Source organism: Amycolatopsis sp. NBC_01488, assembly GCF_036227105.1.
In the GTDB taxonomy this organism is placed as follows: domain Bacteria; phylum Actinomycetota; class Actinomycetes; order Mycobacteriales; family Pseudonocardiaceae; genus Amycolatopsis.
Genome location: NZ_CP109434.1, coordinates 8,188,273 through 8,298,784 on the forward strand (window position 1 = coordinate 8,188,273; position 110,512 = coordinate 8,298,784).

General features: G+C 73.0%; 105 protein-coding genes and 4 pseudogenes (2 of these 109 running past the window's edge). 52 read left to right on the forward strand and 57 right to left on the reverse strand.

Features of this window, described 5'->3' with window-relative positions:
• On the reverse strand, positions 1-88 hold the start of the coding sequence (locus tag OG738_RS38455; protein WP_329048429.1) for a LysR family transcriptional regulator. The gene continues 767 nt to the left of window position 1, outside the view; 88 of the gene's 855 nt are visible here — the first part of the coding sequence; its start codon is at positions 86-88; its stop codon lies off the left edge, out of view.
• Positions 89-169: 81 nt separating this feature from the next.
• On the opposite strand from OG738_RS38455, the gene OG738_RS38460 reads away from it, so the two are divergent.
• Together OG738_RS38460 and OG738_RS38465 are read left to right on the forward strand one after the other, a co-directional pair.
• Positions 170-1,117 carry a 4,5-dihydroxyphthalate decarboxylase gene (locus OG738_RS38460; RefSeq protein WP_329048430.1) on the forward strand — a complete coding sequence of 316 codons (948 nt, stop codon included), beginning with the start codon at positions 170-172 and terminating at the stop codon, positions 1,115-1,117.
• A gap of 34 nt (positions 1,118-1,151) precedes the next feature.
• Entirely contained in the window at positions 1,152-1,577 is a 426-nt protein-coding gene (locus tag OG738_RS38465; protein ID WP_329048432.1) for a pyridoxamine 5'-phosphate oxidase family protein, read from the forward strand.
• A 221-nt stretch (positions 1,578-1,798) separates the two neighbouring features.
• Here OG738_RS38465 and OG738_RS38470 read toward each other — a convergent pair whose 3' ends face one another.
• On the reverse strand, positions 1,799-2,242 hold the full coding sequence (locus OG738_RS38470; protein ID WP_329048433.1) for a hypothetical protein: 444 nt from the start codon (positions 2,240-2,242) through the stop codon (positions 1,799-1,801).
• 380 nt (positions 2,243-2,622) lie between these two features.
• Here OG738_RS38470 and OG738_RS38475 point away from each other — a divergent pair, with 380 nt between their 5' ends.
• The 3 genes from OG738_RS38475 (at position 2,623) to OG738_RS38485 (ending at position 3,828) form a co-directional block, all read left to right on the forward strand.
• Positions 2,623-2,940, forward strand: coding sequence for a hypothetical protein (locus tag OG738_RS38475; RefSeq protein WP_329048434.1), 318 nt, complete (start codon positions 2,623-2,625; stop codon positions 2,938-2,940).
• A 36-nt stretch (positions 2,941-2,976) separates the two neighbouring features.
• Complete coding sequence (locus tag OG738_RS38480) at positions 2,977-3,450, forward strand: hypothetical protein (protein WP_329048435.1); 474 nt, start codon at positions 2,977-2,979, stop codon at positions 3,448-3,450.
• Between the two features lie 63 nt (positions 3,451-3,513).
• The gene (locus tag OG738_RS38485) at positions 3,514-3,828 is read left to right on the forward strand and encodes a hypothetical protein (RefSeq protein ID WP_329048436.1); all 315 of its coding nucleotides are present in this window, start codon (positions 3,514-3,516) and stop codon (positions 3,826-3,828) included.
• Here the strand turns inward: OG738_RS38485 and OG738_RS38490 are convergent.
• Together OG738_RS38490 and OG738_RS38495 are read right to left on the reverse strand one after the other, a co-directional pair.
• Positions 3,821-3,949: pseudogene (locus OG738_RS38490) on the reverse strand (TetR-like C-terminal domain-containing protein); the annotation flags it as partial. The gene OG738_RS38485 and the pseudogene OG738_RS38490 overlap by 8 nt on opposite strands.
• A 43-nt stretch (positions 3,950-3,992) precedes the next feature.
• The gene (locus OG738_RS38495) at positions 3,993-4,832 is read right to left on the reverse strand and encodes an LLM class F420-dependent oxidoreductase (protein WP_329048437.1); all 840 of its coding nucleotides are present in this window, start codon (positions 4,830-4,832) and stop codon (positions 3,993-3,995) included.
• Positions 4,833-4,940: 108 nt separating this feature from the next.
• Here OG738_RS38495 and OG738_RS38500 point away from each other — a divergent pair, with 108 nt between their 5' ends.
• From OG738_RS38500 to OG738_RS38510, 3 genes are all read left to right on the forward strand, one after another.
• Positions 4,941-5,414, forward strand: coding sequence for a hypothetical protein (locus OG738_RS38500; RefSeq protein WP_329048438.1), 474 nt, complete (start codon positions 4,941-4,943; stop codon positions 5,412-5,414).
• A gap of 339 nt (positions 5,415-5,753) precedes the next feature.
• Positions 5,754-6,518, forward strand: a complete 765-nt coding sequence (locus tag OG738_RS38505; RefSeq protein ID WP_329048440.1) for a choice-of-anchor P family protein — start codon at positions 5,754-5,756, stop codon at positions 6,516-6,518.
• A gap of 4 nt (positions 6,519-6,522) precedes the next feature.
• Positions 6,523-7,083, forward strand: coding sequence for a class F sortase (locus OG738_RS38510; RefSeq protein WP_329048441.1), 561 nt, complete (start codon positions 6,523-6,525; stop codon positions 7,081-7,083).
• Between the two features lie 26 nt (positions 7,084-7,109).
• Here OG738_RS38510 and OG738_RS38515 read toward each other — a convergent pair whose 3' ends face one another.
• The 3 genes from OG738_RS38515 to OG738_RS38525 are packed head-to-tail and all read right to left on the reverse strand — an operon-like array spanning position 7,110 to position 10,473.
• Positions 7,110-7,847: a succinate dehydrogenase/fumarate reductase iron-sulfur subunit gene (locus OG738_RS38515; protein WP_329048442.1), complete on the reverse strand. Its 738-nt coding sequence runs from the start codon at positions 7,845-7,847 to the stop codon at positions 7,110-7,112.
• Positions 7,844-9,772 (reverse strand): fumarate reductase/succinate dehydrogenase flavoprotein subunit, encoded by a 1,929-nt coding sequence (locus tag OG738_RS38520; RefSeq protein ID WP_329048444.1) that lies wholly within the window; start codon positions 9,770-9,772, stop codon positions 7,844-7,846. The genes OG738_RS38515 and OG738_RS38520 overlap by 4 nt, the downstream gene beginning before the upstream one ends.
• Positions 9,772-10,473: a succinate dehydrogenase cytochrome b subunit gene (locus tag OG738_RS38525; RefSeq protein WP_329048446.1), complete on the reverse strand. Its 702-nt coding sequence runs from the start codon at positions 10,471-10,473 to the stop codon at positions 9,772-9,774. Before OG738_RS38525 ends, OG738_RS38520 begins: the two co-directional genes overlap by 1 nt.
• Before the next feature lie 82 nt (positions 10,474-10,555).
• On the opposite strand from OG738_RS38525, the gene OG738_RS38530 reads away from it, so the two are divergent.
• Positions 10,556-11,497 carry a LysR family transcriptional regulator gene (locus OG738_RS38530; RefSeq protein WP_329048447.1) on the forward strand — a complete coding sequence of 314 codons (942 nt, stop codon included), beginning with the start codon at positions 10,556-10,558 and terminating at the stop codon, positions 11,495-11,497.
• Between the two features lie 23 nt (positions 11,498-11,520).
• On the forward strand, positions 11,521-13,089 hold the full coding sequence (locus OG738_RS38535; protein WP_329048449.1) for an amidase: 1,569 nt from the start codon (positions 11,521-11,523) through the stop codon (positions 13,087-13,089).
• Between the two features lie 26 nt (positions 13,090-13,115).
• Here the strand turns inward: OG738_RS38535 and OG738_RS38540 are convergent, their stop codons facing one another.
• Positions 13,116-13,556: a DUF1707 SHOCT-like domain-containing protein gene (locus tag OG738_RS38540; protein WP_329048450.1), complete on the reverse strand. Its 441-nt coding sequence runs from the start codon at positions 13,554-13,556 to the stop codon at positions 13,116-13,118.
• Positions 13,557-13,720: 164 nt separating this feature from the next.
• Here OG738_RS38540 and OG738_RS38545 point away from each other — a divergent pair, with 164 nt between their 5' ends.
• The 4 genes from OG738_RS38545 (at position 13,721) to OG738_RS38560 (ending at position 18,743) form a co-directional block, all read left to right on the forward strand.
• The gene (locus OG738_RS38545) at positions 13,721-14,416 is read left to right on the forward strand and encodes a response regulator transcription factor (protein WP_329048451.1); all 696 of its coding nucleotides are present in this window, start codon (positions 13,721-13,723) and stop codon (positions 14,414-14,416) included.
• Positions 14,413-15,861: a HAMP domain-containing sensor histidine kinase gene (locus OG738_RS38550; RefSeq protein ID WP_329048452.1), complete on the forward strand. Its 1,449-nt coding sequence runs from the start codon at positions 14,413-14,415 to the stop codon at positions 15,859-15,861. Before OG738_RS38545 ends, OG738_RS38550 begins: the two co-directional genes overlap by 4 nt.
• 106 nt (positions 15,862-15,967) lie before the next feature.
• Positions 15,968-17,251 (forward strand): phosphopyruvate hydratase, encoded by a 1,284-nt coding sequence (gene eno / locus OG738_RS38555; RefSeq protein ID WP_329048454.1) that lies wholly within the window; start codon positions 15,968-15,970, stop codon positions 17,249-17,251.
• A 37-nt stretch (positions 17,252-17,288) separates the two neighbouring features.
• Positions 17,289-18,743 (forward strand): phospholipase D-like domain-containing protein, encoded by a 1,455-nt coding sequence (locus tag OG738_RS38560; RefSeq protein ID WP_329048456.1) that lies wholly within the window; start codon positions 17,289-17,291, stop codon positions 18,741-18,743.
• Positions 18,744-18,761: 18 nt separating this feature from the next.
• Here OG738_RS38560 and OG738_RS38565 read toward each other — a convergent pair whose 3' ends face one another.
• The 3 genes from OG738_RS38565 to OG738_RS38575 form a co-directional block, all read right to left on the reverse strand.
• On the reverse strand, positions 18,762-20,336 hold the full coding sequence (locus tag OG738_RS38565; protein ID WP_329048458.1) for a succinic semialdehyde dehydrogenase: 1,575 nt from the start codon (positions 20,334-20,336) through the stop codon (positions 18,762-18,764).
• Complete coding sequence (locus OG738_RS38570; protein ID WP_329048460.1) at positions 20,333-21,961, reverse strand: GMC family oxidoreductase; 1,629 nt, start codon at positions 21,959-21,961, stop codon at positions 20,333-20,335. Before OG738_RS38570 ends, OG738_RS38565 begins: the two co-directional genes overlap by 4 nt.
• 108 nt (positions 21,962-22,069) lie before the next feature.
• Positions 22,070-22,678: a TetR/AcrR family transcriptional regulator gene (locus OG738_RS38575; protein ID WP_329048462.1), complete on the reverse strand. Its 609-nt coding sequence runs from the start codon at positions 22,676-22,678 to the stop codon at positions 22,070-22,072.
• A gap of 57 nt (positions 22,679-22,735) precedes the next feature.
• Between OG738_RS38575 and OG738_RS38580 the strand changes: the two genes are divergently transcribed.
• A complete protein-coding gene (locus OG738_RS38580) occupies positions 22,736-23,173 on the forward strand; it encodes an SRPBCC family protein (protein ID WP_329048463.1) in 438 nt (145 codons plus the stop codon).
• Between the two features lie 3 nt (positions 23,174-23,176).
• On the opposite strand, the gene OG738_RS38585 is transcribed toward OG738_RS38580, so the two are convergent.
• Genes OG738_RS38585 through mftR form a run of 3 tightly spaced genes read right to left on the reverse strand, consistent with a single transcriptional unit; the run spans position 23,177 to position 25,113 of the window.
• Entirely contained in the window at positions 23,177-24,073 is an 897-nt protein-coding gene (locus tag OG738_RS38585) for a DUF1648 domain-containing protein (RefSeq protein WP_329048464.1), read from the reverse strand.
• Positions 24,070-24,417 carry a GntR family transcriptional regulator gene (locus OG738_RS38590; RefSeq protein WP_329048466.1) on the reverse strand — a complete coding sequence of 116 codons (348 nt, stop codon included), beginning with the start codon at positions 24,415-24,417 and terminating at the stop codon, positions 24,070-24,072. Before OG738_RS38590 ends, OG738_RS38585 begins: the two co-directional genes overlap by 4 nt.
• A 54-nt stretch (positions 24,418-24,471) precedes the next feature.
• On the reverse strand, positions 24,472-25,113 hold the full coding sequence (mftR, locus tag OG738_RS38595; RefSeq protein WP_329048468.1) for a mycofactocin system transcriptional regulator: 642 nt from the start codon (positions 25,111-25,113) through the stop codon (positions 24,472-24,474).
• Between the two features lie 106 nt (positions 25,114-25,219).
• Between mftR and mftA the strand changes: the two genes are divergently transcribed.
• The 7 genes from mftA to mftD all read left to right on the forward strand — a co-directional run bounded on the left by mftA (position 25,220) and on the right by mftD (position 31,117).
• Positions 25,220-25,315: a mycofactocin precursor MftA gene (mftA, locus tag OG738_RS38600; protein ID WP_329048470.1), complete on the forward strand. Its 96-nt coding sequence runs from the start codon at positions 25,220-25,222 to the stop codon at positions 25,313-25,315.
• On the forward strand, positions 25,305-25,598 hold the full coding sequence (mftB, locus tag OG738_RS38605) for a mycofactocin biosynthesis chaperone MftB (protein ID WP_329048471.1): 294 nt from the start codon (positions 25,305-25,307) through the stop codon (positions 25,596-25,598). Before mftA ends, mftB begins: the two co-directional genes overlap by 11 nt.
• On the forward strand, positions 25,598-26,761 hold the full coding sequence (gene mftC, locus OG738_RS38610; protein ID WP_329048472.1) for a mycofactocin radical SAM maturase: 1,164 nt from the start codon (positions 25,598-25,600) through the stop codon (positions 26,759-26,761). The genes mftB and mftC overlap by 1 nt, the downstream gene beginning before the upstream one ends.
• 2 nt (positions 26,762-26,763) lie before the next feature.
• Positions 26,764-27,438: a mycofactocin biosynthesis peptidyl-dipeptidase MftE gene (mftE, locus tag OG738_RS38615; protein WP_329048474.1), complete on the forward strand. Its 675-nt coding sequence runs from the start codon at positions 26,764-26,766 to the stop codon at positions 27,436-27,438.
• Positions 27,439-27,493: 55 nt separating this feature from the next.
• Positions 27,494-28,273 (forward strand): mycofactocin-coupled SDR family oxidoreductase, encoded by a 780-nt coding sequence (locus OG738_RS38620; RefSeq protein WP_329048476.1) that lies wholly within the window; start codon positions 27,494-27,496, stop codon positions 28,271-28,273.
• Between the two features lie 232 nt (positions 28,274-28,505).
• Positions 28,506-29,930: a mycofactocin biosynthesis glycosyltransferase MftF gene (gene mftF / locus OG738_RS38625; RefSeq protein ID WP_329048478.1), complete on the forward strand. Its 1,425-nt coding sequence runs from the start codon at positions 28,506-28,508 to the stop codon at positions 29,928-29,930.
• Positions 29,927-31,117, forward strand: coding sequence for a pre-mycofactocin synthase MftD (gene mftD / locus OG738_RS38630; protein ID WP_329048480.1), 1,191 nt, complete (start codon positions 29,927-29,929; stop codon positions 31,115-31,117). Before mftF ends, mftD begins: the two co-directional genes overlap by 4 nt.
• Here the strand turns inward: mftD and OG738_RS38635 are convergent.
• Positions 31,109-31,537 (reverse strand): MerR family transcriptional regulator, encoded by a 429-nt coding sequence (locus tag OG738_RS38635; protein ID WP_329048482.1) that lies wholly within the window; start codon positions 31,535-31,537, stop codon positions 31,109-31,111. The genes mftD and OG738_RS38635 overlap by 9 nt on opposite strands.
• 37 nt (positions 31,538-31,574) lie before the next feature.
• On the opposite strand from OG738_RS38635, the gene OG738_RS38640 reads away from it, so the two are divergent.
• Positions 31,575-32,192: a class I SAM-dependent methyltransferase gene (locus OG738_RS38640; protein ID WP_329048484.1), complete on the forward strand. Its 618-nt coding sequence runs from the start codon at positions 31,575-31,577 to the stop codon at positions 32,190-32,192.
• Here the strand turns inward: OG738_RS38640 and OG738_RS38645 are convergent.
• Complete coding sequence (locus OG738_RS38645) at positions 32,179-33,429, reverse strand: amidohydrolase family protein (protein ID WP_329048486.1); 1,251 nt, start codon at positions 33,427-33,429, stop codon at positions 32,179-32,181. The genes OG738_RS38640 and OG738_RS38645 overlap by 14 nt on opposite strands.
• An 80-nt stretch (positions 33,430-33,509) precedes the next feature.
• Between OG738_RS38645 and OG738_RS38650 the strand changes: the two genes are divergently transcribed.
• Entirely contained in the window at positions 33,510-34,481 is a 972-nt protein-coding gene (locus OG738_RS38650) for an Lrp/AsnC family transcriptional regulator (RefSeq protein WP_329048488.1), read from the forward strand.
• On the opposite strand, the gene OG738_RS38655 is transcribed toward OG738_RS38650, so the two are convergent.
• Positions 34,468-36,735 (reverse strand): glycoside hydrolase family 3 N-terminal domain-containing protein, encoded by a 2,268-nt coding sequence (locus tag OG738_RS38655; RefSeq protein ID WP_329048489.1) that lies wholly within the window; start codon positions 36,733-36,735, stop codon positions 34,468-34,470. The two genes, OG738_RS38650 and OG738_RS38655, sit on opposite strands and share 14 nt — an antisense overlap.
• A 266-nt stretch (positions 36,736-37,001) precedes the next feature.
• Here OG738_RS38655 and OG738_RS38660 point away from each other — a divergent pair, with 266 nt between their 5' ends.
• Complete coding sequence (locus OG738_RS38660; protein WP_329048491.1) at positions 37,002-37,766, forward strand: polysaccharide lyase family 7 protein; 765 nt, start codon at positions 37,002-37,004, stop codon at positions 37,764-37,766.
• A gap of 41 nt (positions 37,767-37,807) precedes the next feature.
• Here OG738_RS38660 and OG738_RS38665 read toward each other — a convergent pair whose 3' ends face one another.
• The gene (locus OG738_RS38665; RefSeq protein ID WP_329048493.1) at positions 37,808-38,830 is read right to left on the reverse strand and encodes an LLM class flavin-dependent oxidoreductase; all 1,023 of its coding nucleotides are present in this window, start codon (positions 38,828-38,830) and stop codon (positions 37,808-37,810) included.
• 138 nt (positions 38,831-38,968) lie between these two features.
• On the opposite strand from OG738_RS38665, the gene OG738_RS38670 reads away from it, so the two are divergent.
• The 3 genes from OG738_RS38670 to katG are packed head-to-tail and all read left to right on the forward strand — an operon-like array spanning position 38,969 to position 42,888.
• Entirely contained in the window at positions 38,969-40,120 is a 1,152-nt protein-coding gene (locus tag OG738_RS38670) for an acyl-CoA dehydrogenase family protein (RefSeq protein ID WP_329048495.1), read from the forward strand.
• Positions 40,121-40,175: 55 nt separating this feature from the next.
• On the forward strand, positions 40,176-40,601 hold the full coding sequence (locus OG738_RS38675) for a Fur family transcriptional regulator (protein ID WP_329048497.1): 426 nt from the start codon (positions 40,176-40,178) through the stop codon (positions 40,599-40,601).
• 22 nt (positions 40,602-40,623) lie between these two features.
• Positions 40,624-42,888: a catalase/peroxidase HPI gene (gene katG, locus OG738_RS38680; RefSeq protein WP_329048499.1), complete on the forward strand. Its 2,265-nt coding sequence runs from the start codon at positions 40,624-40,626 to the stop codon at positions 42,886-42,888.
• Between the two features lie 55 nt (positions 42,889-42,943).
• Here katG and OG738_RS38685 read toward each other — a convergent pair whose 3' ends face one another.
• The 3 genes from OG738_RS38685 to OG738_RS38695 all read right to left on the reverse strand — a co-directional run bounded on the left by OG738_RS38685 (position 42,944) and on the right by OG738_RS38695 (position 45,600).
• Complete coding sequence (locus tag OG738_RS38685; protein WP_442875838.1) at positions 42,944-44,095, reverse strand: MFS transporter; 1,152 nt, start codon at positions 44,093-44,095, stop codon at positions 42,944-42,946.
• A 31-nt stretch (positions 44,096-44,126) separates the two neighbouring features.
• Entirely contained in the window at positions 44,127-44,669 is a 543-nt protein-coding gene (locus tag OG738_RS38690) for a Chromate resistance protein ChrB (protein ID WP_329048501.1), read from the reverse strand.
• Between the two features lie 346 nt (positions 44,670-45,015).
• A complete protein-coding gene (locus OG738_RS38695) occupies positions 45,016-45,600 on the reverse strand; it encodes a TetR/AcrR family transcriptional regulator (protein WP_329048503.1) in 585 nt (194 codons plus the stop codon).
• 85 nt (positions 45,601-45,685) lie between these two features.
• Between OG738_RS38695 and OG738_RS38700 the strand changes: the two genes are divergently transcribed.
• Positions 45,686-46,603: an aldo/keto reductase gene (locus tag OG738_RS38700; RefSeq protein WP_329048505.1), complete on the forward strand. Its 918-nt coding sequence runs from the start codon at positions 45,686-45,688 to the stop codon at positions 46,601-46,603.
• Here the strand turns inward: OG738_RS38700 and OG738_RS38705 are convergent.
• A complete protein-coding gene (locus OG738_RS38705; RefSeq protein ID WP_329048507.1) occupies positions 46,600-47,436 on the reverse strand; it encodes an SDR family NAD(P)-dependent oxidoreductase in 837 nt (278 codons plus the stop codon). The genes OG738_RS38700 and OG738_RS38705 overlap by 4 nt on opposite strands.
• A gap of 70 nt (positions 47,437-47,506) precedes the next feature.
• Between OG738_RS38705 and OG738_RS38710 the strand changes: the two genes are divergently transcribed.
• Positions 47,507-48,424, forward strand: coding sequence for a LysR family transcriptional regulator (locus tag OG738_RS38710; RefSeq protein ID WP_329048508.1), 918 nt, complete (start codon positions 47,507-47,509; stop codon positions 48,422-48,424).
• Positions 48,425-48,522: 98 nt separating this feature from the next.
• On the opposite strand, the gene OG738_RS38715 is transcribed toward OG738_RS38710, so the two are convergent.
• The gene (locus OG738_RS38715; protein ID WP_329048510.1) at positions 48,523-49,323 is read right to left on the reverse strand and encodes a hypothetical protein; all 801 of its coding nucleotides are present in this window, start codon (positions 49,321-49,323) and stop codon (positions 48,523-48,525) included.
• 62 nt (positions 49,324-49,385) lie between these two features.
• Here OG738_RS38715 and OG738_RS38720 point away from each other — a divergent pair, with 62 nt between their 5' ends.
• Complete coding sequence (locus tag OG738_RS38720; RefSeq protein ID WP_329048513.1) at positions 49,386-50,009, forward strand: maleylpyruvate isomerase N-terminal domain-containing protein; 624 nt, start codon at positions 49,386-49,388, stop codon at positions 50,007-50,009.
• Here the strand turns inward: OG738_RS38720 and OG738_RS38725 are convergent.
• Positions 49,994-50,329 (reverse strand): cupin domain-containing protein, encoded by a 336-nt coding sequence (locus OG738_RS38725; protein WP_329048515.1) that lies wholly within the window; start codon positions 50,327-50,329, stop codon positions 49,994-49,996. The genes OG738_RS38720 and OG738_RS38725 overlap by 16 nt on opposite strands.
• A gap of 71 nt (positions 50,330-50,400) precedes the next feature.
• Here OG738_RS38725 and OG738_RS38730 point away from each other — a divergent pair, with 71 nt between their 5' ends.
• Positions 50,401-51,336, forward strand: a complete 936-nt coding sequence (locus OG738_RS38730) for a GlxA family transcriptional regulator (protein WP_329048516.1) — start codon at positions 50,401-50,403, stop codon at positions 51,334-51,336.
• A 108-nt stretch (positions 51,337-51,444) separates the two neighbouring features.
• Here OG738_RS38730 and OG738_RS38735 read toward each other — a convergent pair whose 3' ends face one another.
• The 4 genes from OG738_RS38735 to OG738_RS38750 are packed head-to-tail and all read right to left on the reverse strand — an operon-like array spanning position 51,445 to position 53,892.
• Positions 51,445-52,677 carry an MFS transporter gene (locus tag OG738_RS38735; RefSeq protein ID WP_329048517.1) on the reverse strand — a complete coding sequence of 411 codons (1,233 nt, stop codon included), beginning with the start codon at positions 52,675-52,677 and terminating at the stop codon, positions 51,445-51,447.
• Positions 52,674-53,018: a VOC family protein gene (locus tag OG738_RS38740; RefSeq protein ID WP_329048518.1), complete on the reverse strand. Its 345-nt coding sequence runs from the start codon at positions 53,016-53,018 to the stop codon at positions 52,674-52,676. The genes OG738_RS38735 and OG738_RS38740 overlap by 4 nt, the downstream gene beginning before the upstream one ends.
• On the reverse strand, positions 53,015-53,167 hold the full coding sequence (locus OG738_RS38745) for a CopG family transcriptional regulator (RefSeq protein ID WP_329048520.1): 153 nt from the start codon (positions 53,165-53,167) through the stop codon (positions 53,015-53,017). Before OG738_RS38745 ends, OG738_RS38740 begins: the two co-directional genes overlap by 4 nt.
• Positions 53,168-53,223: 56 nt before the next feature.
• Entirely contained in the window at positions 53,224-53,892 is a 669-nt protein-coding gene (locus OG738_RS38750) for a TetR/AcrR family transcriptional regulator (protein WP_329048521.1), read from the reverse strand.
• 128 nt (positions 53,893-54,020) lie between these two features.
• Here OG738_RS38750 and OG738_RS38755 point away from each other — a divergent pair, with 128 nt between their 5' ends.
• Entirely contained in the window at positions 54,021-54,929 is a 909-nt protein-coding gene (locus OG738_RS38755) for an SDR family NAD(P)-dependent oxidoreductase (RefSeq protein WP_329048522.1), read from the forward strand.
• 65 nt (positions 54,930-54,994) lie between these two features.
• Here the strand turns inward: OG738_RS38755 and OG738_RS38760 are convergent, their stop codons facing one another.
• The gene (locus tag OG738_RS38760) at positions 54,995-55,621 is read right to left on the reverse strand and encodes a TetR/AcrR family transcriptional regulator (RefSeq protein WP_329048524.1); all 627 of its coding nucleotides are present in this window, start codon (positions 55,619-55,621) and stop codon (positions 54,995-54,997) included.
• 116 nt (positions 55,622-55,737) lie between these two features.
• Here OG738_RS38760 and OG738_RS38765 point away from each other — a divergent pair.
• Positions 55,738-56,886 (forward strand): annotated as a pseudogene (locus OG738_RS38765) (MFS transporter); the annotation flags it as partial.
• Here the strand turns inward: OG738_RS38765 and OG738_RS38770 are convergent.
• Positions 56,876-57,355 (reverse strand): MarR family transcriptional regulator, encoded by a 480-nt coding sequence (locus tag OG738_RS38770; RefSeq protein ID WP_329056961.1) that lies wholly within the window; start codon positions 57,353-57,355, stop codon positions 56,876-56,878. The pseudogene OG738_RS38765 and the gene OG738_RS38770 sit on opposite strands and share 11 nt — an antisense overlap.
• Here OG738_RS38770 and OG738_RS38775 point away from each other — a divergent pair.
• Positions 57,248-57,865 carry a hypothetical protein gene (locus tag OG738_RS38775; RefSeq protein WP_329057083.1) on the forward strand — a complete coding sequence of 206 codons (618 nt, stop codon included), beginning with the start codon at positions 57,248-57,250 and terminating at the stop codon, positions 57,863-57,865. The genes OG738_RS38770 and OG738_RS38775 overlap by 108 nt on opposite strands.
• A gap of 217 nt (positions 57,866-58,082) precedes the next feature.
• Here the strand turns inward: OG738_RS38775 and OG738_RS38780 are convergent, their stop codons facing one another.
• The 11 genes and pseudogenes from OG738_RS38780 to OG738_RS38830 form a co-directional block, all read right to left on the reverse strand.
• On the reverse strand, positions 58,083-58,688 hold the full coding sequence (locus tag OG738_RS38780) for a hypothetical protein (RefSeq protein ID WP_329048526.1): 606 nt from the start codon (positions 58,686-58,688) through the stop codon (positions 58,083-58,085).
• A 29-nt stretch (positions 58,689-58,717) separates the two neighbouring features.
• Positions 58,718-59,857, reverse strand: a complete 1,140-nt coding sequence (locus OG738_RS38785) for a hypothetical protein (protein ID WP_329048527.1) — start codon at positions 59,855-59,857, stop codon at positions 58,718-58,720.
• Entirely contained in the window at positions 59,854-60,192 is a 339-nt protein-coding gene (locus OG738_RS38790; protein WP_329048529.1) for a hypothetical protein, read from the reverse strand. The genes OG738_RS38785 and OG738_RS38790 overlap by 4 nt, the downstream gene beginning before the upstream one ends.
• Before the next feature lie 23 nt (positions 60,193-60,215).
• Positions 60,216-60,701: a YbaB/EbfC family nucleoid-associated protein gene (locus OG738_RS38795; RefSeq protein WP_329048531.1), complete on the reverse strand. Its 486-nt coding sequence runs from the start codon at positions 60,699-60,701 to the stop codon at positions 60,216-60,218.
• Between the two features lie 87 nt (positions 60,702-60,788).
• The gene (locus tag OG738_RS38800; protein WP_329048532.1) at positions 60,789-61,748 is read right to left on the reverse strand and encodes a glycine betaine ABC transporter substrate-binding protein; all 960 of its coding nucleotides are present in this window, start codon (positions 61,746-61,748) and stop codon (positions 60,789-60,791) included.
• 20 nt (positions 61,749-61,768) lie between these two features.
• Complete coding sequence (locus OG738_RS38805) at positions 61,769-64,150, reverse strand: ABC transporter permease subunit (RefSeq protein WP_329048534.1); 2,382 nt, start codon at positions 64,148-64,150, stop codon at positions 61,769-61,771.
• 139 nt (positions 64,151-64,289) lie between these two features.
• Positions 64,290-64,529, reverse strand: coding sequence for a hypothetical protein (locus OG738_RS38810; protein WP_329048535.1), 240 nt, complete (start codon positions 64,527-64,529; stop codon positions 64,290-64,292).
• Positions 64,530-64,737: 208 nt separating this feature from the next.
• Positions 64,738-65,361: pseudogene (locus OG738_RS38815) on the reverse strand (GH25 family lysozyme); the annotation flags it as partial.
• 2,358 nt (positions 65,362-67,719) lie between these two features.
• The gene (locus OG738_RS38820; RefSeq protein ID WP_329048536.1) at positions 67,720-67,914 is read right to left on the reverse strand and encodes a hypothetical protein; all 195 of its coding nucleotides are present in this window, start codon (positions 67,912-67,914) and stop codon (positions 67,720-67,722) included.
• Between the two features lie 14 nt (positions 67,915-67,928).
• Complete coding sequence (locus OG738_RS38825) at positions 67,929-68,390, reverse strand: hypothetical protein (RefSeq protein WP_329048537.1); 462 nt, start codon at positions 68,388-68,390, stop codon at positions 67,929-67,931.
• 13 nt (positions 68,391-68,403) lie between these two features.
• Complete coding sequence (locus OG738_RS38830) at positions 68,404-69,600, reverse strand: hypothetical protein (RefSeq protein ID WP_329048538.1); 1,197 nt, start codon at positions 69,598-69,600, stop codon at positions 68,404-68,406.
• Positions 69,601-69,695: 95 nt separating this feature from the next.
• Between OG738_RS38830 and OG738_RS38835 the strand changes: the two genes are divergently transcribed.
• The gene (locus OG738_RS38835; protein WP_329048540.1) at positions 69,696-70,319 is read left to right on the forward strand and encodes a hypothetical protein; all 624 of its coding nucleotides are present in this window, start codon (positions 69,696-69,698) and stop codon (positions 70,317-70,319) included.
• A 123-nt stretch (positions 70,320-70,442) separates the two neighbouring features.
• On the opposite strand, the gene OG738_RS38840 is transcribed toward OG738_RS38835, so the two are convergent.
• The 4 genes from OG738_RS38840 to OG738_RS38855 all read right to left on the reverse strand — a co-directional run bounded on the left by OG738_RS38840 (position 70,443) and on the right by OG738_RS38855 (position 76,807).
• Positions 70,443-73,220, reverse strand: coding sequence for a helix-turn-helix transcriptional regulator (locus tag OG738_RS38840; RefSeq protein WP_329048542.1), 2,778 nt, complete (start codon positions 73,218-73,220; stop codon positions 70,443-70,445).
• Positions 73,221-73,485: 265 nt separating this feature from the next.
• Positions 73,486-74,241, reverse strand: coding sequence for an SDR family NAD(P)-dependent oxidoreductase (locus tag OG738_RS38845; RefSeq protein WP_329048544.1), 756 nt, complete (start codon positions 74,239-74,241; stop codon positions 73,486-73,488).
• Positions 74,242-74,252: 11 nt separating this feature from the next.
• The gene (locus OG738_RS38850) at positions 74,253-75,245 is read right to left on the reverse strand and encodes an LLM class flavin-dependent oxidoreductase (protein ID WP_329048545.1); all 993 of its coding nucleotides are present in this window, start codon (positions 75,243-75,245) and stop codon (positions 74,253-74,255) included.
• Positions 75,242-76,807 carry an acyl-CoA synthetase gene (locus tag OG738_RS38855; protein ID WP_329048547.1) on the reverse strand — a complete coding sequence of 522 codons (1,566 nt, stop codon included), beginning with the start codon at positions 76,805-76,807 and terminating at the stop codon, positions 75,242-75,244. The genes OG738_RS38850 and OG738_RS38855 overlap by 4 nt, the downstream gene beginning before the upstream one ends.
• Before the next feature lie 115 nt (positions 76,808-76,922).
• Here OG738_RS38855 and OG738_RS38860 point away from each other — a divergent pair, with 115 nt between their 5' ends.
• Positions 76,923-77,540, forward strand: coding sequence for a TetR/AcrR family transcriptional regulator (locus OG738_RS38860; protein WP_329048548.1), 618 nt, complete (start codon positions 76,923-76,925; stop codon positions 77,538-77,540).
• 8 nt (positions 77,541-77,548) lie between these two features.
• On the opposite strand, the gene OG738_RS38865 is transcribed toward OG738_RS38860, so the two are convergent.
• The 3 genes from OG738_RS38865 to OG738_RS38875 are packed head-to-tail and all read right to left on the reverse strand — an operon-like array spanning position 77,549 to position 79,284.
• Complete coding sequence (locus OG738_RS38865; RefSeq protein ID WP_329048550.1) at positions 77,549-78,439, reverse strand: PfkB family carbohydrate kinase; 891 nt, start codon at positions 78,437-78,439, stop codon at positions 77,549-77,551.
• Entirely contained in the window at positions 78,436-78,684 is a 249-nt protein-coding gene (locus OG738_RS38870; RefSeq protein ID WP_329048551.1) for a hypothetical protein, read from the reverse strand. Before OG738_RS38870 ends, OG738_RS38865 begins: the two co-directional genes overlap by 4 nt.
• A gap of 18 nt (positions 78,685-78,702) precedes the next feature.
• On the reverse strand, positions 78,703-79,284 hold the full coding sequence (locus OG738_RS38875; protein ID WP_329048552.1) for a hypothetical protein: 582 nt from the start codon (positions 79,282-79,284) through the stop codon (positions 78,703-78,705).
• 172 nt (positions 79,285-79,456) lie between these two features.
• On the opposite strand from OG738_RS38875, the gene OG738_RS38880 reads away from it, so the two are divergent.
• The 5 genes from OG738_RS38880 (at position 79,457) to OG738_RS38900 (ending at position 87,566) form a co-directional block, all read left to right on the forward strand.
• Positions 79,457-80,554 carry a ferredoxin reductase gene (locus tag OG738_RS38880; RefSeq protein WP_329048554.1) on the forward strand — a complete coding sequence of 366 codons (1,098 nt, stop codon included), beginning with the start codon at positions 79,457-79,459 and terminating at the stop codon, positions 80,552-80,554.
• 16 nt (positions 80,555-80,570) lie between these two features.
• Entirely contained in the window at positions 80,571-81,833 is a 1,263-nt protein-coding gene (locus OG738_RS38885) for a fatty acid desaturase family protein (RefSeq protein WP_329048556.1), read from the forward strand.
• A gap of 89 nt (positions 81,834-81,922) precedes the next feature.
• Positions 81,923-83,896 carry a hypothetical protein gene (locus OG738_RS38890; RefSeq protein ID WP_329048559.1) on the forward strand — a complete coding sequence of 658 codons (1,974 nt, stop codon included), beginning with the start codon at positions 81,923-81,925 and terminating at the stop codon, positions 83,894-83,896.
• Positions 83,897-83,898: 2 nt separating this feature from the next.
• On the forward strand, positions 83,899-85,467 hold the full coding sequence (locus OG738_RS38895) for a hypothetical protein (protein WP_329048560.1): 1,569 nt from the start codon (positions 83,899-83,901) through the stop codon (positions 85,465-85,467).
• Positions 85,468-85,757: 290 nt separating this feature from the next.
• The gene (locus OG738_RS38900) at positions 85,758-87,566 is read left to right on the forward strand and encodes an arabinofuranosidase catalytic domain-containing protein (RefSeq protein ID WP_329048562.1); all 1,809 of its coding nucleotides are present in this window, start codon (positions 85,758-85,760) and stop codon (positions 87,564-87,566) included.
• 237 nt (positions 87,567-87,803) lie between these two features.
• On the opposite strand, the gene OG738_RS38905 is transcribed toward OG738_RS38900, so the two are convergent.
• A complete protein-coding gene (locus OG738_RS38905; protein ID WP_329048564.1) occupies positions 87,804-90,527 on the reverse strand; it encodes a BTAD domain-containing putative transcriptional regulator in 2,724 nt (907 codons plus the stop codon).
• 267 nt (positions 90,528-90,794) lie between these two features.
• Positions 90,795-90,941, reverse strand: coding sequence for a hypothetical protein (locus OG738_RS38910; protein ID WP_329048566.1), 147 nt, complete (start codon positions 90,939-90,941; stop codon positions 90,795-90,797).
• 98 nt (positions 90,942-91,039) lie between these two features.
• Between OG738_RS38910 and OG738_RS38915 the strand changes: the two genes are divergently transcribed.
• On the forward strand, positions 91,040-91,690 hold the full coding sequence (locus OG738_RS38915) for a DUF4230 domain-containing protein (RefSeq protein WP_329048568.1): 651 nt from the start codon (positions 91,040-91,042) through the stop codon (positions 91,688-91,690).
• A gap of 45 nt (positions 91,691-91,735) precedes the next feature.
• On the opposite strand, the gene OG738_RS38920 is transcribed toward OG738_RS38915, so the two are convergent.
• On the reverse strand, positions 91,736-92,509 hold the full coding sequence (locus OG738_RS38920; protein WP_329048570.1) for a maleylpyruvate isomerase family mycothiol-dependent enzyme: 774 nt from the start codon (positions 92,507-92,509) through the stop codon (positions 91,736-91,738).
• Between the two features lie 96 nt (positions 92,510-92,605).
• Between OG738_RS38920 and OG738_RS38925 the strand changes: the two genes are divergently transcribed.
• The 3 genes from OG738_RS38925 to OG738_RS38935 all read left to right on the forward strand — a co-directional run bounded on the left by OG738_RS38925 (position 92,606) and on the right by OG738_RS38935 (position 95,487).
• Positions 92,606-93,046, forward strand: coding sequence for a hypothetical protein (locus OG738_RS38925; protein WP_329048571.1), 441 nt, complete (start codon positions 92,606-92,608; stop codon positions 93,044-93,046).
• Positions 93,047-93,125: 79 nt separating this feature from the next.
• Complete coding sequence (locus OG738_RS38930; RefSeq protein ID WP_329048573.1) at positions 93,126-94,796, forward strand: long-chain-fatty-acid--CoA ligase; 1,671 nt, start codon at positions 93,126-93,128, stop codon at positions 94,794-94,796.
• Positions 94,797-94,800: 4 nt separating this feature from the next.
• Positions 94,801-95,487 carry an MFS transporter gene (locus OG738_RS38935; protein WP_329048575.1) on the forward strand — a complete coding sequence of 229 codons (687 nt, stop codon included), beginning with the start codon at positions 94,801-94,803 and terminating at the stop codon, positions 95,485-95,487.
• A 25-nt stretch (positions 95,488-95,512) separates the two neighbouring features.
• Here the strand turns inward: OG738_RS38935 and OG738_RS38940 are convergent, their stop codons facing one another.
• Positions 95,513-96,574, reverse strand: coding sequence for a hypothetical protein (locus OG738_RS38940; protein ID WP_329048577.1), 1,062 nt, complete (start codon positions 96,572-96,574; stop codon positions 95,513-95,515).
• Positions 96,575-96,630: 56 nt separating this feature from the next.
• On the reverse strand, positions 96,631-96,885 hold the full coding sequence (locus tag OG738_RS38945) for a hypothetical protein (RefSeq protein WP_329048579.1): 255 nt from the start codon (positions 96,883-96,885) through the stop codon (positions 96,631-96,633).
• 143 nt (positions 96,886-97,028) lie between these two features.
• Between OG738_RS38945 and OG738_RS38950 the strand changes: the two genes are divergently transcribed.
• The 6 genes and pseudogenes from OG738_RS38950 (at position 97,029) to OG738_RS38975 (ending at position 103,350) form a co-directional block, all read left to right on the forward strand.
• Positions 97,029-98,642 (forward strand): metallophosphoesterase family protein, encoded by a 1,614-nt coding sequence (locus OG738_RS38950; RefSeq protein ID WP_329048581.1) that lies wholly within the window; start codon positions 97,029-97,031, stop codon positions 98,640-98,642.
• 110 nt (positions 98,643-98,752) lie between these two features.
• The gene (locus tag OG738_RS38955; protein WP_329048582.1) at positions 98,753-99,574 is read left to right on the forward strand and encodes an alpha/beta fold hydrolase; all 822 of its coding nucleotides are present in this window, start codon (positions 98,753-98,755) and stop codon (positions 99,572-99,574) included.
• Positions 99,575-99,771: 197 nt separating this feature from the next.
• Positions 99,772-100,279, forward strand: a pseudogene (locus tag OG738_RS38960) (ATP-binding cassette domain-containing protein); the annotation flags it as partial.
• A 95-nt stretch (positions 100,280-100,374) separates the two neighbouring features.
• Positions 100,375-101,610 (forward strand): sensor histidine kinase, encoded by a 1,236-nt coding sequence (locus OG738_RS38965; RefSeq protein WP_329048585.1) that lies wholly within the window; start codon positions 100,375-100,377, stop codon positions 101,608-101,610.
• Positions 101,607-102,284, forward strand: coding sequence for a response regulator transcription factor (locus tag OG738_RS38970; protein ID WP_329048587.1), 678 nt, complete (start codon positions 101,607-101,609; stop codon positions 102,282-102,284). Before OG738_RS38965 ends, OG738_RS38970 begins: the two co-directional genes overlap by 4 nt.
• Before the next feature lie 112 nt (positions 102,285-102,396).
• On the forward strand, positions 102,397-103,350 hold the full coding sequence (locus OG738_RS38975) for a helix-turn-helix domain-containing protein (protein WP_329048589.1): 954 nt from the start codon (positions 102,397-102,399) through the stop codon (positions 103,348-103,350).
• A 62-nt stretch (positions 103,351-103,412) separates the two neighbouring features.
• Here the strand turns inward: OG738_RS38975 and OG738_RS38980 are convergent, their stop codons facing one another.
• From OG738_RS38980 to OG738_RS38995, 4 genes are all read right to left on the reverse strand, one after another.
• The gene (locus tag OG738_RS38980; RefSeq protein ID WP_329048591.1) at positions 103,413-104,141 is read right to left on the reverse strand and encodes a D-Ala-D-Ala carboxypeptidase family metallohydrolase; all 729 of its coding nucleotides are present in this window, start codon (positions 104,139-104,141) and stop codon (positions 103,413-103,415) included.
• A gap of 35 nt (positions 104,142-104,176) precedes the next feature.
• Entirely contained in the window at positions 104,177-105,496 is a 1,320-nt protein-coding gene (locus OG738_RS38985) for a GH25 family lysozyme (RefSeq protein WP_329048593.1), read from the reverse strand.
• Between the two features lie 257 nt (positions 105,497-105,753).
• Positions 105,754-109,140, reverse strand: coding sequence for a TM0106 family RecB-like putative nuclease (locus tag OG738_RS38990; protein WP_329048594.1), 3,387 nt, complete (start codon positions 109,138-109,140; stop codon positions 105,754-105,756).
• Between the two features lie 111 nt (positions 109,141-109,251).
• Positions 109,252-110,512, reverse strand: partial view of an APC family permease gene (locus OG738_RS38995; RefSeq protein WP_329048595.1) — the 3' portion only. Its footprint extends 20 nt past the window's final position; the window shows 1,261 of its 1,281 coding nt (coding positions 21-1,281); the start codon falls outside the window, past its right edge — the gene reads right to left on this strand; its stop codon occupies positions 109,252-109,254.

Sequence of the window (110,512 nt, forward strand, 5' to 3'; positions counted from 1 at the left end):
GCTGCGTCATGTGCAGGCGGCTCGCGGCCCGGCCGACGTGCCGCTCGTCGGCCACCGCGACGAAGTACCGGAGCGCGCGCAGGTCCACCGCGACACGATACCCGTGCGGTATCGGGTGGACGCAGCCGGACTTGGACGCGGCCCGCCCCGGCGGAGAACGATCTCCGGTATGCCCCTCACGATCGCTTGCTCCGAGTACGACACGACCCGTGCGCTGTTCGACCGCACGGACGTCGAGGTCACGACGGCCGCCACGCTGCCCGAGATCTTCGAAAGGGTGATCAGCGGGCACGAGTTCGACGTCGCCGAGCTGGGCCTGACGTTCTACCTCCGATCGCTGGAAGCCGGCCTGCCGTACGTCGCGTTGCCGATCTTCCCCAACCGGGTGTTCCGGCATTCGTGCGTCTTCGTCAACACCCGCTCCGGGATCACCGGGCCGGCCGATCTCGTGGACCGGACCATCGGCGAGTTCGGCACGTACGGCCAGGACTCCGGCGTGTGGGCCAAGGGAATCCTGATGGACGAGTACGGCTTCGAGCCGTCGCGGAACCGCTGGGTGATCGGCGGGCTCGAGCACCCGTCGCCGCCGTTCGGCTTCGTCCCGCACCCGCACCCGGACGACGTGTCGCTCGCTCCCGCGGACCGGGCCCTGAGCGACCTGCTGGCCACGGGCGAGATCGACGCGCTGTTCTCGGCGAACGTGCCCCAGTGCGTGCTGGACGGCGCTCCGGACGTCGCGCGGCTGTTCCCGGACCACGAGCCCCTGGAGCGCGACTACCACCGGCGCACGGGGATCTTCCCGATCATGCATGCGGTCGTGATCCGCCGCGAGCTCGTGGCGCACGCCGACGAGGTGTACCGGATGTTCTCTTCCGCCGCGGCTTCGGCCGCCGACCGGTACCGCCGTGATCGCCGGCTGTACCAGGTGCCGACGATGGTGCCGTGGATGAACGCGTTGGTGGAGCGCACCGAAGCGCAGTTCGGCACGGACTGGTGGCCCTACGGGATTTCGGCCAATCGTGTCGTTCTGGAGACGTACCTGCGGTACCACCACGAACAAGGCCTGTCCCCACGCCGGTATTCGGTCGGCGAGGTCTTCGCGATGATCGACACGTGAGTTCTTGTCGGTGGTGCCGGGTAGCGTTCCGCACATGGCACTTTCGGTGGAGGACCGCGAGCAGTTCCTGGCAGAACCCCACGTCGGCGCGCTGTCGGTGACCGAGTCACCGGACCGCGCACCGCTGACGATTCCCCTCTGGTACCAGTACACCCCGGGCGGCGAGCTCTGGCTGCGCACGCTGCCGCGGTCCCGCAAGATGAAGGCGATCGACGCGGCGGGCCGGTTCAGCCTGCTGGCGCACCGCACCACCCCGACGGTCCGGTACGTGTCGGTGGAGGGACCGGTCGTGCGGACGGAACCGGACAGTCCCTCGCGGGCGCGCGAACTGGCGGCGCGGTACCTGGCCCCGGAGAAAGTGGACGCCTACCTGGAGTTCGAGCGGACGCAGATCGGGGAGCACGTCGTGGTGTACCTGCGGCCGGAGCGCTGGCTTTCGCTGGACATGGGCGAGTCATGATGTCCACTTCGGACTGACCGGCCGGCCTGGCTGCCCGCGGTGACGCGGTGCGCTGCACGTCGAGCCCGGCGGGGCGAGGCGGCTGCCGCGGGCGGTGGCGCGGGCCCCGTTGGGCGACAAGCCGTTCGTGGAGCAGCCCCGTCGACGCGGCGGCCGGTCGCACGCACGGTGACCGGCCGCGGTGAGTCGTGCGCGGCCGCCGAGCCGGGCTCACCGCTCGCTCAGTAGGGCGCCTCGCGCGGTGCCGGCCGTGGCCGCGGGGCCTGCGGGCGGGGCGCCTGCGCACGCGGGGCTTGCCCACGGGGCACCTGGGTTCGCGGGGCCTGCGCACGGGAGACCTGGGTTCGCGGGGCCTGCGCACGCGGCACCTGCGGCCGCTGCGGGGGCGGCCCCCGGCGCACCGGCGGGCGGGCCGCCGCCGGGCGGGGCACGCGCTCCCGCCTCTCGGCAGGTTCGGGCTCGGCCGCCCGGGCCCGGGACGGCCGGTTCGCCCACGAATCGAACAGCACGATCAGCCCCGCGAACACCGCGCACCCGAGCCCCAGTGCGACGTTGACCAGGGACCCGATGATGCCGGCCACCAGCAGCACCGGCAGCACCGCCATCAGGCAGAACGGATCGATCCTGCCGAACTTCGGGCGGGACGGCCCCTCCCGGGGACTCACCGCGCGACCTCCGCTTTCCCTCGCGCCATGGTCGCAGTATGCAACTCCCAGCCCGAACCAGCCACCGTCAAGCCCAAAATCCGGACAAAGCGCCTGACTCGCGACTCGGAATCTCGCCAAGCCATCCGGCTTCCCCGCCTGAGAGCCGGCGTACTACAGCGCCGCTCCCACCGCCGGCTCGGCGTCCCACCGGGGTTCACCACCAGGCCTTCTCCGGTGCGCGCCGGCTGACCGTTCATCACCCGAACCGGTGAACCCGGCGCCCGGCCGTCATGGCCGCGACGACGTCCCCTCTCCTTGTTCGTCGCGGTGGCCGGGCGGCACGCCCCCCGACCGGCCGGTCACCGCGCACACGTTCCCCGGCCCCGCATACTGGGCGGGTGAGCGAACCGATCCCGCTGTTCCCGGTCACCCGCGTCGATCCCACCCGGTTCGCCGACGCGCAGCACCGCCTCTTCACCGGGATGCGGCTGCGGATCGGCCGGTCCGGGGTCGCCCACCGGGTCGCGTGGGTGCCCTGGCTCGACGAGCTGACGCTGCCCGCGCCCGCCTGCCACCAGGGGTGGTCCGGGCTCGGCGCGGCGGGCGAGATCGCCCCGGTCGACCTGCCGGTGACCTGCCGCAAGTGCCTGCGCCTCGGCGGCGAGCCGGACGATCCCGCCCAGCACACCCTGTTCGCGCTGCCGGAGCCGAGCTGACCGGTTAGGCCCGCACCGGCCGGGTACTTCGAGCGGATGACGGAGAACCGAGACGCCGACGGGTCGATCCGGCGGTTCACCGGCGAGCTCGTCGGGGCCACGATGGCCGGCGCGTACGAGGACGTGGCCGACGCGCTGGGCGTGCTCACCCGCGACGGCTCGGCGCACGTCCGCACCGGCATCGTCACCGAGCTGGTCGGCCGGTGCGCGGCCGTGGTCCGCGCCCGCCACCCCGCCGACCCCGGCGCGATCTTCACCGTCGCCGTGGCGGACGACCAGGCCCGGCCGGTCGACGTCGACCGGCTGCCGCCGGGGCCCCTGGCCGCCTTGCGCGCTCTCCTCGCGGCCCTGGGCGACGACGAAGCGAGCCGGGACATCCAGGTCGGCCTGGCCACCCGCGGGGCGCCCGAGGACGTGCTCGGTATCGTGATCCACTTGCTCGTGTGGCTCGTCGAACTGTCGGACAGCTCGGCGGCCGCCCTTCCGGCGCTGAGCTGTTTCGTCCCCTGACCGCCCCGTCCGCCCGGCTCCGAACCCTCGCGACCCCGTCGCCGCCCGCGAAAGAAGGCCCCGATGAGCACGGTCCCGGACGGCACCATCGAGGTCAGCGGCCCGGCGGGCGGGACGGTGACCGTGTGCGCGCACGGCGCGCCGGCGGCGGAGGACTTCGCGGCCGCGCTGACCACCGCGGCCGGCGAGGCGTCGACCGTGCTGGTCGACCTGAGCCGGGTCGACCACTTCACCACCGAAGCCGTCGCGGCGCTGATCCCCCACCTGCAGGGCGCCGGTTGCCGGGTGATCGTCACGGCGTCGGCCGCGGTGGAGGGCAAGCTCGCCCGGCTCGGGCTGGCCGGAATCGTCACCCCGGCCACGAAGTCCGTCACCTGAGGGCGGCGACCTCTTCGTCGATGAGCAGGCCGGGATCGAACCGCATGCCGGTGAAGTAGCCTGCCAGCTCCAGCGAGAGCACGCCGTGCAGCCGCGTCCAGAACGCGAGCGCGCGGTGCAGCCCGGGTGCGCACCGGGTGTCCACACGGGACACCCGGGCCGCGTCAGCGCAGCGGCTCGAGTGCCTTCGCCAGTGGCTCCAGCACGGCCGGGGTGTGCGGCGGCGGCAGGTACACGATCGCGAGGTCGAGACCCGCTTCGCCGAGCGCTTCCGCTTCGGCGGCGACCTTCGCGTAGTCGCCGTCGGGGCCGAGGCGGACGTGCGAGGACAGCGTGATCTCGGCCGGGTCGCGGCCGATGTCCGCGCAGTGGCGGTGCAGCACCTCGCGCTTGCGGGCGAACTCCTCGGGCGTGCCGCCGACGAAGTTCCAGTGCTGGGCGTACTTCGCGGCCGTGCGCAGGGTGCGCTTCTCGCCGCTGCCGCCGATGCAGATCGGCGGGTGCGGCTGCTGCACGCCCTTCGGCTCACAGCGGGCGTCGGTCAGCTGGTAGTGCTCGCCCCGGAACGTCGTCGTCTCCTGGGTCAGCAGGCCGACGAGCACCTCGCAGCCCTCCTCGAAGCGGTCGCTGCGTTCCTTCACCGAGCCGAGCCGCATGCCGTACGCGCCGGACTCCTCTTCGTTCCAGCCTGCGCCGATGCCGATCTCCAGCCGGCCGCCCGAAACGATGTCGAGGGTGGAGGCCATGTTCGCCAGCAGCGCCGGGTGGCGGTAGTGGATCCCGCTGACCAGCGTGCCCAGCCGCAGCCGCCGGGTGGCCTGCGCGAGCGCGGTGAGCGTGACCCAGCCTTCGAGGCAGGGCCCGGTCGGATCGGAGAAGATCGGGTAGAAGTGGTCGAAGGTCCAGCCGGACTCGAACAGCTCGATCTCGTCGGCGGCCTGCCACACGGCGAGCATGTCCGCCCAGACGGTGTCCTGGGGCGAGGTCTTGATGGCGAATCGCATGATCGCGATCGTAAACCTGGAGTTCCTCCAGGACGGTGCGTCGCCCGATCCGGTGAAGCGTCCCATCGCGCCGCCGTCCCCGGGTACTCCCTTCCCGAGGAGGACACGATGCCCGACAACGAACTCACGGGGTTCCTGATCATCGGCATGATCTTCGTGATCGCCGACGGCCAGGTCCTCTACCGCGGCGGGCGCCGCTACCTGAGCGGCGGCCCGGACGGCGGCGAAGGCACCGGCTCCCTGGCGTGGATGGTGGTGACGGTCTTCCACCTGGTCGCGTTCGGCGTGCTGGCGCTGCTGTCGGTGGTGGGCCCGGGCTGGTCGGGCTCGACGGCCGCGCTGGTCGGCCGGCTGGGCGTGTTCCTGCTGCTGCTGGCGGTGGCCCACGCGCTGACGCTGGCGGTGCTCGGCCGCCGGCGGCAGGACCACATCGTGGAGAGCCACTACCAGGACCGCGAGACCGACCTGCCGGGTGCCGAGCCCGGGCTCGAGCAGCCGACGGTCACGCCGGTGCCGGGCCAGGGCGGGCCGACCCCGCACGTGAGCCCGGACCTCGGGAACCACGGCCCCTACCGGACCTGAGCCCGGGCGAACCGTGGTGGTCACATGACGGTGCGTGGTCGCCGCCGCCCATCCAGGTAATCACTCGTCCGTGTCTGATCCGGGGCGGCACCGCCTCGAATGCCGCAGTGCGCACTACTGCCCGTCGGCAAACGGCGGTGCTCCCCGCACCCGCGTGACCGCTTCGAGTTGTCCTTTCCGCTGGAAATCACTTTTCGCGAACCGCCGGAATCGGCTTTGCCACAAGGAATCCTTGTCCCGCGTGGCGATTTTGGTAGCGTGGCCGGGATTTCCCTCGCCGCCGGGCCGCGTCCCGCCGCGGTGTCTCCCCGTTTCCGTTCCGGCGAAAGGACTTTCTTCATGCGCACGACCCTGCTCCGAGCCGGGAGCCTCGCCGGGGTGACCGTCGCCGTGCTCGCCGGCGCGCCCGGTCCCGCCACCGCGGACGACGCCGTCACCGGGTCCGCCTTCGGCGCGTCGGCGAGCGTCACCCTGCTTCCCGGTGTCCTCACCGGCGGCAAGGGGAGCACCGTCGACACCGGGCAGCTGGCCAGGTCGAGCAGCGCCGGGCCCGCCGAGGCGAGCGTCGCCGACGTCCCGCTCGAGGGACTCGTCACGGCGAAGGCGATCAGCAGCTCCGTCGTCGACGGCGCCGGGTCCGTGACCGCCAGGGCGAGCGTCGCCGAGGTGACGCTGCCGCTGCTCGCCGCGGCCGCCGGGCGCGTCCCGTCGATCCGGCTGATCAGCGCGCGCTGCGCGTCGGCCGACGGGCACGTCACCGGCAGCAGCGACCTCGCGGGGGTGAACCTCGGCCGGCTCGGGACGCTGCCCGCCGCCACCTCGCCCAACCGGAAGCTCGGCATCCCGGGCGTCGCCGAGGTGACCGTCGACGAGCAGACCCGGCGCTACGACGGCACGCTCGAAGTGACCGCCCTGCACGTCAAGCTGCTCGGTGGCCAGGCCACCGGGGCGCTCGGCAGCGGCGACGTCAAGCTCGCCTCCGTGTCGTGCGGGCCGTCGAAGGAACGCGCGCCCGAGGCACCGCCGAAGGGGCCGGGCCAGGTCGTCGTCGTCCCCGCCGGTGCCCCGCAGACCGGCGACGGCAGCCTCGCCGACGAGGGCTGAGCCGATGCTGCGCCGCGTTCTCCTCGCCGCCGTCTCCGCGCTGCTGCTCGCCGGGTGCGGCGCGACGACGACTCCTGCGGCCCCGCCGCCGGTACCGGCCGCCGCCGGGCCGGCCCGGTCCCTGCCGACCGCGCTCGACGTCCCGGCGATCGACGCGAAGTCGACGCTGGTGTCGCTCGGCCTCAACCCCGACCGGACCGTCGAGGTGCCGCCGGTCGACCAGCCACTGCAGGCCGGCTGGTACGAGTACGGCCCGGCCCCCGGCGAGGCCGGGCCCGCGGTGATCCTCGGCCACATCGACGGCGACCACCGCAAGGGCATCTTCTGGCGGCTGCACGAGCTGAAGCCCGGCGACCCCGTGCACGTCGACCGCGCCGACGGCGGGCAGCTGACCTTCGAGGTGACGAAGGTCGACCAGATCGCCAAGAAGTCGTTCCCGACGGAAGCGGTGTACGGCAACACGTCCGGCCCCGAGCTGCGCCTGATCACCTGCGGCGGCAAGTACGACGCGGCGAGCCGCACCTACCTCGACAACGTGATCGTGTACGCCAAGCTCAAGCGGTGACACGGTGACACGGTGACACTGCGACGCTAGGAGCGGCTCGCCTTCCGGAACTCCCGGTTGAGGCTCGCGATGCTCGCGAACGGGATGCCCTTCGGGCACGACGCCACGCACTCGCCGGTGTTCGTGCACCCGCCGAACCCCTCCGCGTCCATCGCGTCCACCATGGCCAGCACCCGCTGGGCCCGTTCCGGCCGTCCCTGCGGGAGCAGCGAAAGGTGCGTCACCTTCGCCGCCGTGAACAGCGTCGCCGAGCCGTTGGGACACGCCGCCACGCAGGCGCCGCAGCCGATGCACGTCGCGTTGTCGAACGCCAGGTCCGCGTCCGGCTTGGGGACCGGGGTGGCGTGCGCGTCCGGGGCGCTGCCGGTCGGGGCGCTCACGTACCCGCCCGCCTGGACGATCCGGTCCAGGGCCGACCGGTCGACCACCAGGTCCTTGAGCACCGGAAAGCCCTTGGCGCGCCACGGTTCCACGTCGACGACGGCGCCGTCTTCGAACGAGCGCAGGTGCAGCTGGCAGGACGTCGTGCGCTCCGGGCCGTGCGCCTGCCCGTTGATCACCACGCCGCACGAGCCGCAGATGCCCTCCCGGCAGTCGTGGTCGAAGGCCACCGGCTCCTCGCCGTTGTCGATCAGCTCCTGGTTCAGCACGTCGAGCAGTTCCAGGAAGGACATGTCCGGGCTGAGGTCGTCGACGGGGTAGGACACCAGCCGGCCCTCGGTGGCCGGGCCGGCCTGCCGCCAGACGCGGACGGTCAGTTTCACGTGTAGCTCCGCTGGGTCGGGTGGACGTGCTCGAAGGTGAGGTCTTCGCGGTGCAGCACGGGTTTCTCGCCGTACTCCCACGCCGCGACGTAGGCGAAGTGCTCGTCGTCGCGGCGCGCCTCGCCGTCGGGGGTCTGGTGTTCCTCGCGGAAGTGCCCGCCGCAGGATTCCTCGCGCGCGAGCGCGTCGACCAGCAGCAGCTCGGCCAGCTCCAGGAAGTCGGCCACCCGGTTCGCCTTCTCCAGCTCCTGGTTCAGGTCCGCCGCGACGCCGGGGATGCGGACGTCCCGCCAGAACTCCGCGCGCAGACCCGGGATCCGGTCCAGTGCCTTGCGCAGGCCTTCGCGGCTGCGGGACATCCCGCAGTGGTCCCACAGCAGCAGGCCCAGCTCGCGGTGGAACGAGTCGGCCGACCGCGTGCCGCCGACCGCGAGCAGCCGGGAAATCCGGTCGCGCACCTCGGCTTCCACCCGCGTGACCTCGTCGTGCTGGGGCGACACCGAGTCGAGGCGGGTCCCGCCCAGGTAGTCGTTGAGGGTCGCCGGGAGCACGAAGTAGCCGTCGGCGAGACCCTGCATCAACGCCGACGCGCCGAGCCGGTTGGCACCGTGGTCGGAGAAGTTGGCCTCCCCGATGACGAACAGGCCGGGGATCGTGCTCTGCAGGTCGTAGTCCACCCACAGGCCGCCCATCGTGTAGTGGATGGCCGGGTAGATCCGCATCGGGGTCCGATAAGGGTCCTCCGCGGTGATGCGCTGGTACATGTCGAAGAGGTTGCCGTAGCGGGCTTCGATCGCCGGGCGGCCCATGCGCTCGATCGCGTCGGCGAAGTCCAGGTAGACACCCAGGCCGCCGGGTCCGACGCCGAGCCCCGCGTCGCAGACGTTCTTCGCCGCCCGCGACGCGATGTCGCGTGGCACCAGGTTGCCGAAGCTCGGGTACAGCCGCTCGAGGTAGTGGTCGCGCTCGTCCTCGGGGATTTCCGACGGCGGCCGGGGGTCGCCCTTCCGCTTCGGCACCCAGATGCGGCCGTCGTTGCGCAACGACTCGCTCATCAGCGTGAGCTTCGACTGGTGCTCCCCCGAGCGCGGGATGCACGTCGGGTGGATCTGGGTGAAGCACGGGTTGGCGAAGTAGGCACCGCGCTTGTGGGCGCGCCAGATCGCGGTGGCGTTCGAGCCTTTGGCGTTGGTGGAGAGGTAGAAGACGTTGCCGTAGCCGCCGGTCGCGAGGACGACGGCGTCGGCCAGGTGCGTCTCGATCTCGCCGGTGACCAGGTCGCGGGCGACGATGCCGCGGGCCCGGCCGTCGACGACGACCAGGTCGAGCATCTCCGTCCGCGCGTGCAGTTCGACGGTGCCCGCGTCGATCTGCCGCGACAACGCCTGGTACGCGCCGATCAGCAGCTGCTGACCCGTCTGGCCGCGCGCGTAGAACGTCCGCTGCACCTGCACGCCGCCGAACGAGCGCGTGTCGAGCAGGCCGCCGTACTCCCGCGCGAACGGCACGCCCTGCGCCACGGCCTGGTCGATGATCTGCGCCGACACCTGGGCCAGCCGGTACACGTTGGACTCCCGCGACCGGAAGTCGCCGCCCTTCACCGTGTCGTAGAACAGGCGGTACACGGAGTCGCCGTCGTTGCGGTAGTTCTTCGCCGCGTTGATCCCGCCCTGCGCGGCCACCGAGTGCGCGCGCCGCGGGGAGTCCTGGAAGCAGAACTGCACCACGTGGTAGCCCTGTTCGGCCAGCGTCGCCCCGGCCGAGCCGCCGGCCAGCCCGGTGCCCACCACGATCACGCGGTGCTTGCGACGGTTCGCCGGGTTCACCAGCTTCGCGGCGAACTTCCGGTCGTCCCAGCGGTTTTCCAGCGGACCGGCGGGTGCCTTGGTGTCGGTGATCGGGTCGCCGGTCGGGTAGCCGTCCATCAGTGCACCAGTCCCGTCATGACCGCGACCGGGACGAGCGCGTAGCCGCCCGCGATCACGACCGCCGTCGTGCTGCCGAAGATCTTGATCGCCCGCTCCCGTCGCGCACTGGTGACGCCGAGCGTGCGCGCCGCACTGGCGAAGCCGTGGTGGATGTGCAGGCCGAGCATCGCCAACGCCACGAGGTAGATCAGGTTCACCCACCAGACCTGGAAGTCCGCGACGAGGTTGTGGTACGGGTCGCCCGGCACGAAGTCGCGGTTCACCGTGCCCACGGTGAAGTCGAGGATGTGCCAGCCGACGAACACCGCGAGCGTCGCGCCGCCCCAGCGCATCGTGCGCACCGCGAAGGTCGCGCGGACCGGGCGCCGGTGGACGTAGCGCACCGGTCGCGCCCGCAGGTCGCGCCGGACCAGCTGGACCGCCGCGGTGACGTGCAGGACGAGCGCGACCAGCAGGACCACGCGCTGGATCCAGAGGAACCAGGCGTAGCCCAGGACCGGCTCGCCGATCGTCCGCAGCCAGTGCGCGTAGTGGTTCAGGTCGCCGGCGCCGAGGAACGTCTTGAGGTTGCCGACCATGTGCGCGAACACGAACGCGAGCAGCAGGCCGCCGCTCACCGCCATGACGATCTTCTTGCCGATTGTCGAATCCCAGAACCGGCGGACGTTCGAGCGCCGCACCGCGAGGTCGTTTGCCACCCGATCGACGGTAGGAGCGGTCTCATCAGAGGTCAAAGACATCGTAGCTCTGCACTCGATAGGCATTGACTATCATCGAGTCATGCAGCTGCACCAGCTCGCCTACTTCGTCGCCGTCGCCGAGCACCGGCACTTCACCCGCGCCGCCGAGCAGATGCGGGTCGCGCAGCCTTCGCTGTCCCAGCAGATCCGCACGCTCGAACACGACCTGGGCGCGCCGCTGTTCCACCGGATCCGCGGCAACGTCTCGCTCACCGAAGCCGGTGAGGTCCTGCTCCCGATCGCGCGGCGGATCCTGGCGGAGACCGAAAGCGCGCGGCTCGCGATCCGGGAGCTCGACGAGCTGGACCGCGGCCGCGTCCGGCTCGGCGCGCCGCCCAGCCTGTGCACGGGCCTGCTGCCCGCGATGCTGTCGGCGTTCCGCCGCCGGTACCCGGGCATCCAGCTGGAGCTGCACGAGAGCGGGTCCGGTGACCTCCGGCAGCGGCTGGCCGAAGGCGCGCTGGACCTGGCGCTGCTGGCCGGGGCCCGGATGTCCGGCGATCCCCACCTGGCGGCGACGCCGTTGCTGCTGGAGGAGCTGGTCGTGATCTCCCCCGCGGACGCCCCGGTGCGGAGCACCCGCCTGGAGGTCCGCGAGCTGGCGGACGTCCCGCTGGTGATGTTCCGCCGCGGCTACGACGTCCGGGAGGCGACGGTCAACGCGTGCCGCGCGGCTGGGTTCGAGCCGTCGTTCGCGATCGAGGGCGGCGAGATGGACGCCGTGCTGGAGCTGGTGCGCGCCGGCGTCGGGTCGGCGGTGGTGCCGAGCACCGTGGCGGGCGAACGGTTCCGGATGAGGCGGTTCTCCCCGGACGCGGGCATGACGCGGATCGTCCAGCTGGCCTACCGCACGGAGGTCGACCCGACGCGGGCCGTGCGCGCGCTGCGTGCCGCGATCGTCGGGTTCGTGGCCGACCGCGCGAGCCTCCCGCCCGGTATCGAGTCCCTTGTGGACAGACAGGCCCGACCAACGGAGGGTTGACCGCCGCCGCGTTCAGGAGTGCGATGGACGCCGTGAATCGTCTGCGCTCGGCCGCCGTGCTCGTCGTCCTCGCCGGTTCCCTCCTGGCCCCGGTCCCCGCCTCCGCGTCGACCGGCCTCGGGTTCGACCTCGACGCCGCCACCATCCCCGAACTCCAGCAGCGGATGGACCACGGCGGCCTGACCGCCGTGCGGCTGACCGCGGCCTACCTGCACCGCATCGACGTCCTCGACGGCAAGGTCCACTCGGTCGTCGCCGTCGACCCGGGCGCGCTCCGCGCCGCCGCCGCCAGCGACGCCCGCCGGCGCGCGGGCCGCACGCTCGGGCAGCTCGACGGGATCCCGGTGCTGCTCAAGGACAACATCGACACGCGCGTGCTGCCGGCGACCGCGGGTTCGCGGGCGCTGCCGCGCAGCCGCCCGGCCGCCGACGCGGCGCTGGTGAACCGGCTGCAGCGCGGCGGCGCGGTGATCCTCGGCAAGACGAACCTCTCCGAGTGGGCGAACTTCCGGTCCACGCACTCGACGTCGGGCTGGTCCGGGATCGGCGGCCAGACGAACAACCCCTACGTCCTCGACCGCAACCCGTGCGGCTCGTCGTCGGGGTCCGGCGCGGCCGTGGCGGCCACGCTGGCCCAGGTCGCGCTCGGCACCGAGACCGACGGCTCGATCGTCTGCCCGGCCGGCGCCAACGACGTCGTCGGCGAGAAGCCGACGCTCGGGCTCGTCAGCCGGACCGGGGTCGTGCCGATCTCCGCGGAGCAGGACACCGCCGGGCCGATGGCGCGCCACGTCGTCGACGCCGCCGTCACGCTGTCGGTGCTGCAGGGCCGCGACCCGGCCGATCCCGCGACGGCGGCGATCCCCGCGGGGCAGCCGCGCGACTACGCGGCGCTCCTGAACCCGGGCGCCCTGCGCGGGGCCCGGATCGGCGTCTGGCGGCTGGCCGGCCTGGACGCCGACGTCGACCGCGTCGTCGGCGACGCCGTGCGGACGCTGACCGCCCGCGGCGCCACGGTCGTCGACGTCGACCTGCCGTACCAGGACCAGATCGGCGCCGCCGAGACACCGGCGCTGCTCACCGAGTTCAAGCACGACCTGAACGCGTACCTCACGCACCGGCCGGGCCACCCCGCCACGCTCGACGAGCTGATCGCCTTCGACCGGCGCGACCCGGTGGAGCTGTCGAAGTTCGGCCAGGAGCTGTTCGAGCAGGCCGCGGCCGCGCCGGCCCCGAGCGATCCGGCCTACCGGCAGCAGCGCACGACGGCGACGTCGCTGGCGCGGCGGTCGATCGACGAGACGCTCTCGCGGCTGCACCTGGACGCGATCGTGGCACCGACGAACAGCCCGGCGTGGAAGACGGACTACGCGGCCGGCGACGCGTTCGTGCTCGGCTCGTCGACCCCGGCGGCCGTCGCGGGCTACCCGAACGTGTCGGTCCCGGCCGGGTTCGCGGGCCCGCTGCCGATCGGCGTGTCGTTCTTCGCCGGCCGCTGGGCCGACGCCCGGGTCCTCGCACTGGCCGCGGCGTTCGAACGGGCCGCCCCGGCGCGCCGGGCACCCGCGTTCCTGCCGACGCTCGGCTCCTGAGGGTCGTCGGAGGTCGCCGTCCTCGGTCAGCCGCGCATCGGGCCGCGCGGCTCGAAGCCGTGCGGTTCGAAGCCCTGCGCCACGACCGAGGCCAGCAGCAGGAGCACGATGACGGCGACGACGATCATCAGCACCCGCCGGCGCGCGGGGGCCGGCTGGGCCGACCGTCCCAATAGGACAGCGACGTCGGCGGCGAGGGTCCGGCCGGCGGCGGCCAGCACCGGCCGCCAGCCCGTCGCCACCTCCGCCGTCTCCGGTGCGGGCAGGTCCGCGGTCATCGCGGCCAGCTCGTGCCGGAAGCGGGCTTCCTCGAGCCGGCCCAGGCGGTCCTCGACCTCGTCCATCGTCAGCCGGCCTTCGCCGGCCGCCGCGTAGAGGGCCGCGCGGACCTGCTCACGTTCCGCATCCGAGCACCGGATTCCGTCCGTGGCCGGGGAAGGGGCGGTGCCGAGCACGCTGTCGCTCATACTCATCTCTTTCCGTGTCGGTGAGATCCCTGACCACGAGGCTAACTCCGGAATCCGCGGCCGGGCGCCGCCGATCGTTAACGTTCGATGAGAGTTGCCCGCCCCGGCGACGACCTCGACTACAGTTACGGTGTGTCATCGAAAGCCGGAGGAAGGGACACCGGGTGCACCTGGTGATCGTCGACGACGAGACGGCCGTGCAGGACTCGCTGTCCCGCACTCTGCGCTTCGAGGGCTACACCGTCTCCGTCGCCGGCGACGGGGCCGCGGGACTCAAGCTGGTCCGCGACGAAACGCCCGACGGCGTCCTGCTCGACGTCACCATGCCGGTGCTCGGCGGCCTGGAGACCTGCCGGGTCCTGCGGGCCGAAGGCAACACCGTGCCGATCCTCATGCTGACCGCGCGGACCGCGGTCACCGACCGGGTCGCCGGCCTCGACGCGGGCGCCGACGACTACCTCGTCAAGCCGTTCGCCCTGCAGGAGCTGCTGGCCCGGGTGCGGGCGCTGCTGCGGCGCACCGACTACCACACCCCGCCCGCGCCCGCCGCTCCCCCGGCGCTGCGGTTCGGGGACGTGACGCTCGACCCGGGGACGCGGGAGGTGTTCCGCGGCGGCCGTCCGGTGCACCTGACCCGGACCGAGTTCGCGATGCTCGAGACGTTCCTGCGCCACCCGCGGATCGTGCTGACCCGCACCGTGATGTTCGAGAACGTGTGGGGCTACGACTTCGGGACCGCGTCGAACGGCCTCGACGTCTACGTCAGCTACCTGCGCCGCAAGCTGGAGGCCGACGGCGAGCCGCGGTTGCTGCACACCGTGCGCGGCGTCGGGTACGTCCTGCGCGAGGAACCGCTGTGAGACGGCCCCGCTGGAAGACGCTGTCGCTGCGGGCTCGGCTGGGCGTGCTGGTGGCCGGCGCGGTGGCGGTGGCGGTGGTCACCGTCTCGGCGAGCTCGTGGAGCATCACCCGGGCGAACCTCTACGACCAGTTCGACGCCCGGTTGCAGTCCTACGCCCAGCTGGCGGCGAAGACGTCGTCGCCGGAGGAGGCGCTGGCAACGCTGCGGTCCACCGAAGACCGCCCCGCATTCGGCCGGGACGGCGGGCTGACCGTCCAGTTCCGCTCCGCCACCGGCACGGTCACCGGCACCGCGGGCATGATGCCGGTCATCCCGCCGCCCCCGGCGGACGCGCCCGTCGCGGCGGCCTCGACCGGCCACGCGTCCGACATCCGCCGCATCGCGGGCGACCGGTTCCGCGTGTGGACGGCCCAGCGGCCCGGCGGCGGGACGGTGGAAGTCGCCCAGGACTCCGAGGACGTCGAGAACACGCTGGCGCGCCTCGGCGTCTGGCTGCTCGTCGTGTCGCTGGCCGGCGTGCTCGGGGCGACGCTGACCGGCCGGGCGGTCGCGCGCTCGGCCCTGCGGCCGGTGGACGACCTGACCGCGGCGGCCGAGAACGTCGCCAGGACGCAGGAGCTGTCGGCGGCCATCGACGTCACCGCGACCGGCGAGATCGGCAGGCTGGCGACGTCGTTCAACGAGATGCTCGGCGCACTGGGGCGCTCGCGCGACGAGCAGCGGCGGCTCGCCGAGGACGCCGGGCACGAGCTGCGGACGCCGTTGACCAGCCTGCGCAACAACATCGAGCTCCTCATCCACGCCGAAGCGAACCCCGACCGGCAGCTGTCGGCCGAGGACCGCTCGCGGCTGCTGGCCGACCTCGACACCCAGGCCACCGAGCTCACCGCGCTGATCGGCGAGCTGGTCGACCTGTCCACCGGGGAGCGGCCGAGCGAAGAGGCGGAACGGCTGGCGCTGGCCGACGTCGTCGGCTCGGCGGTCGAACGCACGCGGTCTCGGTGGCCGAAGGTGTCCTTCACCGCCGAGCTGACCGACGCGGAGGTCGTCGCGCGCCCCGCGGCGCTCGAACGGGCGGTGCTGAACGTGCTCGACAACGCCGCGAAGTGGTCACCGCCCGGAGGCACCGTGCACGTGTCGATGGCGGTGGCACCAGACGCGGTGCGAATGCGCGTCGACGACGAAGGCCCGGGCATCGCCGAAGCCGACCTGCCCCACGTCTTCGAGCGGTTCTACCGGGCCGACGCCGCCCGCGCGCTGCCCGGCTCGGGGCTCGGGCTGGCGATCGTCGACCAGGTCCTGACCCAGCACGGCGGGCACGCCTCGGCGTCGCGTGCCGACACCGGCGGCGCGCGGTTCGACTTGGTCCTGCCGCCTTCGCCAGGAAACCCCGCGCCATCTTCATCGGATTCTCCTGGACGGCCGGCACTGTCCGACAGGTGACTTCCACGGCCCTTATCGATTCAGAAACTCTCTGCTAGCCTGCGTCGCGGACCCGCGCACGGCAGCGCCGCCGGCGCCCCTGGGGAACTTTCTTCGAGGAGCTGAGATGACGGCAATCGCCCGTGTTCGTGGCCGTGAGGTGCTCGACAGCCGGGGCAACCCGACCGTCGAGGTGGACGTTCTCCTGGAGGACGGCTCGCTGGGCCGGGCCGCCGTCCCGTCGGGTGCTTCCACCGGCACGCGCGAAGCGGTCGAGCTGCGAGACGGCGACCAGGCGCGCTACCACGGCAAAGGCGTCCGCAAGGCCGTCACCGCGGTCAACACCGAACTCGCCGAAGCGGTCGTCGGGCTGAACGCCGAAGCGCAGGCCGAGGTCGACGCCGCGCTCATCGCGGCGGACGGAACGCCTAACAAGGCCCGGGTCGGCGCCAACGCCACGCTCGGGATCTCCCTGGCCGTCGCGAAGGCCGCCGCGGCGGCGAACACCCTGCCGCTGTACCGCTACGTCGGCGGCGTCTTCGCCCACCAGCTGCCGATGCCGATGATGAACATCGTCAACGGCGGCGCGCACGCCGACAACCCGATCGACTTCCAGGAGTTCATGATCGGCCCGGTCGGCGCCGAGACGTTCGCCGAGGCCGTGCGGATGGGCTCCGAGGTCTTCCACACGCTGCGCGCCTCGCTGCGGAAGGCCGGGCACGGCACCAACGTCGGCGACGAAGGCGGCTTCGCGCCCAACCTCGCGTCGGCCGACGAAGCGCTCGAGTTCGTCGTCCGCGCGATCGAGGAGAGCGGCTACACCCCCGGCGAGGACATCGCGCTGCTGCTCGACCCGGCCGCGTCGGAGTTCTACGCCGACGGCGTCTACGACTACCGCGGCGAGGGCCGCAAGCGCAGCGTCGAGGAGCACGTCGCCTACCTCGCCGACCTGACCACGCGCTTCCCGATCGTCTCCATCGAAGACGGCCTCGCGCAGGACGACTACGACGGCTGGAAGCAGCTCACCGACGGCATCGGCGACCGCGTGCAGCTCGTCGGCGACGACGTCTTCTGCACCAACGTCAAGCTGCTCCAGGACGGGATCGACCGCGGCATCGCGAACTCGATCCTGATCAAGGTCAACCAGATCGGCACGCTCACCGAGACGCTGCTGACCGTCGACACCGCGCACAAGGCGGGCTACTCGGCCGTGATGTCGCACCGCTCCGGCGAAACCGAGGACACCACGATCGCCGACCTCGCGGTCGCCACCGGCTGCGGCCAGATCAAGACCGGCTCGCTGTCCCGCTCCGACCGCACCGCCAAGTACAACCAGCTCATCCGCATCGAAGAAGAGCTGGGCGCCGAAGCCCGCTACGCCGGGCGCGCCACCCTCCGCGGCCGCCGCTGATCGGCGGACCGGGCCGATCTGTAGTGCCATAGGACGCGTGAAGCCTTTTCACTCTTTCCTGGACAAGGTGGACGAGCGGCTCGGCGACGGGCTCGAGCACGTCCTGTGCGCCCATCACCGGCGGCGGCTGCGCGCGCTGGGCTGGGGCGACGTGCTCGGGCCCGGCGGCGCGGACGACCGCCTCGGCGGCCGGCCCGCGGTCCGCGACGGCAACCGCGTCGAGGTCCTGATCGACGGCGAAGAGACGCTGCCGTCGATCGAGGACGCCATCCGGCGCGCGAAGTCCCACGTGCACATCGCCAACTGGCACGCGAGCGCGGACTTCCGGCTGACGCGCGAGCCCGGCGCCCTCACCCTGCGGGAGCTGCTCGCCGAGACCGCCGAGCGCGGCGTCGAGGTGCGCGTGCTGCTGTGGGCCGGGCCGCCGGTCCCGGCGTTCCAGCCGACGCGGGGCCTGGCGCGGCGGGAGCAGCGGAAGCTCACCGACGGCTCGGCCGTGCGCTGCGTGCTGGACTCCCGCGAGCGGACCATGCACTGCCACCACGAGAAGATCGTGGTCGTCGACGACGCGGTCGCGTTCGTCGGCGGGGTCGACTTCACCGCGCTGGAGGGCGACCGGCACGACAGCCCGCAGCACCCGCCGCGGCCGATCGGCTGGCACGACCTGGCGTCGCGGCTCGAAGGCCCGGTCGTCGCCGACGTCGCCGACCACTTCCGAAAGCGGTGGACGGAGGTCGCCGACGAGGACCTGCCGGCGCCGGACGTGCCAGGGCCGGCCGGCGGCACCCGCGTCCAGCTGCTGCGCACGGTGCCGAACAGCACCTACGGCTTCGCGCCCCAGGGCGAGTTCACCATCCTCGACGGCTACCTGCGGGCCCTGCGCTCGGCGCGCCGGCTGGTCTACCTGGAGAACCAGTTCCTGTGGTCGCCCGAGATCGCCGAGGTGCTGCTCGACAAGCTGCGCCACCCGCCCCATGACCGCTTCCGCATGGTCCTGCTGCTGCCGCGCAAGCCGAGCAACGGCGCCGACACCACCCGCGGCCAGCTGGGCAGGCTGCTGGACGCCGACGACGGCCACGGCCGCCTGCTCGCGGCGACGATCAGCGCCCACGACGGCGATTCGGGCGCACCCGTCTACGTGCACGCGAAGCTCGGCATCGTCGACGACGAGTGGCTGACCGTCGGGTCCGCGAACCTCAACGAGCACTCGCTGTTCAACGACACCGAGGTCAACATCGCGACCGACGACCGCGAGCTGGCCCGCACGACGCGGCTGCGCCTGTGGGCCGAGCACCTCGGCCGGGACGTGGCCGAGGTGGACGGCGACCCGGCGGACGTCGTCGACCACCTCTGGCGGCCGCTGGCCCGGGAGCAGGCGGAGCGCGAACGCCGGGGCGAGCACCGCACGCACCGGCTGGTGCTGCTTCCCGGCGTCTCCCGGCGGGCGGGCCGGCTGCAGGGACCGCTGCGTGGACTCCTCGTCGACGGCTGAAGCGAAGATCACCCTGGATCAGCGGATCCGCAGCCGACGCATGAGCTTCAGCCCGGACAGCATGCTCTCGACGTACTTCTCGTAGCCCTGTCCGGGCCGCGGGCCCATGACCTGCTTCTTCAGCACGGCCAGGTTCTGCCCGTCGGTGTACTTGAGCAGGCCCTGGTCGCCGTGGCGGGCGCCGACCCCGGAGCTCTTCACGCCACCGGACGGCGTTCCCTTGGCGGCGAACGCGGTCGCCAGGATGTCGTTGACGTTCACGTTGCCGGACTCCAGCCGCGCCGCGACCGCGCGCGCGGCAGCGATGTCCCGGCTCCAGACCGAGGCGTTGAGGCCGTAGTCGGTGTCGTTGGCCAGCTCGACGGCCTCGTCGACGGTCCGGTACCGGTGCAGCGCGATCACCGGGCCGAAGGTTTCGGTGACGCCGCAGAGCATGTCCTTCGTGACGCCTTCGAGGATCGTCGGCTCGAAGAACGCCGGCCCGAGGTCGGGGCGCGGCTTGCCGCCGCACAGCACGGTCGCGCCCTTCGCGACGGCGTCGTCGACGTGCTCCTTGACGCGGCGCAGGTGGTCGGGCGAGACGAGCGAGCCCATGTCGGGCCCGAAGTCGTAGGCCGCGCGGACGTCCAGCGCGCTCGTGGCCTTCACGAACGCGGCCTTGAACTCGTCGTAGCGGGACTCCGGCAGGTAGATCCGCTCGATGTGCATGCAGATCTGGCCGGTGTTGCCGAAGGCGCCGAAGATCGCGCCCCGCACGGCTTCGGCGATGTCGGCGTCGTCGAGGACGATCATCGGGTTCTTGCCGCCGAGCTCCAGGCAGCAGCCGATGAGGTTGCGCCCGGCCCGCTCGCCGATGACCCGGCCGGTGGCGGTGGAGCCGGTGAACATCACGTAGTCGGCTTGATCGATCAGCGTCGGGCCGACGTCGGGACCCTCGCCGCAGACGACCTGGAACAACCCTTCGGGCAGGCCGGCCTCTTCGAGCATCCGGATGCCGTAGAGCGGCGAGAGCGCCGTCTTGTTGTCCGGTTTCAGGACGACCGCGTTGCCGGCCATCAGCGCCGGGATCGCGTCGGAAATGCCGGTGGCGAACGGGAAGTTCCACGGCGCGATGATGCCGACGACGCCCTTGGGCTGCCGGACCTCGGTCGACGACGTCAGCAGCGGCACCGGCCCGCCGCGTTTGGTCGGCGCCAGCAGCTTGGCCGCCCGCCGCAGGTAGTGGCTCATCACCATGGCGGGGTCGCAGGTTTCTTCGATGGCCATCCGCCGGTTCTTGCCGCTCTCGACCTGGATGAGGTCGGTGACGGCCCGCGCGCGGTCGACGAAGAGCGCGTGCGCCCGCTTGAACACCGCCAGCCGCTGCTTGAGCGGCGTCGCTGCCCAGCTGCGCTGCGCCTCGCGGGCGGCGGCGAACGCCTGCTCGATGTCGGACGGCGTCGACTGCGGCAGTTCGACGAGCGCTTCGCCGGTGTAGACCTCGGTGAGCTGCCAGGTCTCGCCGGACGAACCCGGCACGCGGGCGACGAGCTGCTTCAAGAACTCGTCGGTCACGGACGCCGGGCGGGTGAGCTGAATCGGCGTCACGGTCACGATGCGCTCCCGAGCACGAGCCGAGCGCCCATCTCGCCGATCATGATGGCGGGCGCGTTGGTGTTGCCGCCGGTGATCGACGGCATGATCGACGCGTCGCAGACCCGCAGGCCTTCGACGCCGCGCACCTTGAGGTCCGGGCCGACGACGGCCAGCTCGTCGACGCCCATCCGGCAGGTGCCGACGCCGTGGTAGACCGACGTCGCGCGGTTCAGGATCGCGTCGCGCAGCTCCTGGCCGCGCAGGTTCGTGCCCGGGTGGATCTCCTCCTTGACCGCGCCCTTGAACGCCTTCGACGCGAAGATCTCGCGGACCATTTCCGAGCCTTCGCCGAGCACTTCGAGGTCGGCCGGGTCGGAGAGGTACTGGAAGTCGATGAGCGGTGCGGCCGTGGGATCGGCGGAGGAAAGCCGGAGCGTGCCGCGGCTCTTGGGGTAGATCAGCGTCGTCAGCACGGTGAGCGCGGGGCGCTTGTCGACGTCGTGCCGGATCGGCGCGTCCTGGTTGGGCGAGACGTACGCCCACGGCAGGAGGTGCAGCTGGAGGTCGGGGACGGCGTCCGCCTGCGACGTCCGGAGAAACGCGACCGCCTCGAACACCGAGTTCGCGAGGAACGTCGTGCCGGGCTTCAGCAGCTCGCGGGCGAGGCCGCGCGCGAAGTACGGCGCCGAGCCCTTGTTCTTGCTGGAGGACACGTGGAAGGTCAGGGCGTGGAACATGTGGTCGTGCAGGTTGTCGCCGACGGGCAGGTCGGCGAGCACGTCGATGCCGTGTTCCTTCAGGTGCTCGGCGTGGCCGATGCCGGACAGCATGAGCAGCTGCGCGGAGCCGGCGAACCCGGCCGAGAGGATGACCTCCTTGCCGGCGCGGATGGTGCGTCGCCGGCCGCCGTCGACGACTTCGACGCCGGTGGCACGGCCGTTGGCGAAGAGGACCTTCTCGACCAGCACCCCGGACTGGAGCTGGAGCGTCGGCGGCGCGAGGTGGTGGATGTAGCCGCGTGAGGCGCTGTAGCGCAGGCCGTCGGCAGCGTTCTGCTGCATCCGGCTGACACCCTCCTGCGACTCGGCGTTGTAGTCGTCGAGGATCTTGCACCCGAGCGCGTCGGCGGTGGCGTCGACGAACTGCAACGACCCTTCCTGCGGGTTCTTGGCGCGCGTGACCCGGATCGGGCCGCCCGCGCCGCGGAAGGCGTTCTCGCCGTCCTCGAAGTCCTCCATCCGCTTGTAGGCGGCGTTGACGCTGTCGGCGTCCCAGCCGGTGTTGCCCTCGGCGGCCCACGAGTCGAAGTTGGCGCGGTTGCCGCGGACGTAGACCATGCCGTTGATGGAGCTGGAGCCGCCGACGACCTTGCCGCGCGGCACCGGCATCCGGCGGTCGAGAACGTGTTTCTGCGGCACGCCGTAGTAGCCCCAGTCGAACGGCTTCTTGAGCTGCGGCACCGCGTGCATCGGGCCCACCAGCCCGGGCTTCTTGATCAGCAGCCGCTCGTCGCTCTTGCCGGCTTCGAGGACGATCACGCTGGCCCCGGCCTGCGCCAGCCGGCCCGCGATCGCCGCCCCCGAGCTGCCCGACCCGACGACGACGTAGTCGGCCTCGTCGCCGCGCGGCGCCCTGTTCGCCATGTCCGCTCCTCGGTCCCGCCTGCCACAAACTGTAACCTGTTCTAGTTTGCTCACGGTATAGCGTCGCCGCCTCGGAGCGCAACGGGCACTCCTGCGGCCCGGCCGCGGTCAGAGCCCTCGCCGCAGCGCGTCGGCCGCGCTCGCCAGGTCCGCGCGGACCGCGCGCGCCGCTCTCGCCGCACCCTTCTCCTGGTGTCGCCGGAGACTCACGGCGTAGACGTTCCACAGCTCCGTGACCGCCGCTGCCGTGATGCGGGCGATCGGGTCGTCCGGGGTCGTGCCGCGGCGGGCGGCCAGGGCCTCGACGGCCGCCTCCGTCAAGCGGTCGTGGGCCTCGCGGTGGTGCGCAACCAGCGCCGGGGTCGTTCGGACCAGCTCGCCGAACCGGCGGACCTCCGCCCAGCCGTGCCGCCGCGCCGCGGCGACGAGGAAGTCCAGCTCCGCACCCAGCACGGCCAGGGCCGCGTCCAGGGGCGGGGTGTCGGCGAGCCGCGCGCTCAGCACCTGCACCTGGGCGTCCCAGCGGTCGGCCAGCAGCGCTTCCTTGCTGCCGAAGTGGTTGAACACGGTCTTCTCCGTGACCCCGCACGCCCGCGCGACGTCGGCGACGCGCACCGCGTCGAACCCGCGCTCCAGGAACATCCGGGTCGCCGTGTCCGACAGCTGCTGCCGCAGTTCGCGCTTCCGGCGCTCCCGCAGCGTCTCAGGCTTCAGCACCAGTACACACTACAGCAGGAGTACTGTTTACAGTGACTGTAACGAACGGAGACACCCATGAGCGAGTTCGAGATCGTCCGCCAGTACCCGCAGCCCCGCCCCCGGGTCTGGCGCGCCCTCACCGACCCGGCCCTGGTCCCGCGCTGGACGTCGACCGGGCGCGGCGGCCGTCCCGAAGGGTTCACGCCCGAAGTCGGCACGCGGTTCCGGTTCGTCGGGCGCCCGGTGCCCGGCTGGGACGGCATCGTCCGCTGCGAAATCCTCGCGGCCGACGCCCCCGAGCTGCTCAGCTTCAGCTGGCGGAACCAGGAAGCCGACCGGCCCAGCACCGTGACGTACCACCTCGACGAGACACCGGCCGGGACCCGCCTCACCTACCGGCACACGGGGTTCCGCGGCGCCGGCGGCTTCTTCATGGCCCGGCTCCTGCACCGCGTCCGGCGCCGGATGCTCACCGAGGGCCTGCCGGGCGTCCTCGCCGACAGCGGCTGGTGACGGCTACGAAGCCGGCGAGCGGTGCCGGGAGACGTAGTCGTTGACGAGCCCCGCCGCCGTGTGCGCCCCGTCCACGGTGACGACGAACGTGCTCCCGGACCGCAGCCGCAGCACCAGGCCGTCCCCGGCCCGCACCACCACCGCCGTCCGCGTCGGCCGCCGCCGCCAGCCCCAGCCGCCGTAGGCCAGTGGCACGATCCGGTCGGAGCGGGCCTCCGCGATGTCGGCGTAGCCCCAGGTCCGCCGCGGCCACCCGAGCAGCCCGGCCCGCACGCGCACCCCGGCCGGCCCCACGAGCACCCGCACGGACGAAAAGAGCAGCGCCACCAAGGAGATCAGCAGCCCACCCCACCACAGGCGCGCGTCCCCGAGCACCGCGGCGACGGCGGCCGCGACCGGCACGGCGGCCACCACGAGGAAGTTGTGTGCGGTCCCCGACCAGACGGCCCGCTCGTCCGGGCCGAGCCCGGCGGACGGTGCGGTCCCCGCGAGCGCCGCCGGTTTCGCCGGCGCGAGCCACCGGCCGGCGGCGACCGCCACCAGTCCCACGGCGAGGATCCCGACGGCCACGGCCCAGTTCACCGGGCGGGCCCGCTCCCACGACGTCACGTCGAGATTCGCCCACAGCCCGGCCGAATGCGCGGCCAGGAGGATGCCGCCGAGGCCGTAGACCCCGGCCGCCGCCGCGGCGTCCCTGACCACCGCCGCCCACCCGACGCACCAGAACGCCGCCACGCCCGCGGTCACCAGCCACCCCGGCGCGTGGCCGTTGGGCACGCCGTTCCACGTCCAGTGCACGGCGATCGAGTCGGGCAGCCGCGCCGCCAGGACGAGTGCCGGCACGACGATCGCGAGCAGGATCACCGCCGGGATCGCGTACCGCGTGAGCGTGGGCCTCATCGGACCTCCTCGATCAGCGCGACCAGCTCGCCGCGGGGGATGCCGAGCCGCCGCGCCTCGTCGAGCAGCGCCCGGATCCGGTGGTGCAGCTCGGCCCGGTCCAGCCCCGCGGCCAGCACGGTCACCCCGCGCCCGCGCCGCATGGTGACCAGGCCTTCGTCCGCGAGCTGGGCGTAGGCGCGCAGCACGGTGTGCATGTTGACCCCGAGTGACGCGCCCAGCTCGCGCGCGGCCGGCAGCCGCTCGCCGACGGCGACCTCCCCCGCCGCGAGCGCGTGCCGCAGTCCCGCCGCGATCTTCTCGTGCAGCGGCGCGGTGTCCCGGTCGTCCAGCCTCAGTAGCATTGTTCTACAAATACTAGAACAAGTCAGCACTCACCGCCAGCGGGTGACCATCATTCAATTCGGCACCGGTTCCGGCTCCGCACCCAGCACGCCGTCGGCGAGCCCGGCCGCCAGCGCCCGCAGCGCCGCGTCCAGGTACACCGTCAGGTCGGCATCGGCGCGGGCGGACCACCGGTCATACGCCGCGCGGCAGGCCGCGAGCACCGCGCGCCCCACCACCAGCGGGTACAGCGAGTCCTCCGGCTGCCCGGACCGGCGAGCGGCGAACGCGCTCACCGCCCGCTCCCACGCGTCGTAGTGGATCGCGGCGCTCGCGGCCAGGTCCGGCACCGTGCTCAGCAGCGTCATCCGGCGGCGCAGCTCCGGCACGTCGTCCGCGCGGTAGTGGTTGGCCGCCAGCACCGCGCGGCGCACCGCCTCCAGCACCGGCAGGTCGGCGGGCATGTCGGCGAGCAGCCCGCGGATCGTCTCGACCTCGGTGTCGAACTCGTTCCAGAGGACGTCGGCCTTGGCGTCGTAGTAGCGGAAGAACGTCCGCCTGCTGACGCCGGCCGCCGCGGCGATCTGGTCGACGGTCGTCTCGTGGAAGCCCTGCTCGCCGAACAGCCGCAGCGCGGCGAGCTCGAGCTCCCGGGCACTGGTGCCCGGCGGGCGGCCCCGGCGGTTCGCGGGCCGGGCGAGGACGTCATCGGTCATCCGGGTGCCGTTTCGTCGGAGGCCTTGATTATTGACACGGGGTGACACTACTCTCCCCCCTATTCGACACTCAGTGCCGAAAATCATCACTGCCGAAGGAGTCAGGATGAGCGAGAACGCTGCCGCTGAGCCCGACGAGGTCGTCGCCGAGGAACTGCTGGTCGAAGAGGTCTCGATCGACGGCATGTGCGGTGTCTACTGAGGACTCGCCGGCGGGCTTCGACCTGGACGGCGCGTGGCGCCTCGACGACCGGGTCGCGATCCGGCCCGAGCGGTTCGGCGCCCTGCTGTACCACTTCGGCACCCGCCGGCTGTCCTTCCTGAAGAGCCCGGCGCTGCTGACCGTCGTCCGGTCGCTGGCCGAGCACCCGTCCGCCCGCGCCGCCTGTACCGGCGCGGGAGTCGGCGCCCCGGAGCTGCCGCGGTACCGCGCGGCGCTGGCCGCCCTCGCCGCGTCGCGGATGATCCAGCCGAGGAGTCGCTGATGTCCCTCGTGGACGAATTCCAGTACGGGCTCGACGCCCCCATCTGCCTCACCTGGGAACTCACCTACGCCTGCAATTTGTCCTGCGTGCACTGCCTTTCCTCGTCCGGACGGCGGGATCCGCGCGAACTGTCCACAGTGGAGTGCAAGGCGCTGATCGACGAGTTCGAGCGCATGCAGGTCTTCTACGTCAACATCGGCGGCGGCGAACCGACTGTGCGCCCGGACTTCTGGGAACTCGTCGACTACGCCACCGAACACCACGTCGGCGTCAAGTTCTCCACCAACGGCGTGAAGATCACCCCGGAGGTGGCACGCCGGCTGGCCGCGAGCGACTACGTCGACGTCCAGATCTCCCTCGACGGCGCCACCGCCGAAGTCAACGACCCCGTCCGCGGCCCCGGCTCCTACGCCACCGCGATCCGCGCGATGGACCACCTTTCCGGCGCGGGCTTCGAGAACTTCAAGATCTCGGTGGTGATGACCCGCCACAACGTGAGTCAGCTCGACGCGTTCAAGGCCATCGCCGACCGCTACGGCGCCCAGCTGCGGATCACGCGGCTGCGCCCGTCCGGCCGCGGCGCGGACACTTGGGACGAGCTGCACCCGACCGCCGCCCAGCAGCGTTCGCTGTACGACTGGCTGGTGGCCCACGGCGAGAACGTGCTGACCGGTGACTCGTTCTTCCACCTCGCGGGCTACGGCGACGGCGGCCTGCCCGGGCTGAACCTCTGCGGCGCCGGACGCGTCGTGTGCCTGGTCGACCCGGTCGGCGACGTCTACGCGTGCCCGTTCGCCATCCACGACACCTTCCTCGCGGGCAACGTCCGAGACTCCGGCTTCGCGCGTGTCTGGCGGGAATCTGAGCTGTTCACGTCGTTGCGTTCGCCGCAGAGCGGCGGCGCCTGCGAGTCGTGCTCGGCGTTCGACGCCTGCCGCGGCGGGTGCATGGCGGCGAAGTTCTTCACCGGCCTGCCGCTGGACGGCCCGGACCCGGAGTGCGTGCGCGGCCACGGCGAACCGGCGCTCACGGGCGTCACGAGCGTGCCGAAGCCGTCGCTCGACCACTCCCACCGGCGGCGTCCGGTGCCGGTGACCATCGGGATGCGCCGACCGCCGGAGCGCGCCTGCGACGAAAGCCCGCTCGCCGGGTTCCGGCGCTGACCGTGCGGCTCGCGGACCTGCCCTGGCCGGACGTCGCCTCGCGGGCGGCGAACGGGGCGATCCTGGCCGTGCCGGTGGGCGCGACCGAGCAGCACGGCCCGCACCTGCCGCTCTCGACCGACACGGACATCGCGCTGGCGCTGTGCGACCGGCTGGCCTCGGCGCGGCCGGACGTCCTGGTGGCGCCCGCCTTGGCGTTCGGGTCCAGCGGCGAGCACGCCGGGTTCGCCGGGACGCTCTCTATCGGCCAGGCCGCCACGGAGCTGGTGCTGCTGGAACTGGGCCGATCCGCGGCGGAGACGTTCACCCGGCTCCTGTTCGTCTCCGCCCACGGCGGAAACGCGGCGCCGGTCGCCCGTGCCGTCGCACGGCTGCGGGCGGAGTCCCGCGCCGTCGAGGTGTTCCAGCCGCGCTGGGAAGGGGACCCGCACGCGGGACGCCCGGAAACCGCGCTGCAGCTGGCCTTGCGGCCCGCGCGCGTGCGGATGTCCCAAGCGGTGGCCGGAGATCGGCGGCCGTTGGGTGCGGTGCTGCCGCTGCTGCGGCAGGGCGGAGTCCGCGCGGTGAGCCGGACGGGCGTCCTCGGCGACCCGACCGCCGCGACGGCCGCGGAAGGACGCGTGCTGCTGGACTCGCTGGCCGCTCAGCTGGTGTCGCAAGTGGAGGGTTGGGCATGACCCCGCGAGGACACGCCACGCATCGCACCATCATGTCCCTTGTGGACAGTAGATCATGAACCCGCGCACCGCACTCGTCACCGGCGCCGCCCGGGGGATCGGGGCTGCGACCGTGCGGCAGCTGGCCGATCGGGGGTACGCCGTGCTCGCGGTGGACGTCGCCGCCGATGATCCCGCGCTGCCCTATGCGCTGGGGAGCGAGGCCGAGCTGGCCGCCGTCGCCGAAGAGACGGGCGCCCGGGCGTTCGTCGCCGACGTGCGGGATGCCGCGGCACTCGCCGCCGCGGTGAGCGAAGCCGAACGGCGGTGGGGCGGGCTCGACGTCGCCGTCGCGGCCGCCGGGGTGATCGCCGGGGGCGTGCCGCTGTGGGAGGTCCCGCCGGAGCAGGAGGACGCGGTGCTGGACGTGGACCTGCGCGGCGTGGTCAACCTGGCGCGGGCGGCGATCCCGGCGTTGCTGCGCCGTCCGGAGCCGAGGTCGGGCCGGTTCCTCGCGGTCGCGTCCGCCGCCGCGACGCGCGGGTTGCCGATGCTGGCGGCCTACTGCGCGGCGAAGGCCGGGGTGGCGGGCCTGGTCCGCGCGCTGGGCGCCGAGCTGGGCGGCACCGGCGTCACCGCCAACGCGGTCAGCCCCGGCTCGACCGACACCCCGATCCTCGCCGAGAGCGCCCGGCTGTACGGCCTGCCCGGCGCATCGGATTTCGCTGCGCAGCAACCGATCGGGCGGGTGCTGGAGCCGGCCGAGGTCGCCCGGGTCCTGGTGTTCCTCGCGGATCCGGACAGCGGCGCGACGACCGGCGCGGTGGTGCCGGTGGACGGAGGGCTGGCCCTGTGACGCCCCCGCACGCCCACCTGATGATCGCCGCCCCCGGAGTTCGCGGGCTTGATCCGCAGATCAGTCGGTCGCGCGGCGACCTGCCGAACGGCGCCGCCGCCGGATTCCGAGCCAAGTCCGGCCCGGGTTCTCGGCACCTCGCCGACCCCGCCGAGCCCCATCCAGGCCCCGGCACCCCTGCGAAGCCCGGCCCGTGCCCCCAGCTGGCCCGCGTCCACGGAGGGCCGGTCCCATGACCACCACTCCCCTGCCACCCGGCTTCCGGGTCGTCCTCGACGCGGACACCAAGCGGCTCCGGGACGACCTCTGGTTCGGCGGCTCGCCCGCCCGCGTCCTCCGCCTGACCCCGGCCGGCCGGAAAGCCTGGCGGGAACTCGCCCGCGGCCCGATCGTCTCCGCAGCCGCCGGCGCGCTGGCCCGCCGGCTCACCGACGCCGGTCTCGCCCATCCCGTGCCGCCGGAAGCGGCCGCGCCCCCGGAGCTCACCGTCGTCATCCCCGTTCTCGACCGCCCCGGTCCCCTGGCCCGCTGCCTGGCCGCGCTCGACGGGCGCCACCCCGTGGTCGTCGTCGACGACGGGTCCGGGGACCCGGCCGCGATCGCCGCGGTGGCCGGCGCGCACGGGGCGAAGCTCGTGCGCCGGGACGTCAACGGCGGGCCCGGCGCTGCGCGGAACACCGCGCTGGCACACGTCTCCACCGAACTGGTGGCCTTTGTGGACAGTGACTGCACCGCAGGCGGCGACTGGGCCGGCCGGCTGGCGGCCCACTTCGCCGACCCTCTCCTCGCCGCGATCGCCCCCCGCGTCCGCGCCTCGGCCCCCGACACGGCCGCCGGCCGGTACACGAAGGCAGCCGGCGGGCTCGACCTCGGTGACCGGCCCGCGCGCGTCGCGCCGCGCACCCGGATGTCCTACGTCCCGACCGCCGCGCTGGTCGTCCGCCGGTCCGCCGTGCGCGGGGTCGGCGGGTTCGACGAGCAGTTGCGCGTCGGCGAGGACGTCGACCTCGGCTGGCGGCTGCACGCCGCCGGCCACCGGGTCCGGTACGCCCCGGACGTCCACGTCGACCACCAGGAGCCCACGACCTGGCGGGAGCTCCTCAGCCGTCGCGCTCGGTACGGCACGTCCGCCGCCCCGCTCGCCAGACGCCACCCCGGGAACCTCGCCCCGCTCGTCCTGCACCCGTGGCCGGCCCTGACCGTCGCCGCGGTGCTCGCCCGGCGACCGGTGATCGCGGCAGGCGGCTTCGCCGGGGCCGTCCTGAGCATGCTGAAGACGTTGCGAGCGCACGACATCCCGGCCGAAGGCGTGGTCCGCGCGATGGGCACCGCCGTCCACCAGACGTGGCTCGGCACCGGCCGGTACACCACCCAGTTCGCCGCGCCGGTCGTCGCCGCGCTGCTGGTGCGACCCGGGTGGGGACGGCGCGCCGCGGTCGCGTCGCTGCTGCTCGGGCCGCCGCTGACCCGGTGGTTCGGCGACCGGCCCGGCCTGGATCCCGTCCGCTACACCGCCGGCGCCCTCGCCGACGACATCGCCTACGGCACCGGCGTCTGGGCCGGCTGCCTGACCCACCGGACGCTCGGCCCGGTGCTGCCCGAGATCGCCTGGCGCCCGTTGCGCGTCGACAGCAAGGAAAAGCGAGGCCCCGCATGAGCGACACCTGGTTCGAATCCGTCGCCGAAGCGCAGCGGCGGGCGAAGAAGCGCCTGCCCGCGTCCGTCTACTCGGCCCTCGTCGCCGGCTCCGAGAAGGGCCTGACGCTCAAGGACAACCTCGACGCGTTCGACGAGCTGACGTTCGCGCCCCGCACCGCCGGGCAGTCCGGTGAACGCGCACTCGCCACCACGGTGCTCGGCCAGGACATCGCGCTGCCCGTGGTGATCTCGCCGACCGGCGTGCAGGCGGTGCACCCGGACGGCGAGGTCGCCGTCGCCCGTGCGGCGGCCGCCCGCGGCACCGCGATGGGCCTGAGTTCCTTCGCCGGCAAGCCGATCGAGGACGTCGTCGCCGCCAATCCGGCCACGTTCTTCCAGGTCTACTGGACCGGCGGCCGCGACGACATCCTCGGCCGGCTGGACCGCGCGCGGCGCGCCGGAGCGGCCGGGATCATCCTCACGCTCGACTGGTCGTTCTCCCACAGCCGTGACTGGGGCAGCCCGCACATCCCCGACAAGCTCACCGTCCGCGAGCTGCTGCGCTTCGCGCCCGAAGGCCTGGCCCGCCCGCGCTGGCTGCTGGACTACGCGCGCACCCGCAAGCTGCCCGACCTCGGCGTGCCCAACATGGCCGAACCCGGCACGCCGATCCCGACCTTCTTCGGGGCGTACGGCCAGTGGATGCAGACGCCCCCGCCGTCGTGGGACGACGTGGCCTGGCTGCGCACCCAGTGGGACGGGCCGTTCCTGCTCAAGGGCGTCATCCGCGTCGACGAGGCCCGGCGCGCGGTCGACGCGGGCGTCAGCGCGATCTCCGTCTCGAACCACGGCGGCAACAACCTCGACGGCACCCCGGCGACGATCCGGGCGCTGCCGGCGATCGCCGACGCCGTCGGCGAGCAGGTGGAAGTCCTGCTGGACGGCGGAATCCGGCGTGGCAGCGACGTCGTCAAGGCGCTCGCACTCGGCGCACGGACCGTCCTCATCGGCCGCGCGTACCTGTGGGGGCTCGCCGCCAACGGCCAGGCGGGTGTCGAAAACGTCCTCGACGTCCTGCGCACCGGCATCGATTCGACGCTGCTCGCCCTCGGTCACGGCAGCGTGCACGACCTGAGCCGCGACGACGTCCGGATCCCGGAGACGTTCCCCCGCGCCCTGGGCGCCGGGACCCGGAGTTCAGTGTGAGTGGGCCTCTTCCAGCGTCGCGCCGGCCAGCCGGGCCGCGACGCCGCGGCGGAAGTTCGGGCAGTCGTGGACGTCCTCGTGGGGGCAGTCCAAGCCGTGCGCGATCGCCGTGCGAGCGGCCTGGGCGCGGGCGATCCGGGCGTCCAGTTCGGCGAGCTTGCGCTGCTGCAGTTCGCGCCAGCCCGCCGCGGCCGACGTGCGCAGGCCCATCAGCGTCTTCAGTTCGCGCAGGGTGAACCCGATGTCCCGGAAGATCAGGATCTCGCCGACCAACTCGACCGCCGCGAGCGGGTAACGCCGCTGGCCCGCGACCCGGCCGGGCGCCGGGAGCAGGCCCTGCTCCTCCCAGTACCGCAGGGCCGAGGTGGCCACGCCGGTGCGGCGGGCCAGCTCACCGATCGTCAGCAGCTCCTCGGACATTTGACTTCGAGCGTACTTGAAGCCGTTCACTCGCGGCATGGCGAAGACAGGTCTCAAGCAGCGGATGATCGGGCAGTTCCACCACCCGCACGGCATCGGCGGGCGGGTCGCCGGGCGGGTGATGGCCCACCGGAGCTCCAACCGGCGGCGCAACGTCTGGGTGGTCTCCCTCCTGGACGTCCAGCCGGAGGACCGGGTGCTCGAAGTCGGCTTCGGCCCCGGGATCGCGCTCGGCGAGCTGGCCGCCCGCGCGACCCGGGGCCGGGTCTACGGCGTCGACCACTCCGCGGTCATGGTCGAGCGGGCGAGCCGGCGCACCCGAGCCGCGGCCGACCGGATCGAGCTGGTCCACGCCTCGGTGGTGCACCTGCCGTCGTTCGGCGAACCGCTCGACGCCGTGCTCGCCGTCAACAACGCGGGCTTCTGGCCCGATCCGCCGGAGCGGCTCCGCGAGCTGCGGCGCCTGCTACGGCCCGGTGGGCGCATCGCGCTCGCGTCCCAGCCGAGGTGTCCCGGCGCCGACCGGGGCACCACGGCCCGGGCCGCCCGGGAACTGCAGGACCTGCTCACCCAGGCGGGATTCACCGAACTGCGGGTGGAGACGCTCGACCTCGACCCGCCGGTCGCGTGCGTCCTCGGCGTCACCCCGCACTGAGCAGCCGGTCCCGCAGGCGGTCCGCGGCCGCCAGGTGCTCGCCGACGTCGGCGAGCAGCCGCCCGTGGCGCTTCACGATCCGGCCCGCGACCAGGACCGTGTCGACGTGCGCACGGTCCATCTGCTGCGTCACCGTGCTGTACGGGTCGAACACCGGCGCGACGCCGACGCCGTCGGCCCGCAGCAGCACGACGTCCGCCGGCCGGCCGGGAGCCAGCGTCCCGCCGTTGGTCGCGGTGCGCAGTACGTCTCGCACGGTCGTCACCGGCTCGCCCGCGGACAGCTCGTCGTACCGGGACACCTGGTAGGCCGCGCGCATCTGCGTGAACATGTCCGCGGCCACGGTGACCTCGACGTCCGTGCTGAGGCTCACCGGGACCCCCGCCCGGGTCGCGGCGGCGAACGGCGGGTGCCCGTGGCCCATCACCAGCTCGACCGCCGGGGCGATCGACAGCGACCCGCCGCTGTCGGCGATCAGGGCCAGCTCGCCCGCGTCGAGTCCGGTGCCGTGGATGAACGTGGTGCCGGGCCGCAGGACGCCGAGCGCGTGCAGCCGGGAGACGGGCCCTTCGCCGTGGTGGCGGTGCACGACGTGGCGGGCCGTGCGGACGGCGAGTTCGTCCGCGAGGCGGGCGTTGTGGCGTTCGGCCTCGTCGTCGCCCGGCTCGGTGACGAGCGCGAGCGTGACCAGCGCGCCGTCGTCCGGCAGCAGCGCGGAACGGACGCGGCACACGTCGGCGTCGAGGGCCGCGCCGTGGCGCTGGGCGCGGGGAAAGCTGTTGCCGTAGGCGAAGACGGCGCGGATGCCGCTGTCCTTCAGCGCCTGGACCAGCGCGTCGGACGCGGCCGGGGTGTCCTGGATGTTCGAGACGTCCTGCACGGTGGTGATGCCGGCGTCCAGCGCCGCGTACGCCGACAGCAGGTTCCCGAGGTACAGGTCTTCCGGCGTCAAGGTGGGGCCGACGCGCTCGAGGACGGTGCCGAAGTACTCGGCCAGGGTGTGGTGCGGCGCGCTGCCGCGCAGGGTCGCCTGCCACATGTGCCGGTGCGTGTCGACGAATCCGGGGATCGCGAGGCACCCCGAAGCGTCGATCTCCGCCGCGGCGGCGGCGGTCAGGTCCGGGCCGACACCGGCGATCCGGCCGCCGGTGACGAGGATGTCCGCGCGGTCCGGGTCGCCGAGGCCGGGATCCATCGTGAGGACCCGCGCGCCGCGGATGATCAGGGAGTTCGTCATGCCTCCACGGTCGGGCCCGGCCGGGCTCGGGAACCACCTACCGACGTGAAATGGGAAGATCCTCCGCACAGGAGGGCCTGATGACCGAATCTCCCGAGTTCGACGTCCTGGATCGGAAGATCCTCCACGCGCTGCAGGTCGACGGGCGGGCGCCGCTCCAGCGCGTCGCCGACGTCGTGGGGGTCTCCGCGCAGACCGTCCACCGCCGGTACAGCCGGTTGCGCGTCGCGGCCGGTCTGCGGGTCACCGGACAGCTCCGGCCCGAAGCCGTCGGCGAGGAGGAATGGTTCCTGCGGATCCGGTGCGCGCCGGACCGCACCGGGACGATCGCGCGGGCGCTGGCCCGCCACGACGAGACCTCCTGGGTCCACATCGCTTCCGGTGGCACCGAAATCATGTGCGTCGCCCGCAGCAGCGCAAGCACCGGGCCGACGCTGCTGCACGCGTTGCCGAACACCCCGCGGGTCAAGGAGATCAGCGCGCACTGCCTTCTGCACACCTACTACGGCGGCGAGTTGAGCATCGTGACCAAGACCGGCCCGCTGGCCGACGACCAGGTCGCCGCCCTGCGGTTCGGTCCCCGCGCGGACCCCGGCGTCGTGGCGCTCACGGCGACGGACCGCGCGATGACGGCCGTGCTCGCGCGGGACGGCCGGGCCGGCTACCCCGAACTGGCCCGCGCCGCCGGGTGTTCGGCGTCGACCGCCCAGCGGCGGCTGACCGAGCTGCGCCGCCACGGCGTGCTCTACTTCGACCTGGACCACGACCCGCGCGTGCTCGGCCGCACCAAGCTCGCGATGCTCTGGCTCGGCGTCGGCCCCGCCACGCAGGACGAGGCCGGGCGGGCGCTCGCGGCCCACCCCGAGGTGTCGTTCGCGGCGGCCACGACCGGCCCGGCCACCCTCTACGCGGCGGTCAACTGCCCGGACAACGCCGCCCTCCACCGGTACCTGACGGGACCGGTCGCGCGGCTGCCGGGCCTCACCTCCGTGGAGACGGCACCGATCACCGAGACGGTGAAGCGGGCGGGATCGGCGCTCAGCCGACCGTGAAGCTCGCGGACAGCGTGGCCGCCGAGCTGGTGCCCACGTACACCTCGATCTTCCCCGGCTCGACGCGGAACTTCGCGGCGTTGTCGTAGAAGCCGACGTCGTCCGGGGTGAGTGTGAACGAGACGGTCGTCGACGCACCCGCGTCGAGGGTGACCCGCTGGAACCCGCGCAGCCGCCGGACGGGCTGCACGATGGAGGCGACCGGGTCGTGCAGGTAGAGCTGGACGACCTCGTCGCCCGCGCGGCCGCCGGTGTTCGTCACCCGGGCGCTCACCTGGATCCGGCCGCCGCGGGCGGCCATCCGCGAGTCCGAAAGCCGGAGGCCGTCGACGCGGAAGGTCGTGTACGACAGGCCGTGGCCGAACTCGTAGAGCGGGCCGGACTCCAGGTCGAGGTACTTCGACGTGTACTTGTTGTTCGGGTCGGCCGGGCGTCCGGTGTTCTCGTGGTTGTAGTAGATCGGGATCTGGCCGACCGCGCGCGGGAAGCTCACCGGCAGCTTGCCGCCCGGGTTGACCGTGCCGAACAGGACGTCCGCGACCGCGTGGCCGCCCTGCACACCCGGCGCCCACGCCTCGAGGATCGCGGGCGCGTTGTCGTGCAGGTACGGGATCGTCAGCGGCCGGCCGTTGACCAGCACCACCACGAACGGCTTCCCGGTGTCCTTGATCGCGGCGACGAGCCCCTGCTGCACGCCGGGAAGGTCGATGTTGCTGCGTGCGGCCGCTTCACCGCTCATCGCGGCGGTTTCGCCGACCACGACGACGGTGACGTCGGCCGCGCGGGCGGCCTGCTGCGCGGCGGCGAACCCGCCGGTGTCGGTCCCGTCGACGGTGCAGCCCGCGGTGTAGGTCACCGTGGCCCCGGGCACCGCGGCCTTGATGCCGTCGACCACCGTCACCGGCGGGGTCGTGCCCGCGCCGGTGCCCAGGCCCGCCCAGGTGCCGTTGAGGTCGTAGGTCGCCGCGCCGAGCGGGCCGACGACGGCCACCGAGCCGACCGTCTTGGCCAGCGGCAGCACCGGCCCGTCGTTCTTGAGCAGCACCATGCACCGCCCGGCGGCCTGCCGTGACGCGGCGAGCGCGGCGGGCGAAGGCGCTTTCACCTCGCCGGTTTCGTCGACGTACGGGTGCTCGAAGAGGCCCAGCTTGACCTTGACCAGCAGGATCCGGCGGACGGCGTCGTCGATCTGCTCGCGCGTGATCCGGCGCTCGGCCAGCAACTGCTGCCCGTACCGGACGTAGTTGGTGCTGACCATCTCCATGTCGACGCCGGCCGGCAGCGCCGCGGCCGCGGCGTCCGCGCCGTCCCCGGCGAGACCGTGGTTGATCAGCTCCTCGATGCCGGTGTAATCGCTGACGACGAACCCGCGGAAGCCGTAGGTACCCTTGAGGACGTCGTGCAGGACGTAGCCGTTGCCGTGCGCGGGGACGCCGCTGATGGTGTTGAAGCTCGCCATCACCGTCGCCACGCCGGCCTCGACACTCGCCTTGAACGGCGGCAGGTAGAGGTTGTGCAGCCGCTGCAGCGAGACGTCGACGGTGTTGTAGTCGCGGCCGCCTTCCGCACCGCCGTAGGCGACGAAGTGCTTGGCGCAGGCGGCGAGGCGGTCCGGTGACGAGTAGTCGCCGCCCTGGTAGCCGCGGACCTTCGCCACGGCCATCTGCGAAGCCAGGTAAGGATCTTCGCCCGATCCTTCGGCGATGCGCCCCCAGCGTGGCTCGTGCGTGACGTCCATCATCGGCGCGTAGGTCCAGTGGATGCCGCTGCGGCGGGCCTCCTTCGCGGCGACCGTCGCGTCGGCGGCCGGCACGCCGGGGTCGAAGCTCGCGCCCTGGGCCAGCGGGATCGGGAAGTTCGTGGTGTAGCCGTGGATCACGTCGAGGCCGAAGATCAGCGGGATGCGCAGCCGCGTCTGCTCGACGGCGATCTTCTGCAGCGCGTTGAGCTTCGCCGCGCCCACCACGGAGAACACCCCGCCGAGCTGCCCGGTGGCGAGGGACGTCCGCGCGAGGTCCTCGGTGCCGACCAGCTGGAGCTGGCCGAGCTTCTCGGCGAGGGTCATCTTCCCGAGCAGGTCTTCGACCCGCGGGTTCCGCTCGGGCCGCGCGGCGGGGTCCGCGGCGGCGGGCGGGGCGAGCACTGAGGCGACTCCCCCGGCGGCGAGGAGGCCGCCGACCCCGGCGAGGAGGCTCCGCCGGTTGACGCCGTCGGCGGTCGGCGACGGGGCTGCGTGACTCTCGGGCTGTTCCATGGCGGGGACCCTTTCGCGAGAGAACGAGGGCCGTCAGCATAAGCACGAATGCCCGGTTTCCACCTCGTGACGCCGAGCCCGTCCTGGCAAGCGCTTCCTGCTGAGCCGATCCAGCCGATGTCAATCCTTGACAACCTGCCAACGCCGTCTTAACGTTCGTTCACGCCGCCGGGTTGTCCAGACCATTTATTCACCTCCGTGAACGAATGGTGGAGCGGAGCGCGCCCGCGCTCCGGTCCGCGTCCACGTCGCGAAAGGACACCTCGATGCGCGTGCGTTCCCTGCTCGTCCTGCTGGCGGTCCCGGCACTGGCCGCCGCCACCGCCCTCCCCGCACTGGCGGCCGACCCGTCGGTGGCCCCCGGCGGCAACTTCGACCTGGGGATCTGGCAGCTGCAGGAGCCGGTCGGCTCCCCCGGCTCGCCGACCACCATCTCCTCGTCGCGCCTGCAGGGCGCGAACGGCTTCCAGGACAGCTACTTCTACACCGACACCCGGGACGGCGCGATGACCTTCTGGGCGCCGGAAAAGGGCGTCACCACGCCGAATTCGAACTACGCGCGGTCCGAGCTGCGCGAGATGAACCGCGACGGCTCGGCGGCGAACTGGTCGCTGAGCGGGTCGCACAAGCTGACCGCGACGCTGCGCGTGGTGTCGGTGACGTCGAACGTGTGCGTGGGCCAGGTCCACCTCGGCACGGGTGGCTCGTCGACGAAACCGTTGCTGGAGCTGTACTACCACTCGAACGGCGACATCGTCCTCGGCACCGAGAACTCCCCCGACGGCGGCCAGACCGCGCACACCGTCGGGCACGTGTCGATCGGCAAGACCTGGACGTACACGATCGGCATCTCGGGCGGCACCACCATCGACCTGACGGTCAACGGCAGCACCACCCACTACGCGATCCCGTCGTCGTTCGCCGCGTACAAGCAGTACTTCAAGGCGGGCTCGTACAACCAGTCCTCGTCGGACAGCACGACCAAGGGCGCGCGGGTGGCGTTCTACGGCCTGACCGTCTCCCACGGCTGACCGCACCGGCCCGGTGGCCGCCACCACCGGGCGCGCCCGGCTCAGCGCCAGCCCAGCTCCGGGGCGACGTGCGTCAAGATGCTCTCCAGCACGTGCGCGTTGTAGTCGACGCCCAGCTGGTTCGGGATGGTCAGCAACAGCGTGTCCGCGGCCTGGACCGCCTCGTCCTCCTTCAGCTCGCGCACCAGCTCGTCCGGCTCGCCGGCGTAGGAGCGCCCGAAGATCGCCCGGGTGTTCTCGTCGATCATGCCGACCTGGTCGCGTGAGTTGCGGTCGCGGCCGAAGTACGCGCGGTCCTGGTCGTTCGTCAGCGCGAAGATGCTGCGGCTGACCGACACGCGCGGCTCGCGCTCGTGCCCGGCTTCCTGCCACGCCTCCCGGTAGGCCTCGATCTGCTTGCGCTGCTGGACGTGCAGCGGCTCGCCCGTCTCGTCGTCCTTGAGCGTGGAGCTCTGCAGGTTCATGCCCAGCTTGGCCGCCCAGACGCTCGTCGCGTTGGAGCTGGACCCCCACCAGATGCGCTCGCGCAGGCCCGCGGAGTGCGGTTCCAGCCGCAGCAGCCCGGGTGGGTTGGCGAACATCGGCCGCGGGTTCGGCTGCGCGAAGCCTTCGCCCTCCAGCAGCTTGAGGAAGACCTCGGTGTGCTGCCGGGCCATGTCGGCGTCGGTCTCGCCGTCGGCCGGGGCGTACCCGAAGTAGCGCCAGCCCTCGATGACCTGCTCGGGGGATCCCCGGCTGATACCGAGCTGAAGCCGGCCCCCGGAGATCAGGTCGGCCGCGCCGGCGTCCTCGACCATGTACAGCGGGTTCTCGTAGCGCATGTCGATCACGCCGGTGCCGATCTCGATCTTCGACGTGCGCGCGCCGATCGCCGAGAGCAGCGGGAACGGGCTCGCCGCCTGCCGCGCGAAGTGGTGCACGCGGAAGTACGCGCCGTCGACGCCGAGTTCCTCGGCCGCGACCGCCAGGTCGATCGACTGGTGCAGGAAGTCGGCGGCGGACCGGGTCTCGGAGTGCGGGCTCGCCGACCAGTGGCCGAACGAGAGGAAGCCAATCTTCTTCACACCTCTCCCAGCGTCCGGCGGCCGGCAATGATTCCCGGGTGTGAGCGGGCCGACCGCTTGCACAGTGCCGGTCCGGTTGTTCGCCATTGCGGGTTCCTTTCCCGGAACCGGAAAGAATCTCCGCGTTAGGATCGGGCGATGGCGCTGACCGACGACGAGACGCAGCTGGTGGCCCTGGTGGCGGAGTTCGTCGACGAGCGCGTCCGCCCGCGCGTCCGCGCGTTCGAAGCCGACGACAGCTACCCCGCCGAGCTCATCGACGAGATGAAGACGCTCGGCTTCTTCGGCCTCCTGGTGCCCGCCGACCACGGCGGCGTCGACGTCGGCACCGCGTGCTTCGCCCGGGTCACCGAGGAGCTGGCACGCGGCTGGATGAGCCTGGCCGGGGCCATCGGCGGCCACTCGGTGATCACGTACCTGATCAAGACGTTCGGCACGCCCGAACAGCGCGCGAAGTACCTGCCCGCGATGGCCGACGGCGGCGTCCGCGCCACGATGGCGCTGACCGAACCCGGCGGCGGCAGCGACCTGCAGGCCATGCGGACGGTCGCCGCGCCGGACGGCGACGGGTACGCGGTCACCGGGTCCAAGACCTGGATCTCCAACGCCGCCCACTCCGGGCTGATCGGCCTGCTCTGCATCACCGACCGCGACGCGGAACCCGCCCACGGCGGCATGAGCGTGCTGCTCGTCGAACCCGGCGACGGGCTGACCGTCTCCCCCAAGCTGCCCAAGCTGGGCTACCGCGGCGTCGAAGCGTGCGAACTGGTCTTCGAGGACATGGCGGTGCCCGCGGACGCCGTCCTGGGCGGGACGCCGAACGAAGGCTGGGTGCAGATGATGCGCGGCCTGGAGGTGGGCCGGATCCAGGTCGCCGCGCGCGCGGTGGGCGTCGGGCAGGCGGCGCTGAACGACGCCGTGCGGTACGCGCAGGAACGCGAGTCCTTCGGCAAGCCGATCTGGCAGCACCAGTCCGTCGGCAACCTGCTCGCCGACATGGCCACCAAGGTGCGCGCGGCCCGCCTGCTCACCCTCGACGCCGCCGAGAAGCTCGACGCCGGCGAGCGCGCCGATCTGGAGGCCGGGATGGCGAAGCTGTTCGCGTCCGAGACCGCGATGCAGGTCGCGCTGGACGCGATCCGCGTCCACGGCGGCTACGGCTACTCCAAGGAGTACGACGTCGAGCGCTACTTCCGCGACGCGCCGCTGATGATCGTCGGCGAGGGCACCAACGAGATCCAGCGGACGGTCATCGCGACCCAGCTCATCGCCCGCAACCGAATCGGGTGACACGCCGGGCATAACTTGACTCATTCCAGAGAAGCCCCCTAGGGTGACCCGGGTGATGACCGACTTCGAGGCGCAGCTGCGGGCGGCCTCGTTGCGGGTGACCCGGCCTCGGCTGGCCGTGCTCACCGCGCTGCGCGACCACCCGCACGTCGACACCGAGACGGTGATCGCGCTGGTGCGGGCCGAGCACCCGACGGTGTCGCACCAGACGATCTACGACGTCCTGCGGGCGCTCACCGACACCGGCCTGGTGCGGCGCATCCAGCCCGCCGGGGCGACCGCCCGGTACGAGTCCCGGATCGGGGACAACCACCACCACGTCGTGTGCCGCACCTGCGGTGCGATCGCGGACGTCGACTGCGCCGTCGGCCACACCCCGTGCCTGACCGCCTCGGACGACCACGGTTTCGTGATCGACCAGGCGGAGGTCGTCTACTGGGGTACCTGCCCCGACTGCGCGGCCACCCGAACCTCCCATTGATTGCCGCCCCGGAAGGAAGTAGATGAGCAACACCCAGGACAACACCCCCTCGAGCGCACAGGGTGTGGACCAGAAGGCGGCGGCCGGCTGCCCGGTCGCACACGACTCGGTGACCTCGCACGGCAGCGAGAGCGAGAACCCGGCGATCGATTCGCCGCAGCCGACGTCGGGTGGCCGTCCGCGCACCCTCAAGGACTGGTGGCCCAACCAGCTCGACCTGACGGTGCTGCACGCCCACTCGTCGAAGAGCAACCCGCTCGGCGAGAACTTCGCCTACGCCAAGGAGTTCGCGAAGCTCGACGTCGAGGCCCTCAAGCGGGACATCACCGAGGTGCTCACCACGTCGCAGGACTGGTGGCCGGCGGACTTCGGGCACTACGGCGGCCTGATGATCCGGATGAGCTGGCACGCCGCGGGCACCTACCGCATCTACGACGGCCGCGGCGGCGCCGGTGACGGTGGGCAGCGCTTCGCCCCGCTGAACAGCTGGCCCGACAACGCCAACCTCGACAAAGCGCGCCGGCTGCTCTGGCCGGTCAAGCAGAAGTACGGCCAGAAGATCTCGTGGGCCGACCTGCTGGTGCTGGCCGGCAACGTCGCGCTGGAGTCGATGGGCTTCAAGACCTTCGGCTTCGGCTTCGGCCGCGTCGACACCTGGGAGCCCGAGGAGATCTTCTGGGGCCCCGAGGACGACTGGCTCGGCGACGAGCGCTACGCGAGCGACACCGAGATGGTGCCCGAGCTCGGCGCGACCGAGATGGGCCTCATCTACGTCAACCCCGAGGGGCCCCGCGGCAGCGCGGACTTCGAGGCGGCGGCCCACTTCATCCGGGAGACCTTCGCCCGGATGGCGATGAACGACGAGGAGACCGTCGCCCTCATCGCCGGCGGCCACACCTTCGGCAAGACCCACGGCGCCGGCGTTGCCGACGACCACGTGGGCCCGGAGCCCGAGGGTGCGCCGCTGGAGTCGCAGGGGCTGGGCTGGCTGAGCACCTACGGCACCGGCAAGGGGCCCGACGCGATCACCAGCGGCCTCGAGGTCACCTGGACCGACAAGCCGACCCGGTGGAGCAACCGCTTCCTCGAGATCCTCTTCGGCTACGAGTGGGAGCTCACCACGAGCCCCGGTGGCGGCAAGCAGTACGTCGCCAAGGACGCGCCGGAGATCATCCCGGACCCGTACGACCCGAACAAGAAGCACAAGCCGACGATGCTCACGACGGACCTGTCGCTGCGCTTCGACCCGGTCTACGGCCCGATCTCCCGCCGCTTCCTGGAGAACCCGGACGAGTTCGCCCTGGCGTTCGCCAAGGCGTGGTACAAGCTGCTGCACCGCGACATGGGCCCGGTCAGCCGCTTCCTCGGCCCGTGGGTCGCCGAGCCGCAGCTGTGGCAGGACCCGGTGCCCGCCGTCGAGGGCGACCTCGTGGGCGACGCCGACATCGCCGCCCTCAAGGCGAAGGTGCTCGACTCGGGTCTCTCGGTCAGCCAGCTGGTCAGCACGGCGTGGGCGTCGGCCGCGACCTTCCGCTCCACCGACAAGCGCGGCGGCGCGAACGGCGCCCGCATCCGCCTCGAGCCGCAGCGGAGCTGGGAAGTCAACCAGCCCGAGCAGCTCGCGACGGTCCTGGCGAAGCTCGAGGGCATCCAGCGCGAGTTCAACGAGGCCGGCGGCGCGCAGATCTCGCTGGCCGACCTGATCGTCCTGGCGGGCTCGGCGGCCGTCGAGAAGGCGGCGCACGACGCCGGCGTCGAGACGACCGTCCCGTTCCACCCGGGCCGCACGGACGCGACCCAGGAGCAGACGGACGTGGACTCGTTCAAGGTGCTCGAGCCGCGCGCCGACGGGTTCCGCAACTACCTGCGGGCGGGCGAGAAGCTCCAGCCGGAGACGCTCCTGGTCGACCGCGCGTACCTGCTCAGCCTGACGGCCCCGGAGATGACGGTCCTGGTCGGCGGCCTGCGCGCCCTGGCCGGGGCCCGGCACGGCGTCTTGACCGACCGGCCGGGCGTGCTCACCAACGACTTCTTCGCCAACCTGCTCGCCCCGGGCACGAAGTGGAAGGCATCGGAGTCCGAGGAGAACGTGTTCGAGATCCTCGACGTGACCACGGAAAAGCTGAAGTGGACGGCCACGGCGGTCGACCTGGTCTTCGGCGCCAACTCCCAGCTGCGCGCACTGGCCGAGGTGTACGCGAGCGACGACGCACGCGAGAAGTTCGTCGCGGACTTCGTGGCGGCGTGGACGAAGGTCATGGAGCTGGACCGGTTCGACCTGGTCTGATCCTTTCCGGCGGACGGGCCCGGCCGATCCTCGTGATCGGCCGGGCCCGTTCGTTTCACTGGCGCCGGGCGCTGATTCCCACCGCCACCGCGAAAACCGCCAGCACTCCCGCGAGCCCGGCCAAGCCGAGACTCAGCGAACCGGCCGCCGCGAGGGCTCCGACCGCCAGGGGGCCGCCCGCGTCGCCGAGTTCGCGGCCCACCTCGGCCGCGCCCACCGTCTGGCCGAGACGCTCCTTGGGCGTTGTCGCGGCCAGGTGGGCGAAGCCGATCGGGGTCGCCAAGCCGGTTCCGACGCCGATCGTCAGCGCGGCCACCAGGAGTCCGGCGATGCCCGGCAGCACCGTTGGCGCGGCCAGTCCGAGGGCGGCGATCGCGAGCCCGGCCGTCATGCCCGGCGCGTCGCCGATGCGGCCCGCGTCGCGGGCGCGGCCGGCCCACGGCTGGACCAGCGCTCCCGCGGCCGCCAGCAGGGACACCACCGCTCCGGTCGGCAAAGGGCCCAGGCTCGCGCCGGCCACGGGCAAGAAGCCCACGCCGACCGCGACGGCCGCCGTCGCGCCCGCGAGGGTGGCCGTCGGGCTCAGGAAGCCGCGGGTGGCGAGGCGGCGGGCGAGGTCGAGCACCGTCTGGCGGGTCCGCGGCAGCGGCTCCACCACCGGGACGACGACTGCGGCCCAGCAGGCGACCGCCAGCGCGAGCCCGCCGAGCGTGGCGAACAACAGCGGATAGCCGCCGACCGTGGTCAGGACGCCGCCCAGGACCGGGCCGAGGGTGTAGCCGAGGCCCTTCCACGCGCCGTAGCCGCCGAACGCACGGCCGTGGCCGGTCTTCGGCGCGAGCCGGGCCACCAGCGCGCCGGCGGCCGGGGAGAACGCGGCCGCGGCGGCACCCTGCCCGAGCCGCGCCAGGCCGACCAGCGCGGGATCACCCGCGAGCACGAAGGCCGCCGACGCGACGGCGAACGCCCCCAGCCCGCCCAGCAGCACCGGCCGCGGCCCGACCCGGTCGGCCAGGGCCCCGAACACCGGCTTCAGCACGACCTCGGCACCGTCGTACACCGCCAGCAGCACTCCCAGGGTGAGCAGCGACGCGTGTTCGGCTTCGGTGTAGCCGCCGAGCCCGGCGGCGATGCTGTGCGCACCGAACGCCGTGACGAACCCGGCCGCGTACACCGGCGCCCGCCGCCGATCCGTCAGGCCGCCCACGAAACGCTCTCGGAAGAACCCACGGTCGCCCTCACATCTGGTGCAGGGCCTGGAAAACCCGGTCGGTGTACTCGGCGAGCCGCCCGACGCAGTGCGTCAGGCGTTCGTCGGCCTCCGTCGCGGCCGGCGCGCCGAAGACGTCGCGCGCCTTGATGTCGCGGTGCCACCGGCGCAGCCGCTCCAGGCTCTGCTCCTCCTCTTCGAGCTCGGCCATGGTGAACTTCCCGACGCGGATCTCCTTGTCGATTTCGGCGTCGAACTTGCCGCAGTCGGCCAGGAACTCGGCCCACTCCTCAGCGCGCTCCGCGGTGAACAGCGCCTCGAGCCGGGCGGCGTCCGGCGCCGAGCGCCCGGCCGCGGCCAGCACCAGGACCTCGCCGTCCCCGCGCCCGGCCAGCTCGATCACCCTGGCCACGCCGCCGGCGAACACAGGCGCGTCCGGCACGGCCCAGACCCCCTGCCCCAGCGACAACGCCCCGACACGCCGGAGTTCACGCCAGACGGCGACGCGATGACGGCTCGGCTCGGCGGGCACCCGCACCACGAGCACCGACCAGTGTGAAGTCTTGGTCACACCGGAGAATGTAGCAGCTGTTACATCCACCGGAACACAACTCGGGAAGCGGATCAGGGTCCCTCGGACCTCCGTGGTCAGGGCCGGTAGCCCGCAGTGACGACCGCCCGGATTCCGCACACTCTTCGTGACGGTCCACCCAGGACCTCCGATGCGCCTTGGCCCGCACCGGCTTTCTGGAGCGGCCTGGAGGTCGTCGCGACGCCGACCCCGGCCGGCACCACCTACACCGTCCTGTCGACGTCCGGCCAAGGCACTTCGGTGACCAACGCCCCGCTGCCCTTCAAGCCCGCCTACCTCAGCGTGCGCACGACCCTGGACAGCTGGCGCGGCCGGTCGAACGTCGTCACGGCGTGCTGAGGTCCGGGCGCAGGGCGTCGACGATCAGGTCGAGCAGCCGGCCGATCCGCTCCGCGTCCTGGCCGGCCGAGGTGGAAAGGAACGCGCCGAGCACCAGCAGCGTGACGTCCTCCGGGTCGAGGCCGGCGCGCAGCGTGCCGGCGCGCGCTCCGGCGTCGAGGATCGCGCCGATCGCCGCGGTGATGCGGCTGCGCGTCGCCGGGGTCGCGATCCGGCCGGACGCCAGGCTCGCGCGGAGGCTGTCGGCCATGCCGCGCTTGGTTTCCACGAAGGCCGCGTAGCGGTCCATCCACGCGCGGAGTGCCGCCTCCGGCGGGAGCTTCCGGAGCAGTGCCGGGGCACTCGCGGTCACGTCGTCGAGTTCGGCCGCGTAGACGGCTTCGACGAGCTCTTCGCGGGTCGGGAAGTGGCGGTAGAGCGTGCCGATCCCGACGCCGGCCTCGCGGGCGATCGCCTCCAGCGCGACGGTGCCGTCGGCGGCGGCGAAGGCGGCCCGCGCGACCGCGACGAGCTTCTCCCGGTTGCGCCGCGCGTCGGAGCGCACCGAGCGGCCGGGTTCGGGCGACGACAAAGCGGAGGCACCTCCGGTTGTGCTACGGTCGGCTTAGCGGAGGGACCTCCGCTTCACCCATTGTCGCACGAGGACGGGACCACCCATGCCTTCCACCGACCATGCCCCGCGGCCGGGCGGCACCGGCGCGCTCGCCGGGCACACCGTCTCCCGCGTCGGCTACGGCGCGATGCAGCTCGAACGCCTCCACGACGACCGCGACGCGGCCGTCGCGTTGCTGCGCCGGGCCTTCGACCTCGGCGTCGACCACGTCGACACCGCGCAGTTCTACGGCAACGGCTTCGTCAACGGCATCATCCGCGAGGCCGTCCGGCCCGGCGACGACGTCGTGGTGGTGAGCAAGGTCGGCGCCGACCCGGACCCCGGCGGCCCGATCCCGCTCCGCCTGGCCCAGCGGCCCGAGGAACTGCGGGCGAGCGTCGAGGACAACCTGCGGGCCCTCGGCCTCGACCGGATCCCGCTGGTGAACCTGCGCCGCGCGGACCGGCGGCCCGGCGTCACGGCAGAGGGCGACCAGGTCGTCGACCTCGACGACCAGCTCGCGGTGCTGACGGCCCTGCGCGACGAAGGCAAGATCGGCGCGATCGGGCTGAGCAGCGTCACCCTCGACATCCTGCGCCGGGCGCTGCCGGCCGGGATCGCGTGCGTGCAGAACGCCTACAGCCTGGTCAGCCGCGACGACGAGGACATGCTCGCGCTGTGCGTCGCGCAGGACATCGCCTGGGTCCCGTTCTTCCCGCTCGGCGGCGCCTTCCCCGGCCTGCCGAAGGTGACCGACGAGCCGGCCGTGCGGGCCGCCGCCCGGGAACTCGGCCGCACGCCGGCGCAGATCGGCCTGGCGTGGCTGCTGCACCACGCCCCGAACGTCCACCTCATCCCCGGCACGGCGAGCGTGGACCACCTGGAGGGCAACGTCGCCGCCGGCGGCATCGTGCTCGACGGCGAGACGCTGGCCGCTCTCGACGCCGTCCGGTCCCGCTCGATGGACGCCGCCCTCGGCTAATCGCGGTCCCAGGGCAGGACGGCGCCGTTGCGGACCAGCTCGCCGTACCGAGCGGGATCGAGCGGCCGGAAGACGAGGTCCAGCAGCGTGTCCGCCGCCTGGGCGGGGCTCGGCGCGTCACGCACGTCCCACCAGAGGGCGGAGGTCGGCGTGTTCATCATCCCGGGGCAGACGGCGGCGAGCAGGATCCCGCGCGCCAGGTCGTCGGCACGGCGCTGCGCGGCGAGCGTGCGCACGGCCGCGACCTGGCCGATCTTGGACGGGATGTTGACGAAGCCCGGCCAGTCGCCGGCGCGGGCGCTGCCGTCCTCGACGGCGTCGCGCCAGGCCGCGACCCGCTTGTCCAGTTCGTCCAATGAGGACAGTCCGGTGAAGCGGTCGTGCAGGGCGGGCGCCAGGTGGTTCAGCGTGCCGAACGAGCTGGCCACGACGAGGAACCGGCCGCGGTCGCGCAGCAGCGGCGCGAAGGCGCGAAGCAGCCGCGTGGTGCCGAAGTTGTTGACCTCGGCGTAGGCGCCGACGATCGCGCGCGGGTCGTCGTCGGGGCCGACGCGCATGACGGCGTTGCCGATGACGACGTCGACCCCGCCGTGCCGCTCCGCCAGCCGCGCGGCGAGGCGGCCGGGCGCGCCGGGCTCGGCGACGTCGAGGACCTCACCGCGGACCTCGGCGCCGCCGGCCGGCATGGCTTCGACGGCCTCCGCGACGCGTCCGGCGTCGCGGCCGGTCAGGTAGACGGTGTCCTCGGTGGCCAGCCGGGCCGCGAGCCCTTCGACGAGGGCGAGTCCCAAGCCCTGGGTGGCACCGGTGACGAGCGCGATCTTCGGGGTCATGCCCCCACGCTAGAACCGGCCCGGCCATGCGAACAGCGAAAGATACGCAGACCTGGTATGCGTAAGTGTCATGACCTTCGCCGACGCCTCCCTGACCGCGCTGCGGGTGTTCCGCGAGGTGGCCGAGCGGGGCACGCTCACCGCCGCGGCCACCGCGCTCGGGTACACCCAGTCCGCGGTCTCCCGGCAGATCGCGGCGTTGGAGCGCGCGGCCGGAACGCCAATGCTGGAGCGGCGCCACGACGGCGTGCGGCTCACGCCGGCCGGGCAGATCGTGGTGCGCCGCGCGGCGGGCGTCATCGACCAGCTCGACGCCACCGCGCGCGAGCTGGCCGGGCTGCCCGGCGAGCAGGGCACGGTCCGGCTGGGCTGGTTCCCGACCGCCGGGGCCGAACTGCTGCCCCGCGCGCTGGAGGCGCTGCGGCGCACGCACCCGGCGATCACGGTGGTCAGCCGGGAGGGCGGCACGCCGGCGCTGGTCCGCGCCCTGCGGGCCGGCACCCTGGACCTCGCGCTGGTGGCCTCGGCACCGCCGTTCCGCCCGCCGGACACCGAAAGCCCGGCGCTGGTGCTGCGGACGCTCGCCGAGCGCAGCCTGCGCGTGGCGGTGCCGGCGACCCACCCGCTCGCGCGCGGGGAGTACATCGACGTCGCCGACCTGCGCGGCCGCCGGTGGATCGCGGGCTCGGGCGACGACCGCGTGCTGGGCGTCTGGCCGGGGCTGGACGAGCGGCCCGAGATCGCCCACACCGCCCGCGACTGGCTGGCGAAGCTGCGGCTGGTCGCGGCCGGGTGCGGCATCACGACGGTGCCGGGATCGCTCGGCGCGGTGGTGCCGCCCGGGGTGCGGGTGCTGGAGGTCCGCGGCGGCCCCGGGGAACAGCGCCGGGTGTTGCTCGCCCACCTCCCACGGCCGCTGTCCGAACCCGCGGCACGGGTCGCCGCGGCATTGCGGGAGGCGGCGCTCGCGACGGACGCGACCGGGTGACGACCCGCCCGGACACGGCGTGCGGTGGTCTGGCTGGGCGATCACCACCGGGCTCGAGCGCCTGCCGCGAACGCCGGGCCGCCCTCACGCCCGCCGAATCACCGCAGGCCGACCACGGTCCGCGGCGTCAGCCGCCCCTTCTCCGGTTCTCGCCTGATCTCGCCCGCCGTGATCGCCGACCCCAGTGCCCCGATCGCGTCCTCCGGGCGGTAGATCGTCTCCAGCAGCGTGAAGCGCTGCAGCTGCGCGACCGTCTGATCGCCCCGGCGGGCCAGCTCCGCCAGCAGGGCGCGGCGCAACGGCAGCAGCTGCGGTGTCAGCGAGATGTCGACCAGCGTTCCCTCGGCGTCGCGCGGGTCGCGGCAGCGGATGCCCGCGAACTCGTCCACCGCCCACAGCTCGGTCTTGAACGTCGCTAGGTGCTTCGTGTCCGCCGTCAAGAAGGCCAGCACGCGCGCCGAACCGTCGTCCGCCACCAGCTCGACCGAACACCCCGGCTCGACGACCCGGCTCTCCGCCGGTGCGGTGACCAGCACCTCGTGTCCCTTGCCGCGGGCCAGTGACCGGGCCAGTGGCCAGGTGTCCGCACCGTCCACATGGGCCAGCAGCGGTCCGGCCGCCTCGACGTCACCGAGCTCGGCGACCACGCGCACCGACAAGCCGTCCGGCACTTCCGGAGGCACCGCCGAGCCGACGATCACCAGCTCCAGGTGCCCTTCGAGCCGATCGGAGAACTCGCCGAACACCCGGAGCGCGTCGGCCGCGAAACCGCCGCACTCGACGTATGTGCCGCCGCGCTGGGAGCGCAGCGCCTTCGCCGTCCACGCGTCGAGGTACCGCACCAGCACGTCCCGCTCCACCGCGGCATGCTGGTCAGGGCGCCGCACGCGCTCGGCCACGTCTCCGGTTGTACCGCAGTGAACCGCCCCGCACCAGGGCCGCCGCCCGATAGGCTCGGCCGATGCCGATCACCGCGGCCGACGTCGAGCGCACCGTCCGGACCACCACCGCGACCCTGGCCGAAGCCCTGGACGCCGACTGGGACGCCCCGGCCGGGCCGATGGACTGGACCTGCTGGGAGACCGTCGAGCACATCGCCGACAACTTCTTCTTCCACGCCGCCCAGCTCGGGCCGCGGGCCGCCGCGACCGACCGGCCGGTGCCGTTCGCGTGGGCCCGGCACCGGGAAGGCGGCCCCGGCCTGGTGATCTTCGCCGACCGGGCGGCCGGTCCGGCCGGGTTGCTGCGGGTCGTGGAAGCGTGCGGCGCACTGCTGGTGGCCATGGTGCGGACCACGCCGCCGGAGGTCCGCGCGTTCCACGACGAGGGCGTCTTCGGCACCGAAGGCTTCGCGGCGATGACCGTCGGGGAAACGCTGGTGCACATGGACGACGTCGCCGCGGGACTCGGCCTCTCCTGGACGCCCCCGGCCGACCTGTGCACCCGCGTGCTCGCCCGCTTCTTCCCCGGCGCGCCCGCGGACACCGATCCGTGGGCGACCCTGCGCTGGGCGACCGGACGCGGCGAGCTGCCCGGCCGGCCGCGGGTCACGCGCTGGCGGTGGGGCGTTCAGCCTTCCGGGTAGAAGAGGAACAGCGTGCAGCCGGTGGCGCTCGCGGGCACGTGCCAGGTGCCGGCCGGCGCGTGCAGGAACGTGCCCGCCGGATGGTCGCGCGCGCCGTCGTGGAACGTGCCCGCGACGACGTAGACCTCCTCCGGCCCGGGTTCGTGGACGTCCCGGCGCGGCCACGACGTGCCGGCGTCCATCTCCAGGACCCCGGCGTGCGCGCCCGCCGGTCCGGTCCACAGTGGACGAAACCGGATGCCGGGGAACAGTTCGCGGATCGGCGCTTCCCTTACGGTGGCCCAGGTGTAGCCGTCCTGCTCGAGGATCTCGGGGTGCATGTCCGCCACGGTGCCCCGGCGAACACGGCCGGGCCAGTGTCCGGGAAGACACCTTGGGGTACTTTCCTGCCATGCATCGCGTGGTGGCCCTGGTGCGGCCGGTGCAGTCGACGTTCGAGCTCGGCTGCGCCGCCGAGGTCTTCGGCACGCCGCGGGCCGGCGTGCCCCGGCACTACGAGTTCGAGGTGTGCGCGGAGACGCCCGGCCCGGTGCCGACGACGGCCGGGTACGCGATGTCCGTCTCGCGTGGCCTGTCGGCGCTGAACTCCGCCGACACCGTGATCATCCCGGGCTGGGCGCCGGTGGAGGCGCCGCTGCCCCCGCGCGTCCGCCGCGCGCTGCTGCGGGCCCACGCCCGGGGCGCGCGGCTCGTCACCATCTGCTCCGGCGTGTTCGCGCTGGCGCGCACGGGCCTGCTCGACGGCCGGTCCGCGACGACCCACTGGGGCCGCGCCGAGCAGCTGCAGCGCGAGTTCCCCGACGTGCGCGTGGAGCAGGACGTGCTGTACGTCGACCACGGCGACGTCGCCACGAGCGCCGGGGCGGGCGCGGGGATCGACCTGTGCCTGCACCTCGTCCGGAAGGACCACGGCGCCGCGCACGCCGCCCTGGTCGCGCGGCACATGGTGCTGCCGCCGCACCGCGAGGGCGGCCAGGCGCAGTTCGCCCCGCCTCCCCCGCCGCCGGACGCTCTGGACGGGCTCCTCGGCTGGGCGGCCGAGCGGCTCGGGACCGCCTTGTCGGTCGACGACCTGGCCGCCCAGGTGGGCGTCTCGCCCCGCACGCTGGCCCGGCGCTTCGCCGACCAGCTCGGCACGAGCCCCGGCGCGTGGCTGCTGACCCGCCGCGTGGCGGCGGCCCGCACCCTGCTGGAGGAGACGGACCTGCCGGTGGAGGCGATCGCGGCGCGGGTCGGCCTGACGTCGGCGGTCAACCTGCGACGCCGGTTCCGCGCCCAGGTCGGGACGACGCCGGGTGCCTACCGGCGGGCGTTCCGGACGCCGTAGCGGACGTCCGCGGTCTGCTGCTCACCACCGTCGGAACACCGGCGCAGAACGACGTGCGCGCCATGGGTAAGGCGACCGGGGTCATCGTGCTCGCTCGGGCGTGCAGGGTCACCTGCGGCTGACTGCGGCGGCCGCGGCCAGCGCGACCGCGAACACCGCGTAGGAGGCGAACAACCCGCCCGCCGAACTCAGGGCGCCGCCGACCGCGCGGCCCAGGAGCTGCCCGACGCACTCGGCGGTGATCACCGCGGTGGCCAGCTCGGTCGCGGTGAGCCCGCTGCGCCCTGGCGTGCTCGCCCGGACGTACAGGCCGGGATAGGCGAGCCCGACGCCGATCCCGGCGACCGTCCAGGCTCCGAGGACCACGGCGAACGGCCCGCCGGCGGCCACGACGGCCGTGCCGAGCGCGGTCAAGCTCAGGCCCGTGGCGGGAAAGCGGCGCGCGAACAGGCTCGTCACCGCCCAGGCGAGCGGCGCCGCGCTGAGGACGATCGCCGCCTGGCCGAGGCTCATCCGGAACCCCGTCGTCAGCAGCACGGTGATCAGGCTGTCCGCGCCGAAGTAGCCGACGGCGAACAACACCATGGCCGCGAGCGCCGCAGGCGTCCCGCGTCGCAGGCGCGCGGTGCCCGGTGGCAGGATCGCGACCATCCCGGCCACGGCGACCACCGCGCCGGCGACCGCGAGCGGCCACCGCCCCTCGCTCAGCACGACTCCCGCCGCCCCCAGGGGAACCAGCAACGTCCGTCCGAGCGGGCGCGGCGCCGCGTCCGCGGGCGGGTCGTCGCGCACGGCACGCACGACGAGCAACCGTCCGAAAAGGACGAAGGGCACCGGCACCAGCAGCGTCCAGCGCCACCCGACGAGGTGCTCCAGGCCCAGCGTCGCGGCGGGGCCGGCCAAGGCGGGCACGATCCACATCGCCGACGACGCCGCGACCACGCGCAGGCGGACGCGCTCGTCGAGGTGCCGGATCGCCGCACTCACGCCGAACACCGCGAGCAAACCGCCGGCGAGCCCCGTGAAAAGCTGGCCCATGGCGAACATCCACGCGTTCCGGGCGGCCGCGGCCAGGACGAGCCCGCCGACGTAGGCGAGCATCCCGGCGGCGAGGGTGCCCCGCGCGCCCAGCCGGTCCAGGACCCGGCTCGCCAGCGGCAGTGCGACGAACAACCCGAGGGCCGACCCGGCGATCAGGAGCCCGAGCCGGTCCCCCGCGTCCAGGTCACGGGCGACGACGGGAAGCAGCGTCGAAGCGACGAAGCCGGTCACGGCCGCCGCGAACTCGAGCGCGACGATGCCTGCCGCGAGGACCAGCGTTCCCCGCGGCGGCGCGGTCATGTGTAGAGCGCCCGGTCGTACGCGTTGATCTGCACCCGGACGCCGTCGGGATCCCGCACGCGCAGCGAGTGCCCGAAGCCCTCGTCGATGACGGGTCCCGCCTCGTACCCGGCCGCCCGCAACCGGTTCGCGACGTCCTCGAGGGGCTCGTCGGTCTCGAAGGCGAGCTCGCACCGGCCCGCGTCCGCGCCCCGGTGGACGGCGAGCAGGCCGCCGTCCGCGGGCAGTTCGACCCACCCGCCGGGCCGCGACACCGACCCGACGCGCAGGCCGAGCGTCTCGTAGAACCGCGTCACGGCCCCGACGTCCGAGGTGTAGCGGATCGGCAGCACTCGCATCATTGCCCGCTCCCCGGTCGCAAGTAGTCCTCGAGGACGCGTTCGACGAAGGACGAGAGCGACTCGTCGGCGTCGACGGAGGCGTGCTTGACCCGCCGGATCAGCTCGACCGGCAGGTAGACGCTGAACTGCCGCTTGACGGTCTCGGGCATGCCCACATGCTAGCAAATGGGTTTGCCCGCACTCACGGACAGCCGGCGAGCCGGGCTCAACCGGACCGCTTCATCGCTCCCGCGATCAGCAACGCCAGGCCGCTTTCCAGCGCGGGGGCCAGGTCCAGGTGCAGCGCCGCCAGCGCCGGGTCCACCTGGTACGCGGCGAGAGCGCTCGGCGACGGCCGGCAGTGCGTCCACAGCCCGCCGGTGAGGATCACCGTGAACAGGCACACCGACGCCGCCTGGTCGCCGACCTCCGGGACGTACCGCTGGATCAGCTCGGCCATCGTGCCGAGCCCGGCGAGGGCGGACCGCTTGAAGCCCACGACGACGTCGACGGACACGTTGTGTTCCAGGACACCCGCCTGCGCGCCGATGAGGTCGCACAGCACCGTGCGTCGTGCCAGCGAGTGCGCGACGACCGCCGCGAACCGCGCGCCCCGCTCGTCGGCGGGGAGGTTCGGGTCGACGCCGGCGGCCAGTTCGTCCGCCACCTCGGCCAGCCAGCCCCGCAGCGCCCGGTCGAGCAGCTCGAGCAGCACCGCCTCGCGGGATTCGAAGTAGCGCAACACATTCGACTTGGCCAGGCCGACCCGCCTGCTGAGCTCGTTGAGGCTCACGTCGGCCACCGGCATCTCGTCGAGCATCGCCAGCGCCGTGTCGAGGATCGTGCGGCGCCGCTCCTCCCGCTGCGCCGCGCTACGGGCTCGCTGGAACGTCATGCCACCCAGCGTAACGCCCGGCGCCCGAAATTGAAGACCGGCAGTCTCTTGACAACAGACCGATGGTTCCTTAGCGTCGGTCCCATAACAGACCACCGGCCCGAAAGGACCGCCAAGGAGGGAACGCCATGGCCGAGAACTGGACCGAACGCGACGTACCGAGCCAGCAGGGCCGCGTCGCCGTCATCACCGGGGCCAACACCGGACTCGGGTTCGACACCGCGAAGGTGCTGGCCGAGCGCGGCGCGACGGTCGTGCTCGCCGTCCGCGACGTCGAGAAGGGCAAGCAGGCCGCGGCCCGGCTCGGCGCGCACGCCGACGTCACGGTGCAGCACCTGGACCTGGGCTCCCTGGACTCCGTCCGGGCCGCCGCGGCCGACCTGCACGGGACGCTGCCGAAGATCGACCTGCTGATCAACAACGCCGGCGTCATGTACCCGCCGAAGCAGACCACGCGCGACGGCTTCGAGCTGCAGTTCGGCACGAACCACCTGGGGCACTTCGCGTTCACCGGCCTGCTGCTGGACCTGCTGCTGCCGGTCGAGGGCTCCCGCGTGGTGACGGTCGCGAGCATCGCCCACCGCATCCGCGCCGCGATCCACTTCGACGACCTGCAGTGGGAGAACTCCTACGACCGCGTCGCGGCCTACGGGCAGGCCAAGCTCGCCAACCTGATGTTCGCCTACGAGCTGCAGCGCCGCCTCGCCCCGCACGGCACGACGGCGTCGATCGCCGCCCACCCCGGCGTGGCGCGCACGGAGCTGATGCGCAACTCCCCCGCGATCGCCCGCGCCGTCTTCCCGGTGGTCGCGCCGCTGTTCACCCAGAGCTCGGAGCGCGGCGCGCTCCCGACCCTCCGCGCGGCAACGGACCCCGCGGCCCTCGGCGGCCAGTACTACGGTCCCGCCGGCCCGGGCGGCTACCGCGGGCGCCCGCAGGTGGTGGCGTCCAGCCCGCAGTCCTACGACGTCTCGGTGCAGCAGCGCCTGTGGACGGTTTCGGAAGAACTGACCGGGGTCAAGTTCCCGGTCGGCTGACGAGCCCAAGCCGCGAACGCCCTGGGTGCGACCGGCGGTCCGCCGCGGGCGTCAGAGCGTTCCGGTCACCGCGAAGGAGCCAACCCGCCGACCAGGAGGTCGACGATCCGGCGGGCCAGTGCTTCGATTTCCGCGGCGGCCTGCCCGTCGACGCGGTGGTACCACGTGTCGACCGCGTTGAGGTTGCTGAGCAGGGTGCGGGTCGCGAGCGACTCGTCGACCGCGCGGAGCGATCCGTCCGCGACGCCGTCCGCCAGCACGCCGCGGAACAGCTGCTCGTAGTCGCTCCGCAGCTCGTTCAGCTGCTGGAGCGCGTCGCGCTGGCGCGTCTTGAGCGCTACCGCCACCTGGCCGCGGACCGCCTGGTGCACGACGTGGTGGTACGCCAGGTCGGTCATCAGGTTGACCAGGTGCGCCACCGCCATGGCCACCAGCCGGTCGCGGCCGGTGCCGGCGCCGTGGGCGTGCAGCTCCACGCGGTCGCGGACGCGGCCCATCGCCTCCTCGTACACCGCCAGGAAGATGTCGAACTTCGACCGGAAGTGGTAGTACACCAGGCCTTTGGTCGCGCCGACCTCGCGCGCGATGTCGTCGATCGTCGCGTTGGCGAACCCGTGCGCCATGAACGCCTCGGCCGCGGCGTCCAGGATCCTGCGCCGCGCGTCGGGCTCGTACTCGGGGGTCGCGCTCACCTTGCCTCCTCCAGCCCGGTCATCGTCGCACGGCCGACGTCCGGCGGTTGACACCGCCACGCGGTCTCCTTACCGTGATACTCCGTAGTATCGCAGGTCAGACCGGGCGGAGACCCATGACGAATGCGAAAGACCTCCTCCACGAGCTCGCCACCAGGAAAGCGGTCACGCGGCTGCTGCCGGTGCTCGGCATCGCCTACTTCATGTCCTACGTCGACCGGACCAACGTCGCGCTCGCGAAGACGGCGCTCGCGGCGGACGTCGGGATCGGCGCCGCGGCCTACGGGCTCGGCGCCGGCCTGTTCTTCGTCAGCTACGCGCTGCTCGAAGTGCCGAGCAACCTCGTGCTCTACCGCGTCGGCGCGCGCGTGTGGATCACGCGGATCGCGGTCAGCTGGGGCGTGGTCTCCGCCGCGATGATGTTCGTCGCGGACGACGTCTCGTTCTACGTCCTGCGGCTGCTGCTCGGCGCCGCCGAGGCGGGCCTCTTCCCGGCCATGATGTACCTGGTCACGCAGTGGTTCTCGCAGAAGCACCGGGTCACGGTCGTCGGCCTGATCTACACCGCGCCCTGCGTCGCGGTGATCATCGGCTCGCCGCTGGGCGGCGCGCTGATGGAACTGCACGGCGTCGGCGGCCTGCGCGGCTGGCAGTGGATGTTCCTCGTCGAAGGGCTCGTCACCGCCCTCATCGGCGTCGTGGTCTGGTTCGCGCTCCCGAACCGCCCCGGCGACGCGAAGTGGCTCACCGCCGAGGAAGCCGCCGTCCTGACCGAACGGGCGTCCGCGCAGGACACCCCTTCGCCGACGCGGGTACGCGGCAACCTCCGGCGGGCCTTCGGCCGTCCGACCGTGCTGCTGCTCGGCGCGATCTACCTGATCAACCAGTCGATCGGCGGCGGGATCGGGTTCAACTTCCCGGCCTACATCCAGTCACTCGGCCTGTCGAGCCCGTTCCTGATCGGGCTCGTGGCGGGCAGCGGCGGCATCTCGGCGCTGGCCGGCGTCCTGTTCTTCCCGTGGTTCAAGCGCCGTCACGGCCACGAGGTCGCGCTCATCGGCGTGTGCGCGGCCGCCGTGCTGCTGGTGCTCGTCGGCTTCCTCGCTTCGCGCGACCCGGCGTGGAGCATCAGCCTGCTGTTCGTGTCGAACTTCTTCGCCTTCGGCACGCTGCCGCTGTTCTGGTCGGTCGCGATGTCGCGGCTGTCCGGCCTGATGGCGGCGGCCGGGCTCGCGTTCATCAACACGCTCGGCATCACCGGCGGCTTCCTCGGCCCCTACGTCTACGGGCTCGTCGAAAGCTCCACCGGCAGCCTGGTCGTGCCGTACTCCGTGTTCGCCGTGGCGGCCGCCGTCGCGCTCGCCCTGGTGCCCGCGCTGGCGGTCGCGATCCGGCGCGACGCGGTGCGGGATCAGTCTTCTTCGCCGGTGGCCGACAAGAACGCCGCGAGGTCGTCGGTGAACCGCAGCAGCAGACCGTAGAACGTCTGACGGTCCTTCGCGGACCACCCGGACAGCGCCTCGCCGAACCAGCCGAGCACGGTGGTGACGTACCGCCGGCCAGCTCGGCGCCGTCCGGGGTCAGCTGGACCAGGCGGGCGCGCCGGTCGTCGGGGTCGGCCAGGCCGTGCACCAGCCGCCGCCGTTCGAGCACGTGCAGGTGGCGGGTGACGTGCGGCCCGGCCACCTGCATCCGGTCGGCGATCTCGCCGACGCGCATCGCCTTCCCGCTCATGTGCAGGGCGAGGATGATCGACAGCCCCGGCCGGTCGAGGTCGGCGCCGACGCGCTTCATCGCCCGCTCCCCCAGGCCGCTGCGGTTCATCAGGTTGCCCAGCTGCACACGCGCGGGCTGATCTTCGGCGACGAGAAGCAGTTCCACCGCTACCTCGGGTACAGCTTCGCCGGGTTCACCATGCCCAACGACTTCGGTCTGCACCGCGAGGGCGTCCTGTGGAGCACGCCGGGCAAGGGCGCGGCGCTCTACTCGGTGCTCGAAAGCAAGGAGATCCACGGCTTCCTGGTCTTCGCCCGCCCGAACCCGCCGATCGAGGCGTTCCGCGATCCCGAAGCGCAGCGGGAACTCGTCGCAGGCACGTTCGCCGGCGAGGGCCGGGTGCGGGACTTCGTCGAGCGCAACCAGGCCACGGTGAGCGAAGGCCGGGCCACGCTCGCCGCGGCCCGAGCACTCGGCGCTCACGCTGCCGGACTTCCCGGCGCGCTGAGGATTAGCCGTCCCAGGTAGACAGCCGGCGCCGACGTCGTGCGCGCCTCGTGGCGAGGTGGGCGTTGCGAGGGGGGCGTGGAGGTCCCGGTGGGTGGCGCCGAAGCGGAGGCGCACCGGATCGGCGAGGTCCGGGCCGAAGAGGAGGTGGGCGCTCTGGTGCAGCGGCGCTCCCGGCCGCGCACGAACTCGCGGGACTCCGCGTCGCGACCGGTGTCGGTCTTGGGGAAGAAGATCGTCACTGCGGCCAGCGGACTTCGTCCGGGTGGGAGTGGAACTGCCGCAGGTGGCGTTCTTCGGTGCGGCTCTGCAGCGGGAACGAGAACTTCGAGCCGTCCGGCCAGGTCAGGGTGCGCTTGCGGAAGCTGACCTGCGGGGCGGCCGCTCCCCTGGCCTCCCAGAGGATTCGCGGCTCGGGCGCGTCGGCCGGGTCCAGGTACGTCGAGCCCGTGTCCACCAGGGCGACCGACGTCGGCGAGCACGCCAGCCACGGGCCCTTCGCCCGCCGGAGCCGGTCCAGGGGCTCGAGGACGAGGGCGTCCGCCGGGCCGGTCACCTGGACCGCGCGCTCGGCCTTGCCGCCGCCGCTGCCCGCCGCGCTCGCCAGGTACGCGACGTAGCCCACCGCCGCGCCGATCCCGCGGGCGACGTTCCCGAACGCGCGCAGCACCGGGCGCGAGCCCTCGACCGTGCCGTCCGGGCGACGGCCGGGGACGGCGTACCGAAGGTCCGCGTCTCCCAGGCGCAGCACGATCACCGGCTCCCGCCAGTGGTCGCGCAGCAGCGCCTCCACGCGTTCCCGGAACCCCGGGCGCACCTGCGCGGCATCGGCAGCGGACGCCATGCGGTCGCCGAATTCGACGGCCTTGCGCGCTAGATGTCCAAGTTCCGCCGGGTCTCCTCCGGCGTCCGGTCGCCACCGATCCGGCTCTTGTCGAACCACGGCTCGTCCTCCTCGGGGGTGACCGCTTCCTTGCCTTCGGCGAACGCCGTCTTGCCCGCCGCGATCCCGGCCTTCACGCTCGCGCCCGCGACCAGCGCGCTCGCGCCGACCGACGTGCCGAACATCGTGGTCAGCGCGCGGTTGCCGGGCGTGAACGCCACCCCGGCCGTGTTCTCCAGCGTGTCGAGGCCGAATCGCGACTCCCCGGCGTACCGGCCGAGCCGGAACTTCCGGGTCATCTCCACGACCTTCGTCGAGTACTTCGCCAGGAATTCGATGAACGTGTCGAGCAGCTTGCCGAACTTGCCGAGGTAGCGGGTGACCTTCTGCAGCACGCTCGCGGCCTTGGCGATGGACGCCGTCATCGCGGCCGCGACCGAGCTGCCGAAGCTGATCACCGACGCGGCCAGCGCCGGCAGCCAGATGGTGATCAGCCACGACACCAGCTCGGTGATGATCGCCTTGATCACCTCTTCGATGACCTGCATGACCATCGACCACATCTGCAGCACCTCGGCGACCGACCCGGCCGCCGAGCCGACGCCGCGGATGCCGGAGGAGAAGTCGCCCAGCGCCTCCTTGGCCGCCTTGCCCGCTTCGTCGACCCATTCGGCCAGCGCCGTGTCGCCGGTCTGCTCGAAGTCCTCGGCGAGCGCGACGAAGCCGTGCGCGATGGCGCCGAAGTTCTCCGACGCGTGCCCGATGGCCGGCCCGTCGCCGGTGACCGCGTGCAGCGCGTCCTGCAGCGGCTGGACCAGCTCGAGCAGCATGTTCAGCCCGTGGCTCACCAGCCAGCCGATCGGGTCCATCGCGAAGGTGACCAGGTCGGTCGCGGCGGCGCCGACGAACGCCGCGCCGTCGCCGACCAGCGCCTTGCCCGCCGAGGCCAGCTCACCCACGCCGTCGGCCGAGGCCGCCTGCCGGGCGTGCTCGGCGATCGACTTGCCGGACTCGTAGACGGTGCCGACCACCGGCGCGGCCGCCGCCGCGCGGTCGAGGTTCGCGCTCGTGCTCTCGTCGTACGGCTGGACGTCGAGGGCGTCCGCGATGCTCTTCTTCGGCTCGGTCACTTGCCCTGCTCCCCGATCGCGTCGATCTCCGCCTCGTACCGGCCGAAGGCGAGCACGCCCGCTTCTTCGGTCCCGCGGTACATCTCGGCGGCCTTGGTCAGCTTGGTGGTGAGCCCGTCGACGCCGTCTTTCAGCTCACCCAGCAGCGAACGCAGTTCACCGAGGCGTTCGGTGTAGCCCTGCTTCGCCCAGATCCCGACGACGCCCCAAGCCGTGTCGGTCACGTCGGCGGCGTCGATCTTGGCCCCGAACTTGTCCGCCTCCTGCTCGTAGAACGGCAGCCGGCGCGCGTATCCGGAGATCGCGTCGATGTTGGTCTGGATTCCGTCTGACATCGCGGAAGGTCCCTCGGTCGGGTTCAGGAGCGGCGGAGGATCGGGCCCTGGTCGAAGTCGTCGTCGTCCCCGGGATCGGGCCGGCGCCGCGGCCGCGGCGCCGGCGGCTCCGACGCGGGTTCGGGCGCCGCGGTTCCGAACGCCTCGGCCTGGGCCTGCCGGACCTGCCCGCCGACGTCGACGCCGAGCTGGTCCCCGAACGCGTCGTCGACGATCGCGGCCTGCTGCCGCGCGGCCCCGGCCACGGCCTGGCGCAGCGTGCCCATGATCCGCTGGGCCAGCTGCCCGGCCTCCAGGTGCATGGCACCGGCGGTGAGCCGCAGGTCGGTGACGGTCCCGCCGGCACCCGCGACGACCGTCACCGTGCCGTCGGGCGAGGTCACGGCGGTTTCGACCTGGGCGACGCGCTCCTGCAGGTCGCCGACGCCGGCGAAGCGGGCTTCGGCGCTGCGCACCTTGGCCTGGAAGGTCTCGAACTGGGCGATCAGCTGGTCCATCTCGGCCGACATCGTCACGTCCTTCGCGCGCTTTGGGAGCTTTGCCCGATCATGGCAGATCCGGTCGCTTCCCCGGGGCGCTTCGCCGGAAAACGCAGGTCAGCTGATGAAGCCCGCCGACCGGAGCCAGTCGTGGGCCACCGTCGCCGGCTTCTGGCCGTCCACGCTGACCTTCTTGTTCAGGTCCGTGAGCGTCGCCGTGTCGAGCTTGGCCGCGATCGGCGCGAACACCTGCTCCAGCTGCGGGTACTTCGCCGCGACCCCGGACGCGATCGCGATGGCCGGGTTGTACGTCGGGAAGAAGTGCTTGTCGTCCGCCAGCACCGTCAGCTGCTGGCCGGCCACGCGCCCGTCGGTGGAGGCGACCGAGCCGAAGCCGCACGGGTCGCCCTTGCCGACGCTGGGGTAGACGACGGCGTCGTTGAGCAGGTGGACCTGCGCGTCCGGCAGGGTGAACCCGTACGTCTTGGCCAGGCCGGGGAACCCGTCGTCGCGGCTCTTGAACTCCGGGCCCATGCAGGTGGCCGCCGCGGCCGGGTCCTTCTTCGCCAGCGCCGCGTAGTCCGACACCGTCTTGACGCCGGTCTTGGCGACCGTGGCCGCGTTGCCCGCGATCGCGTACGTGTCGTTGGCCGGCGAGCGGGCCCACCACGTGACGCCGTTGGCGGCGTCGGCCCGCTTGACCGCGTCGTACTGGGCCTGCGGGTCGCTGATCGGCTTGGTCTGGTGGAGGTAGCTGATCCACGCCGTGCCGGTGTACTCCCAGTACAGGTCGACCGCGCCGCTGGTGAGTGCCTGGCGGACGTTGCTCGAGCCGGTGATGTTCGTCTTGTCCTGCGGGCTCGCCCCGGCCGCCTGCAGCGCGATCAGCGCGATCTGGCCCAGCAGCAGCTGTTCGTCGAACTCCTTGGAGCTGACGCGGAGCTGCGCGCCGCTCAGCGCGTCGATCTTCTTGATGGAACCCGCGCCCACCTGGGCGCCGGGCTGGTCCTTGCCGATCGTGCACCCGGCGGCGAGCGCCGTGACGAAGGCGAGGACGACGGCTGTCGTGCGTCGCATGGCTTGTCCTCCTTGGGGTTTCACAGTCCGCGCGGGTGCAGGACCTCCTCGGCGACCAGGCCCAGCCAGTCGGCGGACAGCGCCAGCGCGGCGACGACGATGCCGAAGGTCAGGCTCAGGATCGGGCGGTACAGCCCGATCCCGGCGACGAGCCCGCCGCCGAGACCGCCGCCGTCGATGAACGTCGCCAGCGTCGCGCTCGCGACGGTGAGCACCAGCGCCGTGCGGATCCCGGCGAGGATCACCGGGACGGCCAGCGGCAGCTCGATCCGCCGGAGGATCGCCGTCTTCGTCATGCCCATGCCGCGGGCGGCGTCGACGAGGGTCGGGTCGACGCCGTCGAGCCCGACCATCGTGTTGCGCAGCACCGGCAACGTCGCGTAGACGACCAGCGCGGCGACCGCCGTCGCGGTGCCCGTGCCGATCCACAGGGCGAGCAGCACGACGAGCCCGATCGACGGGATCGCCTGGCCGAGGTTGCCCAGCCCGAGGCCGATCGGGCGGACCCAGCGGGCGCCGGGGCGGGTGAGCAGGACGCCGAGCGGGAGGGCGATCGCGATGGTGCACACCGTCGAGATCAGCGTGAGCCGCAGGTGCGCGCCCAGCTCGGCGAAGATTTCGCCGGCGTTGAGGTAGCGCTGCTCGATCGAGTCGAGCGGCTGCGCGCGCACGAGCAGGAAGAGCGCCAGCAGCGCGAGGGCGATGAGCACCGGCCGGACCAGCAGGCCGAGCCGGCGTCGCCGCGGCCGGGACGGCGCGACGCTGTCCGGAGCCGGCGGAGCGGGCGCTTTCGCCGGCGCGGGCGCTTCTTCGGCGGGCGCCAGCGCCGCGACCAGGCCGGGCACGTCGCACACGCCCAGTGCGGTGCCGTCCTCGGTGACCACGACCTCGGTGCGGCCGGTGCGCACCATCGCGTCGAGCGCGTCCCGCAGGGTGGCCCCGCGCGGGATCGACGGCAGGCCGTCCGGGGTGGTCACCGGCTGCAGGTCCAGGTCCGACACCGGGATCAGCGCGAGCCGCTTCAGGTTCCGCCGCGAGCCGGCGAAGGACGCGACGTAGTCGTCGGCCGGTGCGGCGAGGATCGCCTGGGGCGTGTCGTACTGCGCGACCTGCGAACGCGGGCGCAGCACGGCGATCCGGTCGCCCAGCTTGAGCGCCTCGTCGAAGTCGTGCGTGACGAACACGATCGTCTTGCGCACTTCCCGTTGCAGGCGCAGGAACTCGTCCTGCAGCCGGGCGCGGGTGATCGGGTCGGTGGAGCCGAACGGCTCGTCCATCAGCAGCACCGGCGGGTCCGCGGCCATCGCCCGCGCCACGCCGACGCGCTGCTGCTGGCCACCGGACAGCTCGCGCGGGAACCGCAGGCCGTGCTCGCGGGTCAGGCCGACGACGTCGAGCAGCTCGCGCACGCGGCCGGCGACGCGGCGCCGGGTCCAGCCGAGCACGCGCGGCACCACGCCGATGTTGGCGTCCACGCGCAGGTGCGGGAAGAGCCCGACCTGCTGGATGACGTACCCGGTGTGGCGCCGGTGCTCGTCGATGTCGAGCGCCGTCACGTCGGTGCCGCCGATCGTGACGGTGCCCGCGGTGGGCTCGACCAGCCGGTTGATCATCCGCATGGTGGTCGTCTTGCCACACCCCGACGGGCCGGTCAGCACGACGATCTCGCCCGCCGGGATCCGCAGCGAGAGGCGGTCGACCGCGGGCCGCGCCTGACCGGGGTAGTGCTTGCTGACGTCGGTCAGCTCGATCGCCTGGCCACCGGTCGCGGCCGGTTCCGCCGTCGCCTCCCCGCCCAGTGGCCGCGGACGCCGCCACGTCGTCAGCTTGCCGACCACCACGAACGCCAGGTCGAACAGCAGCGCCAGCACGACGATCCCGAGGGTCCCGGTCAGCACCTGGTTCAGCGAGTTGACCGAGCCGAACCGGCCGAGCCCGTCGAAGATCTCGTTGCCGAGGCCGGGCCCCTTGACGTACGCGCCGATGGCGGCGATGCCGATGGTGATCTGCGTCGAGACGCGGATGCCGGAGAGGATCACCGGCCAGGCCAACGGCAGCCGCACCCGCCACAGCACCCGGGCGCGGCCGAGGCCCATGCCGTGCGCCGCGTCCACCACGGCCGGGTCGACGCCGCGCAGGCCGACGATCGTGTTGCGCGTGATCGGCAGGAGCGCGTAGAGCACCAGTGCGCACAGCACGTTCGTCAGCCCGAGCCCGAACGGGCCGATCAGGATGCCCAGCAGCGCGATCGACGGGATGGTCAGGAACGCCGCGGTCGTCGTGGTCGCCAGCGAGCCGAGCCACCGCCGCCGGTAGGTGAGCAGGCCGAGCGTCAGCCCGACCAGCACGGCCAGCGCCACCGCCGCGAGGGTGAGATCCACGTGGCGGATCGCGTCGTTCACGACGTCGATCCAGTTCTCGCGGAGGTACTCCGACAGGCTCAGGGTCGCACTCCTCGGGCGTCGCCGGACGGAAAGTCACCCCCCAGCCCAACACGTCCGCGTGGTCCTGTCCACCGTCGCGCGGTCGGCCGCTGCTGAGTCACGTCGAAGTGCCGAGGCGTGCCACGAGCATCCGCCGGACCTCGTCGGCGGTGTCGGTGCCGGCGGGCCGGGTGACCGCCTCGGTGACGGCCGGGACGAGGTCGGCGACCAGCTTGCCTTCGAGCGCGGCGGCGAGCTGCTGCGGATCGACCGGGTGCTCCGGGCTGTCCGTGATGAGCTTCGTGACGGCGTCGAGCGACGAGCCCAGCGCCGTGACCTTGGCGTCCACGTCCTTCATGAACCTGGGCGTAGTTGCGGTTGCCGGCGAGGTCGAAGACGTTGCCCCACATCAACTGGACGAAGTCGTCGCTGGTGAACGGCATGGCACCCTCCGGGTCGAGGTGGTGATCGGTGTAGGACTCGTCGAGGTCCACAGCGCCCGCCGAGCCGGGCAGGCTGCCGCTGCTGGTGTACTGGTGGACGTCGTACCGGCCCGCGTACCGGCCGGCGCCGGGGGCTTCCGGGCGGGCGCCGTAGCGGGCGACCACGATGACCAGCCCCGGCACGTCCCACTGGTCCGGGCGCAGCGCGGCGGCGAACGACGCGCTCAGGTAGACGGCCGGCCGAAGTCCCGCCGCCGCGACTTGCCGGCAAAAGGCGGTCCCGAAGTCCCGCGCCGCGGCATCCGGGCGGAACGGGGCCTCGAGGTCGAGCATCGGCGCGACCCCGGTCGCGCCGAGCCGCCGGACCTCGGCGAGCAGCAGGCCGGCCTGCTCCTCCGGGCCGAGGCTCAGCTGGGCGTAGTGGTAGCCGCCGACGGGGATCCCCCGCGACTTCGCCCCGGCCACGTGGGTGTCCGGGCGGTAGACGACGCCGCGCCCGCTCGGCGATCCCGGCGTCCGGGACCGGGCTGCCCAGCTGGTACTCGGCGGCCACCGCGGACGCGAACTCGCCGACCACCTCCGACAGCGCCAGGTTGAGCACGTAGCCCGCGGTGAGCTGGGAGAGGAAGCTCGCGGCGAACTGCTTCGCGGTGAGCTCCGCCAGGTGCGCCACGATCTCCAGCAGCTTGGCCCGCAACGCGTCCGCCGTGACGGCGGTGAACTCGCGGCGGGCCAGCGCCCGCGCACCCGCGATCGCGTCCCGGACGACGGCGGGCAGCTCGGGCGCGATGGCCAGGAACCCCTGCAGCCACGCGCCGGCCAGCTCCGCTTCCACCTGGGCGCGGGAAAGGATCTCGTCGCCGCCGAGCAGCGACCGCTGGAGGCCGGCGTGCTCGTGCGCGGTGTGGATGCCTTCCGCGGCCTGGAAGAGGCCGAAGACGAACGCCGCCTCGGGGAAGAACACCGCCAGCAGCGTGAGGCCGGCCAGCTCGAAGAACTCCCGGAAGCGGGCCTTCGCGTTCTCGTGGCCGGCGAGCGCCTGCAGGCCCTCTTCGTAGATCTGCTTGTCCCCGAACAGGGAGTGCCGGGTCTGGTCGTCGCTGAACAGCTCGCCGAGCCGCTTGTCGGCCAGCCGGTGGATGCCCGACAGCTCGGCGTGGACGTCGTCGCCGGCGCTCGGCTGGAACGTCGCCAGCCCGTACGCGACCATCCGGTCTTCGCGCGCTTCCCGCGTCTTGTCGCGGTTGAGCACCTGGATCTCCCGCAGCACGGCGAAGAGCACCCGGTCGACCGCGTCGGTCACCAGCCGTCCGGCGCCCGGCGCGACCCGGTCCAGCTCCTCGGCCGTGCGCAACTGGCTCACGACGTCCTGGATCTTGGCCAGCTTCTCCAGGAACGGATCCGTGAGCTGCGCCGTGGAAAGCAGGTTCTTGACGGTGGCGTCGACCTCGTCGAGCGTGCGCCACGCGCCTTGGGCGTCCTTGATCCGGTAGCTCGTGCGGAACGGGTCGCGCAGCGGCACCCGCCGGTCCGGGAAGACCGGCGTGCGGACCACTTCGACGCCGTCGACGGAGTCGTAGTTCTCCGCCGGCTCCGGGCCGAACCGGACGGTGCTGTCGTGGATCTCCTTCGCCCGGCGCAGCTTGGCGAGCAGGGCGGTCAGCTCGGGCAGGTCGGCGAGCAGGCTCGTCAGCAGGACCCGGGTGGCCGGCAGCCAGTCGGTCGTCGCCAGCCGGTTCGCGATGTCGGCCGCGCTCTTCTCCAGCCGCTCCAGGAGCGCGTCCTGGCAGGCGGCGACGAACAGCGAAGCGACGACGGTCCGGCGCAGCGGGAAGTAGTCGCGGTGCAGGTAGGTCGCCCACTGCTCGGCCTGCCCGGCCAGCGGGCAGGGCAGCTTCTGCGCCCTGTCCCGGGCGAGCACCGCCTTGGTGTAGGCGAACAACAGCGTGTTGACGGCTTCGAGGGCCTTCACGAGGTGGCGGAGCACGTCCTGCCGGGTCTCGGTGCTCGTCAGGTGACCCAGGCCTTCGCTGCGCCGGACGACGAGGTTCAGCGCCGCGAAGAGGAACGAGCCGAGGAACCGGGGCTTCGGCAGGCCCAGCTCGCCGGTGATCGTGTCGACCAGGTCGTCGAACTCGCCGGCGGCCCAGTCCGACATCTCGAGCTCGTGCAGGAACGGCTGGTCCGGGTCGGCATCCCCGGCCGCCGCCGGGTCGTACCGCAGCGGCGGGCAGTCGCTGCCGTAGCGGGTGCGGCGCGGCTCGGCCGTGACTTCCTCGGTGAGCACGAGGACGGGCAGCCCGGCCCGGTCGGCCACCCCTGACGGGCCGTTGAACCAGGCGACCGGCGTGCCGCCGTAGCGGTACTCGTAGAGGGCACCGGTCAGCCGGAACCGCTTGGCCCGGGCCGCCGCCCGGTCGGCGAGCCTGCCTTCGGGCACGTTCGGCGTGGCGGCGCGCCCGATGCGCACCATCGCCGCGACGAGTTCCGTGCGGAAGCCGGCTTCGCCGGTGGCCTCGGCCACCAGGTGCAGCGAGTCCGCCCGGACTCCCCCGAAGCCGGGCACTCGTTCCGCGTCCCGTCCGTCCGCCGGCAGCACGAACCGGCTCAGCGGCACGCCCCAGGTCACGCCGTGGGAGCCGTCGGGACCCGCGTCGACGAAGACCATGATGTCCGTGCCGCCGCCGTCGGCGGCGATCACGATCACCCGCGCCGGGCGCGACGCGGTGCCGTAGAAGGCATCGAGCGCTTCGAGCAGTTCGCCGTCGGAGTCGAACCGCCGCAACCGCGTGGTCGTCCGGCCCGTCGGCGCCACCACGCTCGCGGCCGGCCGCAGGCGGCTCACCGCCGACCGGACCGCGGCGTGCGCGGTGGCCTCCAGGTGCGCGGCGGCCGCCGCCGGCACGGGGTCCCCGACGAACCGCACGCTGACCTCCGGCGCCCGGCCGGACCACGCGACGCCGTCGAGCGCGTCGGTGCGCCCGGCCCGGTCCGCCGCGCGGGCGGCGGCCGTCACGGCCGCTTCGCGGACCGCCGCCAGCACGTGGGCGTCGCCCTCGTCCCCGGCGAGGTCGAGCCGGATCCGCACCGGCATCCGCACGGTGGTCACGTGAGCCCCTGCAGCGCCGCGGTCAGGCGGTCCAGGGCCGTGGCCACCACCTGGTCGGGATCGTGCGGCGCGACCACGCGCACCTCGATCTCCACCGGGAACTGGAACACGAGCCCGTCCGCCCCGGACGCGTCGTCCTCCAAGGGGAGGATGACGCCGCCGCGGTCGTCGGAGGCCAAGTCGTCGAGCACGGGACGTTCTCCTTCTACAGCGACGCCTGGAGCGGGCCGGAGGTCTTGGTGCCACCGGTGTCGGTGGCATCGACGTGCATGGAGAAGCCGGAGAACGTCGCCTGCGGCGCGCCCGAGATCGTGGCCGCGGTCGGCGAAGCGCTCGTGATGACGCAGCGGCTCAGCACGATCGTGGAGAACGACCAGTCGTCGCCGGACTTCTCCTGCATCGAGATGCTGAACTCGGTCGCGTTCAGCGCCAGCGCGGTCAGCTGCGCGGTGGCCGGGCCGATCGCGTTGACCGTCATCGAGAAGGTCAGGGCGTAGGGCTGGGTCACCACGCCGACGTGCGTGCGTTCGATGCTGTGCAACGGTTCGGCGGTGGTGGCGAACGTCGGCGTGAACGACTGGATCGGCGAGATCTCGTGGTCGACACCCCGGTCGTCGGTGTAGTGCACCGCGAGGCGGGTGTTCCAGCTGGTTTCGGGACTCGACATGGTGGGCTCCTGGTCAGAACTGGGGGGCGAGCGTCACGTTGAGCCGGTGCACCGCCGGCCCGTACGTGATGCCGATGAGGACGGACACCTGCCGGGTCTGGCGGGCGGTGACGACCTGTGCCTGCTCGGCGGCGCTGCGAGCGCTTTCCGGCAGGGCGAGGATCGCCAGCAGCGGGATGGTGACGGAGAAGTCGTCGATCACCGCGCCGAGCTGCAGCGGGCCGAGGATGCCCTCCACCCGCACGCGCACGGCGGTGAGACCGGCCTTGGTGATGCGCGCGTCCCCCACCGTGCCGATCAGCCCGGCCCGCAGCCGGAACTCGATGTCGTCGAGCACCCGGGCGATGTCGACGTAGTTGCGCGCGGGGTCGGAGGAGAACGTGCCGCCGTCGGCCAGGAATAGCCCGGTGCCGGGCACGAGCGCCGGGTCGATCAGGGGGATGACGCCCTGGCTCGCCAGCCCCGTCACCTCCGCCGGCACGTACTGCTGGGTGACCGGCATGGTGAAGCCGCGCACCTGCTTGAGCACGACGCTGGTGGCCGGGGCCTGGCCGGCGATCGCGCCCATCACGGCCGCGGCCGCGTCGGCGACCGGGTTCGGGTTCGCCGTCTCGTCGGTGGTCGCGCCGCGTGCGGCGACGAGGATCATCCGGCCGGTCGCGCTCTTCAGCGCGCCGTAGGAGTTCGCCGCCAGCACGGTGTCCACATAGGTCGCGGACCGGGCGGTGGCCGGGTCGATCATCGCGACGGCCAGCCGCCGGTTGCCCGCCGCCGACGACGTCTCCACGTGCTCCGCCAGTGCGCGCAGTCCGGTCGCCGGGGTGCCGCCGGTGGTGGCCGCGCCGACCGCCGTCTCGCCGGCCAGGCACACGAACGTGACGTCGTCGGCGGCTTCCAGCCCGGCGAGCGCGGCCGCGTAGTTCCCGGCGGCCGGCGTGCGGACGCCGTAGACCTTGCTGGGCCGCGGGTCCTGGGCGAGCACCAGGTCGAGGCTCCGGCTCAGCGCGGTCGCCGCGCCGGTCTTGCCGAACAGGCCGAGCACGTCGGCGTGCTCGGTGACCACCAGCGGCGTCGACGCGGGTGCCGCAGCCCCGTCGGCGTTGCCGACGACGGCGACGACGCCGGGCGAGCGCTGCGCGGCCGGGACCAGCGCGCTGGTGTCGATGGTGACGTCGACAAAGGGGAAAGCCGGTTGTACGAGGGTGGCCATACCGATCTCCGTACGTGGTCGCGACGTGGTCGTTGCGCGCTTGGCGCGGGACTTGGTGGTCATGTGGGCTCCGTGGTGGTGATGACGGCGATGCCTTGGCCGGCGAGCCAGCTCCGCGCGGCGCGCAGCCGGTCCGCGCGTCGCTGCTGCGGCGCGGTGTCGCTCTGCGCCCCGGGCCAGCCGGGGTCGTCGAACGCCGTCTCGGGCACCACCCAGCAGACGAGGCGCTCGAAGCGGCGGGGCGGCAGCCCGGCCGGGACGTCGGCGACGGCGTACCGGGCCGCGCCGAGCCGAGCCGCGCCGCCGGCGTCGCCCGCAGCAGGTCCCGGGGACTCTGGTCCTGGTCCGCGGCGAGGAAAGCCACGAGGACCGGCAGCGAGATCGGCGCCGGTTCGGGGTCGTCCCCCGGCGGGCTCATCGACACGGTCGCGGCGAGCGCCACCGGACCGTCCACACCGGACTGTCCGGTGGCGACGGCGACGACGGTGCCGTCCAGGACCGCCGCGCGGACCACGACGGACCCGGCCCACACGGCGTCGGCGGCGACCGGCGGCGCCTGCCCGGTGTCCCAGGACGCGGAGACCTCCCACGGCACCGGCTCACCGGTGCGCCGGAACTGGGCCATCGCCGCGGCCCGGGAGCCGAGCGGCACCGCGAGGTCGAACCGGTCGAACGTCGCCGTCACCGGATCGGTCACCAGCGCCGGGTCCAGCTCGTAGGCCACCACGCCGATCGCGAGCAGCGCTTCGGCGGTCAGTACCGCCGCCCGGGCCACCGGATCGGCGAGCCGGAGCAGGGTCTCACTGGCGACGTCCACGTCCGCACCCCCGGTATTCCTCGTGTCACCCGAACTCTGCCGGGCGGGGACCCCCGGCGGCATCGGGTGACTCCCTCGACTGCGGCGCGCGCCCGTCCGGGAGCCCACCGTGGTCGCCGCGGCCGTTCAGGGCGTTCGTGAGCTGGGTGCGGGAGTGGACGCCGAGCTTGCGGTAGACCTGCGTGAGGTGGGCTTCCACCGTTTTCCGGGACAGGAACAGCGCTTCGGCCGCCTCCGCGTTGTTGTGGCCGGCCGCCACGAGGCTCGCGATGCGCAGCTGCTGCGGCGTCAGCACGTCCGTCGCGAGCGGACCGGACCTCGGGCGGTCGCCGGCGGCGGACAGCTCGGCGGCCGCACGAGCGGCCCAGGTACCCGCGCCGAGGCCCTCGAACACGTCCACCGCGAGGCGCAGCGCCGGTCGGGCGGCGGCGGGTCTTCGCAGCCGCCGGAGCGCTTCTCCTTCGCACAGCAGGGTTCTGGCGTATTCGAACGGGGCCGTCCGGACGTCGCCCGCCTCGCGGGCGGTCCCGAACGCGGCCGTCGCGGCGGCCACCTCGGTGGCCAGCAGGCCCCGGCAGCGCCACGCTGCCGACAGCGGGCCCCGAAGGCCCGCGCCGGTCGCGCGTTCCTCCAGCCAGGCCACGACTTCCCGCGCCCGGCCGGGATTCCCGCACCGGGCGTGCGCCTCGGCGAGGTCGGCCACGAACGGGACGACGGCCGGGTTGCCCACGCCGCCGGCTTCGGCGTGCGCCCAGGCCGACTCCAGTGGCTCGACGGCCGTGCCCGGTTCGCCGGCGGTCAGCGCGGCGAGACCACGCACGGCCGGCTCCAGCAGCAGCCGCAGGTCGACGCCGAAGGGGCCGGCTTCCTGGCGGCTGCGGGCCAGGAGCTCCGCGCACCGGTCCTGCTTCCCCCTCGCCGCTTCCAGCCGGGCCAGTGCCAGCAGCCCGAACGCGACCACGCCGTTCGGCGGGGTCCGGCCGGCCACGGCGACGGACTCGACGGCGTCCGCCCGCGCGGCGGCCCAGCCGCCGGTGCGGAAGCCGAGATCACTGCGCACGGCCAAGGCGACGGCCAGCAGCGCGGGCGAGCGCCCGCGGCGCAGCCGGCAGAGCGCGGCGTTGATCGCCGTCCTGGCCGGTTCCGGCCGTTCCGTCCACAGCTGCGCCAGTGCCAGCCACACCAGTGCCGCCGGGTCGCCGACCTGCTCGGGCGGCGGGAGCTCGCCGCCCGGCAGTCCGTGCATGACGCGGGCGGCCGCGGCGGCCGGCCGCGCGGCGGCGGGCAGCGGGACCCCGGCCAGCGACTCGGCCTCGGTGACGGCCACGCAGGCGAGGCGCGCCTCCCCCAGCACCATGGCGGGTCCGGTCGCTTCGCACAGCAGCTTCGCCGCCCGCGCCGGGTCCCGCCGCGCGAGCCAGGACGCCGCTCCGGCCAGTTCGTCGAACGCCTGCCGGTGCTGCCCGGCGAGCGTCAGCCCCCGCGCGCCGCGCCCGGCCGCGGCCGCGAGGAACGCCGGATCGTCGCGCAGCGACACGGCTTCACGGCACCACGACGCCGCTTGCTCGCCCTGGCCGGCCCGCAGTGCACCCGCGGCGGCCGAGAGCAGGCGCAGCGCCCGCCGGCGCGGGTCGGCGGTCAGGTCGGCCGCGCGCCGCAGGAACCGGGCCGCGGCGGCCGGATCGGCGGTCTCCCTGGCCAGGCCGGCCAGCCGGGCCGCCAGCTCGTCCGCCGGCCCGGTCACCGCGAACGACTGGTACCAGGCCTGCTGCTCCCGCCGCGCGTGCGTGGTCAGCGCTTCGAAGACCGCCTGCCGCGCCGACGCCGTCGTGGCGGCCAGCAGCACCGGGCCGAGCAGCCGGTGCCGCAGCCGCAGCAGCCCGCCGACGGCCGTGGTCACCAGCCCCAGCCGCTCGCGGGGCACGACGTCGCGCAGCGACAGCCCCAGTGCGGCCAGTGCCGCCTCGATCGCCGCCGGTTCCGCCGGCCCGGCGACGGCCAGCACGGCCAGCGCGCGGCGGGTCCGGTCCGGCAGGCGGGCGAGCACGCCGCGCCAGGCGGGCAGCACCGAAGCCCCCACTTCGAGCACGAGGTCGGGGTGCCGGTCGGCCGTCGTGGTCAGCCGGCTCAGCGTCGCCACGACCGCCAGCGGGTTGCCGCCGGACGCGTCGACGATCGCGTCCACTTCGTGGTCCGGGGCGAGGAATCCGTCGGCCCGGGCCAGGCGGCGGCCGTCGGCGCGGTCGAACCCGGCCAGCCGCACGGCAGGCAGATCCGGCGGTTCGGCGGCCGAGCCGGGTTCGTCGCGCACGGCCATGACGAGCGCGACCCGCTCGCGGTCCAGCCGGCGCCCGAGGTAGGCCAGCAGCCGCCGGGACTGCCGGTCGACCCACTGCAGGTCGTCCACCAGCACCAGCAGCGGTTCGCGGCCGGCCACCGCGCCCAGCACGCCGAGGGCCCCGGCGCACACGGCGAGGGCGCCCGGCGCCGGGCCGTCGTCGAGGGCGAGGGCGATCTCCAGGGCGCGCCGCTGCGCGGGCGGCACGCTCGCGAAGTACGCAGAGAACTCGCCGAACAGCTGCGCGGTGGCGGCGTAGGCGAGTTTGGTTTCGGCCCGGCTCCCGCGCACCCGCACCACCCGGTGCGGCGCGCGGTCGGCGAGGTGGTCCAGCAGCGCGGTCTTGCCGATCCCCGGCTCCCCGACGACGACCCGCGCCGAACCGTGGTCGGTCACCCGGCCGAGCAGCCGGCTTTCCCACCGCCTGCCGACGAACGGCCCGCGCTGCCCCGCCACCGACGCCACGACGGCGGCATCCGTTGTCCCTACGGCACTCCCCCCAGATCGGAGCGTGGCGGTCGGCCACGCGATCCGTCCGGGAGCGGGCCCCGCCCCGCCGTCCCCGGACGATGCGGGGACGCTCGCACGCGCCGTCGACAGTTCGTCGACAGTCGGTCGAGACGTCGTCGCCGCTCGTCCGAGCGCGACGGGGTGGGCACCGAGGGTGCAGCCGATCTTTCCGTTCGAGGGATTCGGCCGGTGGGTCGCGCGGACCCACCGGCCGAAGGCGTCACACGAGCGACGCGGTCAACCCGCCGTCGAGGACGTAGTGGCTGCCGGTGATCCACGTCGCGCGGTCGGACGCCAGGAACGCCGCCACCTCCGCGATGTCCTGCGGGGTGCCCAGGCGCCCCTGCTTCGCCGCGACGAGGTCGCCGAACGGGACCTGGGTCGCCGCCTCGAAGTCGGGGACCAGGCGCTCGACCATCGCGGTGTCCGCGAAGCCCGGGCAGACCGCGTTGACGCGGATCCCGGCCGGGCGCATCTCGACCGCCGCGACGCGGGTGAGCTGGATGACCGCCGCCTTGGTCGCGCAGTAGGAGCCGAGCAGCGGGCTGCCGCCGATGCCCGCGATCGAAGCGATGTTGACGATGTTGCCCTTCGACTCCATCAGGTGCGGGGTCGCCGCCTTCATCGTCACGAACGTGCCGCGCACGTTGACCGCGAAGATCTTGTCGAAGCTCTCCGTGGACTGCTTCAGCAGCGGCGACGCGACCTCGATCCCGGCGTTGTTGACCAGCACGTCGAGACCGCCGAGGAGGTCGACCGCCTGCTGGATGGCCGACTGGACCTGAGCCTCGTCCGTGACGTCGCAGTTCGCGACACCGGCGGCGCCGATCTCTTCGGCCGCCTGCTTGGCCGCGTCGGCGTTCAGGTCGCTGACCACGACCCGGGCACCGCGTTCGGTGAACAGCGCCGCGATCGCCTTGCCGATCCCCGCGCCGGACCCGGTGACGAAGACGCGCTTTCCCTCGAGTTCGGACATGCTGGTTCCTCTCACATCGCTTCGATCTTGGGCAGGATTTCTTCCTTCAGGCGCTTCATGTCGTCGAGCGTCTTCGCCACCGGGACGTCCTGGAAGGGCGGCCACAGGAACGGCATCGTCAGGCCGGCTTCCCGGTACCGCTTGAGCTGGTCGGTGATCTGCGCTTCCGACCCGACGAGCAGGTTGGTGCCCTTGCCCATGGGACTCTGGTCCATGTCCTGGTCGGTGATGACGAACCAGATCATGCTGGCGATCTCGAGGTCGTCGACCGAGCGCTGGGTGTCGAGGTGGTCGAGCTCGCGCTGGATCTCGGTGCGCCACCGCTGGATGTCCTCGGGCGAGTCCTGGATCCCGATCCAGCCCGACAGGCCGTACTTCGCGATGCGGCTCGCCGAGCGCTTCGCGTCCTTGAGGCCGCTGAAGAAGATCGGCGGGTGCGGCTTCTGGACCGGCTTCGCCCCGAATCCGGCCGGCTCGAAATCGGCGAACTCGCCGTGGTACTCGAAGACCTCGTTGGTCCAGATGCCCTGCATGATCTCGATGGTTTCGCGCACGTGCTTGTGCCGCTTCGGAAAGATGTGCGCGGCGCTGGCGGCGGCGAACTCTTCCGGCATCCAGCCGGAGCCGACGGCGACGTTGAGCCTGCCGCCCGAGAGGTGATCGATGGTGGCCAGCTCCGCGGCGAGCACGCCGGGGGAACGGTACGGCGTGTCGATGATGCTCATGCCGATCCGGACCTTCGAGGTCTTCGCGGCGAGCCAGGGCAGCAGGGGCATGCCTTGGAGGAACTCACCCCGCGAGCTCACCGGGAGTTGCCGGCCCATTTCGGCCAGCATCCCGAAGGGGTACTGCATTTCCCCTCGGTCCGAGGCCTCCGGCACGATGATCCGGTCGAGCGTCCAGACGGAGTCGAAGTCGAGGTCTTCGGCGAGTGCGGTGAGGTCTTCGAGCTCCCGGACGGTCACCTTGTCCCGGAAGTTCGGCAGGTACAGCGCGAGTTTCATGGTCGGACAGCCTCCTTGCTGCGTTCGGTGCTGCGGTCGGTGAAGGTGGCGCGGATGTCGGCTTTGAGGACCTTGCCGACCGCTGAGCGCGGCAGCTCCGGCCAGATCTCGATCTGCTTCGGCGCCTTGACGCTGCCGATGCGGTCCTTGACGAACGCGATCAGTTCGCCGGTGTCCAGCTCCCGGCCGGGCCGGAGCTGGACGACGGCGGTGACGCGCTCGCCCCACTTGTCGTCGGGCAGGCCGATCACGGCGCAGTCGCGCACGGCGTCGTGGGCCATCACCGCCTGCTCGACCTCGGCGGAGTAGACGTTGAAGCCGCCGGTGATGACCATGTCCTTGGCGCGGTCGACGATGTGGAGGAAGCCTTCGTCGTCGAGGAACCCGATGTCGCCGGTGTGGTGCCAGCCGTGCGCGGACGCCTCCGCCGTCGCCTCGGGGTTGCGGTAGTAGCCGGCCATGACGAGCGAGCCGCGCACGCAGATCTCGCCGCGTTCACCCTGCGGGACGGGCCGTCCGCCGTCGTCGAGGATGGCCACCGTGACCAGTGGCGACGGCCTTCCGGCCGAGGCCAGCCGTCCGGTGTGGACAGTGCCGTCCGGTCGGCGGTGGTCCGCGGGCGACATCGTCGAGATCATCATCGGGGCTTCGGACTGGCCGAACAGCTGTGCCATCGGGCCGATCCGGGCGAGGGCTTCGGTGAGCCGGGCGGTCGACATCGGGGCCGCGCCGTACCAGAAGCACTGCAGGGACGACAGGTCCGTGCGGTCGAGCGCCTCGTGGCCGAGCACCAGGTAGATCAGCGTCGGGGGCAGGAACGTGTGCGTGACGCCGTGGCGTTCGATCAGTTCCAGGAACCGGCCGACGTCGGGCTTGGCCATGATCACGACTTCGCCGCCGCGGGCGAGGATCGGGAAGCAGAGGACGCCGGCCGCGTGCGTCAGCGGGGCCAGGGCCAGGTAGACCGGGCGCCCGTCGAAGGGGTAGCTCATCAGCGTGATCGCCGACATCGCCTCGAGGTTGCGGCCGGTCAGCATGACGCCCTTGGGACGCCCGGTCGTGCCGCCGGTCCCGACCAGGGCGACGACGTCTTCGGGCTGCGCGGCTTCGGCGGCGGGATCGGCACGGGCGGCGGCGAGCCAGTCTTCGAAGCCGGGCGCGAAGCCGTCGCCGTCGCCGAGGCGGACGAGCGTGGTCAGCTTCGGGAGCTTCGGGGCGATCCGGCGGACGAGATCCTCGAAGCCGGGCTGGAAGATCAGGGTGGCGCAGTCGAACAGGTCCAGGAGTTCGGCGTTCTCGTCCGCCGCGTTGCGCGGGTTGATCGGGCACCACACCCCACCCGCGCGGGCGATGCCGAAGACGCACGTGAACGCGACCGGGTCGTTGGCCGAGAGGATGCCGACCTTGTCCCCGGGCCGCACGCCGGAGCGCCGCAGGGCACGGGCGACGGCCTCGGCCAGCTCGACCACTTGGCCGTAGGAACGGGAAACCCCGTCGAGGGTCAGGCAAGGCGCATCCGGGTTCAGGGAGGCGCCTTTTTCCAGGTAGAAGAACAGAGACATCGTCGTCCCTCCGAGCCGTGTCGGTCGCTGGACACGACCTTGGCCGCCATTTGGACGAATGTCAAGATTTTCTTGGACGATTGGTCAAAGAACCGCTCGATGGTATCTTCGGCGAGTGACCAGCCCAGCCGCCGTGCGGCGCCGGACCCGCGTCGACAAGTTCGAGGACCGCCGCCGCGAACTCGCCGACGCGGCCCTGCTCGCCCTGGCCGACCTCGGCTACGCCCGCACGAGCCTGCGCACGATCGCCGAGCACACGAAGTTCTCCCACGGGCTGCTGCACTACTACTTCGCCGACAAGGTCGAGCTGATCACCTACTGCGTGCGCCGGTACAAGGCCGCGTGCGTGAAGCGCTACGAAGGCGGCGTCGGCGAGGCGGCCACGCCGGACGAGCTGGCCGCCGCGTGCGCGGACGGGCTGGCGGTGGCGCTCGCCGACGCCCCGCTGCTGCACCGGCTCTGGTACGACCTGCGCTCGCAGTCCCTGTTCGAGGAAGCCTTCCGCGACGACGTCGCCGAGATCGACGACAGCCTGCAGGACATGATCTGGCGCAACGTCCGGGCGTACGCGGACCTGACGGGCGCCGAGCCGACGTGCACGCCGCCCGAGGCGTACGCCCTGTTCGACGGCTTGTTCCAGCAGGCGCTGCAGCGTCACCTCGTCGGCGCGGAAGAAGCACTCGACGACCTGCGCCGCGGCGTTCGCCGGCTGTTCCCCCGCCTGGTCGGCTGAGGCCCGGCTCAGCGCCGCGTCGCCGCCAGGAGTTCGTCGACCTCCGCGCGCGAAGGAGCCGTGGCCGGACCGTACCGCTGGACGGCGATCGCCGCGGCGGCGTTCGCGCGTCCCGCCGCCACGAGGACCGGCGCCCCGCGCAGCAGCTCCGCCGCCAGCACACCCGCGTGCGCGTCCCCGGCGCCGTTGGTGTCCACCGGCTCGACGGGGAAGCCCGGGACGCGCACGGTCGTCCCCCGCGCCACGACGTCGCAGCCGGCCGCGCCGACGCGGGTGATCCGCACCGGGACGCCACCGACTCCGTCCACAGTGGACAGCACGGCGGCCTCGGCGGCGTTGCAGGTGAGGATGTCCACGTGCGGCAGCACCGCCCGCCAGACGCCGGCGGAGACGTCGGCCGCGAGCGGCCCCGGGTCCAGCAGCACGCGGTGGCCCGCGGCCGACGGCAGCCACTCGAGCAGCGCGTCCCGGTTGGCCTCCCGGACGAGGCTGTACCCGGTGACGTACACCAGGTCCCCGGCCCGCAACCGCACCCGGTGCAGGTGCTCGGCCGTGAGGGTGCCCTCGGCGCCGGTCTCGGTGATGAACGTCCGCTCGCCCGCCGCGTCGACCAGCACGACGCACACCCCGGTGTCCGGCGTGACCGGCGGCTGGACCAGCTCGACGCCCTCGGCCGCCAGCGCGTCGCGGACGAGGTCGCCGAAGCGCCCGGTGCCGTGCTCCCCCGCGTAGACGACCTCCGCGCCGGCCCGGGCCGCGGCGGCCAGCACGGTGAAGCCGCCGCCCGCGGTGAAGCGGACGTCCGAGGCGAGCACGTCACCACCCGGCGGCGGCAGCGCCTCGACCCGCATCACGAGGTCCACGACGGCCTGTCCCGTGTGAACGAGCCGGCCGGTCATCGCCGGATCCTCGCACCACCGAGCGCGGCGGACAACCCGGCGCCGACGGCGAAGGTGCCGACCCAGCCCGGCCCGTTGGCGCCGAGCCAGTTACCGGCGAGCGGCCCGGTGAACCCGGCGTCGTCGCCGATGGCGGCCGTCGTGCACAGGTAGCCCGCGACGATCGCGGCGACCCAGGCCAGCAGGGCGCGCGGGCGCTTGCTCTCGCGGGGAGGACGCCTGGGTGAACAAGTACGAACATGCACAGCGGGTCGGACGGCGTGTCAACCCTGCGACGGCGCGGCACCTCGCTCGCCGGCGAAGGACAGCCAGGACATCCCGGCGGCGACCCCGAGCATCGTGACCACGCCCCGCGGCCAGAAGATGTGACTGTCCAGAAAGGACACACTCGCGAGCAGCAGGACCACTCCGCCCGGCCCGGCCCGCCATCCCGCGCGCAGGACCGCCGCCACGACGATCAGGGCACTGGCCACCAGGAAGCACGCCGCGCCGAGGTGGCCCACCAGGTCGCCGGCCGTGAACACCGCGCCGACGACCGGCGTGGCGCCGTGCTGGGCGTGCACCACCGTGCCCGCCGCGATCCCCGCGACGGCGTCGAGCCCGCCGTAGAAGGCCGCGTACCCGAACGCCGCCACCCGGCCGGGCCACCGCAGCCAGGGCGGCGCCGACGTCAGCAAGCTCCACTGCGCGAGGCCCAGCAGCGGGAAGACCGGCAGCAGGATGACGTGCAGCGTGGTCCACCAGGGCGCCGTGGCCGCGTCGAGCTGGGCGGGGTGCACCGCGCCGAACGCGGCGAGCAGGAGCCCCGGGACGGCGACGAGGAACGCACGAGGTGGCCTGGACACCGGGAGACCGTAGCCCGGCCCGGGCGACCCGGGGATTAGGAAACTCTTACGTCGTTCGGGTGCCGCGGCTCAGCCTGCGAGTTGAGTGCACGTCTGTACACTCAACAGGCATGGTCACTGCCGACTGGCCCAGCACCGCCCGCACCCCCGGCCGGACGCGGGGTGGTTCCTGATGGCCGAAGTGGGGATGCGCCCGCCGGCGTCGCCGTTGCGGCGCCGGGCGTTGCGGGCGCTGCGCTGGCTGTTCACCCCGCTGCGCCCGGACGACTACCTCGAGCTGATCAACCCGCTGTGGTCGACCCGGGAGCTGCGCGGGCGCGTCGAACGCGTCGAACCCGAACGCGGCGGCGCGGCCACCGTCCTGATCCGGCCGGGGTTCGACTGGGTCGGGCACCGGCCAGGGCAGTACGTGCGGCTGGGCGTGGTCATCGACGGCGTCCACCACTGGCGCGCGTACTCGCTGACCTCCAGCCCCGACCGCCCGGACGGCCTGATTTCGGTCACCCCGAAGAAGGTCGACGGCGGGGTCGTCTCGCCGTTCCTGGTCGAGCGCGTCCACCCCGGCGAGGTCGTGCGGCTCGGCGAGGTCGAAGGCTCCTTCACCCTGCCGGACCGGCTCGACCGCGGCCTGCTGTTCGTCACCGCGGGCAGCGGCATCACGCCGGTGATGAGCATGCTGCGCCACCTCGCGCCGGGCCCGGGCCTGCGCGACGTCGTGCACGTCCATTCGGCGCGGGACGCCGACGGGGTCACCTTCGGCGAGGAGCTGGCCGCGCTGGCAGAACAGCACGAGGGCTTCCGCCTCGAGCTGCGCATCACGAGCGAGGACGGCCGGTTCACGCCCGCCGGCCTGGACGCCCTGTGCCCGGACTGGCGCGAGCGCGAGGCCTACGCCTGCGGGCCCGGCGAGCTGCTCGACGCGCTGCAGTCGCACTGGAAGCGCCACGGCGACGTCGACCGGCTGCACCACGAGCGGTTCCAGCCGATCGTCGGCGGCGAGGACGCCGAAGGAGCCGGCGGCACAGTGCGGTTCGCGCACCGCAACCTCGACGCGGACTGCCCGCCCGGCACCCCGATCCTCGTCGCGGGCGAGAACGCGGGCGTCGAGATGCCCTTCGGCTGCCGCGTCGGGGTCTGCCACACGTGCGTGCTGCCGATCCGGGAGGGCCGGATCCGGGACCTGCGCACCAACGTCGTCAGCGAAAAGCACCACGAGATCGTGCGCACCTGCGTGCACGGCGCCGAAGGCCGCGTGACGGTCGAACTCTGAGCGGAGAAAGGAACCCATGACCTCCACCACCCACCCGTTCGCCCACCTGAGCGCGGACCAGCTCGCCGAGCTCGCCCGCGAGTTCGACGCCATCCACGACCAGGTGCGCGCCGACCTCGGCGAACGCGACCGCCGCTACATCAAGGGCGTCATCCGGCTGCACCGGCAGATCGCGGTGGCCGGCCGGGCGCTGCTGCTCGGCTCCCGGTCGAAGGTGGCCTGGACGGCGGGCACCGGCTGCCTGGCGATCGCGAAGATCCTCGAGAACATGGAGATCGGGCACAACGTCCTGCACGGCCAGTGGGACTGGATGAACGACCCCGCCATCCATTCGTCCACATGGGACTGGGACACCGCTTCGACCGCGACGGCGTGGAAGCACTCGCACAACTACATCCACCACACGTACACGAACATCCGCGGCAAGGACAAGGATCTCGGCTACGAGATCATGCGCATCGACCCGCACCAGAAGTGGCACCCGGCGTACCTGGCCCAGCCGCTGTACAACCTGCTGCTGATGGCGTTCTTCGAGTGGGGCGTCGCAGTGCACGACCTCGACGTCGAAGCCATCCGCGCCGGTGAGAAGCCGCTGAAGGACGTGTGGCACGACATCAAGGGCATCTCCGGCAAGGCCCGCGACCAGATCCTCAAGGACTACGTCGGCTGGCCGCTCGTGAGCGCCCTCGCCGCGACCGCCGTCGGCCGGCTGGTGAACCGCGAACCGAGGTCCCGCGCCCGGGTGCTTGCGGACCGCGCCCGCGGCCGCGGTCGAAGGGGCGCGCTGCGGGCCCAGCTGGCCGCGGCCCGCGCGGAGGGCGGCGGCACGTTCGCCGCGACGTTCCGGGCCGACTTCACCGCGAACATCATCCGCAACCTGTGGGCGCACTCGATCATCTTCTGCGGCCACTTCCCCGACCAGACCTACACGTTCAGCCAGGAGGAGGTCCGCGACGAGACCCGCGGCGGCTGGTACGTCCGCCAGCTCGTCGGCGCGGCGAACATCACCGGCTCCCCGCTGTTCCACCTGATGAGCGGCAACCTCGGCTACCAGGTCGAGCACCACCTGTTCCCGGACATGCCCAGCAGCCGCTACGCCGAGATCGCGCCCCAGGTCCGCGACATCTGCCGCCGCTACGGCCTGCCGTACAACACGGGACCGCTGTCCCGGCAGCTCGGCACGGTCCACCGCACGATCCTGCGGCTGGCGTTCCCCGGCGGGAAGGTCCGCCCGAAGCCCGGCCCGTACCAGGGCGACGAGGTGAAGCGAGCCGCCTGAGCGCGCGGGTGGATCGCCTGCGGGCGGCGGTCGGGCGAATTACCGGCGTTTTCGTGTATCAGCGCGCGCCACCTCCTACTCTCGGTGGGGTGGACGGCATCGAGAGTCTCCGGCACGCGATCGAGACGATCCCCATTCCCGGCGCGCCGCCCCGCCTGTCCCGGCAGGGCGCCGCCGTCGGGCTCGCGCTGCTCGACACCTCGTTGCGGCTCAACCACGTGCGGCGGCTGACCGAGCGGCTGACCGTCGTCGAGCACGGCACCGCCCGGCGCAGCACCGAGGTCGACGTCAGCCTCAAGCTGCTCGACGAAGGACAGCGCCAGGCCACCGCGCAGCTGCAGGACCTGATCGGCCAGGAACACGGCGAGCGCGCCGCTTCGAGACCGGCCCGGCAGCGGTCGCTGTGGGTGCCGCTGGCCCGGCTGCCGCGCCGGGACGTCTCCCCCGTCGACGTCTTCGACAGCTCGGGCCAGAAGCTGCCGCGGCTCACCCAGCACGAGGCGTCGCGGCTGGTCGCCGCCGGGCTCTACCGGCTGCTGCGCGGGATCCTCGCGAGCGACGAGAACGCCCAGACGGCCAAGCACGAGCTGAACACCTTCCTGTTCCAGGTGCACGAACCGCGCTGGCTCATCCAGCAGGCGCTGCTCACGCTGCTGACCGAGCGCGACCACCCGGAGCAGGAGTTCGCGCTGGCGCCCACCGGCGGCACGGTCCCCGGGTACGGGCGGCAGTGCCGGGAGCTCGCGCTCGACATCCTCACCGGCTGCGCGGACCTGCTGGTCGAATACACCTACCTGCTGAACGTCGCGGTCCGCGATTACATGCTGGTGGTGGCGCTGGACGACGCGGTCGAGGAACACCGGCTCAGCTACGAGACCCCGCTGCACGTCGACGCGCGGCGGCCCCTCGCCCACGAGCAGTGGCGGCGGCTGGCCTCCAGCCGCCACGGCTACGTCGTGAGCTACGAGACCATGATCCCGGCGACGCTGAAGTCCTACCACCTGGTGGCCAGGACCGCGCCGGAGGCCGAGGTCTCCCGGATGTACCTGTCCACCGACGCCGACCAGCACCAGGTGGACGGCCTGGCCGAAGACCTCCGTTCGCTGGCCGAACGGCAGGACGCCGCCCCGCTGCAGGAAGCCGACGGCGCGCGGCACAAGATCCTCGAGCTGCAGGCCCAGTCCGTGCTGCGGCGGCTGGCGGACCTGGTCCGGCGCCGCAAGTGGGAGGCCGGCCGGTCCGGGGTCGAGCTGTCCCCGCGCAGCCTGCCGGCGTGTCACCGGCTAGCGGCCGCGGCCACGACCGGCGAGGCGGTCCGGATCGACACCAACGAGCTGGACAACTCGCTGCGGCGGCACCCGGAGTTCACCTCGGCCAACCTGCGCGAGGCCGCGCGCGAGCTGACCGATCGCGAGTTCGGGCAGGATCTCGTGCTGGTCAACGGCATCGCCGACAACGAGGCACGGGCGTACTGGCGCCGCTCCGGCGGCCGGGACCCGCGCGGCGACCACGTCCGGGTGCGCGCGACGCTCGTGCTCCGGGACTCCACGAAGTCCGGCCCGCTCAACGTGACGTTCTACGCGCTGGCCGTCGCGACGGTCTCGTTCGTGCTCGGCTGGCTGCTGGTGGGCAGCCCGTGGCCGTACGGCCGGGCCGCCACCCAGGCGCTCGGCCACATCGGCGACGGCCAGTCCGTGATCACGATGCTGCTGCTGTTGCCGGGTTTCCTCTACAGCCGGCTGTCGCTGCCGCCGCGCCGCACGGTGCTCGGGTACCTCGGCACGCTGCCGCAGGCGCTCGTCCAGCTGAGCATCGCGGCCGTCGCCGGGTTCGCCGCCGCCGTCGCGACGGAGAGCCGCGGCGAGGTCGTGCAGGCGGCGCTCACGGTCGCGGTGGCGCTGCCGGTGCTCGCCGCGCTCGTGCTGGCCGGTCAGGCGTCGTGGCGCGAGTCGGCGGTCCCGCTCTCCCGCATCGGGGCACCGCGGTGGGCGGGCACCGGCGCCTGGGACCGCCGCAAGCCGCTGGAGGCCGACGTGCGGTTCGACTCGTCCGGGGGGTGGTGAAGGTGCGCGGCCAGCGGATCTCCGTGCGCAACGTGGCCGACCTGGCCAGGGCCTGCTTCGAGATCGCCCGGCAGCCGGTGACCAAAGTGGACTTCGAGGTGCACCACGCGATGGCCCGCCACGGCTACCTGCGCGAGCTCGTGTCCGCGGGCGCGGACGACCCGGTGTTCCTGGAGACGCTGTGCTCGGCCACCAACGGCGCCGGCGTCGTGATCGGCACCCGCACCCGCAAGCCGCTGGACGGCACCGAAGTGGCCGAGCGGGCCGACGGCCGGCAGCCGGCGGAACGCCCGGAGGAGACCGCGGGCAGCTGGGTGTTCCACCAGACGACCTCGCCCAACCCGACGTTCATCTACGAGTCGGCGCAGACCTTCGAGGGCCTGATCGCGGTCGCCCCGGGGGCGCGCGAGGTGTGCGAGTGGCACGGCCTGGCCGTGCGCGACCTGGTCCGCGAGATCTCCGACGCGGCGTCCTCGCTCATCGACGCGCCGCTGCTGTCGCTGCAGTGCCCGGCCCAGCTGCCGACGATCGTGAAGACCCGCAACCACGACCTCCGCACCCGCAAGGAGGTCGCGCCGCCGTGCGCGTCGCTGGCCGTCCGGTTTTCGATCGCCCTGCGCGACGCGTCCGCGGCGGCGCGGTTCGAGCTGGCCGACCGGTTCCGCGAGCTGTGCGAGAAGCACGGGTACAGCTTCTGGCTCGCCGACACGCGGCCGGGCCACCGCCAGGGGAACTGGTTCGAGGTCTACCACGCCGACGGCGAGTTCTCCCCGCTGTACAAGGGAGATCTCCGGTCCCGCCAGCGCGTCGGCACGGTCTTCCCGCTGACGTTCGTCGGGCCGGCGCGGATCGGCTCGACCCACGCGATCGCCGCCTTCCTGCAGCGCTATCCCCAGGTGGGCGTGGTCGGCTGCGCGGCGACGACGCTGTCGGACGTCGCGTTCGTCCACCTGCAGCTGGCGATCCACGGCGTGGCCGCGGACCGGCTGAACCGCATCCTCGGCAAGCTGCTCGGCGAGTCGTCGACCCCGGCCCGGCCGCACAAGCTGCTGCGCGAGCTGTTCAAGCGCCTGGGCCTGCCACCCGACCCCGACGGGCGGAGCCCCGCGGCGCAGGACCCGACCAGCGACTACCAGACGTTCGCCGGGCCGGCGTTCGCCTACCGCCCGTACCAGATGCCCGACTGCATGGCGGTGTGGGTGTCCTGGGAGATCGCCCGCCAGCACCGGGGCCTCGCCGCCCCGCTGGACTGCCTGTACCGGGCGCTGGGCCAGGTGGCGCCGCCGGTGCCCGCGGAAGGCCGGGCCTCGGCGGGCGACCTCGCGACCGTCGAGTACCTCATCTGCCGCGCGACCGAGCAGTCGGTGATCCGCGGCAAGGCGAAGCTGGCCGTGCCCAAGACGGTCCTGCGCCAGTTCTCCTCGGCGGGCGGCGAGCTGCCCGCGTCCAAGCTCTGCGCGTCACTGGAGGAGGCGTGGAAGGCCCAGGTGGATCAGTCCGGTGTGGACGGAGTCAGCGAGCTGACGGTGGCCTGGCGCGAGTCCTGGCTCGGCCACTGGACGTACTCGTGACGCCGGTCCGCCGGCCGCCCGATCGCCCCTGGCAGCCACGCCGTCAAACGCGGCCCCGCGCGCCGCGGCCGGCTTCGGGCACCCGGCGGATCCCGCCGGGTTGGGCCGTCCGGGTGCACCGCCGAAGTGGACTGGACCATCCGCCCGCTGCGCATTGACACGGCCGAGAACCCGGCCATACCCTCGCCACATCCCCATCGCACTCCCCCGCACTCCCCTGCTCTCCCGGAAATACAACGTTGTAAAAGTCCGCCCGGGTCGTTGACCTGCGGCTTGAGAGTGAGGTCCCCGTGCCCCGCGGTCGAAGTCTCCTCGTCACGGTCCTGCTCGTCCTCGGGACGATGCTCGGCCTGAGCGGCCCCTCGCAGGCCGCCGGCTCCCTTCCGTGCGACATCTACGGCTCCGCCGGTACCCAGTGCGTCGCCGCGCACAGCACCACGCGCGCCCTGTACTCGGCCTACAGCGGCAATCTTTACCGCGTCCAGCGCGCTTCCGACCACGCCGAGGCGGACATCGGCCTGCTCGCCGCGGGCGGGTACGCCAACGCCGCCGCGCAGGACTCGTTCTGCGCCGGCACCACGTGCACCATCACGGTGATCTACGACCAGTCCCCGCGCCACAACGACCTCACCGTCGAAGGCCCGGGCACCGCGGGCGGGCAGGACGTCGCCGCCGTCGCGACCGCGCTGCCGGTCACCGCCGGCGGGCACCAGGTCTACGGCGTCTACGTCTCCCCCGGCACCGGGTACCGGCACTACGTCGGCGCCGGCGTCGCGGTCAACGGCCAGCCCGAAGGCATGTACATGGTCGCCAGCGGCACGCACGTCAACGGTGGCTGCTGCTTCGACTACGGCAACGTCGAAGCGCAGATCGCCGACACCGGCAACGGCCACATGGACGCGGTGAACCTCGGCACCACGTGCTACTTCCCGCCGTGCACCGGGATCGGCCCGTGGGTGGCGGGCGACCTGGAAAACGGGCTGTTCCAGGGCAATCGCTCCAACACCGCCAACCGCGGCAACGCCACGCCGTTCGTCACGGCGTTGCTGAAGAACAACGGCCAGACCACGTTCGCGCTCAAGGGCGGCAACTCGCAGAGCGGCGGCCTCACCACCTGGTACAACGGCACGCTGCCCGCGGGCGGCTACACGCCGATGCACCAGGAGGGCTCGATCGTGCTCGGCACCGGCGGCGACAACAGCAACGCGTCCATCGGGTCGTTCTTCGAGGGCGTGATGACGGCCGGTTACCCGTCCGACGCCGCGGACGACGCCGTCCAGGCCAACGTGGTCTCGGTCGGCTACGCGGGCGGCACCGGGACACCGCCTTACGCGGCCACGGTTTCCGGCCCCGGCGGCAAGTGCCTCGACGTCTCCGGCGACGACACCGGCGGCAACGGCACCGCCGTGCAGCTGTGGGACTGTCAGGCGAACGCGGCCGACCAGCACTGGGCGCACAACGCGGACTCGTCACTGTCCACTTTGGGCAGATGTCTCGACGTCACCGGCAACGGCACGGCGAACGGCGCGCTGCTGGAACTGTGGGACTGCAACGGCGTCGGCGGCCAGAAGTGGGTGCAGCAGGCCGACGGCTCGCTGCGCAACCCCCAGTCCGGCCGCTGCCTCGACGCGCCGAACGGCGCCACCGCCAACGGCACCCGCCTGCAGTTGTGGGACTGCAACACCTCCGCGGCGCAAAAGTTCTCGGTGACCGGCGGCGGCCCGATCACCGGCCCCGGCGGCAAGTGCGTCGACGTGGCCGGCGACGACCACGGCGTGAACGGGACCGCCGTGCAGCTGTGGGACTGCCAGTCGTTCGCCGTGGACCAGCACTGGTTCCACACCTCCGGCGGCGCGCTGCGCACGCTGGGCCGCTGCCTCGACATCAACGGCAACGGCACGGCGAACGGCACCCAGGTCGAACTGTGGGACTGCAACGGCGTCGGCGGCCAGGTGTGGACGCAGCAGGCGGACGGCTCACTGCGCAACCCGCAGTCCGGCCGCTGCCTCGACTCCCCCAGCGGCGCGACGGGCAACGGGACCCGGCTGCAGATCTGGGACTGCAACGGGTCGGCGGCCCAGCGGTTCGCCCTGCTCTGACTCCCCGCGCCGCGATCCCGCACCGGATTCCCCCGCCGGTGCGGGATCGCGGCGTCCGGGCCGGTGCCCGGCGGTCCGGAAATTCAGCAGTGCGCGATCCGTCGCCGAGTGCCTGAAGCCCGGGCCGCCGCCGCGTTCAGGCGCCCTCGACCGACCCCGGCGGCAGGAGGTCGACGTCGTGCAGGGCCGACAACCGGACCACCTCGGGCAGCGGGCCGAGCACGATCTCTTCGCCGGTCATGGCACCTGCTGCTCGTCGTGGCCGATCTCGGCCAGCCGTTCCTGGACGCGGGCGTGGCGGAACTGGTAGACGCCGCCGGCCTGGCGCAGGACGCCGCGGCGGTGGGCGTCGTCGAGGAAGTGCATGAGCCGCCAGGGAAGGCGGCCGGTCGCGGCGAGCCAGACGTGCTGGACGAAGTAGGTGCCCCAGGCGCGCGTCACGAGCACCGCCAGGCCGATGCCGGCGCCGAAGCACACGCCGGCCGCGACCGGCGGCACCGCGTTCGTCGCCGCCGGGAACACCTGGCCGCCGGCGACCGCGCCCGCGACGCCGTAGCACACGGCGGCGACACCGCGGGCCATGAAGAACCCGAACACCGCACCCGCCACCCCGCCGGCGACGGCCAGCGCCAGGTCGTACCGGCCGCCCAGCACCGGCAGGAACCGCGTCTGCGCGGTGAACGCGAACGCCATCCCGTCGAACAGGCCCAGCGATACCAGGAAGGACACGGACAACGCGATCGCGCCGGTCCGTTCGTTGCGCAGGATCGACTGCGGGCTCGACACGCGGCTGGCGTCCACCGGCTTCGCGAGCCACACGTGCACCGCGAACACCAGGCCGAACACGAGCGCCAGGAACACGACCAGGCCGGTGACCAGCGACCAGCCCAGGCCGAGCAGGGTCCCCACGACCGCGCCGATCGCGAACCGGCCGGCGAACTTCCGGGCGGCGCCGGCGAAGCGCAGTTCGGTGCGCAGCGGCTCCGGCGGGCGCCCGAACCGGTGGGTCAGGTAACCGGCGCCCCCGAACGAAAGGCCGTAGATCGCGGCCAGCGCCGGTCCGTCGTCGACCCAGCCGGCGATGACGAAGAACACCGCGATCAGCGCGCCGGCCAGGCCCGACCGGGTCCCGGCGGGCACCGCCCGGTACAGCTGCCACCAGGCCAGGTCGCGGCTGCGGGCCTGGTCGAGGTGCCGGGCCAGGAACCCCAGCCAGCGCGTCGCCTCCGCCGCGGTGTACCGCGCGGACGGGCTGGTCTTCGGGTTGCGCCCCGGCGGCTGCGGTACCCGCGCGTAAGCGTTGGGGACGAACGAGTCGAGCAGCTGCCCTTCGAGGGCGGCCGCGTCTTCGGCGCCGAGCAGCTCCGCGGGATCCGCGCCGGGACGGCCGTAGCCGATCCGCGCGAGGTCGACCATCAACGGCGTCCGCAGCACCCGGGCCAGCGGCGCGTCCGGATCGCGGCGCAGCCGCTCGGCCACGGGAAGCCAGCGGTCCTGGCCGGTGCCCTCCCGCGCGGACAGGTAGGCGATCGCCTCCGTGCGGGCGACGGGTTCGAGCCGCACGACGGTGGCGGCGCTCAGCACCGGGCCGGCTTCGCGGGTGACCTGCTCGTACTCGGCCGAGCGGCAGGTCAGCACCAGCGAGCGGCCCACGGCCATGGTCTGGTCCAGTGCGTCGAGCGCGACGGCGCGCAGGTCGGTCGGCATCTCGTCGAGGCCGTCGAGGACAGGGAGGACGTGGCCGCCGAGGACGAGCCGCGTCGGCGCGCCGGGCCCGTATTCCCGCGCGTTGAGCAGGGCCGGGTGGTTGTCGGCGAGCCGGCTCGCCAGCCAGTGGTCGAGGTGGTCCCGCCGCGGGTCCCAGGAGGCCAGCGAAAGCAGGACCGGGACCGGCGAACCGGGGGCACGGGTGCGCAGCAGCTCCAGCGTCAGCATCAGGGCGAGCACCGACTTGCCGGAGCCGGGGTCGCCGAGCACCACCAGCTGCCGCACGGGCAGCGCGGCGAACGTCTCCGCGAGATCGTCGAAATCGCCCCGCCGCGCTGGTGTTCCCGGACGCGGGCGCGCCGACCAGCGCAGGACGATCGGCTGCGGCCGGTGCAACGAGCGCAGCTCGGCTTCGGCGCGCCACTGCCACGTGACGGCTTCGGCCAGCTCGGCGACCGCACGGTCGAACTGGTGGTGCTCCGGCGGAGTCTCGGTCACCGGAGCGGGGGCGGGAGCACTCGGGGCGGCCTCCGCGAGGATCTGCTCGTGCAGCCGCCGCAGGTCGGGGTTCGGATCGACGCCGAGCTCGTCGGCCAGCCGGCGGCGCAGGCCGTGGAAGAGCGTCGAGGCCTCGGCGTAGCGGCCCTCTTTCGCGAGGGCGCGCATCAGGTGCAGGTGCGAGTACTCGCGCATCGGGTGCTCGCCGCAGAACTGGGTCAGCTCGCGGACGACCTCGCCCGTTTCGCCCAGCCGCAGCTGCCATTCGGCGCAGAGCTCCACGGCGTCGGCCCGCTGTTCGTCGAGCACCGCGGCCCGGCCGGTCAAGGTGGTCGTCCGCAGCCCGTCGAGCGCCGGGCCACGCCACAGCGCGAGCGCGCCGCGGATCTCCTCGACGGCGTCGACGAGCTTCGCCTGCCCGGCGAGTGCCCGCGCGGCCGTGACGTGCCGGCGGAACCGGAGCGAGTCGAGATCGTCGATGCCGGCCTGCAAGCGGTACCCGGGGCCGTCGGTGACGATCATCCCGCCGGTCTCGCCCAGCCGGCTTCGCAGCGCCGACACGCAGTTGCGGACCTGCTTCACGGCCGTCGCCGGCGGTTCGTCTTCCCAGAGCGCGTCGATCATGCGCTCCACCGGGACGACCGAGTTCGGATTGAGCAGCAGGGTGGCGAGCGCGCGCTGCTGACGCGGGCTCGCCAGCGCGACCCGATCCCCGGACGCCCGCACTTCCAGCGTCCCGAGAATCCGGAACCTCATTGCATCCCCCTCGACGTCAAGGCCGGCGCCCGGCGTCCGGCTCCGAAAAGCGCAGGTGGCGCCGAGGATGCCGGCGCGAGGACGAAACGAGGACGGCGTCGGGAACCCTAGAGGCACGGCGGAAGAGGGGGGATGCCGGGGGCGACCCCGGTGGCGGGCGCGGTGTTGGGGGTCGCGCCCGCCACCGGGACCGTCGCGGGTCGCGGGGTTTCCGTTGGAGCCCCGGGAGCCGGGCCGGGATCAGCCCGCGCGGCCGGTTGATGCGCGTCAGGCCGTCCGGGACGCGCTCCACGCCGCCGGCTCCGGGGTGGGCGCGCCGATCTTGGTGCCCTTGCGCCAGCCGCCGAAGATGAGGCCCAGTACCAGGATGGCGAGCAGGATCAGCAGGACCCACAGCCACAGGGACTTGCGCACGACGGTTCCCTCCTCGTCGGAGTGCCGGCCAGGCGAGCGACCACACCGTACCCCCGGAGATCGGTTGGCCCGGCGGCGGCGTGGGTAATGTTCCCGGTATGGGCGCTTGGGGAAAACGGCTCGTCGCCGTGGCGGTGGCAGTGGTGGTCCTGGCCGGCGCGGCACTCGTCGCATCGGCGGTTCACCTGTTACCCCAACTGCGCAATCCGTTCGCCGAACAGACCGAGGAGCACTCCGGTCCGGTGCTGCTGCAGTCGATCGTCGAGCTTTCGCGCTACGAGGCGGCGAGCGGTTCGTTCCAGGTGGTCGTCGACATCACGACCAGCTCGGTCCTCCCCAGCTTCCTGGTGGGCAGCGACACGATGTTCATCGGCGTCGGCAAGGACAACGCCTTCGTGGACTTCTCGCGGCTGAAGGGCAACGCGGTCCAGGTCTCCGACGACCGCTTGTCCGCCACGATCACCTTGGGGCACGCGCAACTCGAACCGGCGACCCTGGACGTCCACGAGTCCCACGTGTACGCGCAGCAGCAGGGCCTGTTCACCCGGATCAACGACTTCCTCAACGGGAACCCGAACTCCCAGCAGGCGCTCTACGAGCTCGCCCAGAAGGAGATCCAGGCCGCGGCCGCGAAGAGCTCGCTGGTGGCCGACGCGGAGCGCAACACCAAGACGATGCTGATCGGCCTGCTGCAGTCACTCGGCTTCAAGAACGTCACGGTGAACTACGCCGACAACACCGCCGGCTGAGCCGGGCCGGCGACGTCACTGGCGTCGCCGGGCCCGCCGATTCCGTCAGAAGCCGGGGAACACCCGGCGCAGGTCGTCGAGCGTGACCGCGCCCTCGACGGTGACGCCCTGGTCGTACGGCGCCTTGAGACGGCCGCTGACCAGCCGGACGAACGCCTCCTCCGGTCCGTCGAACGTCGCCGAAGGCGACTCGAGGTGGTCCACCACGGTGACCGCGTCGTCGATCACCAGTGCGCCGCCGGGGACCGCGACGGACACCGGGTTCGCGAGTTCGGCGGGCTTGGCGAGCCAGCCCAGCATGAAGCCCACGGGACCGGCCAGGAGGTCGACCAGCACCGCGGCCGAGCCCGCGGCCACCCCGGCCTCCGGGTCGAAGGCCACGCGCACGTCCCACGAGTGGTTGGCCACCTCGTTGAGCCGCATGCCGAGTGCGGTCGCCAGCGGGACCGGCTCCGGCAGGAAGCCGAGGTCGACGGTCAGCGACGACCGCTGCTCGGGCGTGAGCGCCTCGACCGTCTCGAGCCAGCGGCCGTTGTGCTCCAGGAAGCCCTCGGCCTGCGCCCGGGGCGTGGCGGAGTCCCAGCGGGCCCAGATCGCCTGGTTGTCTTCGGCCGCCACGGTCTCCCCGAGGGCCCGGGCGATGGGCGCGCGGCCGATCTCCGCGCCGCTGCCGAGGTGGGAAAGGACCTGGGCGACGGTCCACTCCGCGGCGCCGCTGGGGGCGGCCAGCTGGTCGTCGGTGAGGGTGCGGACGAGGCCGGCGAGCGTGTCGGCCTCGGCCCGGAGGGCGGTGATCGTGCGGTCCACGAGTTGGCTCATGCCACGCTCAACTCCCGAACGGACCCGTGTGTTCCACGGATCACCGTGCCCGAGTGCGGTGCGCGGGACGGTGGCCCGGCAGGCTAGGTTGCCCGGGTGAGTCTCCTCGATGACGTCGCCGAGCGCGACGGCTGGCGGTGCTGGGTGTGCGACGAACCGGTCGACCCCGGCAGGTCGGTGAACGACCCGCGAGGGCCGAGCGTCGACAGCCGGACCGCCGATCGGAAGGCCAAGGTCGCCGAGCGGCTCGCGCACCGCGGGTGCAACACCCGCAAGGGCGCGGTCAAGGTGGTCATCGCCTGGCCGGATCGCCTGCACGTGGCCGACCCCGCGCCGCTGATCACCGTGGCCGGCCGGCTGGACCGCAAGGGCGGCCGCGAGCTGGTGGCCCGCTGCCCGACCGAGCAGGACGCCCGGGAGGCGGCGGACTGGCTGGTGGACCGGTTCTCGCGCCTGGTACCGGGCTTGCCGGTGACCGCGACCACCGAGCCGGGCGGCGGCCAGTTCCTGGTCATCCTGGCCACCGGCCGCCGCTGAGCCGTAGACCCTCCGGCGGTCACCGTGGTAGAAGTAGAACGTGTTTCACTTCCGACCACGGCTGCGGGGAGGTGCGCGGGTGAGCGTCCCGACGGTGACCGAGCTGCTGCTGGCCCGCGCCGGGGACGAGCGGCCGGGCCTGCGGTTCGAAGACGAGACGTACTCGTGGGCCGAGCACGTCCGGGCTTCGGCCCGCCACGCGGCCAGCCTCCGGGCGACGTTGCGCCCGGACGAACCGCCCCACGTCGGCATCCTGGCCGACAACGTGCCGGCGTTCTCCGTCCTCTTGGGCGCCTGCGCGTTCGCCGGGGCGGTGCTGGTCGGGCTCAACCCCACCCGGCGCGGTGCGGCCCTCGCGCGGGACGTCCGGCTCGCCGACTGCCAGGTCGTGCTCGCCGAGCGGAAGTACCGGCCCCTGCTGGAAGGCCTGGACCTCGGCGGGATCGCCGTGCGGGACCTGGCATCGTGGCCACCGCCGGCGGACGACCCGATCGAGCCCGTCCCGGCGTCGGCGGACGACCTGCTCATGCTGATCTTCACCTCCGGCACCAGCGGCGACCCGAAGGCCGTGCGCTGCACCCACGGCAAGATCGCGTTTCCCGGCGCGATGCTCGCCCAGCGCTTCGGACTGTCCACATCGGACACCGTCTACGTCACGATGCCGATGTTCCACTCCAACGCCGTCATGGCCGGCTGGGCGGTCGGGCTCGCGGCCGGCGCGGGCATCGCCCTGCGCCGCCGGTTCTCCGCTTCCGGCTTCCTGCCCGACGTCCGGAAGTTCGGCGCGACCTACGCCAACTACGTCGGCAAGCCACTGTCCTATGTGGTCGCCACTCCCCCGCGCCCGGACGACGCGGACAACCCCCTGCGCCTCGTCTACGGGAACGAAGGGGCGAGCGCGGACCTGGCCGCGTTCGGGAAACGCTTCGGCTGCAAGGTCGTCGACGCGTTCGGCTCCACCGAGGGCGGCGTGGGGTTCGCCCGCACCGACGACACGCCGCCCGGCTCACTGGGCAGGCCGGCCGAGGACGTGGCCATCCTGCACCCGCACACCGGCCGCCCGTGCCCGCCCGCCGCGTTCGATGCCGGCGGCCACCTGCTCAACGCCGAGGAAGCCGTCGGCGAACTGGTCAACACCGCGGGCGCCGGCTGGTTCGCCGGGTACTACCGTGACCCCGCGGCCGACGCGGAGCGGCTGCGCGACGGCCGGTTCCACACCGGTGACCTGGCCTACGCCGACGCCGAGGGGTTCTGCTACTTCGCCGGGCGGCTCGGCGACTGGCTGCGCGTCGACGGGGAGAACCTGGGCACCGCGCCGATCGAGCGCATCCTGCTGCGGCACCCCGCGATCACCGACACCGCCGTCTACGCGGTGCCCGACCCGGTGACCGGGGACCAGGTGATGGCCGCGATCGTCACCGACGGCACCCTGGACCCCGCCGATTTCGGCCGTTTTCTCGCCGGCCAAACCGATCTCGGGCCCAAGCAGGTACCCCGGTACGTGCGCACGGTCCGTGAGCTGCCGCGGACGTCGACGTTCAAGGTCGTCAAGCGGCGGCTGTCCGCCGAGGGCCTGGACTGCCCCGACGTGATCTGGGAGCGCGCGGGGCAGGACATCGCCTACACCGTCCGCGAGGCGGGTCTTCGTCGCCCTGAGTGGTCGAGCCGGCCGTCGCCCGGCGCGGTGCGTGATCACGACGGACCACTTCCGCCAACGCCGTCCGGGCCGGGGCTCGAAGCTCTACGGTGAGCCCATGTACGTGACGCCGCCACCGCAGTCTGTCACTCGCCCGGTCGCCACGCCGGCCTGGTGGCAGGTGCTCGGCCCCGGGTCCGCCGCGCTGATCGGGCTGTTCATGCTGACCGTGATCTACCGGTTCGACGGCATGTCGGAGATCCAGCGCGAGTTCCACCTGTCCAGCCAGAGCCTGCTCCTGATCGGGCTGGTCTCGTATCTGGTCGGGACGGCGCTCACGGTGCCCGCCGGGCTCCTGCTCGGCGCCCGCTTCCCCACGGCGGTGGCCATTCCCGCGCTCGGCTTCCTGTTCTTCGGCGTCCTGCTGGCCGCCTTGGCCGACGCCGGCGGGCTCCTGCTGGCCGGCCGTGCCCTCTCCGGACTCGGCACGGGCGCGGCCGCCGGTGCGACGGTCGCGCTGATCCTGAAGGTCCGCGAACGACGCGGCGTCCTCGCGGGGGTGACCGCCGCGCTCGCCGTGGTCGCACTGGTGCTCGCGCCGGTCATCGGCCAGCTGATCTCCGAAGTGGTGGGGTTCCGGGTGATCCAGCTCGTCGCGATTCCGTTCCTGTTCATCGCGCTCATCGCCAACGCGGTCGTCGGCTTCGTCAAGCTCGCCGCGGCCAAGCGCCCGGTTCCGCCCGTGCCGTACCCGCCGGCGGGGCCCGCCGGGTTCACCGGCGGCCCCTGGCAACCGGGCGCGTGACGCCGGCGGGTCACCCGCTTCCGGTTCAGGCGAGCCGGAAGCTGCCTGCGTACGGATACCCCGGCAGGCCCGCCTTCGTGGGCTTGCCCGGTCGCGGGTAGCCGAGCAGCCACAGCTGCCCGGTGGTCGCCACGTTCGCGGCTAGCGAGATGTCGGCGACGAGCCGGAACCGCGTCTGCCGCCCGTCCGGGTGCAGTGCCCAGCCCGTCAGCCGGACCACGCCGCGGGTGCGCGGCACGAACTGCGTGTCGAGCGCGATCCGCAGCTCCACCCAGATCTCCTCGGTGATCGGCCGGCGGATCCGCAGGACGCCCACGATCATCAGCACAGCCAGCATCACGCACACCGCGCTGCCGCCGGCGACGCCGCCCACGGCGGCCGGCCACGCGATGCCGTCGGGGTCGCCCTGCAGGGTCGAGACGATGGCGAACCCCGCGGCACCGATGACCAGGAACGCCACCGCGGAGACGAGCGTCCGCCGGACCTGGAACGCCCGCTGCGCGGCGAGCACCGGATCAAGCCTCGGCGGCGTCGGGCGGCGCGAGACGAGCTCCACCGGCGTCGCCCCCGCGATGGGCGCGTCCTCGATCCGCCCGGCCCGCACCCACATCGCGCCGGGCAGGCGGACGAACACCCGCCCGCCGGTGCCGAGCACCCACAGCCGTCGCTCGCCGGCCAGCTGCACCTTCGCCCCGCCGGGGAGCCGGGTCCGCAGCCACCGCCCGTCCGGCAACCGCACACCGACCCGCGAACCCTTGGCCAGCAACCCGTCCGGGGCGACGTCGAGGCGGTGGTACGGCTCCCCGAAGTGGCGCCGGAGCCGCTGGTAGACGCTCATCGTGTAGATCCACATCGCCAGCGAGCTGCCGAAGACGGCGAAGTAGAAGTAGGCCAGCGCGCTGCCCCGCCGGTCGGTCACCACGAGCACGACACCGAGGGCGAGCAGCACGCAGTTGAGTCCCATGCGCAGCACGGTCGTCGAGGTCAGCCGCCCGACGTACCCGGAGAACAGCGCCTCGGCTCCCGACGGCACGTTCGGCACAGGTTCGTGGACGCGAACTCTGCCCGCGTCGGCCGCGATGTCCATGGTTCAAGGTCCCCAGTCCGTCGAGTTGCCCAGCCGCGGAAGAGTACCGGGCGCGGTCACCGCGGCCGCGGCCCGCACTCGACCGGCGTGAGCCACACGTCCGCGTCGAGCAGCCCCTCGGGCACCGTCGCGGCCCAGCGCGCGACTTCGGGCTCGATCCACGCGAACTCGGCCTTCACCGTGGGCTGCCCGTCGCCGCCCGCCGACTGGCCGGTCGAGGTCATCGGCCAGCGCCGGGTGACCGTGCTCGGCGCCGGCACCCGGGCCACCACCCAGGCGGACGCCGCGGACAGCAGCATCAGCTTCGCCATGGTCCGATCCGGCGTCGCCCGACGGGCCGCTGCGGCGGCTCGGGTCCGGAAAGGAGCTTGCCGGTCCGCCGGCCCACGTTCGTTTCGGAGCCGTTCACCGGGACGGGGTGGAAAGCGCGGCGCCGGTGGACGAGCGTGTCCGGATGACTGACGACGAGAAGATCTTCACCCACCACGTGAGCCGCCGCGGGTTCCTCACCGCCGCGGGTGTCGCGCTCGCCGCCGGGCCGCTCGCCGCCGGGCCGCTCGCCGGCACCGCGGACGCCGAGCCGGCCGCCGTCGAGCTCACCACGACCGGCGGCGACCCGGCGAAGACCCCGGCCGTCGCCGGGCTGCACCTGCAGTTCGGCGCCGACGCCGCCGGCGAGGTGGTCGTTTCGTGGCACGCGCTCCAGCCGGCGCGCAACGCCCGGGTGCTCCTCGGCCGAGCCGACGGCCGGTACGAACGCAGCGTCCCGGCCAAGACCGTCAGCTACACCGACGCGAAGTCCGGCCAGGTCGTCTACGCCTTCCACGCGTCGCTTCGCGGGCTTCAGCCGGACAGCGAGTACCTCTACGCGGCGCTGCACGACGGCGCCGAGCCGGTGCTGGCGACGTTCCACACCGCGCCGCGCGGCCGCGCGAAGTTCACCTTCACCAGCTTCGGCGACCAGGGCACTCCGACGCTCGGCAAGCGCTACGTGCCGCCTGCCGGGGTCACCCTGCCGAACCCGCCCTTGGTCAACGACAACCTCGGCTCGCCGGCCGCGGGCGACACCACCGCCGGCGTCGAGCGCGTGCGGCCGCTGTTCCATCTCTTCAACGGCGACCTCTGCTACGCCAACCTGGCCACCGACCGGGTCCGGACCTGGTGGGACTTCTGGACCAACAACAGCCGCAGCGCGCGCAACCGGCCGTGGATGCCCGCGGCCGGCAACCACGAGAACGAGCTGGGCAACGGCCCGATCGGCTACGCCGCCTACCAGACGTACTTCTCGGTGCCGGCGGCGGCCGGGCAGACGGAGACCACCCGCGGCCTCTGGTACTCCTTCACCGTCGGCTCGGTGCGGGTGATCAGCCTGGCCAACGACGACATCTGCTACCAGGACGGCGGGAACTCCTACGTCCGCGGCTACTCCGGCGGCGCGCAGAAAGCGTGGCTGGAGAAGGAACTGGCGGCGGCGCGGGCCGACCGCGGCGTCGACTGGGTGGTCGTCTGCATGCACCAGGTCGCGATCAGCACCGCCGACCAGTTCAACGGAGCCGACCTCGGCATCCGCGAGGAGTGGGTGCCACTGTTCGACCGCTACGGCGTCGACCTCGTCGTCTGCGGCCACGAGCACCACTACGAGCGGTCGCACCCGATCCGCGGCGCGGCCGCGAACCCGACGCGCACCCCGGTGCCGGCGTCGACCCGCACCGACGTCGTCGACACCACGAAGGGCACCGTCCACATGGTCCTCGGTGGTGGCGGCACGTCGGCGCCGTCGAACCAGCTGTTCTTCACCCCGCCCCGCTGCCGGGTGATCACCAAGGTCGGCGATCCGGACCCGAAGACCGGCAAGCGGCCGCCGGTGTACGTCACGGAGGACGCCCCCTGGTCGGCGGTCCGCGACGCGGCGAACTCGTACGGCTTCGCGGCCTTCACCGTCGACCCGGGCACGCGCCGCGGCGGGGTGACCACGATGCAGGTGACCTACTACGACGTCGTCGGCACCGACGGCGCCCTGAAGGCCTTCGAAACCTTCACCCTGCGACGCCCCCGCTCGGACGCCTGACCCTCGGTGCCGGGGCGGCGGCCCACGCCTCTTCGTGAGAGCGCACTTGCATAAGTGGTGAGAGTTCACTACGTTGATGCGAGTCCACTCTCACGAAAGGCTTCGCCACGATGTCCGCTCCCGCGATCCCCGCCCCGCGCACCGTCACCCTCCCGACCGGCACCTCCCTGACCATCACCGAATACGGCGACACCGGCGGCCGGACGGTGCTGGCCCTGCACAGCGGAGCCGGCCCGCAGACCCTCACCGGCTTCGCGACGGCGCTGTCGGAAGACGCCCACGTGATCGTCCCGACCTACCCCGGCTTCAACGGCACTCCCGGGCAGCCGACGGTCGCCACCGTCGCCGACCTCGCCGAGGCCTACCTCGACCTGCTGGATCTGCTCGACCTGTCCGACGTCACCCTGCTCGGCAACTCGGTCGGCGGCTGGGTGGCCGCCGAGATGGCCCTGCGCGACAACCACCAGCGGATCGGTGCCGTCGTGCTGGTGAACGCCTGCGGCATCCACGCCGAGTTGCCCGCGAACCGGATCGTCGACACGCGGCTGATCGACCCGGCCGAGATCGGGAAGCTGTCGTTCGCCAACGCGGCGTTCCGGCCCGACTTCGCCGCGATGTCCGACGCGCAGCGCGCCGGCGCGGCCGCCAACCAGGTGGCCCTGGCGCGCTACGGCGGCGAGCACTTCACCTTCGACCCGGCGCTGCGGGCCCGGCTGCACCGCGTCACCCTGCCGGTGCTGGTGATCTGGGGCGAGCAGGACCACATCACGCCGATCGGCTACGGCCGTGGTTACGCCGGGGAGTTCCCCGACAGCCGGTTCGTGCCCATCCCCGACGCCGGCCACTTCCCGCAGATCGAGCAGCTCGACGCCACCCTCGCCGCCTTCGAGGACTTCGTCGACAGCGTGCGGAAGCCCGGCGAACCCCGCTGAGCCCGGTGCCGGGGCGCGCCGTGCTACTTCCGGGACAGGACGTACGCCGGAAGTAGCACCACCGGCGCTTCGAGATCGGCTCCGAGGCAGTCGACCAGGCGTCGGGCGCGGCCCTAGTTTCCCTCCCATCCAAGGTGACGGGAACGAGGCAGCATGATCGAGGCACCGGCAGTGTCCAAACGCTACGGTGAGCGGCTCGGATGATCATGGGGCTCGACGCGCCGACGTCCGGCCAGGTCACCGTCAACGGCCGGCGGTACGACCGGCATCCCGCGCCCCTGCACGAGGTCGGTGCGCTGCTGGAGGCCAAGGCCGTCCACACCGGACGGTCCGCCTACAACCACCTGCTCGCACTGGCGCTCACGACCGGGATCCCCCGGCGCCGCGTCGAGGAGATCGACCTGGTCGGCCTGACCGACGTGGCGGGCAAGCGCGTCGGCGGCTTCTCCCTGGGCATGGGCCAGCGCCTCGGCGTGGCCGCCGCCCTGCTCGGCGACCCGGCGACCTGGTGCTCGACGAGCCGGTCAACGGCCTGGACCCGCAGGGCATCCTGTGGATCCGCCGGCTGCTGCGCGACCTCGCGGCCGAGGGCCGCACGTCCTGGTGTCCTCGCACCTGCTCAGCGAGATGGCGCTCACCGCCGAGCACCTGATCGTGATCGGCAAGGGCCGGCTCATCGCCGACACCTCGGTCGAGGAGTTCATCGGCAGGCGTCCCGCAAGTCGGTCCGGCCGTCGCCGTGCTGGCCGCCGCGGTCCTGCCCAAGCGACGCGTGACGCCCGGCGAGGGATGATGTCGGCGTGACCGAACCCGCTTCCGCGTGGCCGGTGTCCGAGCACGGCCTGCTGGCCGCCTGGCCCGGCGCCGAGCGATGGCGCGTCCTCGCCGCGCGCCACCCGATCGTGGTGGACGTCCTGCTGGCCGGCTGCCTGCTGCCGCTCGCGGTGCTGGGCGGGCACCGGGGGGTGGTGGCGGGGACGCGCCCGTACCTCGTCGGCATCGGGCTGGTGCTGGTGGCCACGCTGGCGCTGCGGCGCAGGTTCCCGCTGACCGTGCTCGGCGTGGTCAGCGGGCTTTCGCTGCTGCTCGGGGCGCTCGGGCCCGAGCTGCCGCCCGTGTCGGTCGGCGTGCTGGTCGCGGTGTACACGGTGGGCGCCTACGCCGGACGCAAGCAGGCGCAGTTCGCGGTGCTCCTGCTGGCGGTCCTCGTCGCGGTCGAAGTGTGGGGCCACGACGAGTTCGCCGAGGTCGTCGCGCACTTCGTGGTCGTCTTCGCGGTCGTGGTCGCGGCCTTCGTGCTCGGGGTCAACATCCGCACGCGCCGGGCCTACCTGGTGTTCCTGCGGGACCGCGCGGTACGCGCCGAACGCGACCTCGACCAGCAGGCCCAGCTCGCCGCGGCCCGCGAGCGGGCGCTCATCGCCCGCGAGATGCACGACATCGTCGCGCACAACCTGTCGGTGATGGTCGCCCTGGCGGACGGGGCGGCCTTCGCCGCCCGGACGGGCGCGGCGGACGCCGAGACCGCGGCGCGGCTGGTGGGGACGACCGGGCGTCAGGCGCTGGAGGAGATGCACCGGCTGCTCGGGGTGCTGCGCAGCAACGGCGACGAGAGCCCCCGGGCCCCGCAGCCGGGGATCGCGCAGGTCGAGGAGCTGGTCGAGCAGGTGCGGGTGGCCGGGTTGCCGACGACATGGACGGTCACCGGGAAGCCGTTCCCGCTCTCCCCGACGGCCGGGCTCGCCGTGTACCGGATCGCCCAGGAAGCACTGACCAACGTGCTCAAGCACGCGAAGACCCCTTCGGGGGCCCGGCTCCGGATCGCCTACGACGACCCGTTCGTCACCCTCGAGGTGGTCGACGACGGCGTCGGACCGCGGCCGGGGACCGGCGCGCCCGGCCACGGGCTGACGGGCATGCGTGAGCGGGTCGCGGTGTTCGGCGGCGAAGTCGAAGCGGGACCCCGGCCCGCCGGCGGGTGGAAGGTCACCGCCCGGGTCGGCGCCGGCCACCCCGCGCAGGAGGTGCCGGCGTGATCAAGATCCTGCTCGTCGACGACGAACCGTTGCTGCGGCTCGGTTTCCGGCTGGTGCTCGAATCGCAACCGGACCTGAGCGTGGTGGGCGAGGCCGCGGACGGCGAGGCCGCCCTCGCCCGCACCGCCGAGCTCGACCCCGACGTGGTGCTCATGGACATCCGGATGCCGGGCATGGACGGCATCGAGGCCACCCGCCGGATCGTGCGGGCCCACAGCCGCTCCCGCGTGCTGATCCTCACCACGTTCGACATCGACGAGTACGCCTTCCCCGGCCTCAAGGTCGGAGCGAGCGGTTTCCTCCTCAAGAACGTGCCCCCGGAGGACCTGCTCTCGGCGATCCGCGCGGTCGCCGCCGGCGACGCGGTGGTCGCACCCAGCGTCACCCGGCGGCTGCTCGACACGATGGCGGCGCAGTTGCCGGACCCGGCCGCGCGCCCGGACGAAGCCGGACCGGCCACGGAACGCGGTCTCGACCGGCTGACCGAACGCGAGCTGCAGGTGCTGACCAAGGTCGCGGGCGGCCTGTCCAACGCCGAGATCGCCGAAGAGCTCGTGCTGTCCGAGGGCACCGTCAAGACCCACGTCGGGCGCATCCTGAACAAGCTCCAGCTCCGCGACCGCGTCCAGGCGGTGGTGCTGGCCTACGAAGTCGGTCTCGTCCGGCCCGGCTGAGGAACCGGTGGGCCGCCGAGAGGCCCAATCCGCCGGTTTCCGCCCGGGATGCGGCGTGACGGTGTTAGTTTCCGTCCGTCGTCCGCTGCCCGAGCGAGGTGGTCCAGTCACCGTGACACCGCACACGGACAAGTTCGCCGCCTACCTGCGCATGCTGAAGGACCGCAGCGGGCAGGGCTACGAACGTCTCGGCAGGCAGGCCGGGGCCAGCGGCTCCAGCCTGCACCGGTACTGCTCGGGCAAGAGCGTGCCCGCCGACTACCGCGTGGTCCACTCGTTCGCCAAGGTCTGCGGCGCGTCCGCGGAGGAACTGCGCGAACTGCACCAGCTGTGGGCACTGGCCGACGCCGGGCGGGTCGACGAGGCGCCGGCCGAGCACGTCGAAGACGCCGCTCCCCCGCCACGCCGACGCTGGTACGCGGCGGTGGCCATCGCGATCGTGCTCCTGCTGGCGGGCGGCGTGGTCTGGGCCACCACCGACGGATCCGCGCCGGCCGCCGGCCGGTACGCGGACCGGATGCTGTTCTCCCCGGCCTGCCGGCCGCCGGTGAGCATGGGCCAGCACGACGAGTGCGTCACCGAGGTGCAGAACCTGCTGGTCGCGGCCCAGGGGCGGCTTTCGGTCGACGGCTCGTTCGGTCCCGAGACGCTGCGCCGGGTCACCGCGTTCCAGGTGCTGGCCGGCCTGCCCGCCCGCGGCGTGGTCGACGACGCCACCAAGAACGCGCTGTACGACCACCGGACCAGCTTGGCGGGCTGGTCGGCGGCCATGGTGGAGCAGCGGATCCGGGCCGTGTTCACCGAGGCGCCGGACACCGCGGTCGCGATCGCCCGCTGCGCCTCGTTCCTCGATCCGCTGTGGGTGCTGCCGAACACGAACGGCAGCCGCAACTGGGGGATCTTCCAGATCTCCGACGCCCGCCTGCTGGACCTGGGTGGCACGCCGCGGCAGGCGTTCGACCCCGGCTGGAACATCGACGCGGCGCACCGCCTGTGGAGCGCGCACCACGACTTCCACGACTGGCCGTCCTGCTCGGCGGCCCTCCAGAGCCCGCAGCCGCACTGAGCGGCCGGGATCGCTGCCGCCGGAACCCCCAGGTTTCCGGCGGCAGCGCCCGATCGGAGGCGTCAGACCGTCCCGTTCTCCCACCACCACGCGCGGCCGAGGTCGGCCCGGCTGTCCACGTGCTGGTGGTCGGTGTTGTAGGTCTCCAGGCCGGAGAACCCGCTGGTCTCGGCCTTCTGGTAGACGGTCTTGTTGGGCACGCCCGGCACGTTGAGGTCGGCCGCGGTGCCGTAGAGGTGCATGCTGTCGCTGGCGCCGCCGATGTCCGCGTTGTGCGCGATGCTGCGGAACCCGGAGTTCACCGTGATCGGCTTGTTCCCGAGCTTCTTGCGCACCGCCTCCAGCTTGTACATGCAGCGGCGGGCGTTCTCCTTGGCGGTGGCCGCGCTGACCTTGCCGCCGTCGAAGGTGCCGCTCACCCGGTCGGTGAATTCGCTGAAGTTGAAGTGCGCGGTGGATCCGTCGCTCTGCTCGAGCGCGTTGAGCGCGGCCTGGGTGGCCGGGCCGACCTGGCCGTCCGCGCCGAGGCCGTAGGCCGCCTGGAACCGGCGGACGGCCGCCGCCGTGCCGGAACCGAACTCGCCGTCGATCGAGACCCGGCTGTGGCTGGGCGAATCGGCCGCCCAGCCCGCGACGCGGATCTGGAGTTCGGTGACGTCGGCACCCGTGCTGCCTTCGGTGAGGGTGCGCGACCACGGGTACGCGTCGGCGGTGCCGGTCAGCAGGAGCGGGCCGACCACCGCGGCCGTGCCGATGACGGCCGCGCCGCGGAGCACCGTGCGGCGGCTCATGGGGAGACTCATTCTCGTCCTTTCCTAGCGGGGATTCAGCGGTTGGCGAGCTGGTCGAGATCGGCCTGGGTGCCGTTGAAGACGTCTCCGGTCGCCGGTGCGGGGATGCCGTCGGGGATGGCCGCGTCGGTGTACTGCCACATCAGCCACGTCTTCGACCCGGCGGGCAGCGCGGGCTGCGTGACGGACTGGCGGTAGTCGGCGAGCTGCATCGGGTAGGCCGAGAGCGCGGTGGTGCCGCCCAGGCACGCGTCCAGGAACGATTTCTGGGTGTAGATGATCGGGGTCCGGCCGAACGCGGCCTGCACCTTGTCCAGCCACGCCTTGACGTCGGCGACCGTGACGTACGGCGGGCAGCCGCCGGAGCCGTCGTCCTTCCACTCGAGGTCGAACACGGGCGGCAGGTCACCGGCGCGCTTGCCGGTGTACCCGGTGGCCTTCACCGCGGCGATGAACCGGTCCGCCTGCGCACCGCCGGTGCCGGCCGCGGTGCCCGTGTAGAAGTGGTACGGCCCCACGGCCAGGCCGGCGTCGCGGGCGGCGGGCAGGTCCGTGGCCAGGTACTCGTCGGTGACGTTGAGGCCGCGGGTCGCCTTGACGGTCGCGAACTCGACGCCGGACGCCTTCACCGCGCCCCAGTTGATCGGCGCGCCCCCGGGGTGCTGGTACTTCGCCGTGTCGACGCCGTCGATGGGGTGCCCCGCCGGCTTCGGCGGCGTGCAGTAGGTGTTGCGGCTGGACCAGTCGGCGACCTTCGCCCAGGTGGTGGGCCCGGCGACGCCGTCGGCACTGCCGTTGACGCAGTGCTGGAACTCGATCACCCGGGTGCGGGTGCCGTCCCCGAAGTTGCCGTCCACCGTCAGCGGCGGGTAGTGGCCCGGTTCCATGGCGAGGTTCAGCCGGCACTGGAGTTCCTTGACGTCCGTGCCGGTGGACCCGCTCTGCAAGATCGGCCGGGCCGTGGAATGACCGCACACCACGCTCTGCGCGGCGGCGGCCGTGCCCTGGGTGGCGCACTTCTTCGGCTTCGCGGCCCAGGAGTTCAGCGCGGCCCACGTGTTCGGCCCGATCTCACCGTCCACGCTCAGCGCGGCACACTTCTGGAACACCCGCACCCGGGCGTCGGTGGCCGGGCCGAAGGAACCGTCCGCGCCGATGGGCGGGTACCGGCTCGCCTTGGTCGCCAGGTTCAGTTCACACTGCGCCTCGGCGACCGCGGTACCGGTCGCCCCTGGTTTCAGGGTGGGCTGGGCACTGGTGTGCCCGCACACCGCAACGGGTTCGGCCGCGACCGCGGTAGCGGCGCCGGCGGGGACCACCAGCAGCACCGCGACGGCCAGAGCGAGTCTTTGCATGGCGAGGAGGCTGGCAGCGACCACCCCGCCGGTCGCCGGTCGGCGCCCAACTCGGGACGCCGGGACAGTCCCACCCCGCCGGACCAGCGGGAACGCCACCCTCGTGGGACGCCGCTGGGACGCTCGCCCGCCGGGCGGTCCGTGTTTCCGCGGAATATCCGGTGTCGCGGACAGCGGCAGCCGGGTCGGCCACGCGCGTCAGCCTGGTTTTGGGAGCCGGCACAGCAGCCGGTCAGCCCAGCCTGCCGGCCCCGGATTCAGCGGGCCGCCGGGAGGTCGGCGGGCCAGCTCCTGGCCCCGCTCAGCAAGCCGATCATGCCCGCCACCAGCCGCATCTGGTCCACCGTGCGGATGTCCGCTTCCACCAGCTTGGCCGAGCACACCAGGACGGCCAGGACCTGTGCCCGCGAGAGGGCGACGTTCAAGCGGTTGCGGGACAACAGGAAGTCGAGACCCCGCGGCAGGTCGACCGCCGAAGACGACGTCATGGTCGTGATCACCACCGGCGCTTCCTGACCCTGGAAGCGGTCGACCGTGCCCACCCGCACGCCCGGGAACCCGGCGTCCGCCAGCGCCCGCGTCACCGTGCGCGCCTGCAGGTTGTACGGGGCCACCACGACGACGTCGGTGTCGGCCAGCGGCCGCGGCGGGCCGTGGTCCGTCCACCGGCGACCGATCAGCGCCGTCACGATGTCGACGACCGCCGCGGCTTCCTCCACCGAGCGGGTCGTGTTGCCGTGGTGGTCGACCTCGGCCAGGTAGAGCCCGGCGGGGACGTCCTCGAGGGCGCGCTCGGCGGCCGTCGGGTGGGCGCGCAGCTGTCCGGCGTAGGACAGCTTCGACACCGGCTCGCACACCGCGGGGTGCAGGCGCCGCGTCTCGTCGAGGAAGTAGCCGAGGTCCGCCGGCATGATGTCGGCGTCGCCGATCAGGTGGCCCAGCGCCGACGCCTCCGCACCCGCCGGGTGGGTCCCCTGCACCACCTGCGGAAGCTGCTGCGGGTCGCCCAGCAGCAGCAGGTTCTTCGCGCACATCGACACCGCCAGCGCGTCGGCCAGGGCGAACTGGCCGGCTTCGTCGATGATCAGCAGGTCGAAGGGCTCTTCGCGGATCGCGGCGTTGGCGAACGTCCACGCCGTGCCGCCGACCAGGTGCCCGGTGTCGTGCTCCGCCCGCCACTTCACCAGCGCCGGATTGCTCTTCGGCTGTTCCCACAGCGCGGCCGGGTCGGGGGTCCGCTTCGCGCGCTTGGCGCACGGCAGCTCCGGCGCGCTCTTCATCGCCGCGCTCAGTACGTTCTCCACAGCCTTGTGGCTGGTGGAGGTGACGGCGACGGTGCGCCCGGCCCGTACCAGGCGCGCGATCAGCTTCCCGGCCAGGAACGTCTTGCCCGCGCCCGGCGGTCCCTGCACCGCCAGCGCCGAGCCGTCGAGGGCTTCCACCGCGTCGATCACGGCGGCGATCAGGTCCGTGCCCGGCTCCGGCAGGGCCGCTCCGCCGCGCAGCCGCGGCGGGGTCCGCCGGAGCAGGTCGACGCCGGGATGCCGGGGCAGCACCGGAAGCGCGTCGACGACCAGGTGCGCGAGGTCGGCGACCGCCTCGTCCTTGGGTGACGGCCGCACCGGGCTGCCCGGCAGCACCGCGGTCGGCCGGTCCGCCGTCGTGGCGTCGGGCGGGCAGCTCTCCTCGAGCGTCAGCTCCACCGCCGACGCGGCCGCGACCTTGGCGTCACGGGTGGTTCCGTCGTAGCGCAGCCGGACCTCGTCGCCCGGCGCGAACGGGTGCGGCCGGTCCGGGTCGCACGCCACGACCAGGGTCCGCTTCGCGGTGCGGACGCGCCCGGCGGGCGGCACCCACTCCCCCGCCTCCAGCGCCACCGGCACGGTGCACGAGGTGTCGACCTCGAGGTCGCCGAGCGGCGCGGCCAGCTGGCGGAAGTACTCCCACCACGCGGGGTTGGTCTCGCGGCGGTGGTAGCCGACCGCCGCCGCCAGCAGCGCACGGGCGCGCTCGTCGCCGGTGAACTCGCCCGGGTCGTCCGGCAGGCCGTCGAGCAGCGGGTCGACCAGCGCGGCCAGCCGCGCGGCGCGTTCGGCCCGGCGCTCGGCGGCGACGTCCTCCTCGGCCTGGCGCAGCAGCGCGTCCTCGGGGGACTCCGCCGGCGGTTCCACCAGCTCCATGCCGACGTCGGCCCGGACCTGGTGGAGGAACTCGAACAACCGCAGCGCCGAGACGCAGTCCTCCTCGCTGTCCCCGGCGATGCCGCGCAGCACCTCGTCGGCGCGGCCCGGCTCGGCCGACCGTGCGAGCAGCAGGTACTCCTCGTACGCCTCGACGTCCGACAGCGCGGTCTTCCCGTCGCCTTCGCGGGTGCCGGGCCGGTAGAGCGGCTCGAGGTGCCGGATGGCGTAGGACCGCTGCGAGACCCGCAGCGCCTTGCGGACCACCGTGTGCAGGTCCACCAGCGCGCCTCCGCGCAGCAGCTGGTCGACGGTCTCCTCACGGGTCCCGTGCACGGCGGCGAGCCGCTTGATCGCGGTGACCTCGTACGGCCCGTAGTGGTAGACGTGCGAACCGGGGTGCTCGGCGACCCGCGCGGCGGCGAAATCCACGAACTCTTCGAAGGCCTGCTTCTCCTGGGCGCGGCTGTGTGCCCAGAACGGGGTGAACCGCCGGTCGCCGCCCGGGGTGAGCGCGCCGAAGAGGAACTCGAGCCCTTCGCCCGCGAGCGCGTGCGGATCGCCCGCGAGATCGGCGAAGACGTCGCCCGGCGCGGGCGTCGGCAGCGCGGCCAGTGCGTCCGGGTCGACGACCTCGTAGCTGACCTCGCCGGTGGCGTCCTGCCGCACCTGGAGCGCGGCCTGCGCCCGCAGGGTGGTGAACGCGGTGGCGGACAGGTCCCGCGGCCGGTCGCCCGGCGTCGCCGCCGCGAGCGCGTCGATGGAGCCCAGCCCGGCGGCGACGAGCTTGCGGCGCTGGTCGCCGCGCATCCCGGCCACGAGCAGAAGATCGCGGTCGGCTTCGCGGGCTGTTGCGCAGTGGCGGGCATACCCGCAGCCGGCGCAGGCCGGGCGTTCGTCGGCCCACAGCGGCGTCGGCAGCGACGGCGCGCGGTCGCGCAGCCGGGACCGCAAGCGGTCGACCAGTGGCCGGAAGTCCTCGCTGTTCAGTGTCCGGGTGCCGCCGTCGCCCAGGCGCAGGTGCACGTGCGGGCCGGTCGGCCAGCCGGCTCGGCGCAGCGCGTCCGCGAACGCGACCAGCCGGACCACGGCCGCGGGCTTCGCCTGCCGGGCCGGCTCCGCGTCGTAGACCTCGTAGCGGCCTTCGCCGTCTTGGATCAGGAAATCCGCCACACCGGAGAAGTCCTCGTCGTGCAGGACGGCCTGGTGGATCACCGCCGCACCCGACCACAACGCCGCCGCGGTCGTCTCGGCGGCGGCGACGCGATCCCGGGTGTCGATCTCGAACACGTCGTGGCCCTCACCCCGCAGCCGCGCGAGCATCGCCTGGGCGGCCGCCCGCCCGCGCCGTCCGGCGGCCGGATCGGGAACGGGCCGCGGTGCGCCCGGCAGGCCGGCGGCCTGGTTCAGGATGCTGCGGTGTTCACATTCGAGCAGGTCGGCGAGATCGGCTGGGGTGTGCATCGCCGGGCAGTCTGACACGGCCGGACACCCGGTCGGAGCAGACCCGCCGTCCGTGCGTCCCGTCGCTTCCGGGAGCGGATCGGTCAGGCGATGCGTTCGAGGCGGCGGGTTTCAGGGCCGGCCGGAGCCGCGCCGGGCGAGCACGAGCAGCCGGCCCGCGAAGCCGGCCACGAACACGGCGAGCCCCGCGACGATCGACGGCCAGGGCAGTGTCGTCAGGAGGACGAGGCAGCCGAGCAGGCCGAGGATCTGCAGCGAGCGCGGCCAGCGGCGCTCCGGCGGTCGCTGGGTGAGCGCCGAGAGGTTCGCGACAGCGTAGTAGACCAGCACGCCGAACGAGGAGAACCCGATGACGCCACGCAGGTCGACGGTCAGGACGAGCACCGAGACGACGCCGGCGAGCGCGAATTCGGCGTGGTGCGGGACCCGGTAGCGGGGGTGGACGGCGGCGAGCCACTTCGGCAGGTCCTGGTTGCGGGCCATGGCGAGGCTGGTGCGCCCGATGCCGGCGATCAGGGCGAGCAGCGCGCCGAGGCTGGCGACCGCGCCGCCGATCCGCACGACCGGCGCCAGGCCGCCGGCGCCCGCGTCGGTGACGGCGGTGGTGAGCGGTGCGGCGGATGCGGCCAGCCGGGCCGGGCCGGACGCGAGCAGCGCGGCGACGCCGATCACGAGGTAGACGAGGACCGCGATGCCGAGCGCGAGCGGGATGGCACGCGGGATGGCGCGAGCCGGGTCGCGGACTTCCTCGCCCATGGTGGCGATCCGGGCGTAGCCGGCGAAGGCGAAGAACAGCAGCCCGGCGGCCTGGAGGATGCCGTAGACCCCACCCGAGGTCCACGCGGCCGGGCCGCCGAGGTGCTCGGCCGTGGCGGCGCCCCCGAACGCGATGCCCGCCACCAGCACGGCGAGCGCGGCCAGCGTGATCGTGACCAGCACCCGCGTCAGCTGGGCGGTGCGGGTGACGCCCCGGCTGTTGAGCACGGCCAGTGCGACGACGCCGGCGACCGCGACGAGGCGTTGCAGCCACCACGGTCCAGGGACCGCGTAGGTGGCGAACGTCAGCGCCATGGCCGCGCACGAGGCGGTTTTGCCGATGACGAACCCCCAGCCCGCGGTGAAGCCCCACCACGGGCCGAGCCGTTCGCGGCCGTAGGCGTAAGTGCCGCCGGAGGTCGGGTACTGCGCGGCCAGCTGCGCGGAGGCCGTGGCGTTGCAGTACGCGACGACGGCGGCGAGGACGAGCCCGACGAGCAGGCCGCTGCCGGCGGCTCTGGCCGCCGGGCCGAACGCCGCGTAGACGCCGGCGCCGATCATCGACCCGAGCCCGATGACGACGGCGTCGCCGGTGCCGAGCCGTCGCGCGAGCGCG

What these genes read in the sequence shown, in the direction of transcription:
- OG738_RS38855 (WP_329048547.1), bottom strand. Translation starts at nt 76,807, where the DNA reads ATGTCTCTGTTCTTCTACCTGGAAAAAGGCGCCTCCCTGAACCCGGAT.
- OG738_RS38940 (WP_329048577.1), bottom strand. Translation starts at nt 96,574, where the DNA reads ATGGACATCGCGGCCGACGCGGGCAGAGTTCGCGTCCACGAACCTGTG.
- OG738_RS38745 (WP_329048520.1), bottom strand. Translation starts at nt 53,167, where the DNA reads ATGCCCGAGACCGTCAAGCGGCAGTTCAGCGTCTACCTGCCGGTCGAG.
- OG738_RS38810 (WP_329048535.1), bottom strand. Translation starts at nt 64,529, where the DNA reads ATGAAGGACGTGGACGCCAAGGTCACGGCGCTGGGCTCGTCGCTCGAC.
- mftR (WP_329048468.1), bottom strand. Translation starts at nt 25,113, where the DNA reads ATGACCGATGACGTCCTCGCCCGGCCCGCGAACCGCCGGGGCCGCCCG.
- OG738_RS38770 (WP_329056961.1), bottom strand. Translation starts at nt 57,355, where the DNA reads ATGAGCGGGAAGGCGATGCGCGTCGGCGAGATCGCCGACCGGATGCAG.
- mftF (WP_329048478.1), top strand. Translation starts at nt 28,506, where the DNA reads ATGACCACCACTCCCCTGCCACCCGGCTTCCGGGTCGTCCTCGACGCG.
- katG (WP_329048499.1), top strand. Translation starts at nt 40,624, where the DNA reads ATGAGCAACACCCAGGACAACACCCCCTCGAGCGCACAGGGTGTGGAC.
- OG738_RS38705 (WP_329048507.1), bottom strand. Translation starts at nt 47,436, where the DNA reads ATGACCCCGAAGATCGCGCTCGTCACCGGTGCCACCCAGGGCTTGGGA.
- mftD (WP_329048480.1), top strand. Translation starts at nt 29,927, where the DNA reads ATGAGCGACACCTGGTTCGAATCCGTCGCCGAAGCGCAGCGGCGGGCG.
- OG738_RS38635 (WP_329048482.1), bottom strand. Translation starts at nt 31,537, where the DNA reads ATGTCCGAGGAGCTGCTGACGATCGGTGAGCTGGCCCGCCGCACCGGC.
- OG738_RS38755 (WP_329048522.1), top strand. Translation starts at nt 54,021, where the DNA reads ATGGCCGAGAACTGGACCGAACGCGACGTACCGAGCCAGCAGGGCCGC.
- OG738_RS38845 (WP_329048544.1), bottom strand. Translation starts at nt 74,241, where the DNA reads ATGTCCGAACTCGAGGGAAAGCGCGTCTTCGTCACCGGGTCCGGCGCG.
- mftA (WP_329048470.1), top strand. Translation starts at nt 25,220, where the DNA reads ATGAGCGAGAACGCTGCCGCTGAGCCCGACGAGGTCGTCGCCGAGGAA.
- OG738_RS38620 (WP_329048476.1), top strand. Translation starts at nt 27,494, where the DNA reads ATGAACCCGCGCACCGCACTCGTCACCGGCGCCGCCCGGGGGATCGGG.
- OG738_RS38675 (WP_329048497.1), top strand. Translation starts at nt 40,176, where the DNA reads ATGACCGACTTCGAGGCGCAGCTGCGGGCGGCCTCGTTGCGGGTGACC.
- OG738_RS38540 (WP_329048450.1), bottom strand. Translation starts at nt 13,556, where the DNA reads ATGAGCGACAGCGTGCTCGGCACCGCCCCTTCCCCGGCCACGGACGGA.
- OG738_RS38510 (WP_329048441.1), top strand. Translation starts at nt 6,523, where the DNA reads ATGCTGCGCCGCGTTCTCCTCGCCGCCGTCTCCGCGCTGCTGCTCGCC.
- OG738_RS38725 (WP_329048515.1), bottom strand. Translation starts at nt 50,329, where the DNA reads ATGCACCCCGAGATCCTCGAGCAGGACGGCTACACCTGGGCCACCGTA.
- OG738_RS38955 (WP_329048582.1), top strand. Translation starts at nt 98,753, where the DNA reads ATGTCCGCTCCCGCGATCCCCGCCCCGCGCACCGTCACCCTCCCGACC.
- OG738_RS38640 (WP_329048484.1), top strand. Translation starts at nt 31,575, where the DNA reads ATGGCGAAGACAGGTCTCAAGCAGCGGATGATCGGGCAGTTCCACCAC.
- OG738_RS38865 (WP_329048550.1), bottom strand. Translation starts at nt 78,439, where the DNA reads ATGACCGGCCGGCTCGTTCACACGGGACAGGCCGTCGTGGACCTCGTG.
- OG738_RS38905 (WP_329048564.1), bottom strand. Translation starts at nt 90,527, where the DNA reads ATGAGGTTCCGGATTCTCGGGACGCTGGAAGTGCGGGCGTCCGGGGAT.
- OG738_RS38830 (WP_329048538.1), bottom strand. Translation starts at nt 69,600, where the DNA reads ATGGCCACCCTCGTACAACCGGCTTTCCCCTTTGTCGACGTCACCATC.
- OG738_RS38720 (WP_329048513.1), top strand. Translation starts at nt 49,386, where the DNA reads ATGCCGATCACCGCGGCCGACGTCGAGCGCACCGTCCGGACCACCACC.
- OG738_RS38570 (WP_329048460.1), bottom strand. Translation starts at nt 21,961, where the DNA reads ATGGCGAACAGGGCGCCGCGCGGCGACGAGGCCGACTACGTCGTCGTC.
- OG738_RS38505 (WP_329048440.1), top strand. Translation starts at nt 5,754, where the DNA reads ATGCGCACGACCCTGCTCCGAGCCGGGAGCCTCGCCGGGGTGACCGTC.
- OG738_RS38950 (WP_329048581.1), top strand. Translation starts at nt 97,029, where the DNA reads ATGACTGACGACGAGAAGATCTTCACCCACCACGTGAGCCGCCGCGGG.
- OG738_RS38980 (WP_329048591.1), bottom strand. Translation starts at nt 104,141, where the DNA reads ATGAGCCGCCGCACGGTGCTCCGCGGCGCGGCCGTCATCGGCACGGCC.
- OG738_RS38530 (WP_329048447.1), top strand. Translation starts at nt 10,556, where the DNA reads ATGCAGCTGCACCAGCTCGCCTACTTCGTCGCCGTCGCCGAGCACCGG.
- OG738_RS38485 (WP_329048436.1), top strand. Translation starts at nt 3,514, where the DNA reads ATGAGCACGGTCCCGGACGGCACCATCGAGGTCAGCGGCCCGGCGGGC.
- OG738_RS38670 (WP_329048495.1), top strand. Translation starts at nt 38,969, where the DNA reads ATGGCGCTGACCGACGACGAGACGCAGCTGGTGGCCCTGGTGGCGGAG.
- OG738_RS38735 (WP_329048517.1), bottom strand. Translation starts at nt 52,677, where the DNA reads ATGACCGCGCCGCCGCGGGGAACGCTGGTCCTCGCGGCAGGCATCGTC.
- OG738_RS38730 (WP_329048516.1), top strand. Translation starts at nt 50,401, where the DNA reads ATGCATCGCGTGGTGGCCCTGGTGCGGCCGGTGCAGTCGACGTTCGAG.
- OG738_RS38850 (WP_329048545.1), bottom strand. Translation starts at nt 75,245, where the DNA reads ATGAAACTCGCGCTGTACCTGCCGAACTTCCGGGACAAGGTGACCGTC.
- OG738_RS38465 (WP_329048432.1), top strand. Translation starts at nt 1,152, where the DNA reads ATGGCACTTTCGGTGGAGGACCGCGAGCAGTTCCTGGCAGAACCCCAC.
- OG738_RS38825 (WP_329048537.1), bottom strand. Translation starts at nt 68,390, where the DNA reads ATGTCGAGTCCCGAAACCAGCTGGAACACCCGCCTCGCGGTGCACTAC.
- OG738_RS38460 (WP_329048430.1), top strand. Translation starts at nt 170, where the DNA reads ATGCCCCTCACGATCGCTTGCTCCGAGTACGACACGACCCGTGCGCTG.
- OG738_RS38500 (WP_329048438.1), top strand. Translation starts at nt 4,941, where the DNA reads ATGCCCGACAACGAACTCACGGGGTTCCTGATCATCGGCATGATCTTC.
- OG738_RS38645 (WP_329048486.1), bottom strand. Translation starts at nt 33,429, where the DNA reads ATGACGAACTCCCTGATCATCCGCGGCGCGCGGGTCCTCACGATGGAT.
- OG738_RS38710 (WP_329048508.1), top strand. Translation starts at nt 47,507, where the DNA reads ATGACCTTCGCCGACGCCTCCCTGACCGCGCTGCGGGTGTTCCGCGAG.
- OG738_RS38945 (WP_329048579.1), bottom strand. Translation starts at nt 96,885, where the DNA reads ATGGCGAAGCTGATGCTGCTGTCCGCGGCGTCCGCCTGGGTGGTGGCC.
- OG738_RS38520 (WP_329048444.1), bottom strand. Translation starts at nt 9,772, where the DNA reads ATGGACGGCTACCCGACCGGCGACCCGATCACCGACACCAAGGCACCC.
- OG738_RS38750 (WP_329048521.1), bottom strand. Translation starts at nt 53,892, where the DNA reads ATGACGTTCCAGCGAGCCCGTAGCGCGGCGCAGCGGGAGGAGCGGCGC.
- OG738_RS38990 (WP_329048594.1), bottom strand. Translation starts at nt 109,140, where the DNA reads ATGCACACCCCAGCCGATCTCGCCGACCTGCTCGAATGTGAACACCGC.
- mftC (WP_329048472.1), top strand. Translation starts at nt 25,598, where the DNA reads ATGTCCCTCGTGGACGAATTCCAGTACGGGCTCGACGCCCCCATCTGC.
- OG738_RS38920 (WP_329048570.1), bottom strand. Translation starts at nt 92,509, where the DNA reads ATGAGCCAACTCGTGGACCGCACGATCACCGCCCTCCGGGCCGAGGCC.
- OG738_RS38480 (WP_329048435.1), top strand. Translation starts at nt 2,977, where the DNA reads ATGACGGAGAACCGAGACGCCGACGGGTCGATCCGGCGGTTCACCGGC.
- OG738_RS38655 (WP_329048489.1), bottom strand. Translation starts at nt 36,735, where the DNA reads ATGGAACAGCCCGAGAGTCACGCAGCCCCGTCGCCGACCGCCGACGGC.
- OG738_RS38585 (WP_329048464.1), bottom strand. Translation starts at nt 24,073, where the DNA reads ATGAGGCCCACGCTCACGCGGTACGCGATCCCGGCGGTGATCCTGCTC.
- OG738_RS38935 (WP_329048575.1), top strand. Translation starts at nt 94,801, where the DNA reads ATGTACGTGACGCCGCCACCGCAGTCTGTCACTCGCCCGGTCGCCACG.
- OG738_RS38580 (WP_329048463.1), top strand. Translation starts at nt 22,736, where the DNA reads ATGAGCGAGTTCGAGATCGTCCGCCAGTACCCGCAGCCCCGCCCCCGG.
- OG738_RS38780 (WP_329048526.1), bottom strand. Translation starts at nt 58,688, where the DNA reads ATGGCGTCCGCTGCCGATGCCGCGCAGGTGCGCCCGGGGTTCCGGGAA.
- OG738_RS38795 (WP_329048531.1), bottom strand. Translation starts at nt 60,701, where the DNA reads ATGTCGGCCGAGATGGACCAGCTGATCGCCCAGTTCGAGACCTTCCAG.
- eno (WP_329048454.1), top strand. Translation starts at nt 15,968, where the DNA reads ATGACGGCAATCGCCCGTGTTCGTGGCCGTGAGGTGCTCGACAGCCGG.
- OG738_RS38790 (WP_329048529.1), bottom strand. Translation starts at nt 60,192, where the DNA reads ATGTCAGACGGAATCCAGACCAACATCGACGCGATCTCCGGATACGCG.
- OG738_RS38740 (WP_329048518.1), bottom strand. Translation starts at nt 53,018, where the DNA reads ATGATGCGAGTGCTGCCGATCCGCTACACCTCGGACGTCGGGGCCGTG.
- OG738_RS38915 (WP_329048568.1), top strand. Translation starts at nt 91,040, where the DNA reads ATGGGCGCTTGGGGAAAACGGCTCGTCGCCGTGGCGGTGGCAGTGGTG.
- OG738_RS38880 (WP_329048554.1), top strand. Translation starts at nt 79,457, where the DNA reads ATGGCCGAAGTGGGGATGCGCCCGCCGGCGTCGCCGTTGCGGCGCCGG.
- OG738_RS38650 (WP_329048488.1), top strand. Translation starts at nt 33,510, where the DNA reads ATGACCGAATCTCCCGAGTTCGACGTCCTGGATCGGAAGATCCTCCAC.
- OG738_RS38885 (WP_329048556.1), top strand. Translation starts at nt 80,571, where the DNA reads ATGACCTCCACCACCCACCCGTTCGCCCACCTGAGCGCGGACCAGCTC.
- OG738_RS38495 (WP_329048437.1), bottom strand. Translation starts at nt 4,832, where the DNA reads ATGCGATTCGCCATCAAGACCTCGCCCCAGGACACCGTCTGGGCGGAC.
- OG738_RS38590 (WP_329048466.1), bottom strand. Translation starts at nt 24,417, where the DNA reads ATGCTACTGAGGCTGGACGACCGGGACACCGCGCCGCTGCACGAGAAG.
- OG738_RS38660 (WP_329048491.1), top strand. Translation starts at nt 37,002, where the DNA reads ATGCGCGTGCGTTCCCTGCTCGTCCTGCTGGCGGTCCCGGCACTGGCC.
- OG738_RS38700 (WP_329048505.1), top strand. Translation starts at nt 45,686, where the DNA reads ATGCCTTCCACCGACCATGCCCCGCGGCCGGGCGGCACCGGCGCGCTC.
- OG738_RS38535 (WP_329048449.1), top strand. Translation starts at nt 11,521, where the DNA reads ATGGACGCCGTGAATCGTCTGCGCTCGGCCGCCGTGCTCGTCGTCCTC.
- OG738_RS38800 (WP_329048532.1), bottom strand. Translation starts at nt 61,748, where the DNA reads ATGCGACGCACGACAGCCGTCGTCCTCGCCTTCGTCACGGCGCTCGCC.
- OG738_RS38985 (WP_329048593.1), bottom strand. Translation starts at nt 105,496, where the DNA reads ATGCAAAGACTCGCTCTGGCCGTCGCGGTGCTGCTGGTGGTCCCCGCC.